This window comes from Pseudomonas baetica (assembly GCF_019733355.1).
Classification (GTDB): domain Bacteria; phylum Pseudomonadota; class Gammaproteobacteria; order Pseudomonadales; family Pseudomonadaceae; genus Aquipseudomonas; species Aquipseudomonas baetica_A.
In genome coordinates, this window is sequence record NZ_JAIHLQ010000028.1 from 1 (window position 1) to 98287 (window position 98287).

The window sequence follows — 98287 nt, forward strand, 5'->3', positions numbered from 1 at the left end:
AGCCTGCAAGTCAGGTCGGCGGGTCTAACCGATCCAGCGCCCGGTTCACCGCCAGTTCGGCGAGCATGACCATCTGCGCGATGCCTAACACTGTGCTGCGCTGCGAACCGCTCAGCTCATTGGCAAAGTTGTTGGCCGCCGCGCTGGCGCTGGCCAGTGATTCGCAGGCGTGGGCGAGCAGGCTTTCGGTGTCGACGCTCGGATTGACGAGGAACATCGTGCTCGATTGTCGGGGTTTGACGGGATCGGGGCTGAGGTAGATATCGAGCGCGCGCTTGATGGCTTCCCGGCTTTTCGCCTGGTCATCGGCGCGCAGGGCTTCGGCCAGAGGGGTAGTGGTTTCGAGGGGGGGATCGGGAATCAGCTTGTCCATTAAAACAATTCTCCACAGTCGTCTGCGCCACTCATTGCCATTCTCACGGGGCTAAGAGGTGGCAGCTATATGCGGGGTGAGAATACCGGTTATGGACACCCGGCCAGACCGAAGTCTGCCCGCACACAGCCGCCATGACGCATTTACCGACAGCGAAGCTGGCGGCGATTATGCGTGCACAGATACTGAATGACCATAAGTTGCCGGGTTCTCACACCCGATCGCTGAGGTGTCAGCGACCGCCCAAGACTAGTGAGCGCACGTCCGACGGACAACCTGAAAACTTTGTGGGAAGGCTCCGTAAAATTCACACATGTTTAAACATCTGAAAGTGATGGGTTGACTGCACGGGCCTCTTCGCGAGCAAGCCCGCTCCCACAGGGGTATGCACTTCAAGTCGTGGAATGCATTTCAACCTGTGGGAGCGGTCTTGCTCGCGAAGAACGATAACGCGGTGAGCCTGCAAGTCAGGTCGGCGGGTCTAACCGATCCAGCGCCCGGTTCACCGCCAGTTCGGCGAGCATGACCATCTGCGCGATGCCCAACACGGTGCTGCGCTGCGAACCGCTCAGCTCATTGGCAAAGTTGTTGGCCGCCGCGCTGGCGCTGGCCAGTGATTCGCAGGCGTGGGCGAGCAGGCTTTCGGTGTCGACGCTCGGATTGACGAGGAACATCGTGCTCGATTGTCGGGGTTTGACGGGATCGGGGCTGAGGTAGATATCGAGCGCGCGCTTGATGGCTTCCCGGCTTTTCGCCTGGTCATCGGCGCGCAGGGCTTCGGCCAGAGGGGTGGTGGTTTCGAGGGGGGGATCGGGAATCAGCTTGTCCATTAACAGCTCCTACTTGGTTAAAGGAGCCACCTGTTGTCGTTTCCACACAACAAAAAGGTGGCAACTGTGCGCAGGGTGGAAATACCGATAAGTAGGCAATCGGCCAGACCGAAGTCTGCCCACGCACAGCCGCCGCGACGCAGTTTGCAGACGAACGAAGACGTCGGCAACGATTACGGTGCTGATGCAATGCATCTACTTAGAATTCAGGTTTCCACACCCGATCGCTGAGGTGTCAGCGACCGCCCAAGACTAGTGAGCGCACGTCCGACGGACAACCTGAAAACTTTGTGGGAAGGCTCCGCAAAATTCACACATGTTTAAACATCTGAAAGTGATGGGTTGACTGTACGGGCCTCTTCGCGAGCAAGCCCGCTCCCACAGGGGTATGCACTTCAAATCGTGGAATGCATTTCAATCTGTGGGAGCGGGCTTGCTCGCGAAGAACGATAACGCGGTTAGCCTGCTGAATACTGTCAGCCACCGCCCCCCGTTCCACTGCTGACCTTGCCACCCTGCTCCTGATCGAAAAACGGCGGGATCTCATGCTGGTAGCTTTTCAGCCAACGCTGCATCACCAGCTCGCGCTCAGTCGGCGTGAGTGTTTGAGGTTTTGGCGAGGCCACTTTGTTGCGGCTTTGCAGCAGCAGCCAGCCTTCGGTTTCCTGTTGCTGGGCCGAGGCCGGACCGGCGTCGATGGCGTGACTGGTGAGCGGCAGGGCCAGCAAGCCCAGGCAAACAATGATGGTTTTCATCGCGGGTCTCCTTATTTGAGCATCGCCGTAACGGCGGCGGGAGATGGGCTCGGCACTTTGAGTTTTTCCGCACGGCTCTGTGCTTCGCTGAACTGCGCGGGGCTCAGGCCGAGGCGGCTGACCAGTTCGGCGGCGCGGTTCCAGTCATCCTGATACAGCAACAGCGTCACCAGATTCAGCGCGGCCAATTGATCGCTCTGCTTGAGTTCCATGGCCGTGAGGAATTCAAAGCGCGCGTCTTCGATACGCAATTGATTGAGGTAGACCACCCCCAGATCGTTGCGGATTTTTTCGTCGGTAGGGGCCAGGCGTGCGGCGCGTTGCAGGTGCGCCTGCGCCTGGCCGTAGTCGGACTTCGCGGCCGCGAGTTGGCCCAGACCATGTTCGGCTTCGGCCGCCAGGCATGTGCCGAGCAAGCTGCGATACAAAGGTTCGGCCTCGCTGCGACCGAGCAAGCGGTGAACCCTGGCCTTGCGCAGACGCACGTCGGCGAGGTTGTCCGGCAGGCTTTGCAGGTTGGCCAGACTGGCGTGGAGCTTGCCTTCGTTGGCCATGTCGTCGGCCAGATTCAGCGACAGTTGCTGATCGGAACTCAACTTGCCGCAACTGGCGCTGTTGGTCAGCGCCTCCCAGGGGTTTTGCCCGGTGTTGGCACAGCCACCGAGCAACAACAGGCAAACACCAGCCATCATTGCTTTCATCACCACTCCTTCATGCCCCCAATGCCTTGGCCAGGGCGGTGAAGCCCGGGCCGGCCAGGACGATCAATAATGCAGGGAAGAGAAACAGCATCATCACGACGGACATTTTTGCCGACATCTTCGAAATGTATTCCTGCAGGCGCGTGAGGCGCCGGTCATCGAGCAGTTGCTTGAGCGACAACAGCGATTTCATCGCTCCACCGCCCTGATGCAGCAACTGCTGGAGAATCACGCAGGTGTCGGTGAACTCATCCACCGCCAACAGTTGCGTGGCCTTGTTCAGTTCTTCGCCCAGTTCAAGGCCCGAGTCGACCCGGGCCAGCACCAGGCGCAATTCATGAGTCAGCACGGGGAGCAACGCTTGGCCTTCATGGCTCAGCACACGCAGTGCCTGCTCCACGGCCATGCCGGACTCGAAGAGGATGCGCAGCAACGGAATAAACGTGCCGATCTCACTGGCCAGTTGTTTCTGTCGCTGGGCAACGGCCATCACCAGCAACCGCTTGGGCAGCAGGTAGCCGACGCCGAGGGCGAACAACGGCGCGATCCATTGTTTTTCCACGGTGGGGAAAAACACCGATTGCAACAGCACTGCCAGGGCCAGCATCAGCAACGGCGCACCGATCTGACACGCAGCGAACAGCGAACGCTGTCGTGCGCTGCGCCAGCCGAGACGGCTGAGCAAGGTTTGCGTTTCGTTGTCGAGCTTGACGCTGTGCTGCCCGACCTTGCTCTCGCCGAGCGACTGCAACAGGTTGCCGAGGCTGTTTTCGCGAATCAGGTCGCCGTCCAGTCGCCGGATGATTTGCCGCGCGCGGCGACGCTGCTCCAGCAGATGGGCGATCAGTAACACGGCGGCGCCGAGCAACAACAAGGCGCTGATCATCAGAGGCGTCGTCATAGGCTGCGCAACATCCGCCAGAGCAACAGACTGCCGATCACCTGCATGCCGAACGCCGTGGCGAGCATTCGCTGCCCGGACGGATCGTGCCACATGGCGACCAGATAAACCGGATTGGCCATCAGGAAATACCCGGCCATGGCAATCGGCAACAATCCCAGCACCCACGCGGTGAGGCGGGTTTCACCGGTCATGGCGCGCAATTGGCGCGCAGCCTGATCGCGTTCGCGGATCATCTTGATCAGGTTTTCAAGCAACTCACTGGCATTGCCGCCATAGCGATGATTGACCTTGAGGCCGAGGGCGAACAGACGAAACTCGTCTCGCTCGTAGAGTTCGGCCAGATCCGACACCGCGTCCGGCAAACTCACCCCCAACTGGACGTTGCGCTGCACCCGGCCCATGGCGTTTTTCAGCGGCTCTTCGCTGGCCTCGATGCCACCGAGCACCGCGTCGGCCAACGTGCGACCCGACTTCAGGCTGCGCACGGTGTAATCGAGCAGTTGCGGCAGTTGCTCGATCATCCGTCGCAAGCGCCGTTGGTAGCGCCAACTGACGTACAACCGCACGGCCACTGGCGGCAACACCACCATCACCAGTACACCGATCCATCCGGCGAGCGCCAGACTAAGCACGATGGCGAACATCCAGAGCAGGATCCATGCACCAAGACGTTCGGTCGGCCGCCCCAGACCCGCGCGCAAGAAGGCCCGTTCAAGGCCCGCCCAACGCGTTGGCGGTGCGTTTTCATGCGGCTGTCCCTCATTCAATCGCTCCATCACACGAGTGGCACCGCTCAGACGCCATGCCTTATAGAACAGGCGCATGGATTGCCCGAACAACGCCAGACTGAGCAAGTACAGCAGCAGCGCTTTAAGCATGCCGTGGCCCTCAGTGCGCGAGCGTCGATTCGTGGCGCAGCTTGTCGCCGGCCGGGTTGACCGCCTCACGCAGAAAACCGAAGCCTGTGCGCCGGTCGAGGCGGAACAAGGTGTTGGTGACGTAGACGTCCTCGCGCACGCCCACCACTTCCACCACTTCGCTGACGCAGCGCCGACCATCGGGCAGGCGCGTCAGTTGAATCACCACATCCAGCGCGGCGCAGATCATCTGGCGCAGGGTGCGCTCGGCGATGGCGCGCCCGGTCAGGCCCACCAGGGTTTCCAGGCGCAGCAAGGCGTCCTGGGCATTGTTGGCGTGCACGGTACTCATGGAGCCGTCGTGACCGGTGTTCATTGCCGTCAGTACATCAACCACTTCGACGCCACGGATCTCGCCCAGGATGATCCGGTCGGGACGCATCCGCAGGGCGTTGCGGATCAGGTCGCTGGCCTTGACCTCGCCATGGCCCTCGGCATTCGGTGGCCGGGTTTCCAGGCGCACGACATGCGGGTGGCCGAGTTGTAATTCGGCGACATCTTCAATGGTCACGAGGCGTTCGCTGGGGTTGATCAACTGGCTGAGAATGTTCAGTAGCGTGGTTTTGCCCGTACCGGTGCCGCCGCTGATGAGAATGTTGCAGCGCTTGCCCACCGCCTCCTGAATGAAATCGTAGATCGCCTGATCGATGGTTTGCATCGCCATCAGGTCAGTGCTTTTGAGCATATCCTTGCGAAACTTGCGGATCGACAGGCATGGGCCGTCGAGGGCAATCGGCGGGATGATGGCGTTGACCCGGCTGCCATCGGGCAGGCGCGCATCGACCATCGGTGACGACTCGTCCAGACGCCGACCGAGCGGCGCCAGGATGCGCTGCATGACACGCTCGACGTGGTGAGCATCAATGAAACGCAGGTCACTGAGGTGCAGCAGGCCATCGCGTTCGATAAACACTTTGTGCGGGCCGTTGACCAGAATCTCCGTCACCGAACTGTCGCGCAGCAGCACTTCGAGCGGGCCGAAGCCGGTCAGTTCATCAACGATTTCTTCGGCCAGACGCTCCATTTCATAACGGGAAATCGCCAGGTGCAGGCGTGCGATGTATTCGGCGACTTTGTCGATGACGAATTGCGCCAGCACCTGACGCGAGCCCTCCAGCAGGTTTTTCCCGGACTCTTCGATGGCGTCGATGATGTAGCGGTGCAGCACCAGTTTCAGGCCATCGTGATCGGTATTACCGGTCGCCTGGCGCTGTGGGCCGCCAAACAATTGCTCGCCGTTCATGAGGTGCCTCGCAAGCGGTCGAACCAGGTGACCTTCGGTTTGGTCAGGCCTTCAGAGCGTTTTGCCAATCGCTCGCCGAGGGTGCGCAGGCTTTGGCTGAGGGCTTCGCGCGGCGCCAGTTCGAACAGGGTCACGCCTTGATTTTTGGCGTTGAGGCGCAGTTCCGGGCTGTAGGCGAGCACGGCGATCACTTCCAGGCCGAAGGTTTTGCCCAGTGCCTCTGAGTCGGGCGCAACGTTGCGCAGGTAGCGATCCACCAGCAAGCGGCCGTGGTCGAGTTTCACGCCTTTCTCGCGCCACTGGTTCAGCACCGCCAGATTGCGCCGGCAGTCGAGCACGTTCTGGTCGGTGTACCACAGCAACTTGTCGCAATGGCTGACAAAGGTGCGCAGCGCTTCGCTGTCAGGCTGGCCGGTGAGGTTGACCACGATGTGCTGGAAGTGTTGGCGCAAGGCGCTGAGCAACATGTACAGCTCCGCAGTGCTGGTGCGCTCCAGCGGCTCATCGGCAGGGGCATAGGCGAGAATGCGCAGACCGGCTTCGGTGCTGGTGAAGGCGCTGTCGATCAGGGTCGCGTCGAGGCGTCGCAAGTGGCGCAACGCATCGCCGAAATGGAATGAACTCTCCAGCCCCAGCAAGGCCAGACTGTCACCGTGGGGCAGCCCCAGATCCAGCAACAGGGTTTGTTGACCGCTCTTGTGCACCACCAGCGCCATATGGTTGGCCAGCAGTGCGCCGTCAGCATCGCTTTGCACACCGTAGAGCACAGTCAGCCCACCCAACGGGGTGTTCGGCGTCACCGCCGGCAGACGTTTACTCAGGCGCCGCACCAGCCCGGCGACTTCGCTGGAACGTGAGCCGTAGGCAACAAAGTCTCGCGCGCCGGCCCGCATGGCATTGAGTACAAGCTGATTGTCCATGCCGTCACCGAGGGCGACGATGGCGAGCATCGGTTTGGCTTCCAGAACGCCTTCGATCAACGCGCTCTGGGCCACCAGATGTTCGGGGTCGAGTCCGACGAAGACGAGGCTGGCGCAGGTGACGTCGACCAGCGCCAGCAGCTCATCAAGACTGCCGCCACCAGCACTGACCACCTGCCCCAGCGGTGCTAGCGCGCCTTGCAGCCACTCAAGATCGGTGTCGTTACGGGTGATGGCGAGGAAGGTCTGATTCAGGCTCTGGCTCATTGCGATAATCCGCTGCGTTTATCGAAGTTGCCGTTTTCAAGGAAGTACAGGCGATACCAGTTGGGGTCGTAGTTGCGCAGTTTTTCCCCGGGCAGCGAAGGCAGTGGTGCATTGACCGCCAGGGGTTGAACCAGGTGCGGGGTGACGATCATCAGCAGTTCACGCTCCTCGCGGTTGATTGATGAATTGCGGAAAAACGCGCCGATCACCGGAATGTCACCCAGCCCTGGAAATTTGCTCACCTGGGAAGCGTTTTGCGTGCTGATCAAGCCACTGATCACGAAGCTCTCGCCGTCGGCCAGCGAGATGCTGGTATCGGTGCGGCGGATAGTGAAGGCCGGCACCGTGGTTCCACCAATGGTCACGCCGTTGTTGTAATCGAGTTCACTGACTTCAGGGGCGACCTTGAGGGCGATGCGGTCACGGCTGACCACGGTCGGGGTCAGCGTCAGACGAATGCCGAATTCCTTGTATTCGATGGAGTAGCTGTTGCTGTTGGCGCTGGGCACCGGGATCGGGATTTCGCCGCCGGCCAGAAAACTCGCGCTCTGACCGCTCAACGCCACCAGGCTCGGGCGCGCCAGGGTGTAGGCGAAACCGCTGCCCTCCAATGCGTTGACGATGCCGAGAAATTTACTGCTGCCGCCGCCCCAGACAATGTTGAACATGTCGTTGGCCAAGGGAATGTTCGGCGCAGTGATCGGCACCGTACCCGGCCTGACTCCGGTGCCGGGCACCGTGCCGGGAGCGCCGACCAGGAAGTTGTTCGAGCCTTTGCCGTAAATCGAGGTGCCGGCCTCTTTGAGTTTGGTACGGCTGACTTCAACAAAACGGATGTCGGTCTGCACCTGCGAGGGCAAGGTCGGATCATCCGTGGCCGGCAGGGAAACGGTCTTCATCGCCGCACTGGCCTTACCTTGCACGAACACCATGCTTTGCCGTGGAGCACTGGCGCAGGCCGTCCAGATCATCAGCGTGGTTGCGCCGGGCCCAACGCCTGTGAGCAACACGGCCTTATCGCCGGTGGCACGCACGTCGGCGATTTTCGGATCGCCTACAGCGACCCGCGTGATCGCCACCGGCGATTGCAACGCCTGCTGCAAACCTTCGCCGACTTCCAGCACCGAGGGCAATGGACCCAACGTGGCGCAATTGCCGGTGGCGGCGCCGGCGCTGCCGATCGAGGTGACACTCAGCAGCGAGGCCCAGAGCAAACCGTTGAACAGAGGCGTAAAGCGTATGCGCATGTAAAGGCGTCCTTGCTCGATTCAGGGTGTGGTTTGGGCGGTTTCAGCACCGCGGATGACTTCGACGGCGGGTTTGCGTGGGCCGGGCTGGCTGGCCACGGCCATGGGTTTGGGCGGTAGGGTCTGGGACAGTTGACTGAACTCGATCAGTTCGCGGCGAGGCGTGTCGAGTTGGGTAGCGACATTGTTTTCGCCCGCCCAGTATTTCGCCAGTTGCTGTTCGTCCGCGCTGCGCACGGCAAGGCGCAGGACACCGGCGCTGGACGCCAGCATCAAGCGGCTGACCAGCGGCTCTGGCACGGCCAGCAGCACGCTGCGGGCGGCCAGGCGCTGTTGTTCCTGTTTGAGTCGCTCCTCATCACTGCGTGCGGGACCTGCAGGCTGGCCGTCGTTGGTCAGGCCCAACTGGCTGCCGACGCCGAGCACACGCACCGCCGACACCACCTGTTGTGCCGAGGGCTGTGGATTGTTTTCGTCCTTGCGCAGGAACAGCAGCACGTCGACGTAATCGCCGGGGGCCAATTGCCCGCCGGCGTTGATGACTTCGTCCACCGCCACCGCCACCGCCCGTTCGCCGGGGCGAATCATGCGGGCCAGTGAACTGCCGGATTCGAAGCTTTCGTCACTCAGCCAACTGCCCGCGTTCAAGTGCCGCCAAGGCGCCCGGCCGATGACGTGATCGACATTGCCCAGGCTGCCGGCAGGCGCGGTGCGAAGTTTCTCCACGGCAACGTCGGCGGCGGTGATTTTCACGAACGGCGGGATGTCTCGCAGCAGCACCACGACGGGCTGACGCGTCGGGTCTTCCACAGGTTCGGTTTTGACGGCTGACGGCACCACAGGCTCAGTGGCGGGGGTAGCGACCGGTTCAGCGACCGGTGCCCGGCTCAAGGTAAGCCCCCAATATCCGGCAATGATGGCGCCCACAAAAAACAACCCGGCCAGACCCAGAGTGACGCGACTGTTCATGACGGCTCTCCCTTTCCCGCAGCGCTTTGTCTCTCATGCAATGTCCCGTGAATTCCAACGAGATAACTTCGCAATCAGGCAGCTATGAACAAGTAACTATTTCGCTATTTAACCGTAGCGCAGGCAGAACAAAACGCCATTACGAAGTGGGAAATATCCAGCAAAAGTAGAGGTCTAACGCGCCAAATGTCGTTTTCTGCCGTTAAACGGCGCCCTACTACTTAGGTGTTAATCCGTTCTTACAGTTGAAGGGGTGGCAATTGCCAACAATGCTGAGGGTGGCACAGGGAAATCATGTTGCGAACGCGCAACACCTGGTGTGCCCCAAGGAGATTGCTTATGTCGTATTCCAAGGTTGCTCAAAAAATCAAATCTCACCTCGCCCTCTTCAAAGGCTTGGGCAAAGACACTGAAGGTGCGTCCGCCATCGAGTACGCGCTGGTCGTCGGCCTGGTGGCGCTGGTGATTGCCGCATTCGGGACGGGCATAGGTACTCAGGTCACGGCGATTCTGACCTCGATCCAGACCGCGCTGGGCGGATAACTTGTAAACGCGCCCATTGGGTTCTACCGTCAGCACTCAGTCCATTGCAGGTGTTGCCCATGAACTCTTCCTACACTCCGCGCCAGCAGTTGCTCCTCGTCGACGATGAGGAGGACGCACTGCTGGAGCTGGCGGAGTTGCTGGAGGGTGAAGGCTTCACCTGTCATACCGCCACGTCGGTGAAGCTGGCCCTGCACCATCTGACCCGCCACCCGGATATCGCCCTGGTGATCACCGATCTGCGCATGCCCGAAGAAAGTGGCATGTCGCTGATCAAGCGGCTGCGTGAACACACTTCACGCCAGCATTTGCCGGTGATCGTGACGTCCGGGCATGCCGACATGGAGGATGTCAGCGATATGCTGCGCCTGCAGGTGCTGGACCTGTTCCGCAAACCGATCTATCACGTACGGTTGCTGGAAACCCTGGACAACCTGTTTCCTAAGTCCAAAGCCCACATCGTTTGAGGTAGTTGACCCCGCATAACACCGGGGTCAGAGGGGATCAGTGTGCGGTCACCCGTTGACGCATGCCCGAATTGCTCGGCGACAACGCCAGCGCCAATTGGGTGCGGTTGTGCATGTGCGTCAGGCGCAAGACCTGCGACACATAGAGCTTGACTGTGTTCTCGGTAATCCCCAGTTCACAGGCAATCTGGTAGTTGGTCTGGCCCTTGCCCACCAACCGTGCGACATCGAGCTGGCGTGGCGACAATTGATTGAAAATAGCCGGCATCTCCACCCCTTCTCCATCACTCGACGCGTCTTCACTCATCGTCGAAGGTCCGCGGCGTACTTTGTCGAGGTCCTGGTAAAGATCGTCGATCGACTCAGACAGGTATTGCAGCTTTTGATTGAGGTGGCCCAACTGCAGGGTTTTCTGCCGTTCTCGCAACGCCGTTTCCTGACGCTGCAAACCTTCGAGCAGTTCGTCCAGGTCAATGGGCTTTTGGTAGTAATCGGCAATGCCGGCACGCAAGGCCTTGATCACGTCCTGCTTGTCGGCGCGCCCGGTCAGCATGATGGCCTCGAAGACCCGATGTTTACCCGACAACCGCTGCAGTTCCTGCACCAGTTCAATGCCGTCCATGTCCGGCATGTGCAGGTCGCACAGCACCAGGCCAATGGCGGTGTCCTCGGTGAATTGTTCAATGGCCTGCTTGCTCGACTCGCAAGGCACGCAACGGTAGCCACTGCTCTCGATGAGTTCGCAGAGTTCCTCGACAATCAGCGGTTGATCGTCGACCACCAGCACCTTTACAACAGATGTAAGCTCGTTCACATGCCACTCCATGCCCGGGCCAAAGACTGACCGTTCCTGTACTTACAGCACGCTGCCGTACAAACACTGATTTGAAAGTAGACCCACTTTCCGACTATGTACATAGCAGTACTGACAAGGGGCGACTAATGGAACCACAACAAGGTGAGCATTGAGCCTGCCAGCGCGAACGGTGCAAATGGCAGCTTTTTTGACGCTTCAGGCTCCATATATCGAAGACGTTCTCTAAGCCTTTGACTCATATGCAACCAGAGCTTTGGCCCCAGCAGGACCCAGATTGCACTGGCAAGCGCCGCGCCGATAAACACCCCGAGCAGGTGAGCACCGTCCGTCGCAACACCAAAGGCTGTCATTAGTTTCACATCGCCTGCGCCAAAACGTTTCAGCGCATAACCAGGAAGGGTGAACGCCAAGGCCAGCAGCACCGCCCAGGCTCCCTGAACCGCTTCGGCGCCGAGCCAAGTGTTGCCGGTCGTCAGTAGATAAACGGTGGCCAACCCTCCAACACCCAAAGTCAGGCCGTTACCGATATGCCGTTGTCGGGCATCCTGCGCCGCGCAAAGTGTCAGCCAGATCAGTAGGACAAAGCTGTGCATGCGGTAAAAAACGTCCGTTTTGGCTGAATGATTCTATGCTGATATTAAGCAGTGAATGTCAGGGTAGACGCACTCATGAAATCCAGCCTCCCCCGCAAGCAAAAAGGCGCTGTCGCCATCGAATTCGCCTTGGTGTTCATCGTTTTCTTCGCCGTGTTTTATGGCTTGGTCAGCTACAGCCTGCCGCTGTTGCTGATGCAGTCGTTCAATGAGTCCACTGCCGAGGCCGTGCGCCGCAGCGTGGCGCTGGATCCGGCCTCTGCCGATTACTCAACCACCGTCATCACCACGGCCCGTACCGAGCTGACCCGCCAATTGGCTTGGCTGCCCGGCGCATTGAATTTCGATGCGGCCACCGACAGCAACATCACCTATGTCGGCGGCGTGCTGACGGTGACGGTCAACTACCCCACCGCCAAGCTCAATCAGGCGCTGCCGTTTCTGGTGCTGCCCGGCATCGGTTCGGTGCCGCGTCTGCCAGCGACATTGAGCGCGTCTTCGAGCCTGCAGTTTTGAGTTCCGGTGACAAGCTGTTCGCTCGCCTGCTCAATCGACAACCCGAGACGCCACAGCCTCTGGACAGCCCTGTGGTGCCGAGTGTCGGCCTGCAGCTGTATCTGGACGGCGAAGGCAACGTCAATCATTTGAGCGGCCCCTTGCGCCATGTGCTGGCGCAGCGGATGTCCGGCCCCCTGCCCGCGCATCTGCTGGAGTATGTGTTGCCCTACAGCAGCCTGGCGATAGAGGGTCGCCCCGCCGACTGGCAAGGACAATTACTCGACCTCGATTTTTTCAGCCAGAACGGTGCACCGCTGCACTTGCGCGGCTGGGTGCAGGCCCAAGGCGATGGCTGGCTTCTGCAGTTGCTGGACATCGGTGACTTGCTGGGTGAGCGGCTTCAGGCGCGCAATCGTGAGCAATGCCAGTGGCTGGCCACGCAGATGCGCGATCAATTGCGGTTGTGCAGCCTTGCGCGCCTGCCCGATGTGCTTGGCGAACAACTGCAACGCTTGAGCCAGCAGTTGCACATTCCATGTCTGGCAGTGGCACTGCTCGATGAGCAGGGCCAGGGCTGGCAGATTCATCAGCATTACGCAGCGCCAAATGCACCGCAGATGTGGCATGACCAGCAACGATTGGGGACCGGGCTCGACAGTCTCAACGGTGCGTTACCACAACGTTTGCTGGCCAGCGAACAGCCACGCCTGAGTGCACTGTTCGGTCTCGACGAAAGCTTCGCCGTGCCTTACCGCGACGCCCAAGGTGTGGCGGCGTGGTTGCTTTGCGCAGGCTACAACGCGAAGCAACAGGCGCCGGACCTGAACGATCACGACTGGCTGCTGTTGGCCGCTGCCGTGGCCGCCCCTCTGCTGGAGCGCCTGCGCGAGCATCACCATCACCAGCAACTGGAGCGCCTGGAGATTCTGCAAGCGTTGCTCGGTACGGGTTGGTGGGAGATGACCCACGACGGCGCCGAAATACAGTTGGCCCCGGTACTGGCCGCCAGTCTGGATGTGAAAGCTGAGCGGCTGCCGATTCAGGACTGGTTCGATCATGTGCATCCTGCCGACCGCGATGAGCTGCGCAGTCGCCTGCAAGCCTTGCAGGGGGAAGGCACCCCGTTGGAGGTGTGCGTGCGCCTGCAACGCAGCGATCAACCACAGCCGCTGTGGTATCGCCTGCAAGGTCGCTCTTTGGGCATCGGTACCGAGCGAAGGCTGGTGGGTTTCATGCTCGACATCAGCGACATCAAGAATCAACAGCAACAGGCCGCCGCCGCCCATGCGCGCCTGGACAATCTGATCGCCAGCGCCCCCGCCGTGATCTACGTGCAACGCTACGTCGAGGGGGCGCTGCAACCGACCTTCTTCAGCGCCAGCCTGCAACCCTTGCTGGGCTGGACGCTGACCGACTGTGACGATGGCCGACTGGTGGAACACATACACCCCGAAGACCGTCCTCGCTATTTCGAACGCACGCGGCAGTTGCTGCGCGAAGGCTCGGTGAGCGCGCGATATCGGATGCTCGACCGCCAAGGCAACGCACACTGGCTGCTCGACGAAGCCAAACTGCTGCGCGACGACTTGGGCCTGCCGGTAGAGGCCGTAGGTTTATGGCTGGACGTCACCGAAGCGACCCTCGCCGCCGAGCAAATCAAGACCAGCGAAGAGCGCTACCGGATGCTGGTGGAAGATTCCCCAGCGATGATTTGCCGCTACCGCCCGGACTTGACCCTGACCTTCGGCAATCGGCCCTTGGCGACTTATCTGGAATGCACAGCGGAGCAGTTGCCCGGGGTAAACCTGGGCAACTGGATGTCGGACGAACAGCGCCAGGCGTTCGTCCAGCGCTTGGCACAACTGACCCCGCAACTGCCAGTGAGCACCGCTGAGATCAATCTGCGCCTGCCCGGCCGCGAACACGCGTGGTGGGTCTGGTCGGATCGTGGGGTATTCGATGAGCACGGGCAACTGATCGAGGTACAAGCCGTGGGTCGCGACAACACCGAGGTGCGCCGCTCGCAACAACAACTGACCCAGAGTGCGAAAATGGCCACCCTCGGCGAAATGGCCACCGGCCTGGCCCACGAGATCAACCAGCCGCTGAACGTGATGCGTATGGCCATCGTCAATGTGCTCAAGCGCTTGAACAATGGCGACGCGCAGATCGACTACCTGACCGACAAGCTCAATCGTATCGACGCCCAGGTTCAACGGGCAGCGCGGGTGGTGGATCACATGCGCGTGTTCGGGCGCCGCTCGGAAATCGAACAGCATCCGTTCAACCCTCTCGACGCCATTGAAGGCACGTTGTCGCTATTGTCCGAGGGCTTGCGCGGTAAAGGCGTCGAGTTGCGTATCAAAGAGGCCGGTTTTGAAGTCCAGGTGCGCGGTTACGTCGATCAACTTGAGCAGGTGCTGATCAATCTGATGGTCAACGCCCGCGACGCTTTGCTCGGCAAACGCGAGGCTGACCGCGACTTCCAGCCATGGATAGCGGTCTATGCCGAGTGCGATGAGCATGTGGTGCGGCTGTGGGTCGAGGACAACGGTGGCGGCATTGACCCGCGCTTGATTGAACGGATTTTCGAACCGTTTTTCACCACCAAACCAGTCGGCGTCGGCACCGGGCTGGGGTTGTCGGTCAGCTACGGCATCGTCGACAACATGGGCGGACGCCTGAGCGTGCGCAATGGTGACGAGGGCGCGCGGTTTTGTATCGAACTGCCGATGGCCGAGGACGATCAGATCACCAGATAGGCCTTGCCGGTCTGGCCACAGGTCATATTGGCGCCGACATCGACAGCCATCAGGTTGATGCCAAGACTATTTAGCAAGTTGTTGAGCAACGGATCGAGCAGCGGACTCAACAGGTTGGTGATCAGCGGTTGGAGAATGCTGGCGACATCACTTATCGAACTGGCAACGCCCGCAACGATGGCACCAAACGGGTTACCGCCTTGCGGCTTATAAACAATCAGATTAATACCGGCCAGAGTGCTCGCCAGGCTACCGACAACATTACTGGAAGGCGTGGCGGACAACGTGCTCGGCGGCAGTTTAAGGTTGGCCGGTATTGGGAAAGGTGTATTGCTGGAATAAAGCAGATCTTGAGTACTGCCCGCCACGCTGGTGCTGGCCATGATCGCGATGCCGCCGGCGCCATACTGAACATGGGTGCTAGCGTCGCAACTGCCGATCCCCAGAATCTTGTGACAGGTCACAATGCCGAGATCGATCAACGGCAAAGGCGTGACCGTGGGTAAGGCGGCCGATGAAAAGGCATTGGTCGGATCGATTTTGCCGACTTTGAGATCAGCAATAGACGTGGTGGTATGAGCCGTCAGGCTCTTGGTGCCACTGGTGCCGGTTGGACATGTGTAGTCAGTGACGTAGCTGGTGGCGCCACCGGCATCCAGGCTGATATCGATTTGGGGCGACGGCAACAGTTTCGGATCCAGTTGCTGACAACCGGCACCCAGTAAGCAAGCGGCCGAGTTGAGCGTAGCGACCAGGTTCAGACTCAGCAGTGAATTGAGAGTCGGGGTCAACGTACCGACCAGCCCCAGCACTGCGTTGCTCAGCCCGCTCACACCAGTCAGCACTGGCAGATTCACTGACAGCATCGTGCGGATCTGCGCAGTGCGAACATAAATCCGGTCAGGCCCGGTGGGATTGATCTTGGCCAACGCCGGATTGCCGATGGCGGAAAACTGCGGCGGCTCGATCACTTTGACCCGCACCGTGACATTCGCCAGCCCAAGCACGCTGATTGGCAATGTCGCAGCCACCGCGCTTTTGCTGTTCGCCAGTTGCACGACGCCCTGAATCAGCTGCATCAACTGCACGTCGGCATCCAGCCCCGTCGATGTGGTGCCGGTCTGCAGTTGTAAAATGTCTCCCAGTTTGACGGGGGCGGCACTGAGCGCCGCCGCTTGCAGGTTGCCTAGAGCGGTAATCACTTCGGCAGTCGCACCATTGGCCTGAACTACGGTCGCAGCGGCCTGAATCAGCTGGGTCACCGAGGCTTGGGTGTTGAGTAGCTGGGTGTAATCGCCGGCGGTCACATTAAGGTTGATCGCCAGTTGATCCAGGTATTTGAGCAGATTGATGTCCGTGTGGAGCAATCCGTCCCAGCCGAGTAACGTCAGGTTGACGTTGCCTCCGAGCAACCCTGAAAACACTGGGTTTAGAATATTCGATTGCGCTGTGTTGATACTGCCCAGCGTACTGCGGATGCTCAATTGGGCAACCGGTGGCTGTGGCTGGGCAGCAACGGCAGAAGCACGAAGTACGGTATTGAGGCTGACCGACGCCCCACTGAACAACGCATACACAGCATTGGCAAAACTGGTGGCTACGGTGTGACTGGCGGCGACTTTGATGGCCGTCGCCTGCGTCGCACTGACGGTAAAGGTACGCAGACCGGTTGGCCCGGTCAGCAAAGTGCCGCAGGTCGTGGCCAGAGTGTTATTGGCATTGACGGCGAAGCCATTGCGCACGGCGCTTTGCCCGGCGTAACTGGCAGCGGTCAGACCAGACTGACAACTACCGCCGCGACTCACGGCCTCAAGCGCCGCGGTGTCGACGACTCGCTGCAGCTTGCGCTGCTCCATGTACAGCCGACCGCTGTCGACCACCACCAGCATCAACACCAGCGCCAACCCCAGGGTCAGCGCCGCCATCAAACCGATTGCCCCCCGCTGCCGGGCCGGGCCATTGAACTGCGAACGAGGCGACATGCCGCACTCCTTTGCCGGCGCACTGCCGAGCGCTACCTCCGTTGATGGAGTTGAGTGTAGACGGGGCTGAGCGAGACGGCTGGCAGGACGCCACTTCACCTGACAACGAACCCTGTGTGGGCTTGCTCGCGAATACGGTGTGCCATTCAGTTTTGAATGGGCTGACACGACACCTTCGCGAGCAAGCACGCTCCCCCAGGGATGGCGTCAACCTGAGGATGGGTTAGCGCGGTGGATAGTTCGCCAGAATCCGGCCGACCGTTTCTCGAACCGCAGCGCTGCGATCCGCCGGGTTGGGGGTGCTGCTGAGCATGCGCTCATCGCTGCCGCGCCAGACCAGTTTGCCGTCCTGGCCATCGAGCAGGTCAACACGCCGCCAGGTCAGCTGACAACGAACCCTGTGTGGGCTTGCTCGCGAATACGGTGTGCCATTCAATTTTGAATGGGCTGACACGACGCCTTCGCGAGCAAGCCCGCTCCCACAGGGATGGCGTCAACCTGAGGATGGGTTAGCGCGGTGGGTAGTTCGCCAGAATCCGGCCGACCGTTTCTCGAACCGCAGCGCTGCGATCCGCCGGGTTGGGGGTGCTGCTGAGCATGCGCTCATCGCTGCCGCGCCAGACCAGTTTGCCGTTCCTGCCATCGAGCAGGTCAACACGCCGCCACGTCAGCTGACAACGAACCCTGTGGGAGCGGGCTTGCTCGCGAATACGGTGTGCCATTCAGTTTTGAATGGGCTGACACGACGCCTTCGCGAGCAAGCCCGCTCCCACAGGGATGGCGTCAACCTGAGGATGGGTTAGCGCGGTGGGTAGTTCGCCAGAATCCGGCCGACCGTTTCTCGAACCGCAGCGCTGCGATCCGCCGGGTTGGGGGTGCTGCTGAGCATGCGCTCATCGCTGCCGCGCCAGACCAGTTTGCCGTCCTTGCCATCGAGCAGGTCGATCTGGAGGGTCGCGACCTTGTAGGTGATGTTGCGCGTTTCGTTGTACATCGGCGCGCCCCAGTAACCATTCCACGGCCCACCCCAACCGCCGCCGTAGTTGGTCGTCACTTGCTGCTGACGATCCTCGACGATCAGATACGCCTGCACACTCAAATCGCCCTTGGCGCCTACAGCGGCCGGGCGCAAACCGCGCTGGTCCAGTTGATCGGTGACCGCCTGGCGAATGCGTTGTTCGGTCAGGTCGCTCTTGATCCGTGGGTCATCGGGGCGGTATTGCAGGGCGGGTTCTTTCCAGCTCCAACTGCGATACGCGGCAAAGTCGCGGCTGGCATCGAAATCATGATTGACCTGGTTGGCGGCGCAGGCGCTGAGCAGCGCGGCCATGGCCAGTAAAGCGAGACGGCGGAACATGGAATTTCTCCGGTTGAAGACATGAACCTGCGACAGCGCCCCCATTGCTGAGCGCTAACTCGGAGGATACGCCGACAAGGCCTTTTCCACAGCCTCGCGAATGGCATCGGTGCGATCGATCTGGCTGCCGTTGTTCGCCGTTTCGGCGCTGGCACTCCAGACAGGTTGACCGGTGCCGGCATCGAACAAGTCGACCTGCACCACCACTACCTGCTCTTGATAAGTACGCACGATGGGCACCGTGTTGTACATCCCGTAACCGCGACCATAACGGTCATAGCCGCCGTATCCGCCGTAGTAACCGCTGTCGTCCTGCACCTGGCGCAGGCGGGTTTGCAGGCTCAAACGGGCGCTGACCAACAGGTCGGCCGGGCGGTTGTCATGCAACGGGCGCAAGCCGCGCTGGTCCAGTCCATTGCTGACAGCTTCGGCCACTTGCGCCGAATCGGCCCACGCGGTGCCGGGTGGCAATTGTCCGTTGAGCCACGCCCAACTGCGATAACGCCCGTAATCGCGTGGTGGCGCCGGGTAGGCGCTGCGATCAAAGGTGTTGGCCGCTTGCGGCGGCGCGGGCGGCAAGGGTAGCGACTGCGCCACATAGGGGTTGTTGCCCTGGCAGGCGGCCAACCCCAGACACATCAGCAATAACCCGCATTGAGCTTTCATTTCAGGCTCCGATCAGATCGGCCGGCAGATCCAGTGCAAGTAACGCCCAAGCCCGGCGAAGCTTGGGTGACGACGGTGAGCGAGTTCCATCTCGAGCAAATCCACAAGTTCGGCGCGGGCCTGGAATTCGACTGGCATGTAATCGTGGAACACCCTCACCCCGCTTTGGGTTTCGACCTGCCACAGGCCTTCGAGTTGCGTCGCCAGTTCCCGTGGGTCGAGGGGCATCTGCGGGGTCAGGCTCTGCTTTTCGCCGGCCATGACGTTCTTGCGCATCTTCTTGAAATGGCCTTTGAGCAGGTTGCGATAGATCAGCGCATCACGGTTGTAGAACGCCAGGGACAGCCATCCGCCGGGTTTGGTCAGTTGATGCAACACCGGCAGGATCGCGTGGGGTTCGGCCAGCCATTCCAGCACGGCGTGGCAGATCACCAGATCGTAGGGTTCGGTGAGTTGCCCGAGCAGCTCCTGCCACGGCGCCTGAATGAACGTCGCGGTTTGCCCGGCATCGGCAAACCGCTGGCGCGCACCTTCAAGCATCGGCTCGGCCGGCTCGGTAAAGGTCACATCATGCCCGCGCTCGGCCAGCCACAGCGACATGTGGCCCAACCCGCCACCGATGTCCAATACGCGCAACGGTCGATCCGGCAGCGCTTCGGCAAGGTCAGCCTGCAACACCGCGAGGCGAATAGCGCCTTTGGCACCACCGTAGATTTTTTCGGCGAAACGGGTCGCCAACTGATCGAAATGCCGGTCGCTCATCAGCTGAACCGCCGTTCGCTGTCGGCGAGCTTGCTGCGCACCACGTCATTCATGTCCAACCCCAACTCGCTGCACAGCAGTAACAGATACAGGACGATATCGCCGACTTCCTGCCCGGCGTGGGCGAGTTTGTCCGCTGGCAACTGACGCGACTGGTCTTCGCTCAGCCACTGGAAGATCTCCACCAGTTCGGACATCTCGACGCTGGCGGCCATGGCGAGGTTTTTCGGGCTGTGAAATTGCCGCCAGTCATTGCGGTCGCGAATGGCGTGCAGGCGTTCGGTCAGTTCAACAAGGTTCATCGGGCTCTCCTGAAGGCGTATAGCTTCGGGGGGATGCCGATTGAAGGCAAGGGGCTGTCACAGGATTGAGGTAAACCCTCTATAGTTGCAGGGAACTCGGCCACCCACGTTGTGGCCCAAGGCTCAGCTCTTTCATCAGGATGCACACATGCAGGTAGAAAGCTTTTTCGAATGGCTCGGCCAGGCACTCGGCTCGGTCATCCGCTTTATCGTTGATGGCCTCAGCGGGCTGTTCAACCTGTTGAGCAATGCCGGCGGCAACTTTGTCGACGGCTTGTCCAGAACCTTGGGCATGGATACGTCGATCATCAGCATCATCGCGCTGATCGTCGGTCTGATGCTGTTGTGGTCGGCGATTCGCGCGTTCATGAATGCGTCGATCATTGCCGGGATCATCTGGTTGCTGCTGGGGTTGTGGCTGCTGAGCTGGATCATCCACTGACACCGCAAGAGCCTGTGGGAGCGGGTAGGCTCACTCCCACAATTGATCGCCTTGCAACCCGCATCAATCGCTACAATCCCCGCTCCCCCAAGGAGCCCGCATGCCCAACCTGATTGCCGACTGGCGCGACCGCCCGACTCACCGCAAGGTCTGGGCGCTTGCTGCGCCGATGATCCTTTCCAATATTTCCGTGCCACTGGTGGCGCTGGTCGACAGCACCGTCATCGGCCACTTGCCTCACGCCCATCAATTGGGCGCGGTGGCGGTCGGGGCCAGCCTGTATACCTTTCTCGCCTGGGCCATGGGTTTTCTGCGCATGGGCACCACAGGCTTCGCCGCGCAAGCGGCCGGACGCAGTGATGGCGCGGCGTTGCGACAAATTCTGTTGCAAGGTCTGCTGCTGGCGATGGGACTGTCCCTGGTGCTCGGCACTTTGGGCGTACCGTTAAGCGGCGTGGCGTTGCACTTCATGCAACCGTCGGCGGAACTTGATCAACTGACCCGCGACTTTTTCCATACCCGGCTGTTCGGCTTGCCCGCCGCGCTGGCCAGTTACGCACTGGTCGGCTGGTTCCTCGGCACGCAGAACGCCCGGGCGCCGCTGGCGATTCTGCTGACCACCAACCTGATCAACATCGTGCTAAACCTGTGGTTCGTCATGGGGCTGGACTGGGGCGTGGTCGGCTCGGCTCGGGCCTCCGTGATCGCCGAATGGAGCGGTGCCCTTTTGGGGCTAATGCTGACCCGCAAAGCATTGCGCGCCTATCCGGGGCATATTGTCTGGGCCGCCCTCAAGGTGTGGCAGAGCTGGCGCCCGCTACTGGCGGTCAATCGCGACATTTTCATCCGCAGCCTGGCGCTGCAATCAGTGTTTTTCATGATCACCGTGCAAGGCGCTCGTCTCGGCGATGCCACTGTCGCGGCCAACGCATTGCTGCTCAACGGCCTGCTGCTGACTGCTCATGCGCTGGACGGTCTGGCCCACGCGGTCGAGGCGTTGTGTGGACACGCCATCGGTGCCCGTGATCGCCTCGCGTTGCGCCGTTCTCTGGTGGTGGCCGGCGGTTGGTCGCTGATCGCCAGCCTCGGATTCGCCACGCTGTTTTTGCTGGCGGGGCATGTGTTTATCGAAATGCAGACCAACATCCAGAGCGTGCGCGACACGGCGTTCGTTTATCTGCCCTACCTCGCCGTGCTGCCGTTGATTGCGGTCTGGAGCTACCTGCTCGACGGTCTGTTCATCGGTGCCACCCGTGCGCGCGAAATGCGCAACGGCATGCTGCTGACGGTGCTACTGCTGGTGCCGTTCGCGTGGGCGCTGCAAGGTTTGGGCAATCACGGTCTGTGGATAACGTTTCTGTTGTTCATGGTGCTGCGCAGTCTCACCCTCGGCGCGCAAGCCCTCTGGCTCAAGCGCAACGACGGTTGGTTCAGCGGCGCGACTCACTGAGTCGGCGTGTGTTCGATGAACCCGACCACTTGATCAAGCACCGGCGCCAGTCGACGCAGTGGCCGTGACAGCGTCGCCACCAGCGTTATGTGATTGGGCCGCGAGTAATACAAATCCTGCACCGGCACCCCGGCCTCGCGCAGTTTGCGCGCAAGGCCGCCGGTGTTGCGTGTCGGGTTGACCAGATCATCTTTGTTCGCGGCGATCAGCAGAGCCGGTGGTGCGTGGCGACTGACGTGATTGATAGGCTGCGATTGCGGCGGTGAGTCCGGCCAGAAAAACACCGGGCGCACGTCTGGATTCTTGATTGGCAGAAAGTCATAAGGCCCGGCCAGACCGATCCAGCCGCTGATGTCACTGGGCGACATGCCCACCGCAGCGAGCCAGTCCTTGTCCAGCGCCAGCATTGCCGCGTTGTAGCCACCGGAGCTGTGGCCCATCAGATACAAGCGCTGCGGATTGCCGGAAAACTCGCGGATGTGCGTTTTGGTCCAGGCAACCGCCCGGGCGCCGTCCTGCAGAAACCGCGGGTAACGCACTTGCGGATACAAGCGATAATCCGCCACCACCGCGACTATCCCCCGCGATGCCAGCGCCTCGCCGACAAACGTGTAGTCTTCACGGTCGCCACTGTTCCAACTGCCACCGTAGAAAAACACCACCACCGGCGCACCCGGCAACGCATGATGCGGCACATACACATCGAGCTTCTGCCGGGGATCGTCGCCATAAGCAATGCCCGTGGTTTTGTCGAACGTGGTGTCCGGGGTCAGCGCATTGAGCAGTTTCACCGGCGAACAACCGCTCAGTGCCAACAGCAATACGCCCCCCAGCATTGCGCCGAACCCTTGCCGGAAAAAACCTGCCATACGCGCAGAACCTCATCTCAAAATTGATCGCCGTGCCACTGGCGACGTACATGGTCAAGCCGCTCCTGCTGGGTCAGCCCCACCGGGGGAGGCACCAGCACGGCACGCGGATGCAGCAAGCGTAGCCACAACCAGCCATCGAGCACGGTGCGGTCGCTGAACCCCAGCTCCAGGCCTTGTTGGACATGGGAGGCCATCGCCGCGTAATCGGTTCCCAACGATTGGCACCAGCGCCAGATGTGCTGCTCCAGCAGGCAGGTTTGCAGGCGCTCGCGCTGACGACGGGTGAGGTTTTCTTCGATGTTCAGTGGCTCGACGGCCAGCCCAGGGTTACGCAACTGCTGCCAACCCTGACTGCCAATCGCGTAGTCGGCCCAGGTGCCTCCGAACCAACGCAACAGGCGGATCGGCCCGAGCCAGCGACTCAATTCGCCAGCGTCACAGGCGTCGAAAAAATAGCTAGCGGTCTGGCGGTTGTAATAGCTGAGCAAGGCCCGATGGCTCAAGCCGAACGAGACCGTGAGCATGCGCTGCAAGTGGCTGAGCAGCTCCTGCGCCGTTGCCTCGCTGGCCAGCAGCAGACCGCGCCAGGTATCCGGGTCGCTGTGACACAACGACGCCAATGCCGGGCAATTGTGCAAGTCGACCAGCACCGGACCGTGCTCACTGACCGGTTGAAACTCGGTACCGTCAAACAACCAGAAGCACCGTACTCCGGGGAAGCCCTGATGCAATACCGTCAATGCCCGCGCGGCATCCGCGCCGTCGAGCAACAGCCATTGCGCCGTCGGCTCATGCGCCGCGCCACTCATGTTGCGCCGCTCTGTTCAAGCGCCGCGACCAGCCGACAACTGCAGACCGACTCTGCGCAGTGGCTGAAACTGCCACCTCCCGGAATCAGGCACAGCAGCAATAACGGTTCGCCCGACGTCAGCAGTTGCTGCAAGCCTTCACTCGCCAACCGGGTTGGCACAGGCATCGGCGGCTCATCGCTAATCTGCGCAGCCATGACCGACGGCTGGAGAACGCCGCTGATCACCGGTTGATCTGGATCGCCCTCAAAGAAACTCACCACCACTTCCACGCCATCGCTCAGCGCCGCCAACGGCGCATCGGCCAAGGCCGGTGCGAGCGGCAGCCAACAATGACTCGGCGCCGCACCTTCGCCCTGATAGAGCCAATGGAACTGCACCGCCACCGGCCGCCTGCAATCAGGCTGCGGCTCATCGACCGTCACCACCCAGGCCCGTTGCAGGCTGTGCATGCGCGGTCTCGACGGCATCGCGGCCGCCGCAGACGGCGGTAACTGCAGCGCACCGAACAGTCGGTTGGCATAGGGCAGATCAAGGGCCGGATCCGCGCAATGTTCAATCCGCGTCAACAACCAATGGCGATTGCACTCGGCGAACGGATGATCGGCCAGGCGCAGCCATTGACCGCTGCGCAACGCCGCCAAATCACTGCGTCCTTCGGCATTTGGCGCCTGCCACGCGCCCTCGCCCTGAAACGATTCCAGCAGTTGCCAATGGTGGACCGCGGGCGAAGAAAAAGGATCGGCGCGCTCGCGCTGATACAGCGCGACTTCAGCCAATGGCAACCGTGCTGGATCATCGCCGAACACCAGGCAATGCCGGTCATGCTCGTGTTCAAAGAAGTAGTGAATCCGTGCCTGCGCGCACAAGCGCTGGAGCAGTTGCAGATCGGACTCACGGTATTGCGTGCAGAACGTGCGGGCCGGGTAGTCGCCGTGCAAGTCGAAGCGTCGCTGAGCGCCGACAATCCCGTGCTCCCTGAGCACCTGATTGATGATCTGCGGCACCGATCGGCCACTGAATATCCGCTGACTGATACGCAGATCGAGGCAACCGAGTTTCGGCCCCAAACGGATCCGACTCAGCCGCGAACCGTGCCCGTGCTCATGCTGGACAAGACTCTGCAACTGCCCGTGCACGCCCTCCCCCGACGGTCCGAAACACAGGAACGCCGAACGGTAAAGCAGGCCGGCGAGATCCAGTTGCGGATCGTCGATCAACACATCGATCTCGAACGCAAAAGGCTCGTTGAGGGCTTCGCTACCGGTAAAGGCCAGGACTTCGAAAGGGGCGGACAGGCCCGCTACATCGAGACGAAACGACGACTCGTTGACTGGATCGAACATGGGCGGATCTCTACAGGAGGGGCGGTCGGGGATTCTCGCCGAGACCCCGTGCCGAGTAGAGTGCCGAAGTACAACTTAGGAAATGACCTACGCGAAAAGCAGACCGGATGACTTTGCCGGCCTGGATAGCCAAGCATTTCGCGAAGATTTTGGGATGTATCCCACCGAGCCATCCGATTTTTCCGCAGCGTTTGGGAAAATTTCAGACAACCCGGCGAGATTGCAACCTGGCCTCAGGAGGACAGGTAGGAGGAGCGGGTCAGGCCCAGACGCAAGGCATCGAGAAATTGCGTACGTTCGCTGGCACTGATGCGGGCACTGGCGCATTTGTCGCGGTAGTGAGTCATCAGTTCTTCCGGCGACAAGTGCACGTAACGCAGCATGTCTTCGATGGTGTCGTGGGTTTCGATGCCGGCGTGGTACACGCTGCCATCAGCGTTCTGGTAGATGTTCACCGAGTCGGTGTCACCGAACAGATTGTGCATGTCGCCGAGGATTTCCTGATAGGCGCCGACTAGGAACACACCCAGCAAGTAGTCTTCACCTTCGTTCAGGCCGTGCACGGGCAGGCTGGTCTCGATGCTCTGCTCGTCGACGTACTGGTTGATCTTGCCATCGGAGTCGCAGGTCAGATCCTGCAGCACAGCACGGCGTAGCGGCTCTTCGTCGAGGCGGTGCAGCGGGATGATCGGCAGTACCTGATCGATTGCCCAAGTGTCCGGCAGGCTCTGGAACACCGAGAAGTTGCAGATGTACTTGTCGGCCAGCTTGTCGTTGAGTTCGTCGAGCACCTGACGGTGTGAACGCTGACGGGCTTTCAGCGAGTTGTGCAGGCGACGGCACACGGCGAAGTAGCACTGCTCGGCCAAGGCTTTCTCGGCCAGGGTCAGCTTGCCGTCAGCGTACTGGGCTGCCACGTCGCTCATGTAGTGCGTGGCGCGCCAGTAGGTTTCGGTGACCATTTCGATGTCGGTCGGGCCCAGCAGGTCAACCAGCCACTGCACGGTTTCCGGCAGCGATTCCTTGTTCTCGATCTGCGGCACGTCGTCGTTGTGTTTCTCGACGTCGGTCACCTGCACCACCAGCATGGCGTGGTGCGCGGTCAGCGAACGGCCGCTTTCGGAGAAGATGTGCGGGTGTGGCAGGCTCTGCGCGTCGCAGAACTCCTTGAGCATCCCGACCACGACACCGGCGTAATCGTCCATGTCGTAGTTGATCGAACTGGCGTTGCGCGAGTGCGTGCCATCGTAGTCGACGCCCAGACCGCCGCCGACGTCGATGTGATCGACCGGCAGACCGAGATTGCGCAGCTCGCCGTAGTAACGGATCGCTTCCTTGAAGCCGTGCTGATAGTCGGCCAGGTTGGCGATCTGCGAACCCATGTGGAAGTGCAGCAGGCGAATGCCTTGATCCAGGCCGGCGGCACGGAAGCGCTCGACCACCGACAGCAGTTGCGCCGCCGACAGACCGAATTTGGACTTCTCACCACCGGTGTCCGCCCACTTGGACGACGCCAGCGACGACAGCCGCACGCGCAGGCCGACCTGTGGCTTGACCTTGAGCGAGGCGGCTTCTTCGATCACCAGAGCGACTTCGGACTCTTTCTCGATGACGATGAATACGTTGTGACCGAGTTTCTGGCCCATCAGCGCCAGACGAATGAACTCGCGGTCCTTGTAACCGTTGCAGACGATGGTGCCGCCCTTCGGCGCCAGTGCCAGCACGGCCAGCAGCTCAGGCTTGGAGCCGGCTTCCAGACCGATGGAGACGTCCTGGGTGGCGATGATGTTCTCGATCACCGCTTCTTGCTGGTTAACCTTGATCGGGTACAGCGCGGTGTACTTGCTTTGGTACTCCAGGCGCTCGATGTTCGCATCGAAAGCACCGGTCAGTTGACGGACACGGTCTTGCAGGATGTCGGGAAAACGAACCAGCAACGGCAAGGACAAACCGCTTTGGCGCAGTTGATCGACTTGCTCGAACAGGTCGATAGGCGAACTGTTCGGGCCGTTCGGACGAACTTCGACGCGACCGGCGTCATTGATCGCGAAATACCCGGCCCCCCAATGGCGAATCCCGTAAACACTGCGGCTGTCCGCAACTGTCCATTGGCTGCCATCGTCTTTGCGTGTGCGTCTTACGGACATCGAAGTCCCCTATAAAGAAGTCATAGTGCGTCGCCTGATCTCAGGCCGGCGCAGTCTAAAGAATGAAAATGACGGTTCGTCAGCGCGGCGGTAGACCGCGCTGACAGCGTGGAGTTTAGAAACCGGTCATGAACAGGCTCTGTGAAACCATGGAGACGACGCCGATGCTGAAACTGTTCAGAACCGGATCAAGCCGCAGGTGGGTTTCACAGAGGCTGCTAGCCGCCGGACTTCTTCGCTTTGAAACCGTGCTTGATCAGCTCAGCCAAGAGTAGCTCGACATGATCGCCCTGGATTTCGATGATCCCGTCTTTCAACGTCCCACCGGTGCCGCAACGTTTCTTTAACGTTGTCGCCAACTCTTTGAGCGCGTCTTCAGCCAGCGGCACGCCGGTGATGGTGGTCACCGTCTTGCCGCCACGGCCCTTGCTCTCGCGACGCACGCGGGCAATGCCGTCACCGGCCGGGATCACGGTTTGTTTGCAGATGCAGACGTCCACCGGTTTACTGCATTCCGGGCAATGACGACCTGCGTCGGTGGAAAATACCAGGCCACCTAGGGCGGCGAAGGATGCGGCTTTTTTGGCCACCGGCAATCCTCTTGGGAGGACAAAGACTGATCGCAACCTTGGGCAAGGTTATCGACCGCGAAGCCCCACTCAGGCAGGGGCAGCGCTACTGCACCGACGCTTCACTAAAAGCAGGCCGGTACAGCTTGAAAAGGTCGCGCAGTGTAACGGCAAAAACGCCGATTGCTAAGAGCCAATCGGCGCCAATTTATGTGTTCTTTGCGACGTCGCTTTGCTGAGCCTTCAGATAGCGCTTGAGCGCGGCCAACGAGTCCGGGCAATAAGGCTTTTGCTCGATTTCGCGCATCACTTGCTCGACGGAAATAAAGCGCGCTTCCAGCACTTCTTCGGGCTGCAGGATCAGTGGGCCGTCCCACACCGCGGAAAACGCCGAACACCACAGACGGTTGCCGGTGTCTTCGAAGTAGAAATGGTCGTGAGCGGTAAGTTCAACGCCGCTCACACCCAGTTCCTCTTCCAGCTCACGGGCCGCTGACTCGGCGTAAGTCTCATTCGCCTGAACCATGCCACCGGCCGCCACGTCCCAGTAACCGGGATAAATGGCCTTGCTCAACGTGCGCCGGTGCACGCAAAGGTCTCCGGCAGAATTGAACAGCATGATGTAAGTGCCGCGACCGATCAGTCCTCTATCGCGCAAATCGGCACGCACCAAGGCACCGAGCAGGTTGTCCTGCTCGTCAACCCAGGCAATGTGTTCGGCATCCGAGGCAGCGCGATGCGCCGCCTCTTTGGCGTTCTGACTCATGAATCAGCCCTGATTGAGCAGTTGACGCAAATCGATGACGGCGGCGTTAGCCCGGGAAATATAGTTGGCCATGACCAGCGAGTGGTTGGCCAGCACGCCGAAGCCACTGCCGTTGAGGATCATCGGGCTCCAGACAGGCTCCTGCGAGGCTTCCAGTTCGCGGATGATCTGACGCACGCTGACCGTGGCGTTCTTCTTCGCCAGCACATCGGCGAAGTCGACTTCGATGGCGCGCAGCAAGTGCGACAGCGCCCAGGCCTGACCGCGAGCTTCGTAGAAAACGTTGTCAATCTGCATCCACGGGGTTTCGACAACTTCTTCGTCGACCTGCGGCACTTCGCCAACGGCCGGAGCTTCGGTTTTCAGCGCGGTGTTGAGTTTGACCCGGCCGACGCTTGCCGACAGCCGTTGCGACAGCGAACCCAAGCGGGTGCCGACATCGCCCAGCCAGTTGTTCAGGTTATCGGCACGGGCGTAGAACAGCGCGTTTTTCTGGGTCGGATCAGACAAGCGTGCCTGATAACGGCTCAAGGAGTTGATGCCTTCCTGATACTCCGACTCACTGGATGGCAAGATCCAGCTCTTGTTGTCGAAGTTGAAACGCGGTTCGGCCTTGGCCAGATCGGCATCTTCCGCCGACTGCGATTGCGAACGGGCGAAGTCTTTGCGCAGGGCACGGGTCAAGTCGCGCACTTGCACCAGCACGCCATATTCCCAGCTCGGCGTGTTGTCCATCCACAGGCCTGGCGGGAAGCGGTCATTGGAAATGTAACCGCCCGGTTTGTCGAGCAAGGTGCTGGCAACGGTCTTGAGGGTTTCGACGGTGGTGTAGCCGATCACCATTTGCTTGCCTTCTTTCTCGGCAGCCAACTGCGCGTTTTGTGCCACCGGAAACAGCGCCGGCTCCTGGCTCCAGTACCAGCCAAGGCCGATGGTCACCAATAGATAGATGCCGACCAGCGTGGCCAGCGCACGGCTGAACAACACCCCGCCGACATAGCTGCGGGTTGCCGACTTCGGCTCGGCAGCACGTTCAGGCGCGCTGCCCGCGCGGTTTTTCCAGTCCAGCATGGCGATATCCTTTCAATCACTTGGGTTCAACGGTTCGACCACAACCATACAACAACGTGCCTTGGGCCGGCACCCGCCATTAAAGATAAGCCGTAAATCGTTCGAGCGAATGAGGCAACATTTGAACTAAGGGAATCCCTGATACCGACTCCTCACATCCATAGCGCCGCAGGGCAGTGAAAACCATCGTTCAGCGCATTCACTGCACTGATGAGATGCGCACCTGAAAATCACTCAGATTTAAGCAGATCACACTGCAAACTGCCGATTCAACGGGACTTCGCCGACGAACAGGTCAAAAACAAAACCTATTGGTCAGAAACTGAATAGTGATGCACTGCAGATTATTGACTCATGACACTCGTCTAAGGGAAAAGAGGTGCTAGCATAGAGCCACCAGTCGATCTCAGCATGCAGCCTAACTAGTAGTCAGGATATGACCGAGCCAGAAGACCCCAGCCGTGAGCGTCTCAAGCACCACTTTGCCCAGCGGGTAATTCATCAGGCACGTCAGATTCTTGAGATATGGCAGCGCCTGCAACGCAGTGAGTGGTCCACCGTCGACCTCGCCGAACTGAGCGAGGCCAACTTGCGCCTGCTGCGTTTTGCCGAGCGCTTCGAACAGCCCGAACACACCCAGCTTGCGCGCCACATCGGCCAGTCGCTGGAAGCGGTGGATGCCAATCGTGGCCGACTGAGCAGTGGATTGATCACTGACCTCAATCGCTTGATGCAACGCCTGTCACGCACCGGCCTGCGCCATGGCGATCAACTCGACCAGACCTTCCTGCCGCCGCTGCGCAAACCGATCTACGTCATGCTGCAGGACCATGACCGCGCTGAGCGATTGGCCAAACAACTGGAATTTTTCGGTCTGAGCGCTCAGGCGCTTGATAGCGTGGCAGCGTTTCGCTCCTCGATGGTCGAGCGTTTGCCAGCCGCGATCGTCATGGACGTAGATTTCAGCGGGGCCGGCATTGGCCTGAAACTCGCCGCCGAAGCGCAAGTAGGCCTGGACGAGCCGTTGCCGTTGCTATTCTTCAGCCTGCACGAAACCGATACGCCGACCCGCCTCGCCGCCGTGCGCGCCGGCGGTCAGGAATTTCTCACCGGCACCCTCGAAGCGTCGAGCCTGCTGGAGAAGATCGAAGTCCTCACCTGCGTCGCTCAGTACGAACCTTATAAAGTGCTGATCATCGATGACTCCCGCGCCCAGGCCTTACACACCGAACGCCTGCTCAACAGCGCCGGGATCGTCACACGCACCCTGATCGAACCGATTCAGGCCATGGCCGAACTGGCGGATTTCCAGCCAGACCTGATCATCCTCGACATGTACATGCCGGCCTGCACTGGCACCGAGCTGGCCAAGGTGATCCGCCACAACGACCGCTACGTCAGCGTGCCGATCATTTACCTGTCGGCCGAAGACGATCTGGATAAACAGCTCGACGCCATGAGCGAGGGCGGCGACGATTTCCTGACCAAACCGATCAAGCCACGCCACCTGATCACCACCGTGCGCAACCGCGCCGCCCGTGCGCGCAACCTCAAGGCGCGGATGGTGCGCGACAGCCTGACCGGTTTGTACAACCACACCCACATTTTGCAATTGCTCGAAGACTGCTCGTTCCGCGCCCGCCGCGAGAACAAGCCGCTGAGCTTTGCGATGCTCGACATCGACCACTTCAAACGGGTCAATGACAGCCACGGCCACCCAATGGGCGACCGCGTGATCAAGAGCCTCGCGCTGTTTCTTAAACAACGTCTGCGCAAAACCGATTTCATCGGCCGGTACGGCGGCGAAGAGTTCGCCATCGTCATGCCCGACACCGATATCGAAGCCGCGCACAAAGTGCTCGACGAGATTCGTCAACGCTTTGCCGAAATCCACTACCCCGCGCAACCGCAAGATTTGTGGTGCACCTTCAGCGCCGGGGTGGTGGAAATGCATGACGATTCCGACAGCCTGATGATGGCCAGCCAAGCCGACGAAGCGCTGTACCGCGCCAAGGGTGCCGGACGCAATCGAGTGCAGGCCGCGCGGGACTCAAAGCAAAGTGCCATCTTTTCATCGGAATCAACCGATTCGGTCATAACCTTGTAATAGAACCGCAATAAATTCAGGCGCTTACCATTTCTGCCGTTGGTAGCCGTCATGCGCCTGAAGTTGCTCACCAATCTCAATACTCTGCTGCTGGTCGCCGTGTGCGTGGCACTCGGTGCCACCCTGTGGTGGTCGCAAAAAGCTCTGGAACGCCCGTATTTGCTGATGGAGCGTTATCTGGGACTGTCGCAGCAATTTCAGAATGAGGTGGCGCGCAACGTCGAGGACTACCTCGCCAGTGGCGATGCACTGCGCCTGAGCAGCGCCAGCCAGGCCATCGAAGGCTTGCAAAAAGAACTCGGCGAATTGCCGCCAGCACTGGCCGACACGCTGCACCCGAGCCTGTCGAGCCTCGAAGAATTCAGCAAAACCGATCTGCTCGCTGCCGGCAAACTGGCCGGTGATCCGCAGGCATTACTGCTGCAGGCCGAACGCGAACTGAGCGCCAGCCTCGAGCAACTCAGCACTTACGCCAATGGCAACGCGGCCTACCTGACGCCGCTCCTCGTCGCGTCTCAGCACTTGGGCAAACTGTCGTTGGCGCGGGACAAACTGGTCAGTAGCGGACGCAGCGAATTAGCCGCCGACGTTGAGCGAGAAGTCAGCAACATCCGCGCCCAAGCGCAGGTGATCGACGCCCTGCCCTTGCTCGGTGTGGTCGCCAGCAATGAATCGAACAGCGATGACTTCGCAGCGATGATGGGCATCGAGAACACCGAAAAAGCCGTCGCCGAAGATGCCGGTGTCGGCCTCAAGCGTGAACTCAACAGCCTGCTCGGCCGCTACCCGGCGGAGCTGGAACGCACCCGCGAGCAGATCCAGAAACGCACCGACCTGAGCAGCGCCACACACTTGAAAATCGCCGCCGTGCAGCAAGCCATCGCCGGACTGGAGCCCGTGGTGCGCGCCCAGCACGGAAAAATCCAGGGTGAAGTGCGACTGATGCAGGGCGCGATGATCGGCTTGATTCTGTTGATTGCGCTGCTGATCGATACTCTGCAGCGACGTCTGGCCCGCACCCTGACCCACCTGGCTCCAGCCCTGTCGACCTGGGCCGAAGGCGATTTCAGCCGTGACATTCAGTTAGGCAAAACCAATCGCGAACTGCACGACATCGAAGCCTCGCTCAACCGCCTGCGTGCCTATCTGGTCGATCTGGTCGGCACCATTCGCGGCAATGCCGAGCAAGTGGCGGGCAGCAGTCGGACCCTCGCCGAGTTGAGCAACGACTTGCACAGCGGCGCCGAACATCAGGCCGGTGATACGGCGCTGATCCGCGACTCCCTCGGCGAACTTGAGGCCACCATTCAGCAAGTCGCCGGTGATGCTCAGCAGGCAGCGGATGCCAGTCGCCATGCAGGTCTGGCCGTTGAGCACGGTCAGACCGTCATCGGCCAGAGCCTGACGGGGTTGCACGCGCTGGTGGGTGAAGTGCAAGGCAACGCGCAGATGATCGAACATCTGGCCGAAGAGTCGGCGACCATTGGCGGCGTGCTGACGGTGATCCGCTCAATTGCCGACCAGACCAACCTGCTGGCGCTGAACGCGGCGATTGAAGCGGCACGCGCCGGGGAGATGGGCCGCGGTTTTGCCGTAGTCGCCGAGGAAGTCCGCTCGCTGGCGCAGCGGACGGCGGGGGCGACGGCAGAAATCCAAACACTGATCGCCGGCCTGCAAACCGCCGCCCGGCAATCGGTCGAGGGCATGCGCGCGCAGGTCGAGCACGCCGAAGCCACGGCCAATCAGGCGCAAGCGGCGGATGGCGCGCTGGATAAAATCGTTGGCGCGATCCAGACCATTTCCGACACGGCGATCCGCATTGCCGATGTCACCGCCCAACAGAGCGGCGCGGTCAGCGAGATTCGCGATCACAGCGAACGGATTCATCAACTGGGTGGGGATAACTTGCTGCGCATTGGTCAGGGACGTGAACAGGGTGAGAACCTGCTGGTGCTGGGCGGCCAACTGCATACAGCCGTTCAGGCCTTCCGCGTTTGATCGATCGCCTTCGCGAGCAAGCTCGCTCCCACCATGAATCGGTGTTGCTCACAATCGCTGTGGGAGCGAGCTTGCTCGCGAAGGCGTCCAACCATCACAAGTGACCGGATTTAATGACACGGTCACAAATTTCGCGCAAACATCGGCCATCGTGCTGGCTATTGCATAGAACTGGACAGTCACAAAGCCTTTGCGGCATAGTCGCCGGGTTCTGACGATTGCTCACTCATGACAAGGACTACGCAGATGGCAACCCTACTGGTGCTGCACGGCCCCAACCTGAACCTGCTCGGCACCCGTGAACCGGGCACCTATGGGTCGACGACCCTGGCGCAGATCAATCAGGACCTGGAACGCCGCGCCCGCGAAGCAGGCCATCATCTGCTGTACCTGCAAAGCAATGCCGAATACGAATTGATCGACCGCATCCACGCCGCTCGCGGCGAAGGGGTGGACTTCATCCTGATCAATCCAGCAGCTTTTACGCACACAAGTGTCGCATTACGTGACGCGCTGCTGGGAGTGAGCATCCCATTCATCGAAGTGCATTTGTCCAACGTGCACAAACGCGAACCTTTCCGCCATCACTCTTACTTCTCCGACGTAGCGGTGGGAGTGATCTGCGGCCTTGGCGCCAGCGGTTACCGACTGGCCCTGGAGGCTGCCCTGGAACAGCTTGAAAGACAGGCAACGGCTTGAACAACAAGCGTTAAACGCCCCTGACCGACCCTTGGGAGTTGATGATTCATGGATATCCGTAAAGTTAAGAAACTGATCGAATTGCTGGAAGAGTCCGGCATCGACGAGCTCGAGATCAAGGAAGGCGAAGAGTCCGTACGTATCAGCCGCCACAGCAAGACCCCGGCTCAGCAGTACTACGCGCCTGCACCGATGCAAGCACCGGCTGCTGCACCTGTTGCCGCTGCTCCTGTTGCTGCTGCAGCCCCGGCTGCCGCTGCGGCTCCAGCGCTGAACGGCACCGTTGCCCGTTCGCCGATGGTCGGTACTTTCTACCGCAAGTCTTCGCCAGCCTCGCCGTCCTTCGTTGAAGTCGGCCAGACCGTGAAGAAAGGCGACACCCTGTGCATCGTTGAAGCCATGAAGATGATGAACCACATCGAAGCTGAAACCAGCGGTGTGATCGAGTCCATCCTCGTCGAAGACGGCCAGCCGGTTGAGTACGACCAACCGCTGTTCACCATCGTTTGAACTGCGGAGAGCCTTTGATGACTGCGAAGTTGGAAAAAGTTCTGATCGCTAACCGCGGTGAGATCGCCCTGCGGATTCTGCGTGCCTGCAAAGAGATGGGCATCAAGACCGTCGCCGTTTACTCCAAGGCCGATAAAGAGCTGATGCACCTGGGTCTGGCAGACGAATCCGTCTGCATCGGCCCGGCGTCTGCCGCTCAGTCTTACCTGCACATCCCGGCCATCATCGCTGCCGCTGAAGTGACTGGCGCTACCGCCATTCACCCAGGCTACGGTTTCCTCGCGGAAAACGCCGATTTTGCCGAGCAGGTCGAGAACTCCGGCTTCGCTTTCATCGGCCCGAAAGCCGACACCATTCGCCTGATGGGTGACAAGGTATCGGCCAAGCACGCGATGATCGAAGCAGGCGTGCCAACCGTTCCAGGTTCCGACGGCCCACTGCCGGAAGACGAAGAAACGGCGCTGCGCATTGGTCGTGAAGTCGGCTACCCGGTGATCATCAAAGCCGCTGGCGGCGGCGGTGGTCGCGGCATGCGTGTGGTTCATAAGGAAGAAGACCTGATTTCCTTCGCCAAACTGACCCGCACCGAAGCAGGCGCGGCGTTTGGCAACCCGATGGTCTATCTGGAAAAATTCCTGACCAATCCGCGTCACGTCGAAGTACAGGTGCTGTCCGACGGCCAAGGCCAGGCCATCCATCTGGGCGACCGCGATTGCTCGCTGCAACGTCGTCACCAGAAGGTTCTCGAAGAAGCGCCAGCACCGGGCATCGACGAGCAGGCTCGCCAGGAAGTTCTGGCTCGCTGCATCAAGGCGTGCATCGACATCGGTTACCGTGGCGCCGGCACTTTCGAGTTCCTGTACGAAAACGGTCGTTTCTACTTCATCGAAATGAACACCCGTGTTCAGGTGGAGCACCCGGTTTCGGAAATGGTCACCGGTATCGACATCGTCAAGGAGATGCTCAGCATCGCCGCTGGCAACAAGCTGTCGTTCACGCAGGATGACGTGGTGATCCGCGGTCACTCGCTGGAATGCCGGATCAACGCTGAAGACCCGAAAACCTTCATGCCGAGCCCGGGCACGGTCAAGCATTTCCACGCCCCAGGCGGCAACGGCGTTCGCGTCGATTCGCACCTGTACAGCGGTTATGCAGTTCCGCCGAACTACGACTCGCTGATCGGCAAGCTGATCACTTATGGCGCCACCCGCGACGAAGCCATGGCACGCATGCGCAATGCCCTGGACGAAATCGTGGTTGACGGGATCAAGACCAACATCCCGCTGCACCGTGATCTGGTGCGTGACGAAGGTTTCTGCAAAGGGGGCGTGAACATTCACTACCTCGAGCACAAGCTGGCAGGCGAGAAGCACTAAGCTTCAGCCCGCACCTGACAGAGCCGCCTTCGGGCGGCTTTGTTGTTTCTACAGTTCTCAAATACCCCTTGTGGGAGCGGGCCTGCTCGCGAAAGCGGTGTATCAGATACGTTTATTTGTCTGGCACACCGCTTTCGCGAGCAAGCCCGCACCCACAGGGTGCAATGCCGCTCCCACAAAACCTGCGCGCTCGCGTAAACTTGCGCGCTTCTCGCTGGCCGCTAGGCTGCAATCATATTTTTTCAAAGGTGCCCGCCATGCCTTGGCTGCAAGTACGTCTGGCCATCAGCCCGGAACAAGCCGAAACCTACGAAGACGCGTTCCTTGAAGTCGGCGCCGTATCGGTGACCTTCATGGACGCCGAAGATCAGCCGATCTTCGAGCCGGAACTCAACACCACCCCGCTGTGGGCGCACACGCACCTGCTGGCCCTGTTCGAGGGCGGCACCGAACCCGCACCGGTACTGGCGCACCTGGAACTGCTGACCGGCAGCCCGCTGCCGGAGCATCACAGCGAAGTCATCGAAGACCAGGACTGGGAACGCAGCTGGATGGACGGTTTCCAGCCGATGCGCTTCGGTCAGCGCCTGTGGATCGTACCGAGCTGGCACGCCGCGCCCGAGCCTGACGCAGTCAATCTGCTGCTGGACCCGGGCCTGGCCTTCGGCACCGGCACCCACCCGACCACCGCGCTGTGCCTGGAATGGCTCGACGGTCAGGATCTGAAAGACTGCAACGTGCTGGATTTCGGCTGCGGCTCGGGGATTCTGGCCATCGCCGCCCTGCTGCTCGGTGCGAAAGAAGCCGTCGGTACCGACATCGACGTGCAGGCACTGGAAGCCTCGCGTGACAACGCCGGGCGCAACAACATCGCCGAAGAGCTGTTCCCGCTGTACCTGCCGGAAGATCTGCCGCAGGTCAAAGCTGACGTGCTGGTCGCCAACATCCTCGCCGGCCCGCTGGTCTCGCTGGCCCCGCAACTGTCCAGCCTGGTCAAGTCCGGCGGGCGTCTGGCGCTGTCGGGCATTCTTGCCGAACAAGGCGATGAGGTCGCTGCCGCGTATGCTCAGGACTTCGACCTCGACCCGATCGCCAATCGCGATGGCTGGGTGCGCATCACCGGACGTCGGCGCTAGAATGGCCGCCTGCATAATCCGGATCGCCGCATGACCGACAGCTTCGTCACCCAGTGTCCGCATTGCCAAACCAGTTTCCGTGTCAGCCATGCCCAATTGAGCGTGGCCCGCGGGGTGGTTCGCTGCGGCGCCTGCCTGCAAGTATTCAATGCCGCCAAACAGCTGCTTGAGCAACACGCCGGCAAGGACGCGGTGGCGCCGGTCGCACCGCCGATTGAGGCGCTCTCCGCCGAAGAGCTACCGGCTATCGAGCCACCAGCCATCGTCGAACCGCCCACGCCGCGTGCCATCAGCCAAAAGCAGTGGAGCGCCTCGGAACTGGATCTCGACAGCCTGGATCTGGACGAAGAACTCGCCCGCCTCGAACAACGGGAAATTCAGCCAGCCACCGAACTCGGTCGCCCGCGCGAAGACGCCCTGATCGCCCGCCGCGACAGTCCTGAGCCGGAAGAGTCGGCATGGCCCGACAGCCTGTTCAGCGCACCTGCTGATGAGCGAACGCCGGAACCCGAGGCAGAAACGGATACCGTCGACATCGAGCCAGTCAAATCGGCGCGGACCGAGCCATCGCTGTCGTTGGAACCGGTGGAGCTGGATGACGAACCCGCGATCCCGCAACTGCGTCTGCACGATCCAATCGATCCGAACGCCCGCCGCGAACGCCGGTCCGCCAGTCACGAAGCCGATGACGACGATCTGCCATTGATCGAACCGCAGCGCAAAAAGCGCGAGCGCGCCGAAGCCCTGCAAGACCTGACCGATGACCCGCTGCAACTGGACTGGCAGAAACGCCGGTCACCGTGGGGCCGCCGCTTGCTATGGATGCTGTTGGTGCTGCTGGCAGCCGGCACCCTCGCCGGCCAGTACATCGCCTATCATTTCGATGAGCTGGCGCGCCAGGATCAATACCGCCCGTGGTTCCAGCAGCTCTGCCCGCAGATCGGTTGCACGGTGCCGTCCAAGGTCGATATCGCCCGAATCAAGAGCAGCAATCTGGTCGTGCGCAGTCATCCCGAGTTCAGCGGCGCACTGGTCGTCGACGCGATCATCTATAACCGCGCGACGTTCTCCCAGCCGTTCCCGCTACTGGAGCTGCGTTTTGCTGACCTCAACGGCCACCTGATCGCCAGTCGCCGCTTCAAACCGGGTGAATACCTCAACGGCGATCTGGAAGGTCTGGCGGAAATGCCGCCACAAACACCGATCCACATCGCGCTGGACATTCTCGATCCAGGCCCGAAAGCGGTGAATTACAGCCTGAGTTTTCACTCACCCGAGTGAACCGCTTCACCGTTTCCTGATTGACGGCAGTTTTCTGACTGCGCTGCGCCCAACCAAACCGCTGGCGATAACAGAATAACTGTTCAGATTTTGTTCAATTCAGCCTTTATCCAGTCATCGAGAGCGGGTATCATGCCAACCCTTTTTCGAACTCTCATGATCCGGCCCCACTTCAGGGAAGTCCTATGTCGGCGGTACGCATCGGCCCATACACATTGCAGAACGGCTTGATTCTCGCCCCGATGGCGGGGGTTACCGATCAGCCCTTTCGTCAGCTCTGCAAGCGTCTGGGCGCAGGGCTTGTGGTCTCGGAAATGGTCACCAGTGACATGAGCCTGTGGAATACCCGCAAGTCGCGCATGCGCATGATCCACGAAGGCGATCCCGAGCCACGCTCGGTGCAGATTGCCGGTGGCGACGCGCAAATGCTGGCAGATGCGGCACGGGCCAACGTCGAACTGGGCGCACAGATTATTGACATCAACATGGGTTGCCCGGCGAAGAAGGTCTGCAACAAGGCCGCCGGCTCCGCGTTATTGAAAGATGAAGCATTGGTAACCGAGATCCTGCAGGCCGTCGTGGCCGCGGTTGATGTGCCGGTCACCCTGAAGATCCGCACGGGATGGGATCGCGACAACAAGAACGGCCTGACCGTGGCGAAGATCGCCGAACAGGCCGGGATCGCCGCGCTGGCCGTGCATGGCCGCACTCGCGCCGATCTGTACACAGGTGTTGCCGAGTACGACACGATTGCCGCGATCAAGCAGGCGGTGTCGATGCCGGTATTTGCCAATGGCGATATCGATTCGCCGGAAAAGGCCCGTTACGTGCTCGACGCGACCGGCGCCGATGGTCTGTTGGTAGGCCGTGCCGCTCAAGGGCGGCCATGGATTTTTCGCGAGATCGATCACTTCCTGCGTACCGGCGAGAAATTGCCGGCCCCGAAGTTGGTCGAGGTGGAACGCATTCTGCTTGAGCATCTGGCCGCACTTCACGCTTTCTATGGGGACGTGATGGGCGTACGCATTGCTCGAAAGCATGTGGGCTGGTATCTCGCAACCTTGCCGGGCGCCAGGGAGTTTCGCGCCCACTTCAATCGTTTGGATGGTACGGAAACACAATGCGCCAACGTTCGGGAGTTCTTCGTCGAGCGTTACAAGAGCCTGACAGGGGACGAAGAAGGGGTGGCCGCATGACGATGATGACCGAGACTTTAGTGAGTGGAACAACACCCGTGAGCGACAACGTGAATTTGAAACAGCACCTCAACACCCCGAGCGAAGAAGGTCAGACCCTTCGCGGGAGTGTCGAGAAGGCGCTGCACAATTATTTCGCCCACCTTGAGGGCGCGTCCGTCACTGACGTGTATAACCTGGTGCTCTCCGAAGTCGAGGCTCCCCTGCTCGAAAGCGTGATGAACTACGTCAAGGGCAACCAGACCAAGGCCAGTGAGTTGCTGGGACTTAACCGCGGCACACTGCGCAAGAAACTCAAGCAGTACGATCTGCTGTAAGCATTCAATCAAACCAGAAAGGCGCCCGCGTAAAACCGGTCGCCTTTTTTGCTGACTTCCTTTGCTTTTGATGGAAATTGAGATGACCGACCAGACTACCCGCCTGCCGATCCGCCGCGCCTTGATCAGCGTTTCCGACAAGACCGGGATCCTCGAATTCGCCAAGGAGCTTGAAGCGCTGGGCGTCGAGATCCTCTCCACCGGCGGAACGTTCAAGCTGCTGCAGGACAACGGCGTTGCCGCAGTGGAAGTCGCGGATTACACCGGTTTCGCCGAGATGATGGACGGTCGGGTGAAGACCCTGCACCCGAAAATCCACGGCGGCATTCTCGGTCGTCGCGGTATCGACGACGCGATCATGAACGAGCACGGCATCAAACCGATCGATCTGGTTGCCGTTAACCTCTACCCGTTCGAAGCCACCATCAACAAGCCAGGCTGCGACCTGCCGACCGCCATCGAGAACATCGACATCGGCGGCCCGACCATGGTCCGTTCGGCCGCGAAAAACCACAAAGACGTAGCGATCGTGGTGAACGCCAGCGATTACGCCCATGTCCTCGAAAGCCTCAAAGCCGGTGGCCTGACCTACGCTCAGCGTTTCGACCTGATGCTCAAGGCCTTCGAGCACACCGCCGCCTACGACGGCATGATCGCCAACTACATGGGCACGGTGAACCAGGCCGCCGAGACACTGAGCACTGAAGGTCGCAGCGAATTCCCGCGCACCTTCAACAGCCAGTTCATCAAGGCTCAGGAAATGCGCTACGGCGAGAACCCGCACCAGAGCGCGGCGTTCTATGTGGAAGCCAAACCTGCCGAAGTCGGTATCGCCACCGCGACCCAACTGCAAGGCAAAGAACTGTCGTACAACAACGTGGCCGACACCGACGCTGCGCTGGAGTGCGTGAAGAGCTTCGTCAAACCAGCCTGCGTGATCGTCAAGCACGCCAACCCGTGCGGCGTGGCTGTGAGCCCGGACGCCGAAGGCGGCATCCGTCAGGCTTACGAACTGGCCTACGCCACCGACACCGAATCGGCGTTCGGCGGCATCATCGCCTTCAACCGCGAACTGGATGCCGAGACAGCGAAAGCGATCGTGGAGCGCCAGTTCGTTGAAGTGATCATCGCCCCGAGCGTTAGCGCAGAAGCCCGCGCTATCGTCGCCGCCAAAGCCAACGTGCGCCTGCTGGCCTGCGGCGAGTGGTCGGCTGACCGCGCTGCGGCCTGGGACTACAAGCGCGTCAATGGCGGCCTGCTGGTACAGAGCCGTGACATCGGCATGATCGGCAGCGATGACCTGAAAGTCGTGACCAAACGTGCCCCGACAGAACAGGAAATCCACGACCTGATCTTCGCCTGGAAAGTGGCCAAGTACGTTAAATCCAACGCCATCGTCTACGCGAAAAACCGTCAAACCATCGGTGTCGGCGCGGGCCAGATGAGCCGCGTGAACTCGGCACGTATCGCGGCGATCAAGGCTGAGCACGCCGGCCTGCAAGTAGCGGGCTCGGTCATGGCATCGGACGCGTTCTTCCCGTTCCGCGACGGCCTCGACAATGCGGCCAAAGTCGGCATCACTGCGGTGATCCAGCCGGGTGGCTCGATGCGTGATGCTGAAGTGATTGCAGCGGCCGATGAAGCCGGCATCGCCATGGTGTTCACCGGCATGCGCCACTTCCGTCACTAAGCACACGATCCACTGTGGGAGCTGGCTTGCCAGCGATAGCATCCCCTCGGTTTGATTGATGAACCGAGTCGCCTGCATCGCTGGCAAGCCAGCTCCCACAGAAAAGCGCCCCTTAGGTGCTCCACAGATTTAGCGTCATCCGAGGTTTTTGAAATGAATGTTTTGATCATTGGCAGCGGTGGCCGTGAACACGCCCTGGCCTGGAAAGTGGCTCAGGATCCGCGCGTACAGAAGGTTTTTGTCGCGCCGGGCAACGCCGGTACGGCGATCGAAGCCAAGTGCGAGAACGTCGCCATCGACGTGCTGGCCCTTGAGCAGCTTGCCGATTTTGCCGAGAAAAACGTTTCCCTGACCATCGTCGGCCCGGAAGTGCCGTTGGTGGCAGGCGTTGTCGACCTGTTCCGCTCCCGTGGTCTGGACTGCTTCGGCCCAACCGCTGGTGCAGCACAGCTGGAAGGCTCGAAAGCCTTCACCAAGGACTTCCTGGCGCGCCACAAGATCCCGACGGCCGACTACCAGAACTTCACTGAGATCGAGCCGGCCCTGGCGTATCTGCGTGAAAAAGGCGCGCCGATTGTGATCAAGGCCGATGGCTTGGCCGCCGGTAAAGGCGTGATCGTTGCCATGACCCTGGCCGAAGCCGAAGACGCCGTGCGCGACATGCTCGCCGGCAATGCCTTCGGTGACGCCGGTTCGCGCGTGGTGATCGAAGAGTTCCTCGACGGTGAAGAAGCGTCGTTCATCGTCATGGTCGACGGCAAGAACGTGCTGCCCATGGCCACCAGCCAGGACCACAAACGCGTCGGCAACGGCGACAGCGGCCCGAACACTGGCGGCATGGGTGCTTACTCCCCTGCCCCGGTGGTCACCGCCGACGTGCATCAGCGCGTGATGGATCTGGTGATCTGGCCGACCGTGCGCGGCATGGCCGAAGAAGGCAACGTCTACACGGGCTTCCTGTACGCTGGCCTGATGATCGACAAGGCGGGCAACCCGAAAGTCATCGAGTTCAACTGCCGTTTCGGTGATCCGGAAACCCAACCGGTGATGCTGCGTCTACAGTCGAGCCTGGTACTGCTGGTCGAAGCGGCTCTGGCACAAGCGCTGGACAAAGTTGAAGCGCAATGGGATCCACGTCCAAGCGTCGGCATTGTACTGGCCGCCGGCGGTTACCCGGGCGACTACGCCAAAGGCGCAGCGATCAATGGTCTTGACGCGGCGGCAAGCCTGGAAGGCAAAGTCTTCCACGCCGGTACCGCGCTCAAAGATGGCAACGTGGTGACTGCCGGCGGTCGCGTGCTGTGCGCCACCGCCATGGGCGCCAGTGTCGGCGAAGCTCAGCAGCAAGCCTACAAGCTGGCGGCGGCCATCGATTGGGAAGGCTGCTTCTACCGCAAGGACATTGGCTACCGCGCCATTGCCCGTGAACGTGGCGAAACCCAGGAATAAGCTGTGCATCAAGTCCGGCGTGGGATACCGTTCCTCGCCGGGCTGTTCCGCCGCCGCGCATCGTTATATTCTGGCATCAACCTACGAAGGGATTTCGCCGTGCGCTGGCTCAGGATTGCCATAAGCTTCACCGTCACGCTGCTGACCTTGCTCTGCATGCTCCCGGCCCTGGCCGCACAAGGCAGTGGCTGGTCGGTTTTGCTTGATGATCAGGGCAATCTGCAACTGAGCGACATCCGCTCAGCCCGCTACACCAATCAATTCAGCCCCATCGACCTTGACCGCCTCACGGCAGCCGAGCCCGATGGCGCGTTGTGGCTGCGATTCAGACTGGCGCCCGGCAAGCACGAACAAGTGCTGCGCATCTTCGCCCCTGACCTTTCACACCTCAATCTGTACGTGCTGGACGGCGACAAGCTGATCGAGCAACGCAACACCGGCAACGACCAGCCCCAGTCAGAACGGCCGCTGCCGAGCAGTGACTTCCTGTTGCCGCTGCCCCAGAGCGACAAGCCCCTCGACGTTTATCTGCGGATGGTTTCCGACCATCAGTTGCGTCCGTACATCACCTTGCAATCAGCCGTGATGAGCGCGGCCAACCACAACCAGACGCTGCTCTACGGCCTGCTGTTCGGCTGCCTTGGCATGCTGATCCTGCACAATCTCATCCGCTACGCCTACACCCGCTCTCGCAGCAGTCTGTGGCTGGCGGTCTGCGAAGTTCTGCTCAGTCTGAGCCTGCTACTGTTGCTTAACCTCGCAGGTCCCTGGCTGCCGAACTGGCATGCGATCCAGACCCCGGGGGCTTATCTGGCGCTGCTGCTGACCGCCCCGGCGGGTTTGATGTTCGCCTATCGATTCTTCGCCCCGCTCGGCCCGCACCCGCTGAATAAACTGTTGCTGGGCGACATTCTGTTCATCGTGATCTGCAGCCTGCTGCTGTTGTTCGTCAACACCCTGCCACTGAACATCATCACCTACGCCTTGGTGGCCCTCGCTGGCCTGAGCATGCTGCTGGTCGGCTCCTACCATTGGCAGAAAGGTTATCGTCCGGCACGCCTGTTCGTCGCAGCAATGGTCGTGTTCAACATCGGCACGCTGATTATCCTGCCAGCGCTGCTGGGACTTACCCTGGTCGCCCCGCAAGGCCTGATCATGACCCTGATGGCGTTCATCTGTATCAGCGGCCTGCTGATGAGCATCGCCTTGGGCGAGCGCCAGCGCAGCATTACCGAAAGCCGCTTCAGCATCAGCCGCGACCTGGCCGCCAGCAATGCCGAGATCAACGCCAAGGCCGAATTCCTCGCCAAGATCAGCCACGAGATCCGCACGCCGATGAATGGCGTGTTGGGCATGACCGAACTGCTGCTCGGCACGCCGTTATCGGTCAAGCAACGCGACTACGTACAGACCATCCACAGTGCCGGTAACGAACTGCTGACTTTGATCAACGAGATCCTCGACATCTCCAAGCTCGAGTCCGGACAGATCGAACTCGATGACGTCCAATTCGATCTCAACGCCTTGATCGACGATTGCCTGAGCATCTATCGGGCCAAGGCCGAGCAACAGAACGTCGAACTGATCAGCTTCATTCAGCCGCAAGTGCCACGGGTCATCAGCGGTGACCCGACCCGTCTGCGTCAAACGTTGCTGAGCCTGCTGGAAAATGCCCTGAAGAAAACCGATGAAGGTGAAGTGCTGATCGTCGTCGCTCTCGATGATCGCAGCGGTAAGCCACGCCTGCGTATCGCCGTACAAGACAGCGGCGCGCCAATGGAGCAGGAAGAGCGCGATGCACTGATGCACGCCGAACTGCACAGCAAGCATTTCCTCTCAGCCAATCGTCTGGGCGGTAATCTCGGGCTGGTGATCGCACGCCAACTGATCCGTTTGATGCAAGGCGAATTCGGTATCAAGAGCGGCGCCAATCAGGGCAGCACCTTGTGGCTGACCCTGCCGCTGGATCCCGACCGCCTCGAACACCCGACCTCCGATCTCGACAGCCCGCTGCAAGGTGCGCGGGTGCTGGTGGTCGACGATAACGACACCTGCCGCAAAGTGTTGGTGCAGCAATGCAGCGCCTGGGGTCTGAACGTCAGCGCCGTGCCATCAGGCAAGGAGGCGCTGGCCCTGCTGCGTACCAAGGCGCACCTGCGCGATTACTTCGATGTGGTGTTGCTCGATCAGAACATGCCCGGCATGACCGGCATGCAACTGGCGGCCAAGATCAAGGAAGACCCGAGCCTGAACCACGACATCCTGCTGATCATGCTCACCGGTATCAGCAATGCGCCGAGCAAGATCATTGCGCGCAACTCGGGGATCAAACGCATTCTGGCCAAACCGGTGGCGGGCTACACCCTCAAGACAACCCTGGCGGACGAACTCAACCAGCGCAACAAAGGCCAGGTGGTGTTCCAGCCACAAGTGGTCACCCCCGCCACGGCGGCGAAAGTGCCGAGCGACTTCCGCATCCTCGTCGCCGAAGACAACACGATTTCGACCAAAGTGATTCGCGGCATGCTCGGCAAACTCAACCTGCAACCGGACACCGCCAGCAACGGCGAAGAAGCGTTGCAAGCGATGAAAGCCCAGCGATACGACCTGGTATTGATGGATTGCGAAATGCCGATTCTCGACGGTTTCTCCGCGACGCAGCAATTGCGCGCCTGGGAAGTCAGCAACCAACGCATCCGCACGCCAATCGTCGCGCTGACGGCGCACATCCTTGCAGAGCACAAGGAACGCGCACGCCAGGCCGGGATGGACGGGCACATGTCCAAGCCTGTCGAACTGTCGCAGTTGCGTGAATTGGTCGAACATTGGGTCGCCCAGCGTGATCAGCAAAACCGGACGGCATCGACCTTCTGAGTGGCCTTGTACATCGATTCGATCAGATCTCGAGACTGCTCAAGTATTTAAGCGAACCCGTTATCACCGACTTTTTTACCTTTTCCCGAAACTGGGCGTAGTGAAGTGTGTTGAAGGTAATGGCTGCGAATTGCTCAACGCTTTCGCAGATCAGTGATTCATCCTCGGAGTACAGAAATCCGGGCACCTGACGCTCAATCTTGAACTGTCGAGAATAAATGCCCATCTCCACTTTGTTCGGCCCGCTCATGATGCAGGGGATCAATTGAAAGATACCCACACTGCCGTGAAGGCTGGTGGACTCGAACACATCTCGCGCCGATGCGTTTCGCTCCATCGCCACTAGCGCACGACGCATTGGCTCGGAAAACGCCTCGCCCATGATGGTTGAGATCCGCTGCGCCCCCTGGCCGGCCATCAGATTGTTCTGCAAGGGCGGCAAGGTTTGCGGCTTCGGCACATCCCAACCGACAAACTTGAGTACGTTGCGGTAGTACTCGAACCAGTCACCCGATAGCCCATCTTCAAACGCCGCGCGCGTAGCCCTTTGTGCATAAGCGGTGCTCATGCAGATGTCATCTCGATGTGACGCCGGCAGGCCACCGGCAAATGACACAACGCTACCGCCCACCACCGCTGCTTGCGGTGTCATCGGATCCGTCATGATTCAATCTCCGTTGGCAAGGTCAACGTCGCAACATTGCCCGCGAACTTGCCTCCGACTTTCAAGGCAATCGCATCACGCGCAGGGCCGTAAAGGGTTTCGGAAAGATTTGCCCGAGCGTGATGCACGTAAACCAAACCTTGCAGATCACAAGTGGGGTGCGGCTGCTGGAATGGATTGGGGCTTAATACTCGTCGAGTTTTGAACTCGACATACGCACTGGTGATCGAGGTGGGAGATTTCGCGCATATCACCAGCAAACGCACATTCGCCAACGGCGCTGGCACTGCGGTCGATTCGGATTCAACTGATGCCTGCATGCAACGGCGCAGCAGTTGGAGCGCGGGATTGTCGCCCGGCAACTTTGCAATTCGCGCTAGAACCGTGGCGGTTATGCGGGCTTCACCCAAAGCACCGTTAGTCAACATAGCGGTAAACACGTCGGGCGCAAGTTCTTCTGCGTCGTGACTGAACTCCCATGTCTGTTTCGTCTTTTTTTGGCGCAACCAGAAGTCATCGAGAACGGCTACATAAGCGTCATACCAGTTTATCCCGGTGGATTTTTCGACCTTTTTATTAGCCACCAATTGCGCAAGCAAGGTCGAGTTGAGCAGATCGTCGTAAGCCGCCACACCATCAGATTCAGGCACAAGCACAATGGAGTTACCAACAACCACCGTTAAGTATTCGTCGACCATATCATCACCCTTGAATATAAAAGCGGGCAGTCGATATTCGACTGCCCTCCTGACACTCGTTAAATTTCGAACTCTTCGATTTTAGAAAGCGCATTCAGACCCAAAGCATTGCGGATATACTCGCGCGTTGCGTTGGCGACATCATTATTCTTTTCAAATACTGTTTCGCCGCGGTACATCTTTACGTTGCGAATATCCACATCGACAAACAACACTTTGTCCGACGTGTTCCTGCGCAGAAAACGAACGGCACCGACAGCCATTTTGGGTACGCCGTTTACTTCGGTACAGGCGCCGGTGGAGATACCACCCACGCCGTTATTCAGAAGGTTTCGTTCATACAGCGTTAAAGCCGTCTCACGTTTGCTGAGGGCTGCAACTGCATCAGTTGCCACTTTCAGCATTAAGGCGCTAGTCGGACCGGGCACTGCGACACCCGCGAGCACCGAGCCCAGAATCTCCAACACCAGTTTGTCCATCCGGACACTGGTGCCACCGACTTCAAGATCACTGTAGTAGATACTGGTAGGTGTCCAGCCCGTGGAGGTCATGGCTTTACGGAAATGAAGATACCAATCCTGGCCTTGATCTTCCTGAGGATACTTTTTGTTCGCCGCCAGGCTGGCGAAAAGAAAGGCATTTTGCGCATCGGTTCGATTTACCTCACTGAGGTTGCCCGTAAAGGACAAGATACCTTCACCCACGATAGAGCCTTTACCCGGCACTTCAACAGCATCCCCTGCGTTAATACCCGAGGTAAAAGTGCGACTATGAATAGCAGGCACTTGATCAACCTCATACTGCTGAATATCTTTCAAGCAGCTAGCAATAAAACCTTGTTGCATTACTTGGTTACTCACAACGAATTCCTTATCATCATTTAAACAAGCCCTCATGAACTTGCGAAAACAACAATAACCAACCCACCAAGAAGGCACAAACTTAAACATGTAACACCAATTACCAAAACAAATAAAACAGCAACTAACAACCTAATAAAAAACAACGCCAAAGCCTCTATAAGACAATACCCACAAGTCCTTGAACGACTGATAGACTTCTCCCTACACTCTACTGCTGCGAGCCAAGACCATGCTCCACGTGTTATTCAGCGTTTACCTGAAAATGCTGGTTCTCTACAGCCCGTTCTTCGTGCTGTCCTGTTTCATCAGCCTGACCCGTGGCTATTCGCGCAAGGAGCAACGCCGCCTGGCCTGGAAAGTGGCCGTCGCCACGCTGGTCTCCAGCGTTCTGCTGTACTTGTTCGGACGGGTGATTTTCGATGTGTTCGGCATTACTGTGGATGCGTTCCGCATCGGCGCCGGCAGCGTGCTGTTCATTTCGGCACTGGGCATGGCACAGGGTAAACCCGCAGTGCAGGCCGACAATGTGCAGCAGGATGTGACCATCGTCCCCCTGACCATTCCATTGACCGTCGGCCCCGGCACCATCGGTGCCTTGTTGGTGATGGGCGTCAGCCAGCCGCACTGGGACGATAAACTCACGGCGATCATGAGTATTGCGCTGGCCAGTTTTACCGTTGGCGTGGTGCTTTATCTGTCCAACCGTATCGAACGGATTCTCGGCGATCAGGGTTTGCAGATCGTCAGTCGCTTGATGGGATTGTTTGTTTGCGCACTGGCAGCGCAGATTATCTTTACCGGCGTTAAAGGGTATCTGGTGCACTGAGCAGGGTTATCGACAACGTCTACCCAGCGAACGCCGAGCCCGCCAGTCGGCCCATTCCTGCCCGGCATCAAAAATAAAAAGGTCGCGAACTGATTGTTCGCGACCTTTTATTTTTAGCCTGCCTCGATGTTTCAGACGAACTTTTGAATGACCCTTTCCAGTGTCGCAACCCCTTGATCGACTCTGGCTTGCGACAAGGCCTTCAGCCAATGCTCGACACCATGCATGTGGTACTGACCATCGATCCTGACACTTATCTGCACTGGCACACCCGGCTCACCCTCATCGGATTTCACGTCCCGCACAATCAGGCTGTGAGCATTGTCCGGATCGGTGAACACCAGTTGCCCATCGACCAGCGACATCATCAGCCGCTCGCTGGCGGCCATGTCCAGAACCAGTGTGCAAGCACTTGGCATTTGATCTCCTGAAGAACGCCGACTATCGACCACGATGCAGCTCAACCGCTGCCACGCTTGTTCCGACACCCGATAGCTCGACACCTGCGAACCGAAAGCCAGAATCAACTTGTCGACTCCGTCGGGTAACAGTTCCATAACCTGCGCGATCTCACCGCTCAACTCGAGCGACAGGACGTCCTCCTCACGATGCGCATAGTTACCGGGCCCCCACGAACGATCGGCAGCGTCAGGGCTGAAGATCAGGCCGTCAATCGGGTCAAACAGCATCGGTATCGACGCCTGGCGAGTACCGAGAAACACCGCCCACTGCCCGTCGGCCCGCCCTGTAACAGCGAACAGGCGATCCAGTTCCGGCACGTAATACTGATAGCGATCCGCAGACTGCTCGACTTGCAGTACCGAGGCGTGGGATTGCCCATCCAGCAGCGCCTTCAAACGCGCCTGCAACTGTGCAGGAGTCTGCCCCTGAACCTGCGACCACTGATTCTCGACACTGACGATGCGGGCCGGCTGCTGGTCGAGCAGTTCCAGATTGATACCTTCGCGGGTGCGCCCTAGCAGACCTTGGCCATGTTTGAGCACCTGGACGAACGCCCATTGCGGCCAGACTTTTTGTACCAACGGCAGTTGCTCGGGAGACACCAGCCGCGTGCCATCGGCAAAAGCCTGGCGCAACGTCTCGAACTTGACCAGCGCCTGCCGGTAGAGCTGCCCCGCAGAAACATCCAGCAGCCAGGCGGCCTGTTTGTCAGGCGTCAGCCCCAGCAGTTCCAGCTCCTTGCCATCGGCGTTATCGACCAGCACTCCCTGCCCGTCAATGCACCACACAGCCACGAAGCCACTGCCGGACACGTTGCTTAACCCGATGATCGGGAAAGGTGCACCTTTGTACGATTCGGCCAGCGCAGGTAGCGCGGTCAGCCAGTCTGGGTGCCTTTTCAGCCATTGCTGGCCGAGGCCGACAAACTCAAGAGCACCGTGTTTATCGATCTCCAATAGCCGGCCATCGGCCTTGGTGGCGATGTAGCGTTTACCAGCCTGCGTGACCGCGATGACGTCCCGCTCAAGCACTTCGTTTCGATAAAAACCACCCGCCACTCCAGGCTCCACGCCTCGGCTGATCAGCCGGCTTTGCTTGCTGTAAAAGAGCATCGCGAAGTCATCAGGCTCATGCGGCATCAGCATTACCATGTCCCGGTCACTGCCCAGTTCCGCACGAAAGTACTTGCCGGTGCCACCCTCGCCAAGCCAGGCCTGATCGTGCAGTCCTTCAAGAATGTAGGCACAGGCGTGAACGAACAAGGCGGATTGCCAGGTGCTTATCCCGGCCATCATGCCCGGTGTTTCATCCCTGAAAGGACGTGGCGCCGCGAAGTGATTGATCAGGGAAGCCCAGTACACGGCGCCCGGCTTGTTGACATAGTCGCGCGCAAGAGAAGAAGTCTTGATCCCCGTCAGCACCACGGTCCAATCCGCTATCCGGTAATGCAGCGTGACCTCGACCTCCGTCTGCTCAAGCATGCGTTGCGATATGCGCAGCGTACCGTCGGCATCCTGTGCGCAGCCGATGATCTTCGAACCACTCGCCGGGTTCATCAAACGAAAACGGTGAACGACTGTGCCGGTGACCGCATCGACACACCATACCGTCGCGTGATCAGGGTGGTAGAACCAGGCATGTTGGGCGCCAGCACCACCGAGCACGATGCCCTCCCTGACAACAACCGGCAGATTGCGGGCGTACAACATTCGATCCCGCAGCACATCATAGAAAGCAGTGGTGAACACCGATCGCTCACCCGGAGTGAAAGGCACCTTGAACGCGTAAAGAGGCACATACCCGGTCACCAATCGCTGCTCGTTTGCCCGTTTACGCAGATGTGCCAGAACCTGCGTCATGCTGCGACTGGCATCAAGCGTGATCGAGACCAGATGCAATCTGAGGTCATTCCAGTCGATCCGGAACAACTCGCCCCCGGCCAGCTCAATAAACCCGTCGAAGTCATTGAGCACAATGCCGTCGACCTTCAGTTGGGGATCGTCGAAGGTCACGCGTTCGAGGCTGGCCCAAGGCGCGCGAACCACCCATTGAGCGCGCCCTTGCGGGAGCGTCACGGCGACAATCCCTGGTGTGAGCCAGATATGGTAGAGCCCGGTTTGAGCGGTGATCTGATAGGAAACCAGATTTCTCCACTCCGCCGGCAGCTCCGGCACCACTAACTGACGCACATGCTCGTCCAGTCGCACCTCGATCGTCGTCGGCTTATAGACGGGGTGCAGTTTGTAGAGAATGTGCGGAAACGGTGTGTTGACCGTGAAATAGAAACGCTGATGACCATGCTCGTCGTACTCCAGCTTTTCGACTGCGCTGTTACGCAAATCCGGGTACCAGGTTTCAATGCTACCGCTGGCGTAATCCAGCAATGCCATGCCAGGCACAACGTACGACGCGAATGATGTCGGGACCTCGCTGCTAGCCCGTGGTTCATGCCATTCTCCGGGCATTGGCGTGTATGCAAAACCCGGTGTTCCGAGTTGGTATTCGTAACCGTAATAACAGATCGGCGTACACGGCAGCACGACCGTCTGGATATCGTCGGGCACGAGCCTGACCAGACCGATTAGCCCGGGCAGTCCCAGCGCCTGACGGATATCGATGGCTTGATGAATACGCTTCGGATCATCGTTGTACTGCGGTAACTCCAACCCTGAGCGATCCATGGGGTAGAACTTCTGACTGTCAAAATAAACCTGGTTATTTTGCAGATCCAATCGCGTGACGACCGCCTCCGGTTCGAAGCGCAGCACCCTACCCTTGCGCGTATAACCGGCCGTTCCGTAAGCATTCTGAATCTTGCGCAAATGGGCACCCACGGCCCGGGCTTTGTCGCTGATCTGCCCCAGGTTACTGGCGATGGCCGATACACCGATGCCAACACCGAGCAACGGCACTGACAGAATGGCGGCGGCAGCGCCGACGGTTCCACCCGCGGCCAGTGCGACGATATCCAGCCCCAGCGCTGACGCATCGAACACCAGTTGCGTGGCCAGCCGCGAGCGCTGTTCCTGGTGGGTGGCAACCGCCAGGCCGTATATGTCGAAACCAATATTAGCTGCGGAAAAAACAATCCCGACGCCTGTGGTTGCTCGTCCCAGAAGCCGTCCGGACAATGACGATTGGCGTAGCGCCAGACTCTGCTCACTGGCCGCTACCTGACGCACCAGGCGGATTGTCTGTAGCGAATCGCTCAACACGCCATAACCCAACTGGGCGTAACTGACATAAACCTGCACCTGCAGGGCTATCGACAATGCCGGGATCTGACCGTGGTCGGCCTGATAGTCGCGATGACGCATTTCGGTGATCAGCGTCTGGATCGCGAAGGCAAAACTCAAACGGCTGCCGCCATCGGCTTCACCCGCAGCCTGGTTGGCGCCTGCCAGGTTTTTCACCAGACGCTGCACATGTTTTTTGACGTTGCTTAGCCGCGAATCGAGGGTGGTGATATTCAAGGTCTTTTGCGGGTTGCGCGCATCCACCAGCGTCACGCTGTAACGGCTATCGGAATCTTCCCGAACCGTTTCCAGCAGGGGTAAGTACTCACGCCCCACTTTGTGTTCAGTGCGCAAGGCATGAGTGGCCTGTTCAAGCTCACCTGCCCAATACCGAGCATCCAGTTGCGCCAGACTGGCACCCATCCGGCTGTTGTCGTTCAACGAACGTGTACGCGCAATGGCTTGTTTGTCCCACACCGTGGCGGTTTGCGTGTCAACAACGGTGGAGTTTTGCACAAAGCCGTCCAGCAGCAGATTCACCGAAACAACCTTTTGCGCAATCGCCGCTGTATTCAACTCGATGACGTTGAAGTGCGGATTAACTCCGTCACCCAGACCGTACAACCTGGCCAAGGCGCCGTTCTCAGCACTCAGGTAATGCGCCACCCCCTGCTTGAGTTCCTGTACACCTGCAAACCCATAGATCGCAAAGTTCGGCTCATAAAAACGAAAGACGTTCTGATCGCCCACTCTGGTTTTCGCCACCAGCAAGGCGTGATTTCCGGTATCTAGCAGCATGACGACGGGCGCCGTTTTCGCCTCAAGCGCCTGTGCGATGTGTTCCAGGCTTTGGCTGCCCAAAGGTTTGCCGACATCATTCAGAGGCAAGTCATGCAATTCATCCAACGCCTGCAGCAAGGTCCGGGCATCTGCGTCTTCAGGCGTCTGGCTGGCGTTGGCCACCCTGCCGATCAACGCCCGCTCCGCTGACTCGCCACGAGGCAGTGCCGCCGCCATCAACAGTGCCAGCGGATAACACCGGCGACCGGGGTCACCGGTTGTCTGCACCAGCAGGTCTTGCGGCACCTGCCGGGAAGAAACGGCGCCTGCCTTGACAAACGCCTCACGAACCTGGGCACCGCGATTGAGGATGCGCAGGTGATAGTGACGTTGCGCGGTGTTGTTGATTTGCCCGAGGCGCTCGCCCCATTGACTCAGAGTCAGCGGTTCGTTGAGCGCGAGCACTTTGAGTTCGCGCGCCGTGTGCTCGCCGGATACGCCACCGCGCGCAAGGCCTGCCTGAAATGCCGGTGACGGACGCTGGCGCAAGGCTTTTTCAATGGCATTGAAACGGGCGAACACTCCCCCTTCAGAGGTTTCGCGAGCGATATTCAGCACCTCTTGCCATGCGCCGGCAAACCCGTTGGTATCCAGGCGCGCGGCACCGAAAATACCGCCCAGCATGACCCGCTGCAGCGGGCTCAACTGCTCAAGCGTCAGTGAACCGTGAGCAACCTGGGTGAACAGCTCGTTCAAGTTTGTGGCGGACTGCGCCCCGTGCGAAACGGGCAAGTCACTGTTGGGCTGCGCGAGGATTTCCTGGCGTGCGTCGAACCCGATGGAAAAGTTTTTGTTGAAGGTGATGTCACCACTCAACTTGTCCTTCATCGCACGATTGAACGGTTCGCCCAGTTCATCCATCAGTTGTTGCAATACCGAGGTCAACAGCACCGGCTTGCCTTCAATCATCGGCCAGCCTTGTTTGAACGTCAGGGTCTGCTGATTCAGCAACTCAGCCAGATTGGCGGCATAACGTGATTTGAGTTTGCCGGCTTGCCATTTTTCCTGCTCTTTCGCCAACCACTCTTCAGGCTGGGCATTGACGGTCCAGCCGGAGATCGTTTCCTCTTCGGTATTGAAGTTATAGCCTTCACTGAGCCCCAGTCTGTTCATGATGCCGACGTAGTCGGCTTGTAGATGGGTTTGAATGTATCGCCGCAAACCTATGATGGCGGCACCGGGGCCCGTCAGGTTTATTGTGCCGCGAGCGTCGATGCGAATACCGTCCTGGTAGTAACTTAAAATGGACTGAGCCAAATTACTCAGAAAGTCCTCGACTGATGGAGTGAGCTTTCCTTCTGTTCTTTTTTCGTTCATGACGTTTTCAATCAGACCCGACAACTTGTCGATTTCCGACCAGTTGATACCCGCCTCGCCAGCCCTGCGTTCAACGGTTTGCAGAGCGTCATAATTGAAGCGAATCAACTGCATGATCGACAAGGTCATACCACTACGAGGATGTGCCAGGAAGTGCGCATTCATTTGTCTGTCGAATTGAATGCCCATGCGAAATCCATTCTCGGGCACCCGCGCATCGGCCGATGGAACAAATATGTCACGGGCATCCGGCTTGCCGCGCGCGAAAGCGAGCAGCGACGCCTTGTGACTGGCAGGAATTTTGTCGGTTTTATCCGCATAACGTGCGCGATCCCGCCCCGGCATCAGTGCCTCGTTGTGATTGAGTAACAACTGCAAGACACCCAACCGCTGTACATCATCGAAACCACTGATATCCACCCCACCCAACTTATCGGCCAGCGGTGGCAAGTAATCCATATCGCTGTAACGACCACCCTCCAAATACTCGGCCTGCAACCGCACAACATCACTGGCCGCGGCAAAATTGCCACGCAGGGCGACTTCTCGCTGGTAGACATCCTGTAAAAAGTGGTCGGCGAACTCATGCTTGACGTCACGCAACTGCAGATCCTGGCCGGCCATTGCCAGATGCGTCTCAAGGCACCGCTGGCGAAAGGCGTCAAGGGTTGCACGGTCCTTGCCGTAAGCGCGCACCATCAGGTCAATGCGTGCCGCGTCCGCTTGACCGCGCCATTGCGGTTGTTCGAGATACTCGAACATCTGGTGTTTCAACACCCGTGCGCGATTCTCGATCATCTGTGCCAGGTAGTTGGGGTGGGTGACCTTGTCACCTCCCGACTCCATTGCATGCGCTCTTGCACTGTCGAGAATCACCCGGTTCATCTCAAACGCCAACAATGCATCGCTGTCGAACCAGAGATTGAACCGATACCCCTCAGGTTCCAGTACTGTGCGCCAGATGTTCATGTAGTCACGCTGAATGCCACCGACTTCACTGCCACCGACCCAAACGAAGTGCATGATCTTCGGCACTGGCCGGGCGACGCCATGAAGCATGTCCACCGTCGCCGACAGCCTCGCCACAGACTGACTCAGCCAGTTTTGAATCCGATTGATCTCCACAGGCACGGGTGTCTTCTTGCGGTCCAGCAATGTTGTCAGCGACTCTTGGAAAAGTTTCAGCGACAGCCATTGTTCGGCTTCATTGTGCGTTTGATTGAACAATTGATAGTACGTGGCCAGTGCCGTGTATTCAGCGGAACCGGCAAACTCGCTCAATGCCATTTGAAGTGCTGAATAATCTTCAGCCGATATGAACCTGTGGTCATCCGTATTCTTTTTCATCGCTCTCATCCTTGAATCAACTATTCAAAAGTCGGACAAAACTAAGGCGTAAATACGGCGCACTCAAAAGTGAAAAAACTCAAGTAATGTCAAACGAAACATCGAACAACATACGGCGTCGACAACGGCATAATTCGGCAACAACTGCGCCTGTTCATTTCCCACCAATAAACGCAAAAGGCCGCGAACCCAGAAGGTTCGCGGCCTTGTTTACAAGCACAGACTTTAAACGCGAAAAGTATTAACCCGATGTCACGTCGACTTGAAGTTGCTTACAACATTCTCGACGCTGCAACGATGGTTTTTTTCAAGAAACCGGTTTTTCCCCATACCAGCGTGGCGTATAGACCCAATCTCCACCGCCGGCACGGGCAAAAGTGCAAGTGGTGGAAGAACCAATCAACACCATGGTGCGCATGTCCACCTGATCGGGGGTCAATGCGCCGAGGGTCGTCGTACGCAAGGTCTGCCCCGGACGCCCGATGTCTCGCCCCAGTACCACGGGCGTTTCGGCGGTGCGATGTTGTGCCACGATTTCCAGCGCGCGGCCCAACTGCCATGGGCGCGCACGGGAGATCGGGTTGTAGAAGGCCAGTGCCAGGTCCGCTTCGGCGGCCAGGTCCAGACGTTTCTCGATGATCGACCAGGGTTTGAGGTTGTCCGACAGCGACATCACACAGAAATCATGCCCCAGCGGCGCGCCGGCCTGAGCGGCGGTGGCAAGCGAAGCAGAGACGCCCGGAAGAATGTCCAGATCGACGCGGTGCCAGGCCGGGTCATCAGACTCGTGCAGCGCTTCGAGCACTGCCGCGGCCATGGCGAACACCCCCGGATCGCCGGACGACACGACGATCACCGAACGCCCGGCGGCCGCCAGCCTGAAGGCGTGGCGGGCGCGTTGCATCTCTTCACGGTTGTCGGTGCAATGCTGCACCTGATCGTCACGGAACGGGCCAGCCATACGCACATAGGTTTCGTAACCGAGCACGTCGGTGGCACGGGCCAGTTCCGCCTTCACCGCTGGCACCATCAGTTCGGCAGCGCCCGGGCCGAGGCCGATGACGGCGAGACGACCGCGCGGACGGCCGATTTTCGCGATGTCCAGCGGTTGTTCCGCGATAGCCAAAGTGATGCCGTGCGCCGACTCAATCATCGACACGCCCGGCAGTGCATGGAGGTCGCTTGTTGCGCCGACAAACCGCAGCGGCACGCCCAGTTCCAACGCCGCTTCACGCAGATTCGCCGAAGCCATCTCAGTGTCGATCGCCACCAGACAGGCCAACGATTGCACCGCCACTTTCGCGTCGTGCAGCGCTGCACGCAGAGTGTTCGGCAGATCGGTGATTTCGGCGCAGACCATCGCCGCCACACTGCGCGGATAGATCAACAGCTCATTGGCACTCGCTTCGCGCTCGGCACTGCTCACATGAATCGAACGCTGCGCCTGCGGGTCTTCCGGCAACTGTGCCTGTTCCAGCCACGGCGCGGCGCCTTCGATGCGCACGCTGTGCCCGGCCAGCAGATCGGAGACAAAACGCTTGCCCAGTTCCAGATCCGCCAGTGCGTAGCCACTCGGCGGATTGAGCAGGCAGGTGCCAAAACGCAACTCGCCGCTGGTAGTAATGGCTGCCGCGACTTGCAGCCCGGCGGCGATTTCCCGCGCCATGACGTTCACGCCGCCAAGGCCACCGAGCAGCGGCACCACGGCACTGCCGTCTTCGGCGACGGCGAGTACCGCAGGCTCGGCGCCCTTCTCCAGCAACAGCGGCGCCAGCGTGCGAATGACAATGCCGGCCGCGCACAGGGCAATGATCGGCGTGTCCTGCTGATACAAGTCACGCAGCGTGGCGCCGAACGCCTGATAGGTGCAGTCAGCACCTTCGACCCGACCGGCCAGGCCATGGATCTGCGCAGCAGGGTATACCTGCTGAATACGGCGGGCCGTGGCCAGGCTGCCCTGACCGAGAATGACGATGGCGGGTATGGAGTGAGTCATCAGCCTTGCCACCGCTCGCCGGGCACGATGATCAGCGAGAAGTACGGCGAGGACATCGGCTCGACCTGATCAATCGGCACGATCTTCTGATTGGCCATGGTTGCGCGCTCGACATACAGCGCACGCTCAGCCAGACCGAGCTCTTCGAGCACCTGACGCACTTTGGGGAAGTTGCGCCCCAGCTTCATGATCACCGCTGCATCGGCATCGACCAGACGCCGTTTCAGCTCTTCATGGGGCAACACCCCGGACAGCACCGACAGGCTCTGATTGCGATACACCAACGGCGCGCCGAGTACCGAAGCGCCGCCGAGCATCGAGCACACGCCCGGCACCACTTGCGCCTCGTAACGGCTGGCGAGGCGATCGTGCAAATACATGTAGGAACCGTAGAAGAACGGATCCCCTTCACAGATCACCGCGACGTCGCGACCAGCATCCAGATGCGCAGCCACCGTCTCGGCGGCTTCATCGTAGAAATCACTGATGACCTGTTCATAGGAAAGCGGTGCCGGCAGCGCTTCGGTGGTCACCGGGTAAACCAATGGCAGCAGGTTCTGTGCTGCTTGCAGGTGCGCTTCGATGATGCCGAACGCGTTGCCCTTTTTGCCCTTGGCCACGAAGTACGCCACCACGGGAGACTCGCGCAGCAGGCGCAGCGCCTTGACGGTAATCAGTTCCGGGTCACCGGGACCGACGCCCAGGCCAATCAAACGACCTTTTGCCTGCATCATTCGATCTCCGTGGCGAGGGCGTTAACGGCGGCGGCGGCCATCGCGCTGCCACCGAGCCGGCCTTGCATGATCACGAACGGCACGCCACGGCTGTCGGCCGCCAGCGCGGCTTTCGATTCAGCGGCGCCGACGAAACCCACCGGGAAGCCGAGGATCAGCGCCGGTTTCGGCGCCCCGGCGTCGAGCATTTCCAGCAGATAGAACAGCGCGGTCGGCGCATTGCCGATTACCACCACACTGCCTTCCAGATGCGGCCGCCACAGTTCCAGCGCGGCGGCGGAACGGGTGTTGCCCAACTCACGCGCCAGCACCGGCACGCTCTCATCGCGCAGGGTGCAGATCACCTCGTTATTCGCCGGCAGGCGCGCACGGGTCACGCCTTCGCAGACCATCCGCGCATCGCAGAGGATCGGTGCACCGGCAGCGAGCGCATCGCGCCCGGCCTTGCCGGCCCCTTCCGAGAATTGCAGACCGTCGACAGCCTCGACCATGCCGCAGGCGTGGATCACCCGCACCGCGAGTTTTTCCAGGTCGGCCGGGATGCGCGCCAGATTGGCCTCGCGGCGAATGATCGCGAAGGAGTTGCGATAGATCTCCTGACCGTCGCGGATGTAATCAAGCATCAAGGGGGCTCCGAGAGCGGGCGGCGAGCAGGGTCGCGGCCGCTTCAATAGTAAGGTTGCTTGCGCGCAACGCGCCGAATCCCGGCAGCAAAGCATCGCGAAAATAGAGGTCGTAATGACCCGGACTGACGGCCAGCAAGGTCACCGGGGCACAGTGGGCGGCGGCGCACGAACGCGGGCAGCCGCAAAGGTGCGCGCTCAACCCCGGGGGCAGCAGTGGCGCCAGCAGACGAGCGTCCTGTTTGGTGTCGGCCAGACCTTTGCCACAGCCGTCAGAACCGGTGCAGGCGATCAGTCGCGCCAACGGTTCGAGGGGCTGAGTCAATAGGTTCAGGTGTTGCAGGCTGCGCAGCACTTGCGCCGCGTCGCACGGTTTCACGTTGGGCAGCAACAGACTTTGCCAGGGTGTGAAACGCAGGCTGCCATCACCGAACTGACGGGCCAGTTGTGCCGCGCCACGCAGCATGACCGGGTCGAGACGACCGAGTGGCGGCACTGCACCGACATAGACCCGGTTGTCGGCGTTCTGCGGATGAACGCCGATGTGCAAATCATCCGCCGCTGATGCGCGCTGCCAGTCCATGACCGATTTAACCGGCACACGCTCTCGCAACCGCTCAAGAAAGGCCAGGATGGGCAGTTCTTCGAGCAAATGACGCATGCGCGTCTGCTCCGGTCGAGCCCGATCAAGGAACAACGTCAGCACCGCCACGACCAGCGCATGGCCGTTTTCCAGCGCCACGGCGCCGACCGCCCGGTCCGTCGGGCAACCGGCGAACCCGAACGCCAGCAGCGTTTCGCCGTCGCGTTCGAACGCTGACAACCACAGATCATGCGGATGGTCGAGCATCGCCAGCGCTTCCCCGCCGTCCAGTTGCACGGCGAACTTGGCGCTCAGCTCAGAGAAGCGTGTATGGCTTTGCAAGGTGTCGAGAATCTGCTCGGCGAGTGCGCGGGTATCGACGCGCATCTGCCGGTCGATCCCGGCGGTGGGGCTGAGCATGAGGTTGCGTACATCGTCGCCGGCAGCGCTTCGCGGCCCTAGACCGGCGGCCAGCAGACTGTCGATCAGTGCGGCGCTGTGCGGGCCGATCCCGCGAATTTGCAGGTTGGCGCGGTTGGTCGCCTCGATCACGCCGCCGGCAAACCGCTGGGCAGCTTGCGCCACGGCATCGGCCTGATCCGCCGTGATCGAGCCACCATTGAGCTTGATCCGGCAGATCCCACCGTCCAATGCCTGGACGATACGCAGCAACCCCGGACAGGCCGAGGGGCGTATGGCGGTGGACATCGAGCGTTCGTTCAAGGGGCTGACCGGCTGCGTGGGAAAGGCGCTTCGTGGGCGAAGGCGCGGTATTATGCCTGCTTTGTCCGGTGGCATGAAAAGTCTGCCCGTCGGATCGACATGTTTAGAGGAATATAGATGTCACCCTGGCTGACGGTTGTGGGAATCGGTGAAGACGGCTTCAAGGGCTTGGGCAAAAACGCCCGACGAGCCCTGATGGGCGCCTCGCGGATCGTCGGCGGCCAGCGGCAACTGGACTTGCTGCCGGTGTGCATTCGTGGCGAGCGACAGTTGTGGCCGAGCCCGTTTTCCCTGGCGCCGGTGCTGGGACAACACGGCGAGGCCGTCTGCGTGCTGGCCAGCGGTGACCCGATGTTCTACGGCGTTGGCGCCAGCCTCGCGCGTCAGGTGCCGAGCGACGAGATGCTGATTCTGCCCGCGCCTTCCTCCTGTTCGCTGGCCGCTGCCCGCCTCGGCTGGCCATTGCAGGACGTGGTGACGCTGTCACTGGTCGCCCGCCCGCTGACGGCGCTCAATGCCCAATTGTTCAGCGGCGTGCGCCTGTTGCTGTTGAGCAATGACGGGCAGAGCCCGGCGGCTGTGGCGGCGCTGTTGCGTGATCGTGGTTTTGGCGCGAGCCGGATGAGCGTTCTGGAGCATCTGGGCGGTGCGGCCGAGCGGCGGCTCGACAGCAGCGCCAATGACTGGAACAACGGGCCGACTGCCGATCTCAATGTGATTGCCATCGAATGCCTGGCCGACAGCCACACTCCGCGTCTGTCGCGCCTCGCTGGCCTGCCCGACTCGGCCTTCCAGCATGACGGTCAACTGACCAAGCGCGACGTGCGCGCCATCACCCTCGCCCGCCTCGCCCCGACGCCGGGCGAATTGCTTTGGGATGTCGGCGCCGGCAGCGGCTCGATCGGCATCGAATGGATGCGCACCCACCCGAGTTGCCGGGCGCTGGCCATCGAAGCCGATGAGGGCCGTCAGCAATTGATCGAACACAACCGCGACGCGCTGGGTGTGCCGGGTCTGCAACTGATCCGTGGTCGTGCGCCGCAGGCTCTCGCAGGTCTGGAGCGCCCGGACGCGATTTTCATCGGTGGCGGTGTAACCCGCGAAGGTGTCTTCGAGGCGTGCTGGCAACAGCTCAAACCCGGTGGCCGACTGGTCGCCAACGCGGTGACCCTGCAAAGCGAAATCACCTTGATGAACTGGCGCGAACGTTACGGCGGTGAGCTGACGCGCATCCACGTCGCCCAGGCGCAACCACTGGGCGAGTTCGACACCTGGCGTCAGGCGTTGCCGATCACCTTGCTCGATCTGGTCAAACCCCTCGATGCGTGACGAAACCGCCGAACAACCCGCGCCACTGCGCAGCGGCCTGACCACCGGCAGTTGCGCCACGGCCACCAGCCTCGCCGCCGCACGCCTGCTACTGGGCGGCACGGCGGCCGACGCCGTGCAAATCGTGCTGCCCAAAGGTAAACAGGTGCAGATGCGTCTGGAGTTCTGTCGACTGACCGACGACGGCGCGGAAGCCGGGACGATCAAGGATGCCGGCGACGATCCGGACGTGACCCACGGCGCGCTGCTTTACTCGCGGGTGCAACTGATGACTGAGCCAGGCGTTCGTTTCATGGCCGGCAAAGGCGTTGGCACCGTGACCCGCCCGGGGCTGGTGCTGGCCGTGGGCGAACCGGCGATCAACCCGGTGCCACGCAAGATGATCAGCGACCACCTGAGCCTGCTCGCCGCCGAGACCGGTTACCGCGGCGGCTTCGAGGTCACGGTGAATGTCGAGGACGGTGAGGCGCTGGCGCTGAAAACCATGAACCCGCGCTTGGGCATTCTCGGCGGGCTGTCGATCCTCGGCACCAGCGGCATCGTTCGGCCGTTTTCCTGCGCGGCCTACATTGCATCGATCCATCAAGGCATCGACGTCGCCAAGACCAACGGTTTTCTGCACATCGCGGCCTGCACTGGCAACGCCAGCGAAGACACCATGCGCCGGGTCTACGACCTGCCGGAAATCGCCCTGATCGAAATGGGCGACTTCGTCGGCGCCGTGCTCAAGCACCTGCGCAAGGTGCCTGTGGATAAACTCAGTGTGTGCGGCGGCTTCGGCAAGATCAGTAAATTGGCGGCCGGGCATATGGATCTGCACTCACGACATTCCAGCATCGACTTGCCGCAACTGGCCGAATGGGCCGCCGCCATCGGTGCCGATGAAGGTTTGCAGCGCGACATTCGTGCGGCGAACACCAGCCAGCAGGCATTGGCCTTGGCCAGTGCGGTGGGGATCGCGCTGGGCGATGAGGTGTGTCGCCATGCGCTGAATTTCGCCCGCAGCGTGGTGCCGGCGCAGGTACAGGTCGAAGTGTTTGCGATTGACCGTCAGGGCGGCATCGTCGGTCACGCAGGAGGGTTTGCATGAAGCGCATTTTGCTACTGGGCGGCGTGACCGAAGCACTGGCCATCGCCCGGACATTAGGGCCTTCGCACATTTACAGCCTGGCTGGGGTGGGCCGTGTGCCCACCGACCTGACCTGTCAGGTGCGCATCGGCGGCTACGGTGGCGCCCAAGGGCTGGCGCAATTCATCCGTGACGAAGGCATTGATCTGCTGTTCGACGCCACCCACCCCTATGCCGCGCAAATCAGCCAGAACGCTGCCACCGCCGCGCAACTGACCGGCCTCCCCTGCTGGGCCCTGCGCCGCCCCGCATGGCAGCCGCAACCGGGTGACGATTGGCGCGAAGTCAGCGACTGGGCCGAATTGATCAGCGCTCTGGTGCCGTTTCGCCGCCCACTGTTCACCCTCGGTCGCGAACCGTTGCAGCATCTGGACGAAATCCCGGCGGATCAATTCTGGACCCTGCGCGCCCTCGATGTTTATCCCGGCAACGAGCGTTGCGAAGTGATCGGCGCTCGCGGACCGTTTCTGCTGGAGGATGAACGGACGTTGTTCGAGCGCCAGCAGATCGATGTGCTGATCAGCAAGAACAGTGGCAGCACCGCGACCGAGCCGAAGCTTGAAGTGGCGCGCGAGCGTGGGGTGCCGGTTTTGGTTTTGAAGCGGCCGGGGTTGCCGGGGGTTGATCGGGAGTTTCTGTCGCTTCAAGAAACACTGGCTGCGTTGGAGGCAATCGACCTGTAAGGCAAGATCCACAGCTTGCGTGATAAGTAACCTATTTGTTACCTTCAGAGCCAGCCGTGATCACACTCGAAGAATATCTGCAGGAAGATGAATCAAGCCCGTTTGGCCGGTGGATTTCCACGCTGAACGTACAGGCGGCAATCAAGGTTTCTAATGCAATGATTCGATTGGAAATGGGCAACACTTCCAACATCAAATCGTTCGACGGTCTAGGCGAATACAGAATCAATTGGGGACCAGGGTACAGAATCTATCTCATACAAGAAGGAAAACGGCTGATCATTTTGTTCGGAGGAGGAGACAAATCCACACAAAAAAAAGACATCAAACAAGCGAAAGCGTTGATAGCCGAATTTCGAACTCGAAAAAAAGCTGAACAGGACCGGAGGTAATTTGATGGTTCTCACTCGAAGCTACAAACATTCAATTGCAGAACGTGCCCAACGAGACCCGGAGTTTGCTCAAGCATTGCTGGATGAGGCCGCTACGCTGTTCCTCAATGGCGAACCAGAAATGGCGAGGATCATTTTGCGCGATCTTGTTAACGCGACGGTCGGCTTCGAAGAGCTTGCAAGGGAGACCCAAAAACCCAGTAAAAGCCTGCATCGAATGCTGTCAGCCAACGGTAATCCGAGCATGGACAACCTGGCCAAAATATTTTCGGTAATCCGCGCTACGCTTGGTGTCGATATGCAGGTTCATGCCGTACCAGTGAACTGAGCACGTAATTGAAGAGTGCGCTGCGACACCAAACCGCACGACGCTTTTTTACTTATCGGCCCCGATCAGGCTAAATAGCCGCGCCTGATCGCCCATCCAACGGATCTGTCCCATGAACCGACAACGGCTAGCCATTGCCTGGATCGCCTGCTTTGCAGTGCTGTTCAACATGCTTGCCATGCCGATGACGGGGGCGATGGCGCAAGCGGCCAATTCACCGGCCGAACAACTGCTGTGGAGCAGTTTCTGCACCGGCAGCGGGACGAAAATGGTGGCGATCAACATCGGCACCACGGATCAGAAAGCTCCGCCCAGCGACAGCCACTCCAACATGCAGCATTGCTGGTGTTGCTCGGGGTCGGCGCCTTTGGTGGCGCTGCCAGGGCATGCGCCGCCGCTGTATTTCGCCCGTTTTGAGAGCAATCGCAGCGTGGCACCCGCCTCACTGCAAACACCCACACCGCGCCAGCAATGGCCGAGCCTCAATCCCCGCGCTTCCCCTCTGGTTTGATTTGTTCGCGCAATTGACCTGCGTTTCAAATCGTTCTGGAGAACTGCCATGTTGAAAAAAATCATCGTCCTCGCTGCGTTGCTGTTGCCTGCGTGTTTTGCCCATGCCCATGAATACAAGGCCGGGGAGCTGGAAATCGCCCACCCGTGGTCGCAGGAACTGCCGCCCAACGCACCCACCGTCGCGGCGTATTTCGTGATTCATAACGCCGGAAAAACGGCCGATCGACTCCTCAGTGTCGACTCGCCTATCGCCCCCGAAGCGCAATTGCACGAGCACGTGATGCAGGGCGATCTGATGAAGATGCAGCAAGTGCCGAGCGTAGACATTCCGGCCGGCGGCAAGGTGACGTTCGCGCCGATGGCCTATCACGTCATGCTGCTCAACCCGACCGATCGCAGCCTGCTCAGCGACGGCAAACGCTTTCCGCTGACGATGCATTTCGAGAAGGCCGGGGACGTCACCGTCGAAGTCGCCGTGCAGAAAAAACCGCCGCACGACATGCCGGAACACGCGCACGCCCAATAACCGATACGGTTAACGACGCCCATGCGCCCGCTGAGCGCCAGGCCATCCCTGCAACGCCGTCAGACTGAACATCTGACCTGCGGCAGCTGGATCGCCCTGTTCGCCATGTTGATGATCTTCATCGGCCCACTGATTTCTCAGTCGATGCCGATGGATCAACACGCCTCGACCTCCATGCCGATGAGCATGGACATGGCGATGGACATGCCGGGCATGGAGCACGCCGGGCACGGCGCCAAGCCTTGCGCCGAACACTGCCCGCCGCAATCCTCGCACCACGCACTGTGGGAAAAGTGCGGCTATTGCAGCCTGCTGTTCAATTGCCCGGCGCTGACCGGCGGTGGCTCGTTCGCCGCATTCAGCATCGCCCACGCCAACACCTTCACCCCGCCCTCCCCGCGCCTGGGCCATGCCCGGCAAACCTTCTTCCCCGGCGCCCGCACCCGCGCCCCGCCCATCGCCGCGTAAACACCCACCTCTGATTACACACGGTTGAGAAGACAGCTTCAGGCTGCCGGCCGTGTCGTTTACGACTGTTTGATGGAAATTGTCATGTCCAGGTTTTCTGCTGTTCCACGCTCGGGCGCTGCCCAGGCGTCCTTCGCTTTGAACGAATCGCGTATTCGTTTCAGGCACGCGACCGCCGTCCTTTGCGGCGTCCTGCTGTCCCCTCTGGTGCTGGCCGATGATCACGCCGCACACGCGGATGAACTGAGCCCGACGGTGATCACCGCCATTGCGCCGAGTTCGCCACTGACGGTTGTCACCAACCCCAAGGATCCGCGCCAACCGGTGCCGGCCAGTGATGGCGGTGATTACCTGAAGACCATTCCGGGCTTCGCCCTGGTGCGCAACGGCGGTACCAACGGCGATCCGGTGCTGCGCGGCATGTTCGGTTCGCGGCTGAACATTCTCACCAACGGCAGCATGATGCTCGGCGCCTGCCCCGGCCGGATGGACGCGCCAACGTCGTACATCTCGCCGCAAACCTACGACAAGCTCACCGTCATCAAAGGCCCGCAAACCGTGCTCTATGGCCCCGGCGCATCGGCCGGTACGGTGCTGTTCGACCGTGAGCCGGAGAGTTTCGGCGAACTCGGCACGCGGGTGAACGCCAGCATTCTGGCCGGCTCCCACGGCCGTTTCGACAAAGTGGTCGATGCCGCTGCCGGCGGGCCGCTGGGCTATGTAAGGGTGATCGGCAACACCGCGCATTCCGACGACTATCGCGACGGCAACAATGACATCGTCGCTTCGCGCTACGACAAGTGGAACGGCGACGTGGCGCTCGGCTGGACCCCGGACGCCGACACCTTGATCGAGCTGACTGCCGGCAAGGGCGACGGCGAAGCCCGCTACGCCGGTCGCGGCATGGACGGTTCGCAGTTCCTGCGTGAAAGCCTCGGGCTGCGTTTCGAAAAATCCAACATCAGCGATGTGCTGGAGAAACTGGAAGCGCAGGTCTACTACAACTACGCCGACCATGTGATGGACAACTACACCCTGCGCACGCCGTCCGGCACCGGGATGATGGCCGGGGCGATGGCGTCCAACGTCGACCGCCGAACCCTCGGCGCGCGGATCAAGGCCACCTGGCGCTGGGCCGATATCCAGTTGATCACCGGCCTCGATGCGCAGACCAACGAGCATCGCCAGCGCAAAGCGATGGGCATCGACACCTATAAGAACGTGCCGCGCAACAAGGACGCCGACTTCCACAACTACGGTGTGTTCAGCGAAATGACCTGGTACGCCGCCGACCGTGACCGACTGATCACGGGCGCTCGAATCGACCGTGCTTCAGCCAAGGATTATCGGCAGAGCACCGGTTCGGGAATGATGTCGCGCCCCAATCCAACCGCCGACAACACCCGCGCCGACACACTGCCAAGCGGCTTCGTCCGTTACGAGCATGACCTGGCCGACAGCCCGGCCACGCTCTTCGCCGGCCTAGGTCATGTGCAGCGTTTCCCGGATTACTGGGAACTGTTTTCGCCCAAGTCGGGCCCGGCGGGTTCGGTCAACGCGTTCGACTCGATCAAACCGGAAAAGACCACGCAGTTCGATTTCGGCGTGAACTACAAGAGCGCCGAACTCGAAGCCTGGGCCTCCGGCTACATCGGCGTGGTGCGCGATTACATCCTGTTCGATTACACCCCCGGGATGATGGGCGCGACCTCCCGCGCCGAGAACATCGACGCGCGGATCATGGGTGGTGAACTCGGTGCTGCTTACAAACTCACCGACCACTGGAAAGCCGATGCGACCCTGGCCTACGCCTGGGGCAAGAACAGCAGCGACGGCAAGGCACTGCCGCAGATGCCGCCGCTCGATGCACGTCTGGGCCTGACCTACAGCGAAGACAACTGGAGCGCCGGCGCACTGTGGAGGGTAGTGGCCGCGCAAAACCGTATCGACCAGAACAAGGGCAACGTGGTCGGCAAGGATTACGACAAGAGTTCGGGCTTCGGCGTGTTCTCGCTCAACGGTGCCTACCGGATCAACAAGCACTGGAAGGTCAGCAGCGGCGTCGACAACCTGTTCGGCAAGGCTTACGCCGAACACCTGAACCTGGCGGGCAACGCCGGTTTCGGCTACCCGGCCAATGACCCGCAAGCCATCAACGAACCGGGGCGCACGCTCTGGACCAAGGTGGACATGAGTTTCTAACGGAGCTGGCCCCCCGCTCCCACAAGGGCAATGCGGTGTTCCACCCAATGCAGAACAACTAAAAGATCCAAGCCAAGCGGAGCAAACGTGATGCAAAAGCCCAAACCGAATTTCTACAACCTGGCCTGGCGTTGGCATTTCTATGCCGGTTTATTCGTCGCGCCCTTCATGGTGATGTTGGCCCTGACCGGCATCATTTACCTGTTCAAACCGCAGCTCGATTCGCTGATGTACAGCAGCCTGCTCAACGTCCCGGCCGGGCACCACACCGTTCCGGCCGACGATTTGCTACAACGGGTGAAAAGCGCTTACCCACAAGGCCAGGTCACGCAGTACCTGCCACCGCTGAACGGCGAACGCAGTGCGCAATTTGTCGTCAAGAACGCCGGGCACGAACTCAACGTGTTCATCGACCCGTACCACGGCGACATCCTCGGCGAGCAGGATGCCAAGCAGAACCTGCAAGCCATCGCCCGCGCGATTCATGGCGAATTGATGATCGGCACCGTAGGCGACCGATTGATCGAAATGGCCGCCGGTTGGGGGGTGGTGCTGGTGGTGTCGGGGCTTTTCCTGTGGTGGCCGCGCGGTCAGGCAGCCGGCATTCTCTGGCCGCGATTGAACAGTCGCGGCCGCGTGTTGTGGCGTGACCTGCACGCCGTCACCGGGTTCTGGGGCGCGACCCTGTTGCTGGTGATGCTGCTCAGTGGCATGACCTGGACCGGCTTCTGGGGCAAACAATACGCACAGGTGTGGAACGTGTTCCCGGCCGCCATGTGGGACAACGTGCCGACCTCTGACGTCGAGGCCCGCAGCCTCAACAGCGCCACCCGCCAGACCGTGCCATGGGCGATGGAAAACACGCCGATGCCGATGTCCGGCGACCACGCTGAACACATGGCCCACGGTGACGCCCACGCCGGCCCCGCCGCGCCTGCCATCAGCCTGCAAGCGGTGCAGGACATCGCCAACCAACGCAAGGTCGAGCCGGGTTACAGCATCACCCTGCCAACCACCGCCACCGGCGTATTCACCATCGCCGTGTTCGCCGATGACCCACGCAACGACGCCACCCTGCATGTCGATCAGTACACCGGCAAAGTCCTCGCCGATGTGCGCTTCGAACAGTACGGCACGGTGGCCCGCGCCACCGAAATCGGCGTGATGCTGCACGAAGGCAAGATGTTCGGCACCTTCAACCAGATCGTCGTGCTGCTGATCTGCCTGATGATTTTGCTCAGCGCTGTCAGTGGTGTGGTGATCTGGTGGAAACGTCGGCCACAGGGCAAGTTCGGTGTGCCGCCGCTGCGTCATGACTTGCCGAAATGGAAAACCGGGGTGGTGATCATGCTGACGCTGGCGGTGATATTTCCTCTGGTGGGGGCTTCGTTGGTGGTGGTGTGGTTGCTTGATCGGCTGCTGCTTGCGCGACTAGGCCGACAAACTGAATCTGCCTCACCTTCATCATGAGTCCGTCGAGATGCGCGTCTCAGGCAGTTCTATAAAATGCTGGCCTTATAAGTCGGCGATCAATAGTGTTACTGTATAACTCCAGCTTGCCATTCTGCCCGCGGCCAAAACGCTGCGGGCATTCTTTTGAAGAAGTGATTCACCATCCCGATCAACAAGTACATCTTGTCCGGTTTCGATCTGATCGCCCCGAGTAACGGCACCGTGGTGGGTGCGACGTTGTCTTGGCAAGTCTTGCACAACACGACCCTGGGTTTGCAGGTGAACAATCTGTTTGACCGCCGATATGCGCAAAGCCAATACAATGAGGGCCAACAGTGGACACTCGGCGAGCCGAGGTCGTTCTTTGTCACTGCTGATTACACCTTTTGATTCACCGGCCCCTTCGCGAGCAAGCCCGCTCCCACATTGAAATGCGTTCCACTGTGGGAGCGGGCTTGCTCGCGAAGGCGTCATCAGCAGCACCCGATATTTCAGAGTAGAAGATGACCGCACTGACAATCGCCAACCTCGCCTGGACACCCCTGGGCCATGGCCACTGCCATCACCAGTTCCAGCTGCGTGACGCCTCGCTGCACGTGGCCGCCGGTGAGTTCGTCGGCCTGATCGGTCCCAACGGCAGCGGCAAGACCAGCCTGTTGCGCTGTGCGTATCGCTTCAGCCCGCCGGAAAACGGCGAGGTCAAACTGGATCACCACAACGTCTGGAAACAATCCTCACGCTGGTGCGCGCAGCGCATCGCTGTGGTCTTGCAGGAATTCCCCGACGCTTTCGGCCTGACCGTCGAAGAAGTCGTCGCCATGGGCCGCACGCCGCACAAAGGTCTGTTCGACGGCGAAACCCTCGAGGATCGAAACCTTGCGACTCAAGCGCTCAAGTCAGTCGGCCTGGACGGCTTCGAAGACCACGCCTTCGCCACCCTCTCCGGCGGTGAAAAACAACGCGTGATTCTTGCCCGCGCCCTGACCCAGCAACCGCAACTGCTAATGCTCGACGAACCGACCAACCACCTCGACCCGCGCTATCAGCTTGAGTTGCTGCAACTGGTCAAACGCCTGAAGATCGGCACCCTCGCCAGCATCCACGACCTGAACCTGGCCGCCGCGTTCTGCGACCGACTGTACGTGATCAACCACGGCCGTATCGTCGCCAGCGGCACACCGCAAGAAGTCCTCACCACGGAACTGCTGCGCGACGTTTTCGGCGTCGAGGCATTGATCGACTCTCACCCCCTTCACGACTACCCGCGAATCACCTGGATAACCCGACCATGACTGTGCGTTCCCTGCTTTGCGTCGCTCTTGTGCTGTGCAGTGCCCAAGCCTTGGCCGAGGCCACGAAATACCCGCTGACCGTTCAAAGCTGCAACCGCGAAGTGACGTTCAAGGAAGCGCCAAAACACGCGGTCAGCCACGACATCAACATGACCCAGATGATGCTCGCCCTCGGCCTCAAATCGCGGATGGCCGGTTACAGCGGCGTCAGTGGCTGGAAGTCGGTCACCCCTGATATGCAGTCGCTGCTCGACGGCTTGCCCGAGCTGGCAGCGAAATATCCGTCGGTGGAAACCCTGCTCAACGCCAACGTCGATTTCTTCTTCGCCGGCTGGGATTACGGCATGCGCGTGGGCGGTGATCTCACGCCACAGACCCTGCAACCGCTGGGCATCAATGTGTATGAGCTGACCGAGTCCTGCGCTTTCGTGATGAAGCGCCCGGCCGCCTCGCTTGAAGACACCTACAACGACCTGCGCAACCTCGGCAAAATCTTCGACGTGCAGGATCGCGCCAATGCGCTGATCGCCCGGATGCAGGCGCAAGTCGCCGACGTGCGCAAAGACCTGCCCGCCGAGAAACCCCGCGTGTTCCTCTACGACAGCGGCGAAGACCGCGCCATGACGTCCGGCCGCCTCGGCATGCCGCAAGCGCTGATCGATGCAGCGGGCGGGCGCAATATTCTCGATGACGTCGAAGCGAGCTGGACCCGCGTCAACTGGGAAACAGTGGTCGAGCACAATCCGCAGGTCATCGTGATCGTCGACTACAGCGAAATCACCGCCGATCAAAAAATCGAATTCCTGCTGAAGAACAAAGCGCTGCAATCGGTGGACGCGATCAAGAACCAGCGCTTCATCGTCATCCCCTACGTGCAAGCCACGCCGGGAATCGACAACGTGCTGGCCGTTGAAACACTGGCCAAAGGTTTTCACGGCGAATGATCAACCGTCGCTACGCCCTGTTGCTGATGGCCCTCAGCGCCCTGTTGCTGGTGTCGTGTGTGGTGTCGCTCGGCTTCGGCCCGGCGCGGGTGCCGGTCGACGTGGTGTGGCGGATTTTGCTGCACAAGACGCTCGGTTTCGGCGAGGTGAACTGGAGCGCAGGGCAGGAACATATCGTCTGGCTGATCCGTGTGCCGCGTATGTTGCTCGGGGCGCTGGTCGGTGCGGGCCTCGCACTGATCGGCGCGGTGCTGCAAGCGGTGACGCGCAACCCTCTGGCCGATCCGCATCTGCTCGGTGTGACATCCGGAGCGACGTTGGGCGCGGTGATTGTGGTGCTGCACGTCGGTGAAATCATCGGCCTGCTGACCTTGCCGATTGCGGCGTTCATCGGCGCGCTGCTGAGCATGCTCGTGGTGGTGGCGATTGCCAGTCGCCATGGCCGGCTCGACAGCGATCGCTTGCTGCTGTGCGGTGTGGCGGTGTCGTTCGTGATGATGGCGATCGCCAATCTGCTGCTGTTCATGGGCGACCACCGCGCCAGTTCGGCGGTGATGTTCTGGATGCTCGGCGGGCTCGGCCTGGCGCGCTGGGAGCTGCTCGCAGTGCCCGCGGCCAGCGTGTTGCTCGGGCTGATCTTGCTGCTGGGCATGGCGCGTCCGTTGAACGCGTTGATGGCCGGTGAACAGACCGCCGTGACCCTCGGCCTGAATGCTCGCTCGGTACGCTTGCGGGTGTTTGTCATCGCCTCGTTGATGACCGGGGTGCTGGTGTCGATCAGCGGCTCCATCGGGTTTGTCGGGCTGATGGTGCCGCACATTGCGCGCCGCCTGGTCGGTGCCGAACACCGGCAATTGCTGCCGGTGTGTGTGCTGCTCGGCAGTGTGTTTCTGATTTGGGTCGACGTCGCCGCACGCACGATGATCGCCCCCGAAGACCTGCCCATCGGCGTCGCCACGGCCGCAATCGGCGGGCTGTTCTTCATCGGTCTGATGCGCCGTCGCTGACTGTCCACCTTTCAAAACTGTGGGAGCAGGCTCGCTCCCACATTTGATTTTTGTTTACCACTAGATCGCGCCCCAATCTGGCGCGGCCGCCTGCACCAACGCTCCACGAGCGTTCCTTCATGGTGCACCGAACCCACGCGCAAGCGCTCTAAACCGACATTTCCCTGCCCCTCCCCGACCGGGCACAGCCCTTGCAAAACACCCTTCAGTCGTCCGCATCTGCCAACCATAAAAAACTTTAACGTTCATGGAGATCGCACAATGAAGCGTCGCAGTTTGATCAAGGCTTTCACACTCACGGCATCCATTGCCGCGATGGGCATGACCTGGACTGTCCAGGCCGCCGAGACCATCAAGGTCGGGATTCTGCATTCGTTGTCCGGCACCATGGCGATCTCCGAAACATCGCTCAAAGACATGGCGCTGATGACCATCGATGAGATCAACGCCAAGGGCGGCGTCAACGGCAAGATGCTGGAGCCGGTGGTCGTCGATCCGGCGTCGAACTGGCCGTTGTTCGCCGAAAAGGGCCGGCAGTTGCTGACCCAGGACAAGGTTGCCGTGGTGTTCGGTTGCTGGACCTCGGTGTCGCGTAAATCGGTATTGCCGGTGTTCGAAGAACTCAACGGTCTGCTGTTCTACCCGGTGCAATACGAAGGCGAAGAGATGTCGCCGAACGTGTTCTACACCGGCGCTGCGCCCAATCAGCAAGCGATCCCGGCGGTTGAATACCTGATGAGCGAAGAAGGTGGCAGCGCCAAGCGTTTCTTCCTGCTAGGCACCGACTACGTCTACCCGCGCACCACCAACAAGATCCTGCGTTCGTTCCTGCATTCCAAAGGCGTGGCCGACAAGGACATCGAAGAGGTCTACACACCGTTCGGTCATAGCGACTATCAAACCATCGTTGCCAACATCAAAAAGTTCTCGGCGGGTGGCAAGACTGCGGTGATTTCCACGGTCAACGGCGACTCCAACGTGCCGTTCTATAAAGAGCTGGCTAACCAGGGTCTGAAAGCCACCGACGTACCGGTGGTGGCGTTCTCGGTGGGCGAAGAAGAGCTGCGCGGCATCGACACCAAACCGTTGGTGGGCAACCTCGCGGCATGGAACTACTTCGAGTCGGTGGAGAACCCGGTGAACAAGAAGTTCGTCGCGGACTGGAAGGCCTACGCGAAGAAACACAACCTGCCGGGCGCCGACAAAGCGGTGACCAACGATCCGATGGAAGCCACCTACGTCGGCATCCACATGTGGGCGCAGGCCGTGGAGAAAGCCAAGTCCACTGACGTCGACAAAGTCCGCGAAGCCCTCGCCGGCCAGACCTTTGCCGCGCCGTCGGGTTACACCCTGACCATGGACAAGACCAATCACCACCTGCACAAACCGGTGATGATCGGCGAGATCCAGGCCGATGGTCAGTTCAACGTGGTCTGGCAGACCGAAGGCCCGATCCGTGCGCAGCCGTGGAGCCCGTTTATCGAAGGCAACGACAAGAAGCCGGATTATGCGGTGAAGAGCAACTGAGCCACTGGGTGTCAGGGCCCGAGCACAAAACCCGGACCTGATGCAATTCCCTGTGGGAGCGGGCTTGCTCGCGAAGACGGCGGCACATCCAACATCAATGTGACTGACCCATCGTATTCGCGAGCAAGCCCGCTCCCACATTGTCCGCGTAAGGCCAATGACATGCTGACTGCCCTTTACCGTCTATTCCTCGCTATCGCGCTCTTACTGCCGATGGCCGCGCATTCCGGCGACGCCGAAGACTTCGTCGCCGCCAACGCCATGCAACAAGCCAAACTGCTGCAAGACTGGGCCGCGCAGCCCGACCCGGCCCGTATAGAACTGATCAACGCCCTGCAACAAGGCGAACTGACCCTCGACGGCCAAGCCAAAACCCTGCGCCTGAACAACCGCCTGCGGGGTCTGATCGACACCGCTCTGGCCAGCCACCAATTGCTCGCCGCCGACGCCAAAATCCGTCTGGCTGCCGCGCAGCAATTGCAGAAAAGCGCGAAACCCGCGCAGCTGAAATTCCTCGACCAGCAACTGGCTGGCGAAAAAGATGAAAGCGTCCACGCCGCCCTGAGCCTGGTTCTGGCCAATCTGCAACTGGTCGACACTGACCCCGCCGTGCGGCTGGCCGCTGTGCGCTTGCTCGGTAAAACCGGCGATCCGCTGGCTCGCACTCGTCTCGAAGGCTTGCTTGAACCCGGTGTCGAAACCGATGCCAGCGTGCGCACTGCCGCCGAAACCAGCCTCGCTCAGGTGAAACGCAAACTGCTGATCGGCGAAATACTCGGCCAGGCGTTCAGCGGCATGTCACTCGGCTCGATCCTGCTGCTCGCGGCGCTGGGCCTGGCGATCACCTTCGGTCTGCTGGGCGTGATCAACATGGCCCACGGCGAGATGCTGATGCTAGGGGCCTACTCGACCTACGTGGTGCAACTGATGTTCCAGCGCTACGCCCCGCAGGCCATCGAGTTCTATCCGCTGATCGCGCTGCCGGTGGCGTTCTTCGTCACCGCCGCCATCGGCATGGCGCTGGAGCGCACGGTGATTCGCCACTTGTATGGCCGACCGCTGGAAACCCTGCTCGCCACCTGGGGCATCAGCCTGATGCTGATTCAGCTTGTGCGTTTACTGTTCGGCGCACAGAACGTTGAAGTGGCCAACCCCGCCTGGCTGTCCGGTGGCATTCAGGTGCTGCCGAATCTGGTGCTGCCGTACAACCGCATCGTCATCATCGCCTTCGCGTTGTTTGTGGTGGTGCTGACCTGGCTGCTGCTGAACAAGACACGCCTGGGCCTCAACGTGCGTGCTGTCACCCAAAACCGCAACATGGCTGCTTGCTGCGGCGTGCCAACCGGGCGCGTCGACATGCTGGCTTTCGGTCTCGGTTCTGGTATCGCCGGCCTCGGCGGTGTGGCGCTGAGCCAGATTGGCAACGTCGGCCCGGACCTCGGCCAGAGCTACATCATCGATTCGTTTTTGGTGGTGGTGCTTGGCGGCGTCGGCCAATTGGCCGGTAGCGTGCTCGCGGCGTTCGGCCTCGGTATCACCAACAAGATTCTCGAACCGCAGATCGGTGCGGTGCTCGGCAAGATCCTGATCCTCGCGCTGATCATTCTGTTCATTCAGAAACGTCCGCAAGGCCTCTTCGCACTCAAAGGACGGGTGATCGACTGATGAACCAGCCTCTATTAGTCACGGCCACGCAAAAGGCTGGCCCGAAAGTCACGATTGCCGTTGGCGCGGTGATCCTCGCGCTACTGATCGCAATGCCTTTGCTGTCGCTGTTGTCGCCGGAAAACGCGCTGCATGTCTCGGCGTACACCCTGACGTTGGTCGGCAAAATCCTCTGCTACGCCATCGTCGCGCTGGCGCTGGATCTGGTCTGGGGTTACGCCGGTCTGCTGTCCCTCGGCCACGGCTTGTTCTTCGCCCTCGGCGGTTATGCGATGGGCATGTACCTGATGCGTCAGGCCGCCGGTGATGATTTGCCAGCGTTCATGACCTTCCTGTCGTGGACCGAATTGCCGTGGTACTGGGCCGGCACCAGCAGCTTTGTCTGGGCCATGTGCCTGGTGGTGTTGGCGCCGGGTTTGCTGGCGCTGGTGTTCGGCTTCTTCGCCTTCCGTTCGCGGATCAAGGGCGTGTATTTCTCGATCATGACCCAGGCCCTGACCTTCGCCGGCATGCTCCTGTTTTTCCGTAACGAGACCGGGTTTGGCGGCAACAACGGCTTCACCAATTTCCGCACGATTCTCGGTTTCGGCATCACGGAACCGGGCACCCGTGCGGTGCTGTTTCTGGCGACGGTGTTGCTGCTGGTGGCGAGTCTGTTTATCGGCTGGCGTCTGGCGCAAAGCAAGTTCGGCCGAGTGCTGACGGCGCTGCGCGATGCGGAAAACCGCCTGATGTTCTGCGGTTACGACCCGCGTGGCTTCAAGCTGTTTGTCTGGGTGTTGAGCGCGGTGTTGTGTGGCTTGGCCGGTGCGCTCTACGTGCCACAGGTGGGGATCATCAACCCAAGCGAAATGTCGCCGACCAACTCCATCGAAGCGGCGGTCTGGGTCGCCCTCGGCGGACGCGGCACGTTGATCGGGCCGTTGCTTGGCGCCGGCGTGGTCAACGGCATGAAGAGCTGGTTCACCGTGGCGTTCCCCGAGTACTGGCTGTTCTTCCTCGGCGCGCTGTTCATCGTCGTGACCCTGTACTTGCCCAAAGGCGTGATTGGTCTGCTGAAGAAACGAGGTGAACAATGAGAGTCACAGCAAGTGCTGAATTCATGCTCGAACCGGCCTTTTTTCCCGTGGAGCCCAACAAGGATGAGGGCACCAGCCGCGACTCGATCGGCCTTGGTCAGCGCGTTGGCCCGGGGCTCGATACTCGCCACGGGACGATCCTGACCCTGGAAGACATCAGCGTCAGCTTCGATGGCTTCCGGGCGCTGAACAACCTCAACCTGTACATCGGCGTCGGCGAATTGCGCTGCATCATCGGCCCCAACGGCGCGGGCAAGACCACGCTGATGGACGTGATCACCGGCAAGACGCGCCCCAGTCACGGCAAGGCCTGGTTCGGCGAAACCCTGGACCTGACGCAGATGAGCGAAGTGCAGATCGCCCAGGCCGGCATCGGCCGCAAGTTCCAGAAGCCGACAGTGTTCGAAGCGCTGAGCGTGTTCGAAAACCTCGAATTGGCGCAGAAAACCGACAAATCGGTGTGGGCCAGTTTGCGTGCGCGCCTGAGTGGCGAGCAACGTGAGCGCATCAGCGAAGTGCTGGAAACCATTCGCCTGACCTCCTCGGTCAATCGCCCGGCGGGCTTGTTATCCCACGGCCAGAAGCAGTTTCTGGAAATCGGCATGTTGCTCATGCAAGACCCGCAACTGCTGCTGCTCGACGAACCGGTCGCGGGCATGACCGACGCTGAAACCGAATTCACCGCCGAGCTGTTCAAGTCGCTGGCAGGCAAGCATTCGCTGATGGTAGTGGAACACGACATGGGCTTTGTCGGCTCGATTGCCGATCACGTCACGGTGTTGCACCAGGGCAGCGTGCTGGCCGAAGGGTCGCTTGAGCAGGTGCAAGAAAACGAGCGGGTGATCGAGGTCTACCTCGGCCGCTGACCCTGAAAACACCTTTCCAATGTGGGAGCGGGCTTGCTCGCGAATGCGGTGTGTCATTCAAAGTTGATGGCGACTGATCCACCGCATTCGCGAGCAAGCGCGCTCCCACAGGGGGATTTGAGGAGAATTTGAGAATGCTGCAAGTCGACACGCTGCACCAGTACTACGGCGGTAGCCACATCCTGCGCGGCCTGAGCTTTGACGTGAAGGTCGGCGAGGTCACCTGCCTGCTCGGGCGCAACGGCGTGGGCAAGACCACCCTGCTCAAATGCCTGATGGGTCTGTTGCCGGCCAAGGAAGGCGCAGTGAATTGGGAAGGCAAACCGATCACCACGCTCAAGCCGCATCAGCGGGTGCACGCCGGGATCGCTTATGTGCCGCAGGGCCGGGAGATTTTCGGGCGTCTGACGGTGGAAGAAAATCTGCTGATGGGCCTGTCGCGTTTTCCTGGTTCCGAGGCCAAGGAAGTCCCGGCGTTCATCTACGAATTGTTCCCGGTGCTGCTACAAATGAAGCAGCGGCGCGGCGGCGACTTGTCCGGTGGTCAGCAACAACAGTTGGCCATTGGTCGAGCCCTGGCCAGTCGTCCGCGTTTGCTGATCCTCGACGAACCCACCGAAGGTATTCAGCCGTCGGTGATCAAGGAGATTGGCGCGGTGATCAAAAAGCTCGCAGCCCGAGGCGACATGGCGATTCTGCTGGTGGAGCAGTTCTACGATTTCGCCGCTGAACTGGCCGATCAGTACCTGGTGATGTCCCGGGGCGAGATTGTCCAGCAGGGACGCGGAGAAAACATGGAAGCCGAGGGTGTGCGCGGACTGGTTACGATCTAACCTGTAGCGTCCTAACGATAATCAGAAAACATGAATTTACCTTTAACGACTGCCCTGTTTACCCCGAGCTGGCACGCCGAGCTGGAGTTGGCGTACGCCCGCTTCGGCGACTGCACGCGCCCGGTTCAGCGCCGACACCTCGGCCCGCTGCGGGTGCAGAAGCATCTGTATGCCGAAGGTCCCGAGGTCTGCCAGCACATCATCGTCCATCCGCCGGGTGGCATTGCCGGCGGTGATCGGCTGGACATCAGCGCCCGCGTCGAACCGCACGCCTGGGCGCAGATCACCAACCCCGGCGCGGCCAAGTGGTATCGCGCCGCGGGCCCTGCCTTTCAAAAGCTCGACTTGAAAGTCGCTGCCGGAGCAACGCTGGAATGGCTGCCACAGGAAACCATCGTCTACAGCGCCGCACAGGCTGAGCTGACCACCTCGATTGAGCTTGAGGGGGATGCGCGGCTGTTCTACTGGGACGTGGTGGCGCTGGGTCGCCCGGCCAGCGGCGAGCGTTTCGACCTCGGGCATTTTCAATCGCACCTGGATATTCGTCGCGACGGTCGATTGCTCTGGCATGAGCGCCAGCGCATTGTCGGCGATGACGGTTTGCTCGATTCGCCGATAGGGCTGGACGGCCATCCGGTGTTTGCCACGTTGCTGGTGACCGGTGAGATTGATGCTGAACGGCTGGAGCGCTGCCGCTCGTTGGGCCATGAAGTGCGCGGGGATCTGACGCAGTTGCCGGGGCTGTTGGTGGCTCGTTGTCTGGCTAACGAAGCATTGCTCGCGCGTGCCTGGCTCATCGATTTATGGCGCCTGTTACGCCCGGCGCTGCTAGACCGCGAAGCCCAGCCCCCTCGAATCTGGAACACCTGAAATGCAATCCAACTGTGGGAGCGGGCTTGCTCGCGAAGGCGGTGTGTCATTCACACAGATGCTGGCTGACCTACCGCTTTCGCGAGCAAGCCCGCTCCCACAGGGGATTTGTGCACATTTTTCAATCTGCCCTGATGGAACCCAACAATGGACCTGACCCCACGCGAAAAAGACAAGCTGTTGATCTTCACCGCCGGCCTCGTCGCCGAACGGCGTTTGGCGCGCGGTGTGAAGCTCAACTACCCCGAAGCCATGGCCTACATCTCCGCCGCGCTGCTCGAAGGCGCCCGTGACGGCCAGACCGTGGCCGAGCTGATGCACTTGGGCACCACCCTGCTGACCCGCGAACAAGTGATGGAAGGCATCCCGGAGATGATCCCCGAGATCCAGGTCGAAGCGACATTCCCCGACGGCACCAAACTGGTCACTGTTCACCAACCGATCGTCTGAGGCCGGGCCATGACTTACAGCATTCGCGATGCGCTGCATGCCGACCTGCCGGCGATCCGCGACATTTACAACGATGCGGTGCTCAACACCACGGCGATCTGGAACGACGCGCCCGTCGACCTCGGCAACCGTCAGGCATGGTTCAGCGCCCGTCAGGCCCAGGCTTATCCGATTCTGGTGATCGTCGACGCCGACAACGCGGTGCTCGGCTACGCTTCTTTTGGTGACTGGCGGCCATTCGACGGTTTCCGTCATACCGTCGAGCACTCGGTTTATGTGCGCAGCGACCAACGCGGCAACGGCCTCGGCCCGCAACTGATGAGCGTGCTGATCGAGCGGGCCAGGGCCTGTGGCAAGCACGTCATGGTCGCCGCCATCGAAACTGGCAACGCTGCCTCGATTCGCTTGCATGAACGCGCCGGTTTCATAACCACAGGCCAGATGCCGCAAGTCGGCACCAAGTTCGGTCGCTGGCTCGACCTGACCTTCATGCAGCTCACCCTCAACCCTGGCGCGCAGCCGCCTGACGCCAACAAGGAGTGACATCGATGAACGCCGCCCAACTGCGCCGCGTCAATGCTGAAAGTTTTGCCCACTATCGTCAGGGCCTGATCGATCTGCTGCTCGATGCAGTGGGTTATGGCGCCAGTGTCGGATTCATGGCCAACCTCGATGCGGCCCAGGCTCGCGCCTATTTCGATGAGGTTCAGGACAACGTCAACAAGGGCAGCGTGTTGCTCTGGGTGGTGGTCAAGGACGAGCAAGTGCAGGCCAGTGTGCAACTGGGACTGTGCCAGAAGGCCAACGGTCTCAATCGCGCCGAAGTGCAGAAACTGCTCGTGCGCGAACACGCCCGTCGGCGCGGTCTTGGCCAGCAATTGATGAGCGCGCTGGAGCTCGAAGCCCCAAGACACAAACGCGGCCTGCTCTACCTCGACACCGAAGCCGGCTCTCCAGCCGAAGACTTCTACAGGGCGCTTGGCTACATCCGCGCAGGTGAAATCCCCGACTACGCCTGTGACCCGCACGGCACCTATCGGCCAACTGCCCTCTACTACAAGATTCTGCAAGGAGCCCAGTGATGATTCCCGGTGAATACCAGATCCAGCCCGGCGACATCGAACTCAACGTCGGCCGCCGCACGGTCAGCCTGAAAGTCGCCAACAGCGGCGACCGGCCGATCCAGGTCGGCTCGCACTATCACTTTTTCGAAACCAATGACGCCCTGACCTTTGATCGAGCGGCCAGCCGTGGCATGCGCCTGAATATTCCGGCCGGCACGGCGGTGCGCTTCGAGCCGGGACAGAGTCGCGAGGTTGAGCTGGTGGATTACGCCGGGCATCGCCGGGTGTTCGGTTTTGCCGGACGGGTCATGGGTGATCTCTGAATAATACGGTGTGCGCTCTGGCCCCTTCGCGAGCAAGCCCGCTCCCACATTCGACCGCGTCCCTTCAGTTGAAATGCGGTCAATTGTGGGAGCGGGCTTGCTCGCGAATCTGTGAGCGCAGCGAACAGCCTCAAAGACAATTGAATTCCAAGGCGAGCACATGAAAATTTCAAGACAAGCCTACGCCGACATGTTCGGCCCCACCGTCGGCGACAAGGTGCGCCTGGCCGACACCGAGCTGTGGATCGAAGTCGAGAAAGACTTCACCACCTACGGCGAAGAAGTGAAATTCGGCGGCGGTAAAGTCATCCGTGACGGCCAGGGCCAGAGCCAATTGCTGGCCGCCGAGGTGGTCGACACCGTGATCACCAACGCGCTGATCATCGACCACTGGGGCATCGTCAAAGCCGACGTCGGCCTCAAGGACGGTCGCATCGTCGCCATCGGCAAGGCCGGCAACCCGGACGTGCAGCCCAACGTGACCATGGCCATTGGCGCCGGCAGCGAAGTGATCGCTGGCGAAGGCATGATCCTCACCGCCGGCGGCATCGACACGCACATCCACTTCATCTGCCCGCAGCAGATCGAAGAGGCGCTGATGAGCGGCGTCACCACCATGATCGGCGGCGGCACGGGACCGGCCACCGGCACCAACGCGACGACCTGCACTTCAGGCCCGTGGCATCTGGCGCGCATGCTCCAGGCCGCCGACGCCTTCGCGATGAACATCGGCCTCACCGGCAAGGGCAACGCCAGCCTGCCGGAACCGTTGATCGAGCAGGTCAAGGCCGGCGCCATTGGCCTCAAGCTGCACGAAGACTGGGGCACCACCCCGGCGAGCATCGACAACTGCCTGAACGTCGCCGATCAATATGACGTGCAGGTGGCGATCCACACCGACACTCTCAACGAATCCGGCTTTGTCGAGACCACCCTCGGCGCCTTCAAGGGCCGCACCATCCACACCTACCACACCGAGGGTGCCGGTGGCGGCCACGCGCCGGACATCATCAAGGCCTGCGGGTTTGCCAACGTGCTGCCGAGTTCGACCAACCCGACCCGGCCGTTTACCCGCAACACCATCGATGAACACCTCGACATGTTGATGGTCTGTCACCACCTCGACCCGAGCATCGCCGAAGACGTCGCGTTCGCTGAAAGCCGCATCCGCCGCGAGACGATTGCCGCCGAAGACATCCTTCATGACCTCGGCGCCTTCTCGATGATCAGCTCCGACAGCCAAGCCATGGGCCGTGTTGGCGAAGTCATCACCCGCACCTGGCAAACCGCCGACAAAATGAAAAAACAGCGCGGTCCTTTGCCGCAGGACGGCGAAGGCAACGACAACTTCCGCGCCAAACGCTACATCGCCAAATACACGATCAACCCGGCGATCACCCATGGCATCAGCCATGAAGTCGGTTCGATCGAAGTCGGCAAATGGGCGGATCTGGTGCTGTGGCGTCCGGCGTTTTTCGGCGTCAAACCGACGCTGATTCTCAAGGGCGGCGCCATTGCCGCCAGCCTGATGGGCGATGCCAACGCATCAATCCCAACCCCGCAACCGGTGCACTACCGCCCGATGTTTGCCAGTTACGGTGGCTCGCTGCACGCCACCAGCCTGACCTTCATCAGCCAAGCCGCGCAGGAGGCCGGGTTGCCCGAAGCATTGGGTTTGAAGAAGAAGATCGCCGTGGTCAAAGGTTGCCGCGAGGTGCAGAAAACCGACCTGATCCACAACGATTACCTGCCAAACATCGATGTCGATCCGCAGACGTATCAAGTCAAGGCTGACGGTGTGCTGCTGTGGTGTGAACCGGCGGAAACGCTGCCGATGGCTCAACGCTACTTTCTGTTTTAGAGCCCGAGTCCCGAGTACGGACACTTGTGTCCGTACTCGGTATCTCTGCATAGGTGACGATGGCCCGACTTACGGCGGGGCAGATGACTCACCCACAGATCAGCCACGCTCTCGAATCCGCCCCGCTCAGTGTTGTATCGGCAACGAGATTACAAACAATCCATCATGGAGCCGGAAACAACAAAGCGACCATCTCGCGGGAGTAGTGATAATTCAACCTTAGTTCCTTACCCGCCGGAATATCCGTTGTAGCAAAAACAGTACTCAGCTCTAACCCTCTGCGAACCACCTCTCCTTCGGATCGGTCTTCGACTTCAACGCGAAAAGCAACGGTTTCAACGTTATACCCTCCCGGCGATTGACGCAGTGGCCGGCCGGCCGCGTTAAATACGAAGTTGGTGTTGATTCTGGAAACAATATTGTCGCCCGCCACAACGATTGAAAATTCCCGGGGCCTGCCATCCTCCATAAAAGTTCCGGTAGTTGCGTACATGGCAAATGTTTGTTCGGCAAGTGACAGGCGAGCAGCAGGTACAAGATCTCCACCATATACCCCAATGATTTCCCCTTTACTGATACGCCGGTTCGCCACCACCATCGATTGTCCGATCAGAGCCTTTTCGCCGGGAACGATAATGTCTGCGTCAGTGAAGGTGCGTAACTGCAGTTTTTCCTCATACAACCTGGCGACCTGTTCAAAACCACCCGCTTTCAGGTAGGGCAGAACCTGCTCCGAGGAGTATCTGTTTCCACTGGCCATGGACACTTCTGACTCAAGGCTTCTGACATACATGGGTTTGCCATCAATTCCCCTGATCGGATATTTACCATTGTTGGCACGGCTGTATGAGCCCAGCTTGTTGTTCTCGCCCGAATAACGCACATAGTGGCGCATGCTGCTGAGTTCTTCAGGGGTATAGGGTTTGATCGTCATCGACTCCGACGCCAGTTCGAAAACTTCATCGGGAGACGCCGGTCGAGTCGGCAGCGATTCCAGCGCCAGTTCGAACTCTTCATCGGAATGCCCGGCGTTCATTCCGCCCTTGCGACCTCGACGATGCCAGGTACCGGCCGCATCGGGAGTGGCAATGATCCCGCTGCTGAGCAGTTCGGACGGTTTTTGGGGGTCGCGTACCCGCAGCAGGTAATGTTGCCCGTTTCCCGCGTCAGGTGACCGGGCGGCGAAGTATTTGGCGCCGTTGAATTCCACTTCGTGCGCGGCCGACAGTTTCAGTTGCAAGGTTTTGCCAGATGCGACTATCCGAGGGCTGGCGGATCGGCTGGCACCCGATCCGAATTCACTCAGCTCGGCCCATTGCCCGCTGACAGGATCACGCTCCAGCGCAGGCCCCGACGCAAACCGTTCGCTTTGCAACCGCGCCCGGTACAGACCGGTTTGCGGATCCGTTGCGACAGGCACGATATCTCCGCCCGAGACTTCGGCGTAGCCACGCCCCTTGACTGACCGTAAACCGTGCGCGTCGGCTTCCGGCAGTTGAACCGGCGCCTTGAACGCGTAATCTGGCAAAGTGTTTCGAGCCACCGCCCGAGCAAACTCGGGAGGCGGGGTGACCGCGCTGATCGTGACCGTGGATGCTGGCAAGAATGCGTCAGGCGTCACGCCTGCGGCGCTGCCATCACCGGGCAGACTTCGCGTTGACGCGATGTCTGGAGGAAGGAAATCGAAGCGGTGTAGCGTATCGCGAGGCGGCGAGACAGCGTCCGATGGCGGCGCGGGCCTCGTGTGCACATCGACAGAGGCGGGGCCTTTGGGAGGCGGTTTTCGTACCATGAATTATTCGTCCTTGAATAGATTTTTTAGTGACTAACATCGGTAGCCGAGTAGAGTGCCGCATGATTGCTTGTTTACTGTGTAACTACAGTGCCCGGTATCAGGCAAGTACATATCCTTATGTACGACGCTATATACACAACATAACCAAAACATCTTACAAAACGCTAAGCATGCACTTCAGATTGCCTGCAACTCTTCCATGCACGATAAAAATACCAGATACCTCGCTTATAAAAACAACTAAAAATAATCAAAAAACCACTCACAAAGAGCAGGCAACCATTAACAATTTCGAAGTTTAAGTGCATGAATCAACACCAAACTGTACTACCAGCGCAATAGAAACTTCCCGATACTTCTCAACGGTACTGTGGCAGGGACTACAAAGAGGTTAATATCCCGAAACACTCCAGAAGGGAACCCGCCATGCGCCTATCCGAATTCATCAGGCAACACGTTGATCGTATCGTCGATGAATGGGAGGAGTTTGCAGGCACCATTACGCCCGCCGCCGATTATCTGGACTCTAACGCACTGCGTGATCACGCCAAGGCCATCCTGCTGGCCGCCGCACGGGACATGAACAAACCGCAAAGTCCTGACGAGCAAGCGGCCAAAGCCAAGGGTGAAGGCCTGGAAGTAACCCCCAGCCTCAATCAGGCCGGCTCCAGCCATGGCGAACTGCGCCACACCGTCGGTTTTGATCTGGTGCAGATGACCTCGGAGTTTCGCCACCTGCGCGCCTGCGTGATACGTCGCTGGGTCGAAAGCCTGGGGGCACCGGACATGGTGTATTTCCAGGACATGATCCGTTTCAACGAAGCCATCGATGAAGCGCTGGCCGAGTCCACAGCCGCCTATGCGCAAGAGGTTGAGCGTTCGCGGGACATCTTTCTTGCCATCCTCGGTCACGACCTGCGCGCGCCGCTGCAAGCGGTGAGCATGTCCAGCGAATTGCTGTTGCGCAAAACCCGTCTGGAGGGCGATGCGCTGACCTGTGCCCTGAACATCAAGCGTGGCGCCCGACACATGGCGGCGATGATCAGCGATTTACTCGAACTGGTGCGCTGTCGTCTGGGCAAGAGCCTGCCGATCGAACCTGTACCAATGGACATGGCCAACGCCGCACGGGCAGCGATTGCCGAGGCCTGCGCCGGCAATCCGCAATGCGATCCAGTGTTGAATATCAGCGGCGATACTCACGGAACGTGGGACACCGGACGGATCGACCAGCTCCTGCAAAATCTGATCGGCAACGCCTTGCAGCATGGTTTGAATCAACGCGACGTGGTGATAAACCTCAGGGGCGAAGGCGACAGCGTGCTCCTGTCCGTACATAACCACGGCACGCCGATTCCCGAAGAGGCTATCGGCACGATTTTCGACCCGTTGGTGCGCAGCGCCGACGAGCAACTCGGTCAGCCGTCAACCAGCCTGGGGTTGGGTTTGTTTATCGTCAAGGAAGTAGTCACCGCCCATGGCGGGACGATTGACGTCAGCTCGAACGAGGCTGACGGGACGCGTTTCAGCGTGGTGTTGCCCAGAAACGTTTAGTCAGGATCACCGCCTTATCGTTCTTCGCGAGCAAGCCCGCTCCCACAGAAGTCCGCATTCCACTCCGCACAGAAGTCCGCATGCCAATTGTGGGAGCGGGCTTGCTCGCGAAGAGCCATGCCCAAACAACCGATCAACATCAGACAAGCTATTCGACCACCAAGCGCCCCAACCGCTGCTTGAGCATGCTGTTCTCGGCCCGCAGTTCGCGAACTTCATCGAGCAGATCCAGCGCCAGCGCAACACCTTCCCACTCCAGCTCCAGATCGCGCCGCAGCTTGGCGGCGCGTTTGGCCAGGGCCAGTTCGTAGTCGGTGAAACGCCAGTCCCGGGGCTGTGCGCCCTGAGGTTCGAGGATGCCGTGTTCGACGATTTCGATCACGTAGACGTCCGATAAATCGGCTGCCTCACAGAATTCTGCCATGTCCAGTTGAACGATCAGGGGGTTGCTCATGTTGGGCTACTCCGTCGCTGGGTTCAGAAGTTCTCTCGCGGATTGAAGGCGGCTTTCTTCGCCAGTTCCTGCCACAACGCGATGACCTCATCGTCTGCGGCTTTCGGCATGACGGCCTTGAGCTGCACGAACAGGTAACCGCGCTCGCCCGCCTTGTTTTTCAGACCATGACCCTTGGCCCGCATGCGCTGACCGTTCTGGCTGCCGGCCGGCACTTTGAGGTTGATCTTGCCGGTCAGGGTCGGCACGGCCACTTCAGCCCCCAGCACCAGCTCCCACGGCGCCAGTGGCAGCGTGATGATCAGGTTGTCGCCTTCGACATCGAACTTGGGGTGCGGCGCAAAACGAATCGTCAGGTACAGATCGCCATTCGCCCCGCCACCGATGCCCGGTGCGCCCTGGCCTTTGAGGCGGATGCGCTCGCCGTCGGTCACGCCCGCCGGGATCTTCACGTTCAGGCTCTTGGTGGTGTTGCTGACGTGCTGGCCATTAGCGTTGTATTGCGGCACCTGGAAGGTGACTTTCTTGGATTCGTTCGAAAGTGTCTCTTCGAGGAAAACCGGCAATTCCATTTCCACGTCTTGCCCTCGGCGTCCTGCACTGCGTTGTTGCCGACCTTCGCCACCACCGAAACCGGGGCCGCGATTGCCGAAGATCGAACTGAAGAAGTCCGAGAAGTCGCCGGTGTCCTGACCGCCGCCAAAGCCGCCACGGCTCTGCCAGCCCGGTGGCCCCTGGAACGGTTGTCCGTGCTGGCCATAGCGGCGCAGTTCGTCGTATTCGGCACGTTTGTCAGCGCTTTTCAGCGCTTCATAGGCTTCCGAGGCATCCTTGAACTTGGCCTCGGCGTCTTTTTCCTTGCTGACATCGGGGTGGTATTTGCGCGCCAGCTTGCGATAGGCCGCCTTGATGGCCTTGTCGTCTGCTGTCGGCTCCACGCCGAGTATCTTGTAATAGTCTTTGAAGTCCATTGAAGGAGTCACCATCCGTTATCGATTTCGCGCCGATGCCAGCATGCGCCTATTCGCGCGTGCCAGGTTGACCGATCTCAAACTTGTGACCGGGTGGCGCAACAGAAGTTTATCGGCAGTGGGCGGCGGTTCTTGCGACCGCCGGTATGTCTGCCGGCCCATGCCAGCAAGTTTGGGGCAAAGCGGCGACTTTCAACCCAGCCTGGTCGTGAAATAGCTGATGACCGGCCTTCGAATCTGCCGCGCACTGACATACACTGCGCGGCCGTTTTTTGACCGGAACCCGAAAGACATGAACAACGCCTCTCCAGCCCGTGCCTGCGGCATCGACTTCGGCACGTCCAACTCCACCGTCGGCTGGCTACGTCCCGGCATGGAAACGATGATCGCGCTGGAAGACGACAAGATCACCCTGCCGTCAGTGGTCTTCTTCAACATCGAGGAGCGTCGCCCGGTGTACGGTCGCCTGGCCCTGCACGAGTACCTGGAAGGCTACGAAGGCCGGCTGATGCGCTCGCTCAAGAGTCTGCTCGGTTCCAAGCTGATCAAGCACGACACCAGCGTCCTGGGCACCGCGATGCCATTCAAGGACTTGCTCGGCCTGTTCATCGGCCAGCTCAAGAGCCGCGCCGAAACGGCCGCCGGTCGGGAATTCGAGCAAGTGGTGCTGGGCCGTCCGGTGTTTTTCGTCGATGACGATCCGCTGGCCGACCAGGAAGCCGAAGACACGTTGGTAGACGTCGCCCGCAAGATCGGCTTCAAGGACGTGTCGTTCCAGTACGAGCCGATTGCCGCGGCCTTCGACTACGAGTCGACCATCGAGAAAGAAGAGCTGGTACTGATCGTCGACATCGGCGGTGGTACGTCCGACTTCTCGCTGGTGCGCCTCTCGCCCGAGCGACGCGGTGTGGATAACCGCCACGACGACATCCTCGCCACGGGCGGCGTGCACATCGGCGGTACCGACTTCGACAAACAACTGAGCCTGCAAGGCCTGATGCCGCTGTTCGGCTACGGCAGCCGCATGAAAAGCGGCGCCTACATGCCGACCAGCCACCACATGAACCTGGCGACCTGGCACACGATCAACTCGGTGTACTCGCAAAAATCCAGCCTGGCGCTGGGCAGCATGCGCTACGACATCGAAGACACGGGCGGCATCGATCGCCTGTTCAAACTGATCGAACAGCGCGCCGGGCACTGGCTGGCGATGGAAGTGGAAGAGACCAAGATTCACCTGACGCATACCGACAGCCGGCATGTGCCGCTGGATCGCATCGAAGCCGGGCTGAGCGTGGAACTGACGCGAGCCCTGTTCGAATCAGCCATTGACGCGCAACTGGAACGGGTGCGCGGTAGCGTCACGCAGTTGCTCAACGATGCGAACGTGTCGGTGGATCAGGTGGATACGGTGTTCTTCACCGGCGGTTCCAGCGGCATTCCGGCGCTGCGCAACAGCGTCTCGGCGATGCTGCCGAATGCGCGACATGTCGAAGGCAATATCTTTGGCAGCATCGGCAGCGGTCTGGCGATTGAAGCCATGAAGCGCTATGGCGCCATGGCCTGATCCAAAATCGGCAGTGCGCCCTTCGCGAGCAAGCCCGCTCCCACACTGGATTGCATTCTAGCTGAAGGAATGCGGTCAAAAGTGGGAGCGGGCTTGCTCGCGAAGAGGCCCGCTCAAACACTACAAATTCTGAATCAAACCATCCCGCCCAGCTTCAACTCACTCTTCAGATACGCGTAGTAAATCGGCCCCGCCACAACCCCCGGCAGGCCGAACGCGGCCTCGAACACCAGCATTGCCAACAGCAACTCCCACGACTTGGCACTGATCTGCCCGCCGACAATGCGCGCGTTGAGAAAGTATTCGAGCTTGTGGATAAAAATCAGGTAGCCCAGCGCCGCCAGCGCCACCCAGATCGACAGCGACAGACCGACAATGGTGATCAGCGTGTTCGACATCAGGTTGCCGATCACCGGCAGCAGGCCGAGCAGGAAGGTCAACACGATCAGGGTTTTGGTCAGCGGCAGTTTGATGCCGAACATCGGCAGGATCACCGCCAGGAAGATGCCGGTGAAGAAGGTGTTGAGCAGGGAAATCTTGATCTGCGCGAAGACGATGTTGCGAAACGCCTGCACCAGCAGGTGCAAGCGGTCGAACAGTGCGGCGGCCAGCGGCTTGCGCTTGGTCACGTCCGGTATGCGCTGCAGGGCAATGATTGCGCCGAGCACCATGCCGATCAGCAGCGTGACGAACATGTGCGCTGCGTCCTTGCCCACCAATTGCAGATCGGCCAGGTGTTTGCCGGCCCATTCGCCAATGGCTACGCGAAATTCCGCCGCACTCGCTGGCAGGTAAGCGTCGATGAACGGCGGCAACTGGCCGCGTGCGCGGTCAATCACGCCCATGAATTTGTCGAGCGACGCCCCGGGATTTTCCGCTTCGTGCAGCAGGAAACTGATGGCGCCGGCGAAGAGCAGCGCCAGCACACTGACCACCAGCGTACCGAGCAACGCCACCGCCAGCCAACGTGCGCGGCGGCCTTCAATCAGCCGCTGCAGTTGCGGGGTGAGCATGTTGACCAATTCGAAAACCAGCAACCCGGCCAACAGACTGGGCAGCAAGCGCAGCGGCAACACCAGCAGCAAACCGCCGAAAATGATGATGCAACTGACCCAGAACACAACATGACGCTGAGAAAACGTTGGCATACAGCCTCAAAACGAACGGCGTAAAAGGATGGGCAGTCTGCCAGCGATCCGGGGGGAGCACTAGGAATATGCAGGGGCGAAGCGTGTGGGTGCGCTCAATGGCCCCATCGCGAGCAGGCTCGCTCCCACTGGGGTACGCATTTCAATGTGGGAGCGAGCCTGCTTGCGAAGAGGCCGGCCCGTTCACCACATATCCCTGCTGATTACTTTTTCTTCAGGCAATCACTCATGAAAGTCTTGCGTGCATCGCCGGTCAACGCCTTGGTTTTCGCATCAGCGTTGCAGGTTTTCATTTTCTGCTGCTGGGGAGTCATGGCCTTGCCATCGTTGGCTGCTGGCGCGGCTTTGAGGCAGGTGCTCATGAACGTTTTGCGCTCATCGCCTTTCAGACTCTTGGCGGTCGCATCGGCATTGCAGGTGGTCATTTTGTTCTGTTGCGCGGTGGCGGCAAAACCCTGGGAGCACAGCAGCAGACCGATCATCAACAAAGGGACACGCAACATCTTCATGGAGTTTTCTCCTTGTCGCCGCACCGATGGATGCGGCCTCCGCAGGAGTGTAGCCAAATCTTGTTACACCTTCCTGCCTTCAAGGTGGCTGCGCCGGTACTGCTCCGGCGTACATCCGGCCTGACGGGCGAACATGGCGATAAACGCCGAGCCACTGCTGTAACCCAGGTCGAAGGCGATTTCCTGCACGCTGCGCGACGTTTCCAGTGCTTCGATCGCGGCGAGATAGCGCAAGCGTTGGCGCCACTCACCGAAACTCATCCCCAGTTCGCGCACGAACTGCCGGGCCAGCGTGCGTTCGCTGACATGCACTCGCGCCGCCCACTGTGCCAGCGGCTGGTTGTTGCCCGGATCGGCCTGCAACGCGTCGAGGATCGATAGCAAACCGGGACTGCTGGCATACGGCAGGTAACACTCATGCACCGGCGCCTGTTGCAGTTGATCGACCAGCACCTGGGCCAGACGTTGATCGGCATCACGTTCGGGGATCTTCACGTCGCGGGCGGCGAAGTCCTTGAGGATCGCCTTGAGAATGTCGCTGATCGCCAGCGTGCAAGCCCGCGCCGGCAACTCGGCACAGACCTTGGGCGCGAGACACACCGCCCGATAATTGACCGGTTGATGGCTGTAGAAACTGTGCTCGACCTGCGGCGGCACCCACACCGCGTATTGCGGCGGCGACATGAAACGGCTGCCGTCGACGTCCATGTGCAGCACGCCATGAGCCGCATACTCCAGCGTGCCCCACGGATGGCGGTGCGGCGCGGCGAATTCGTGGGCGTTGAAGTCGGCGTAACGGAAGTACACCGCCGACGGCAGTTCGCTGAAATCCAGCAGATCGATGTGTTTACTGTTCATGCTGTCCGGTTTCAGAGGCAGGTTGTCCGGTTCAAAGTATAGGGCTGTATCCAGACAGAGGATAATCACGCTTCATTAACGTTCTGGTTTCAACGCATGCAATACGCTTTTCCTCTGCTGGCGATTTTTATCTGGGCCGGCAACACCGTGATCAACAAGCTCGCCGTCGGCGCGATCTTCCCGGCCGAAATCGGTTTCTACCGCTGGCTGCTCGCCGGCTTGCTGTTCACCCCGTTCATGCTCAAACCGGTGATTGCCCACTGGCCGAAGATCCGCCCGAACCTGGGCAAAATCTTTGTGCTCGGCGTGCTTGGCATGGCCGTGTACCAAAGCCTCGCCTATTTCGCGGCGACCCTGACCACAGCGACCAACATGGGCATCATCCTGTCGCTGATGCCCTTGATGTCGCTGGCCATGGCGATCATCAGCCTAGGCCAGCGCCTGACCGCCGGTGCGCTGGTCGGTGCCGTGCTGTCGTTTGCCGGTGTGCTGGTGGTGGTGTCGTCCGGCAGCCTCAGCGCGCTGCTGCAACACGGGGTGAATCTGGGGGACGCGATGATGCTGATCGCCACCCTGGCTTACGCGGTTTACAGCACGTTGCTGAAGAAATGGCAGCTGCGTTTGCCGCCGCTGGTGTTGCTGTATTTGCAGGTGCTGGTGGCGATTGTGGTGTTGTTTCCGCTGTTTGCTGTTTCGCCGAAAACCGGCCTGACGCTGCAGAACATTCCGCTGGTGTTGTACGCGTGTCTGTTGGCTTCGATGCTGGCGCCATTGGCGTGGATGCAGGCGGTGCAGCGCCTGGGGCCGAGCCGGACGACGCTGTTCTTTAATTTGCTGCCGTTAATTACCGCACTGATTGCGGCGGTGGTGTTGAAGGAGCAGTTGGCGACGTATCACTTGGTCGGCGGGATGCTGACCTTGGGAGGGGTGATTCTTTCCGAGCGTTGGACCACCGTGCTGGGCCATAAACGCCGCGTTGCCTGATCCGGCCCCTTCGCGACCAATCCCGCTCCCGCATTTGGCATGCATTTCCCTGTGGGAGCGGGCTGGCTCGCGAAGAACGATCACTTGGTCTGACCGCTAGACCCCGGCAGCCTTGAGCCTCGCCGCATGCTCGACAAACAGCCGCACCGGATCAGCCCCCTTCCCGACCAGCCCCAGCGACTGGTTCACGATGTCGAAATGATCCAGAGGAAAGTCATCGCCAATTACCGTGCCCAGATGCGAGCTGTAACGCCCGACCATGCCGTCACACTGCCCCGCCTCACGCACGAACGTCTTGGCAAACAGCCGACAGCTGCGATGGGTGCCGTCAAACAGATTACCGCCGCGATCGGTCTTGCCCGGCTGTAACGTCCCCGACCACGAGTAATAACGCACGCCATTGACCACTTCCGGCCCGTGCCCGCCCCAAGTGTCGGGCAGCCCCTGTGGATAACGCTGATTGAACAGCGCCACGCCGTCTGAAGTCAGCGAGTGATGCGAGGCATGGATATCGACCGGCAGTTTCGGCCCGTGATAACCGGTGTCGAGTAACGCCATCATCCAGCCGATAGCGCGTAGCAACGCATCGAGCAGGCGCCCTTTGGCACTGTCAGCGGGGTAGTGCTTGAGCAGATAGTCGGCCAGCTCCGAGCCGTGATTGGGCCCGGCGACCGAGGTCACCGAAGCCACCAGATCCGGGCGTTTGGCCGCCGCATAACGCGCCGTCAGCGAGCCTTGGCTGTGACCGAACAGGTTGACCTTGGCCGCGCCGGTCTCGCGCAAAATCTCCTCGATACGCCGCAGCAACTGCTCACCGCGCACCTCGGTCGAGTTGAGCGGCGACACCTGCACGGCAATCACCGTCGCACCACCACGGCGCAACGCCTTGATGATCCCGAACCAATACGGATAAAACACCAGCCGGATAAACCCGAGCATGCCCGGCACCAGCACCAGTGGATAACGCGTCGACATGGGCAAACATCCTTGTGGTCGGTGAGTGGATGCAAGGCGTGCAAAACGCCCGCCAAGCATCCGCCCTGAAGATGACAACTCGATGAGCAGCCTACTTCAGCCCCACCACCCCTGCCACAATCAGCCCCACCGACGGTCGTTTGACTGACCGGTGCCAAGATTGCATCACATGCCATAAAACTTTTTGCATCGCCCAAGACTCACAACCTGGGTAGGCGATCACGACTGTAGAGCGTGGCGCCAATCGGATTAGCCTCCAGGAGATCGAAATGAGCGACCTGCATTTGTCTGATGTTCAAACCCTGCGCGAGCGCGCACGGCAACACGTTGAAAACGGCGCCGTGACCGAGAGCTACAGTGCCAACCGTGAAGAGGTGCTGCGCTTGCTCAACGAATCGCTGGCCACCGAACTGGTCTGCGTCTTGCGCTACAAGCGCCACTACTTCATGGCCAACGGTTTGAAAGCCAGCGTGGCCGCCGACGAATTCCTCGAACACGCCATTCAGGAAGCGCAACACGCCGACCGCCTGGCTGAACGCATTGTGCAATTGGGCGGCGAGCCTGAGTTCAACCCCGACCTGTTGTCGAAGATGTCCCACGCCCAGTACGTGGCCGGCAACACCTTGAAGGAAATGGTCTACGAAGACCTCGTGGCCGAGCGGATCGCCATCGACAGCTACCGCGAGATCATTCAGTACATCGGTGATAAAGACCCGACGACCCGACGTATCTTCGAAGATATTCTGGCGCAGGAAGAAGAACATGCCGATGACATGGCCGACATTCTGAACGACCTCTAAACCTTCGAAATTGCCATCGCGGGCAAGCCCGCTCCCACAGGATTGCGCTGTACCTGTGGGAGCGGGCTTGCCCGCGATGGCGTCCTGACAGGCGCTGTAGATTTACTTGCTTGGCTTGACGGTCACCGGCGCCTTGCCCGCCTTCATCTGTTCAAGCAGCGGTGCACACTGATTCGGCTCTGCGCCACTGGGGGCCACCAACGCCAGCAGCCCTGCCGCCGGTGCAGCAATCACCCCCAACGCCACCATCCCCGCCCCGCGCAGCAACAGCGGCACCGCTTTGACCCCGGCATCGGGCTTGATGAACTTGCCACGCACATACAGCGGCGAGCGCAGCGAGATCAAACGCCAGCCCTTGGATTCGGGGGTCACCGTCAGGTCCAGTTGCTCGGTGGCCATGTTCGCTGTGCCGTCGACGTAAATGATCGCGTTCTCGGTATCGAAGACAAACAGTCGCGTGGTCGCCAAACCGGTCTTGATGTCGAAGTCCGCCGCTGCGCAGTTGATCTTCACTTCCTTGTCGCCAAAGATCTTGCCGACCACGTAGTTACCGACGTTGAGACCGGCCAGCTCCATCAACTCACGACTGATCGCGCCGTCGTTGATCAGCATCTTCAGGCTGCCGTTGGCGCCGCCCAGCAACTTGGCAACCGAGTTGCCGCGACCACTGATATCGGCATCGCCATTGAGCTCACCAAAACTGGTCCTCATGGGCTCAAACGTCGGGAACAGTTCCTTGAGTTTGAACTTGCGCGCAGTCAATTTGGCCCGGCCTTCCAAAGGTTCGGTGCGCCCGTTGAGGCGGATCTGTGCGTCGAGAGTGCCGCCCGCGACGCCGAAGCGCAGCGGTTCCAGGCTGAGTTCACCGTCATCGAGTTTCAGATGGGTATAGAGGTCGGTGAGCGGCAGTTTTTCACTGTGGACGATGCGCTTGCCGGTGAATTCAACATCCGCGTCCATCGCTCGCCAGCGGTCGGTCTTGAACGCCTCGACCGGCAGTACTTTATCGGCCGGTTGCTTGCTCTCGCCGCCCCGGGCCTTTTGCTTGTCATTGGCGTCAGCGCCGATCAACGGCGCGAGGTCAGCGAACAGCAGTTGATTGGATACCAGCGCGCCGCTGAGTTTTGGCCGTGGCTGGCTGGCGATGTAGGTCAGGTCGCCATGGATGTCGCTGCCGCCGATCTTGCCGTTGAATTGCTCATAGGTGAATGTCGCGCCCGCCGCGTCATGCAGCTTGGCGATCAGATGGCCGTCGGTTGCATACGGGGGCGTATCCGGCAAGGTCACGCCGGTCAACGGATAGAGATTACCGAGGCTGGCACCGGCCAATTTCAAGCGCAGGTCGAGGGCGCCGAGGTTGAGCGGGTCGGTCAGGGTGCCGGCCAATTCAATGCGGGTGTCGCCGATTTTCGCCTGGGCTTGCAGCGGGAACGGTTTGCTCGCGTCCTGCAACGCCAACAACCCGCCGATCTTGCCTTGGCCGGTGAGGTTCTGGCCGTGATATTGGCCTTTGACCTTCAACGCGAACGCGTAGTCTTGTGGCGCGCCGCCCTTGTCCTTCGCGGTTTTCGCCGCTTTGTCACCGACGATTTCGCTGAACGGAATCGGCTTGCCCAGCGGATCGATCAGCACATCCAGCTTGGTCTTGAGGGTTTGATCATCAAGCGTCACATGGCCCTTGTCGAAACCGATGGCGCCGATATCGACCACCCAGTTCGACGGTTCGGCATTCGGATCCTTGGGATCAAACGTGAACGTCCAGTTGGCCCGGCCATCGGCCAAGCGTTGCAGCTCAGCGTTAGGCTCGGTCAGGTCGATGCGCGGGATGACCACGCGTTGCGCCAACAACGCCAGAGGCGAGATACGCAGTTCAACGCGCTTGAGCGTGACCATCTGCGGCGTCTTCGACCACTGCGGATTGCCCAGGCTCAAGTCTTCGGCGACCACATGCGGCCAAGGTACCCAGGCCCGCCAACCGCCCTCATCCGGCTCGCGCTGCCAGATCACCGCGAGGTTGCCGTTAATGGCAAACGGCCGATGCAGCTCTTCCGAGACTTTGGCATTGAGCGCCGGTTTGATCCGGTTCCAGTCGAAGAACGCGATGATCAGGACCAGCACGGCCAAGAGCAGCACAAGGGTGGCGAAGGTCCAACTGAAAATTTTTCCGGTGCGCGTCATGCACAAAGCTCCTGATGACGACCGCACGCCCACATCACGGCGAACGGCTGAAACGGCGGGCCATAGCGGCCCTCATGAATTCTGTGACTGGCAAAAGGCCCGCAGGTTTAATCGAAAGCCGCATCTGGGCGGAAAAAGCCACGCAAATCTGACCGATTGGTCGAACAACGTTACCGCCCCCCGCACTTTTGTGAGGCGCGAGTGGGTCGAAAATACCCACCAAGGTGCAAAACCGTCACCCTGAAAGGCCCGGTTTAGAGCCTCCCGCCAGAACAATCAATTCTGTTGATTATTACCATTGCGTTTATGAACTTTTATATCGACTTATCGAGAGTAGCATTGCCCTCGTACCCACTTTATCGCCCTCCCAAGGAGCAACCCATCATGAAACGCCAATTACTGCTCAGCCTTACCCTGTCGATGCTAGCCAGCACTGCTTTCGCCCTGCCCGCTGCCGAACAGGCTACTCCGCAAGTAAAAACCAGCTACTCCGTGTTCAGTCAGACCGTTGCTGCTGATGGTTCCGACCGCACGCCACAAGGCCAGACCCTGGCTGAAGATGGCTACGACAAAACTCCACAAGGCCAGGCGCTCGCCGAAAACGGTCGCAACCGCCTCGAACAAAAAGGCCTGGTTGAAGACGGTTACGACAAAACCCCACAAGGCCAAGCGCTCGCCGAAAACGGTCGCAACCGCCTCGAACAAAAAGGCCTGGTTGAAGACGGTTACGACAAAACCCCACAAGGCCAGGCGCTCGCCGAAGGTGGTGGTGACCGTGTGATCGAACGCAACGCCGCTT

89 protein-coding genes and 2 pseudogenes are annotated in these 98287 nt (G+C 60.2%); 49 read left to right on the forward strand and 42 right to left on the reverse strand.

The window, feature by feature from the left end; translation table 11 throughout:
- Positions 1-10 precede the first annotated feature (10 nt).
- The 10 genes from K5E40_RS23005 to cpaB form a co-directional block, all read right to left on the reverse strand.
- Positions 11-373, reverse strand: a complete 363-nt coding sequence (locus K5E40_RS23005) for a DUF6124 family protein (RefSeq protein WP_221732773.1) — start codon at positions 371-373, stop codon at positions 11-13.
- A 467-nt stretch (positions 374-840) separates the two neighbouring features.
- Positions 841-1203 carry a DUF6124 family protein gene (locus K5E40_RS23010; protein ID WP_221732773.1) on the reverse strand — a complete coding sequence of 121 codons (363 nt, stop codon included), beginning with the start codon at positions 1201-1203 and terminating at the stop codon, positions 841-843.
- Between the two features lie 476 nt (positions 1204-1679).
- A complete protein-coding gene (locus K5E40_RS23015; RefSeq protein WP_221732774.1) occupies positions 1680-1958 on the reverse strand; it encodes a DUF3613 domain-containing protein in 279 nt (92 codons plus the stop codon).
- An 11-nt stretch (positions 1959-1969) separates the two neighbouring features.
- Positions 1970-2659 (reverse strand): tetratricopeptide repeat protein, encoded by a 690-nt coding sequence (locus K5E40_RS23020; RefSeq protein WP_221732775.1) that lies wholly within the window; start codon positions 2657-2659, stop codon positions 1970-1972.
- A 10-nt stretch (positions 2660-2669) separates the two neighbouring features.
- Positions 2670-3560: a type II secretion system F family protein gene (locus K5E40_RS23025; protein ID WP_221732776.1), complete on the reverse strand. Its 891-nt coding sequence runs from the start codon at positions 3558-3560 to the stop codon at positions 2670-2672.
- Positions 3557-4441 carry a type II secretion system F family protein gene (locus K5E40_RS23030; RefSeq protein WP_221732777.1) on the reverse strand — a complete coding sequence of 295 codons (885 nt, stop codon included), beginning with the start codon at positions 4439-4441 and terminating at the stop codon, positions 3557-3559. Before K5E40_RS23030 ends, K5E40_RS23025 begins: the two co-directional genes overlap by 4 nt.
- Before the next feature lie 10 nt (positions 4442-4451).
- On the reverse strand, positions 4452-5723 hold the full coding sequence (locus K5E40_RS23035) for a CpaF family protein (RefSeq protein ID WP_221732778.1): 1272 nt from the start codon (positions 5721-5723) through the stop codon (positions 4452-4454).
- Entirely contained in the window at positions 5720-6910 is a 1191-nt protein-coding gene (locus K5E40_RS23040; RefSeq protein ID WP_221732779.1) for a pilus assembly protein, read from the reverse strand. The genes K5E40_RS23035 and K5E40_RS23040 overlap by 4 nt, the downstream gene beginning before the upstream one ends.
- A complete protein-coding gene (locus tag K5E40_RS23045) occupies positions 6907-8157 on the reverse strand; it encodes a type II and III secretion system protein family protein (protein WP_221732780.1) in 1251 nt (416 codons plus the stop codon). The genes K5E40_RS23040 and K5E40_RS23045 overlap by 4 nt, the downstream gene beginning before the upstream one ends.
- A gap of 21 nt (positions 8158-8178) precedes the next feature.
- Complete coding sequence (cpaB, locus tag K5E40_RS23050; RefSeq protein WP_221732781.1) at positions 8179-9126, reverse strand: Flp pilus assembly protein CpaB; 948 nt, start codon at positions 9124-9126, stop codon at positions 8179-8181.
- Between the two features lie 339 nt (positions 9127-9465).
- On the opposite strand from cpaB, the gene K5E40_RS23055 reads away from it, so the two are divergent.
- Together K5E40_RS23055 and K5E40_RS23060 are read left to right on the forward strand one after the other, a co-directional pair.
- Positions 9466-9669, forward strand: a complete 204-nt coding sequence (locus tag K5E40_RS23055) for a Flp family type IVb pilin (RefSeq protein ID WP_221732782.1) — start codon at positions 9466-9468, stop codon at positions 9667-9669.
- Between the two features lie 59 nt (positions 9670-9728).
- A complete protein-coding gene (locus tag K5E40_RS23060) occupies positions 9729-10136 on the forward strand; it encodes a response regulator (protein ID WP_221732783.1) in 408 nt (135 codons plus the stop codon).
- A 37-nt stretch (positions 10137-10173) separates the two neighbouring features.
- Here K5E40_RS23060 and K5E40_RS23065 read toward each other — a convergent pair whose 3' ends face one another.
- Together K5E40_RS23065 and K5E40_RS23070 are read right to left on the reverse strand one after the other, a co-directional pair.
- On the reverse strand, positions 10174-10950 hold the full coding sequence (locus K5E40_RS23065) for a response regulator transcription factor (RefSeq protein ID WP_311775974.1): 777 nt from the start codon (positions 10948-10950) through the stop codon (positions 10174-10176).
- Between the two features lie 125 nt (positions 10951-11075).
- Positions 11076-11546 carry a prepilin peptidase gene (locus K5E40_RS23070; protein ID WP_221732785.1) on the reverse strand — a complete coding sequence of 157 codons (471 nt, stop codon included), beginning with the start codon at positions 11544-11546 and terminating at the stop codon, positions 11076-11078.
- A gap of 75 nt (positions 11547-11621) precedes the next feature.
- On the opposite strand from K5E40_RS23070, the gene K5E40_RS23075 reads away from it, so the two are divergent.
- Entirely contained in the window at positions 11622-12062 is a 441-nt protein-coding gene (locus K5E40_RS23075) for a TadE/TadG family type IV pilus assembly protein (RefSeq protein ID WP_221732786.1), read from the forward strand.
- Positions 12059-14806, forward strand: coding sequence for a PAS domain-containing sensor histidine kinase (locus tag K5E40_RS23080; protein WP_221732787.1), 2748 nt, complete (start codon positions 12059-12061; stop codon positions 14804-14806). Before K5E40_RS23075 ends, K5E40_RS23080 begins: the two co-directional genes overlap by 4 nt.
- Here the strand turns inward: K5E40_RS23080 and K5E40_RS23085 are convergent.
- The 7 genes and pseudogenes from K5E40_RS23085 to K5E40_RS23115 all read right to left on the reverse strand — a co-directional run bounded on the left by K5E40_RS23085 (position 14791) and on the right by K5E40_RS23115 (position 19875).
- Positions 14791-16788 carry a pilus assembly protein TadG-related protein gene (locus tag K5E40_RS23085; protein ID WP_221732788.1) on the reverse strand — a complete coding sequence of 666 codons (1998 nt, stop codon included), beginning with the start codon at positions 16786-16788 and terminating at the stop codon, positions 14791-14793. The genes K5E40_RS23080 and K5E40_RS23085 overlap by 16 nt on opposite strands.
- Before the next feature lie 223 nt (positions 16789-17011).
- Positions 17012-17161: pseudogene (locus K5E40_RS23090) on the reverse strand (DUF4136 domain-containing protein); the annotation flags it as partial.
- A 136-nt stretch (positions 17162-17297) separates the two neighbouring features.
- Positions 17298-17447, reverse strand: a pseudogene (locus K5E40_RS23095) (DUF4136 domain-containing protein); the annotation flags it as partial.
- A gap of 140 nt (positions 17448-17587) precedes the next feature.
- Positions 17588-18145 (reverse strand): DUF4136 domain-containing protein, encoded by a 558-nt coding sequence (locus K5E40_RS23100; protein ID WP_221732789.1) that lies wholly within the window; start codon positions 18143-18145, stop codon positions 17588-17590.
- A 54-nt stretch (positions 18146-18199) separates the two neighbouring features.
- Complete coding sequence (locus K5E40_RS23105) at positions 18200-18811, reverse strand: DUF4136 domain-containing protein (RefSeq protein ID WP_221732790.1); 612 nt, start codon at positions 18809-18811, stop codon at positions 18200-18202.
- 12 nt (positions 18812-18823) lie between these two features.
- Entirely contained in the window at positions 18824-19573 is a 750-nt protein-coding gene (locus K5E40_RS23110; RefSeq protein WP_221732791.1) for a methyltransferase, read from the reverse strand.
- Positions 19573-19875, reverse strand: a complete 303-nt coding sequence (locus K5E40_RS23115) for a MazG-like family protein (RefSeq protein ID WP_221732792.1) — start codon at positions 19873-19875, stop codon at positions 19573-19575. The genes K5E40_RS23110 and K5E40_RS23115 overlap by 1 nt, the downstream gene beginning before the upstream one ends.
- A 148-nt stretch (positions 19876-20023) precedes the next feature.
- Here K5E40_RS23115 and K5E40_RS23120 point away from each other — a divergent pair, with 148 nt between their 5' ends.
- Together K5E40_RS23120 and K5E40_RS23125 are read left to right on the forward strand one after the other, a co-directional pair.
- Positions 20024-20317, forward strand: a complete 294-nt coding sequence (locus K5E40_RS23120) for a hypothetical protein (protein WP_221732793.1) — start codon at positions 20024-20026, stop codon at positions 20315-20317.
- Between the two features lie 100 nt (positions 20318-20417).
- Positions 20418-21767, forward strand: coding sequence for an MATE family efflux transporter (locus tag K5E40_RS23125; RefSeq protein ID WP_221732794.1), 1350 nt, complete (start codon positions 20418-20420; stop codon positions 21765-21767).
- On the opposite strand, the gene K5E40_RS23130 is transcribed toward K5E40_RS23125, so the two are convergent.
- From K5E40_RS23130 to K5E40_RS23160, 7 genes are all read right to left on the reverse strand, one after another.
- Positions 21761-22636 (reverse strand): alpha/beta hydrolase, encoded by an 876-nt coding sequence (locus K5E40_RS23130; RefSeq protein ID WP_221732795.1) that lies wholly within the window; start codon positions 22634-22636, stop codon positions 21761-21763. The two genes, K5E40_RS23125 and K5E40_RS23130, sit on opposite strands and share 7 nt — an antisense overlap.
- Before the next feature lie 17 nt (positions 22637-22653).
- A complete protein-coding gene (locus K5E40_RS23135; protein ID WP_221732796.1) occupies positions 22654-23448 on the reverse strand; it encodes a DUF4123 domain-containing protein in 795 nt (264 codons plus the stop codon).
- A complete protein-coding gene (locus tag K5E40_RS23140) occupies positions 23445-24794 on the reverse strand; it encodes a type VI secretion system Vgr family protein (protein ID WP_221732797.1) in 1350 nt (449 codons plus the stop codon). Before K5E40_RS23140 ends, K5E40_RS23135 begins: the two co-directional genes overlap by 4 nt.
- 233 nt (positions 24795-25027) lie before the next feature.
- Positions 25028-26941, reverse strand: a complete 1914-nt coding sequence (gene speA / locus K5E40_RS23145; RefSeq protein WP_221732798.1) for an arginine decarboxylase — start codon at positions 26939-26941, stop codon at positions 25028-25030.
- 218 nt (positions 26942-27159) lie between these two features.
- Positions 27160-27531 (reverse strand): translation initiation factor Sui1, encoded by a 372-nt coding sequence (locus K5E40_RS23150; protein WP_221732799.1) that lies wholly within the window; start codon positions 27529-27531, stop codon positions 27160-27162.
- A gap of 187 nt (positions 27532-27718) precedes the next feature.
- Entirely contained in the window at positions 27719-28276 is a 558-nt protein-coding gene (locus K5E40_RS23155) for an NUDIX hydrolase (protein ID WP_221732800.1), read from the reverse strand.
- Positions 28277-28279: 3 nt separating this feature from the next.
- Positions 28280-29347: a DUF2333 family protein gene (locus K5E40_RS23160; protein ID WP_221732801.1), complete on the reverse strand. Its 1068-nt coding sequence runs from the start codon at positions 29345-29347 to the stop codon at positions 28280-28282.
- Positions 29348-29783: 436 nt separating this feature from the next.
- On the opposite strand from K5E40_RS23160, the gene gcbA reads away from it, so the two are divergent.
- From gcbA to K5E40_RS23220, 12 genes are all read left to right on the forward strand, one after another.
- On the forward strand, positions 29784-31454 hold the full coding sequence (gene gcbA, locus K5E40_RS23165; RefSeq protein ID WP_221732802.1) for a diguanylate cyclase GcbA: 1671 nt from the start codon (positions 29784-29786) through the stop codon (positions 31452-31454).
- Positions 31455-32408: 954 nt separating this feature from the next.
- Positions 32409-33452: a methyl-accepting chemotaxis protein gene (locus K5E40_RS35695; RefSeq protein ID WP_401137931.1), complete on the forward strand. Its 1044-nt coding sequence runs from the start codon at positions 32409-32411 to the stop codon at positions 33450-33452.
- A 246-nt stretch (positions 33453-33698) separates the two neighbouring features.
- Positions 33699-34151 carry a type II 3-dehydroquinate dehydratase gene (gene aroQ, locus K5E40_RS23175; RefSeq protein WP_221732804.1) on the forward strand — a complete coding sequence of 151 codons (453 nt, stop codon included), beginning with the start codon at positions 33699-33701 and terminating at the stop codon, positions 34149-34151.
- Between the two features lie 48 nt (positions 34152-34199).
- On the forward strand, positions 34200-34661 hold the full coding sequence (gene accB / locus K5E40_RS23180; RefSeq protein WP_187678519.1) for an acetyl-CoA carboxylase biotin carboxyl carrier protein: 462 nt from the start codon (positions 34200-34202) through the stop codon (positions 34659-34661).
- Positions 34662-34678: 17 nt separating this feature from the next.
- Positions 34679-36037, forward strand: a complete 1359-nt coding sequence (gene accC / locus K5E40_RS23185; RefSeq protein WP_221732805.1) for an acetyl-CoA carboxylase biotin carboxylase subunit — start codon at positions 34679-34681, stop codon at positions 36035-36037.
- A gap of 257 nt (positions 36038-36294) precedes the next feature.
- A complete protein-coding gene (prmA, locus tag K5E40_RS23190; RefSeq protein WP_221732806.1) occupies positions 36295-37173 on the forward strand; it encodes a 50S ribosomal protein L11 methyltransferase in 879 nt (292 codons plus the stop codon).
- A gap of 30 nt (positions 37174-37203) precedes the next feature.
- Positions 37204-38454 (forward strand): DUF3426 domain-containing protein, encoded by a 1251-nt coding sequence (locus K5E40_RS23195; protein ID WP_221732807.1) that lies wholly within the window; start codon positions 37204-37206, stop codon positions 38452-38454.
- 185 nt (positions 38455-38639) lie between these two features.
- Positions 38640-39650, forward strand: coding sequence for a tRNA dihydrouridine synthase DusB (dusB, locus tag K5E40_RS23200; protein WP_221732808.1), 1011 nt, complete (start codon positions 38640-38642; stop codon positions 39648-39650).
- Positions 39647-39967, forward strand: coding sequence for a DNA-binding transcriptional regulator Fis (fis, locus tag K5E40_RS23205; RefSeq protein ID WP_002555375.1), 321 nt, complete (start codon positions 39647-39649; stop codon positions 39965-39967). Before dusB ends, fis begins: the two co-directional genes overlap by 4 nt.
- Positions 39968-40049: 82 nt before the next feature.
- Positions 40050-41657, forward strand: a complete 1608-nt coding sequence (purH, locus tag K5E40_RS23210; RefSeq protein ID WP_221732809.1) for a bifunctional phosphoribosylaminoimidazolecarboxamide formyltransferase/IMP cyclohydrolase — start codon at positions 40050-40052, stop codon at positions 41655-41657.
- 153 nt (positions 41658-41810) lie between these two features.
- Complete coding sequence (gene purD, locus K5E40_RS23215; protein WP_221732810.1) at positions 41811-43106, forward strand: phosphoribosylamine--glycine ligase; 1296 nt, start codon at positions 41811-41813, stop codon at positions 43104-43106.
- A 99-nt stretch (positions 43107-43205) separates the two neighbouring features.
- Positions 43206-45980 (forward strand): hybrid sensor histidine kinase/response regulator, encoded by a 2775-nt coding sequence (locus tag K5E40_RS23220; RefSeq protein WP_221732811.1) that lies wholly within the window; start codon positions 43206-43208, stop codon positions 45978-45980.
- Between the two features lie 22 nt (positions 45981-46002).
- On the opposite strand, the gene K5E40_RS23225 is transcribed toward K5E40_RS23220, so the two are convergent.
- From K5E40_RS23225 to K5E40_RS23235, 3 genes are read right to left on the reverse strand one after another with little or no spacing between them, the layout of a single operon-like run.
- Positions 46003-46644 (reverse strand): hypothetical protein, encoded by a 642-nt coding sequence (locus K5E40_RS23225; protein WP_221732812.1) that lies wholly within the window; start codon positions 46642-46644, stop codon positions 46003-46005.
- Positions 46641-47342 carry a hypothetical protein gene (locus tag K5E40_RS23230; protein WP_221732813.1) on the reverse strand — a complete coding sequence of 234 codons (702 nt, stop codon included), beginning with the start codon at positions 47340-47342 and terminating at the stop codon, positions 46641-46643. Before K5E40_RS23230 ends, K5E40_RS23225 begins: the two co-directional genes overlap by 4 nt.
- Before the next feature lie 59 nt (positions 47343-47401).
- Positions 47402-48202, reverse strand: a complete 801-nt coding sequence (locus K5E40_RS23235; protein WP_221732814.1) for a hypothetical protein — start codon at positions 48200-48202, stop codon at positions 47402-47404.
- Between the two features lie 232 nt (positions 48203-48434).
- Here K5E40_RS23235 and K5E40_RS23240 point away from each other — a divergent pair, with 232 nt between their 5' ends.
- Positions 48435-49031, forward strand: coding sequence for a MarC family protein (locus K5E40_RS23240; RefSeq protein ID WP_221732815.1), 597 nt, complete (start codon positions 48435-48437; stop codon positions 49029-49031).
- A gap of 131 nt (positions 49032-49162) precedes the next feature.
- Here K5E40_RS23240 and K5E40_RS23245 read toward each other — a convergent pair whose 3' ends face one another.
- The 5 genes from K5E40_RS23245 to cobG form a co-directional block, all read right to left on the reverse strand.
- On the reverse strand, positions 49163-56233 hold the full coding sequence (locus tag K5E40_RS23245; RefSeq protein ID WP_260455971.1) for a TcdA/TcdB pore-forming domain-containing protein: 7071 nt from the start codon (positions 56231-56233) through the stop codon (positions 49163-49165).
- Between the two features lie 307 nt (positions 56234-56540).
- Positions 56541-58229: a precorrin-3B C(17)-methyltransferase gene (gene cobJ, locus K5E40_RS23250; RefSeq protein ID WP_221732817.1), complete on the reverse strand. Its 1689-nt coding sequence runs from the start codon at positions 58227-58229 to the stop codon at positions 56541-56543.
- Entirely contained in the window at positions 58229-58963 is a 735-nt protein-coding gene (locus K5E40_RS23255; protein WP_409339144.1) for a precorrin-2 C(20)-methyltransferase, read from the reverse strand. Before K5E40_RS23255 ends, cobJ begins: the two co-directional genes overlap by 1 nt.
- On the reverse strand, positions 58960-59586 hold the full coding sequence (locus tag K5E40_RS23260) for a precorrin-8X methylmutase (RefSeq protein ID WP_221732818.1): 627 nt from the start codon (positions 59584-59586) through the stop codon (positions 58960-58962). Before K5E40_RS23260 ends, K5E40_RS23255 begins: the two co-directional genes overlap by 4 nt.
- Positions 59579-60877: a precorrin-3B synthase gene (gene cobG, locus K5E40_RS23265; protein ID WP_311775975.1), complete on the reverse strand. Its 1299-nt coding sequence runs from the start codon at positions 60875-60877 to the stop codon at positions 59579-59581. The genes K5E40_RS23260 and cobG overlap by 8 nt, the downstream gene beginning before the upstream one ends.
- A gap of 132 nt (positions 60878-61009) precedes the next feature.
- Between cobG and cbiE the strand changes: the two genes are divergently transcribed.
- From cbiE to ureC, 25 genes are all read left to right on the forward strand, one after another.
- Positions 61010-62221 (forward strand): precorrin-6y C5,15-methyltransferase (decarboxylating) subunit CbiE, encoded by a 1212-nt coding sequence (gene cbiE / locus K5E40_RS23270; RefSeq protein WP_221732820.1) that lies wholly within the window; start codon positions 61010-61012, stop codon positions 62219-62221.
- Positions 62214-63311 (forward strand): cobalt-precorrin-5B (C(1))-methyltransferase, encoded by a 1098-nt coding sequence (locus tag K5E40_RS23275; RefSeq protein ID WP_221732821.1) that lies wholly within the window; start codon positions 62214-62216, stop codon positions 63309-63311. Before cbiE ends, K5E40_RS23275 begins: the two co-directional genes overlap by 8 nt.
- Positions 63308-64033: a cobalt-precorrin-6A reductase gene (locus K5E40_RS23280; protein WP_221732822.1), complete on the forward strand. Its 726-nt coding sequence runs from the start codon at positions 63308-63310 to the stop codon at positions 64031-64033. The genes K5E40_RS23275 and K5E40_RS23280 overlap by 4 nt, the downstream gene beginning before the upstream one ends.
- A 56-nt stretch (positions 64034-64089) precedes the next feature.
- On the forward strand, positions 64090-64425 hold the full coding sequence (locus K5E40_RS23285; RefSeq protein WP_221732823.1) for a type II toxin-antitoxin system RelE/ParE family toxin: 336 nt from the start codon (positions 64090-64092) through the stop codon (positions 64423-64425).
- A gap of 4 nt (positions 64426-64429) precedes the next feature.
- Positions 64430-64753: a DNA-binding protein gene (locus K5E40_RS23290; protein WP_221732824.1), complete on the forward strand. Its 324-nt coding sequence runs from the start codon at positions 64430-64432 to the stop codon at positions 64751-64753.
- Between the two features lie 112 nt (positions 64754-64865).
- Positions 64866-65264, forward strand: coding sequence for a DUF2946 domain-containing protein (locus K5E40_RS23295; RefSeq protein WP_221732825.1), 399 nt, complete (start codon positions 64866-64868; stop codon positions 65262-65264).
- A 48-nt stretch (positions 65265-65312) separates the two neighbouring features.
- Entirely contained in the window at positions 65313-65792 is a 480-nt protein-coding gene (locus tag K5E40_RS23300; RefSeq protein WP_221732826.1) for a copper chaperone PCu(A)C, read from the forward strand.
- Between the two features lie 21 nt (positions 65793-65813).
- Positions 65814-66260 (forward strand): DUF2946 domain-containing protein, encoded by a 447-nt coding sequence (locus tag K5E40_RS23305; protein WP_221732827.1) that lies wholly within the window; start codon positions 65814-65816, stop codon positions 66258-66260.
- Between the two features lie 84 nt (positions 66261-66344).
- Positions 66345-68462 carry a TonB-dependent copper receptor gene (locus K5E40_RS23310; RefSeq protein ID WP_221732828.1) on the forward strand — a complete coding sequence of 706 codons (2118 nt, stop codon included), beginning with the start codon at positions 66345-66347 and terminating at the stop codon, positions 68460-68462.
- A 90-nt stretch (positions 68463-68552) separates the two neighbouring features.
- Positions 68553-69932 carry a PepSY domain-containing protein gene (locus tag K5E40_RS23315; protein ID WP_221732829.1) on the forward strand — a complete coding sequence of 460 codons (1380 nt, stop codon included), beginning with the start codon at positions 68553-68555 and terminating at the stop codon, positions 69930-69932.
- 165 nt (positions 69933-70097) lie between these two features.
- Positions 70098-70304, forward strand: coding sequence for a hypothetical protein (locus K5E40_RS23320; RefSeq protein WP_401136326.1), 207 nt, complete (start codon positions 70098-70100; stop codon positions 70302-70304).
- Positions 70305-70417: 113 nt separating this feature from the next.
- Positions 70418-71206, forward strand: coding sequence for an ABC transporter ATP-binding protein (locus tag K5E40_RS23325; protein ID WP_221732830.1), 789 nt, complete (start codon positions 70418-70420; stop codon positions 71204-71206).
- Positions 71203-72150: an ABC transporter substrate-binding protein gene (locus tag K5E40_RS23330; RefSeq protein WP_221732831.1), complete on the forward strand. Its 948-nt coding sequence runs from the start codon at positions 71203-71205 to the stop codon at positions 72148-72150. The genes K5E40_RS23325 and K5E40_RS23330 overlap by 4 nt, the downstream gene beginning before the upstream one ends.
- Entirely contained in the window at positions 72147-73157 is a 1011-nt protein-coding gene (locus K5E40_RS23335) for an iron ABC transporter permease (protein WP_221732832.1), read from the forward strand. Before K5E40_RS23330 ends, K5E40_RS23335 begins: the two co-directional genes overlap by 4 nt.
- A 261-nt stretch (positions 73158-73418) precedes the next feature.
- A complete protein-coding gene (gene urtA / locus K5E40_RS23340; RefSeq protein WP_221732833.1) occupies positions 73419-74684 on the forward strand; it encodes an urea ABC transporter substrate-binding protein in 1266 nt (421 codons plus the stop codon).
- A 162-nt stretch (positions 74685-74846) separates the two neighbouring features.
- Complete coding sequence (gene urtB / locus K5E40_RS23345; protein ID WP_221732834.1) at positions 74847-76349, forward strand: urea ABC transporter permease subunit UrtB; 1503 nt, start codon at positions 74847-74849, stop codon at positions 76347-76349.
- Positions 76349-77428: an urea ABC transporter permease subunit UrtC gene (gene urtC / locus K5E40_RS23350; protein WP_221732835.1), complete on the forward strand. Its 1080-nt coding sequence runs from the start codon at positions 76349-76351 to the stop codon at positions 77426-77428. Before urtB ends, urtC begins: the two co-directional genes overlap by 1 nt.
- The gene (urtD, locus tag K5E40_RS23355; protein ID WP_409339145.1) at positions 77425-78294 is read left to right on the forward strand and encodes an urea ABC transporter ATP-binding protein UrtD; all 870 of its coding nucleotides are present in this window, start codon (positions 77425-77427) and stop codon (positions 78292-78294) included. The genes urtC and urtD overlap by 4 nt, the downstream gene beginning before the upstream one ends.
- A 134-nt stretch (positions 78295-78428) precedes the next feature.
- On the forward strand, positions 78429-79127 hold the full coding sequence (gene urtE / locus K5E40_RS23360) for an urea ABC transporter ATP-binding subunit UrtE (protein WP_221732836.1): 699 nt from the start codon (positions 78429-78431) through the stop codon (positions 79125-79127).
- Between the two features lie 30 nt (positions 79128-79157).
- Entirely contained in the window at positions 79158-79997 is an 840-nt protein-coding gene (locus tag K5E40_RS23365; RefSeq protein WP_221732837.1) for an urease accessory protein UreD, read from the forward strand.
- Between the two features lie 147 nt (positions 79998-80144).
- Positions 80145-80447, forward strand: coding sequence for an urease subunit gamma (ureA, locus tag K5E40_RS23370; RefSeq protein WP_221732838.1), 303 nt, complete (start codon positions 80145-80147; stop codon positions 80445-80447).
- A gap of 9 nt (positions 80448-80456) precedes the next feature.
- Positions 80457-80990, forward strand: coding sequence for a GNAT family N-acetyltransferase (locus tag K5E40_RS23375; RefSeq protein WP_221732839.1), 534 nt, complete (start codon positions 80457-80459; stop codon positions 80988-80990).
- A 5-nt stretch (positions 80991-80995) separates the two neighbouring features.
- Positions 80996-81529 (forward strand): GNAT family N-acetyltransferase, encoded by a 534-nt coding sequence (locus tag K5E40_RS23380; protein ID WP_221732840.1) that lies wholly within the window; start codon positions 80996-80998, stop codon positions 81527-81529.
- Positions 81529-81834: an urease subunit beta gene (locus K5E40_RS23385; protein WP_007915947.1), complete on the forward strand. Its 306-nt coding sequence runs from the start codon at positions 81529-81531 to the stop codon at positions 81832-81834. The genes K5E40_RS23380 and K5E40_RS23385 overlap by 1 nt, the downstream gene beginning before the upstream one ends.
- Positions 81835-81994: 160 nt before the next feature.
- Entirely contained in the window at positions 81995-83695 is a 1701-nt protein-coding gene (ureC, locus tag K5E40_RS23390; RefSeq protein WP_221732841.1) for an urease subunit alpha, read from the forward strand.
- A 163-nt stretch (positions 83696-83858) separates the two neighbouring features.
- On the opposite strand, the gene K5E40_RS23395 is transcribed toward ureC, so the two are convergent.
- Entirely contained in the window at positions 83859-85487 is a 1629-nt protein-coding gene (locus K5E40_RS23395) for a hypothetical protein (protein WP_260455974.1), read from the reverse strand.
- 429 nt (positions 85488-85916) lie between these two features.
- Between K5E40_RS23395 and K5E40_RS23400 the strand changes: the two genes are divergently transcribed.
- Complete coding sequence (locus tag K5E40_RS23400; RefSeq protein ID WP_221732842.1) at positions 85917-87044, forward strand: sensor histidine kinase KdpD; 1128 nt, start codon at positions 85917-85919, stop codon at positions 87042-87044.
- Positions 87045-87192: 148 nt separating this feature from the next.
- On the opposite strand, the gene K5E40_RS23405 is transcribed toward K5E40_RS23400, so the two are convergent.
- A complete protein-coding gene (locus K5E40_RS23405) occupies positions 87193-87498 on the reverse strand; it encodes a chaperone modulator CbpM (protein ID WP_221732843.1) in 306 nt (101 codons plus the stop codon).
- Between the two features lie 23 nt (positions 87499-87521).
- Positions 87522-88469 carry a DnaJ C-terminal domain-containing protein gene (locus K5E40_RS23410; RefSeq protein ID WP_221732844.1) on the reverse strand — a complete coding sequence of 316 codons (948 nt, stop codon included), beginning with the start codon at positions 88467-88469 and terminating at the stop codon, positions 87522-87524.
- Between the two features lie 292 nt (positions 88470-88761).
- On the opposite strand from K5E40_RS23410, the gene K5E40_RS23415 reads away from it, so the two are divergent.
- Positions 88762-90036, forward strand: a complete 1275-nt coding sequence (locus K5E40_RS23415; protein WP_221732845.1) for an Hsp70 family protein — start codon at positions 88762-88764, stop codon at positions 90034-90036.
- 134 nt (positions 90037-90170) lie between these two features.
- Here K5E40_RS23415 and K5E40_RS23420 read toward each other — a convergent pair whose 3' ends face one another.
- The 3 genes from K5E40_RS23420 to K5E40_RS23430 all read right to left on the reverse strand — a co-directional run bounded on the left by K5E40_RS23420 (position 90171) and on the right by K5E40_RS23430 (position 92551).
- Positions 90171-91184 (reverse strand): AI-2E family transporter, encoded by a 1014-nt coding sequence (locus K5E40_RS23420; protein WP_221732846.1) that lies wholly within the window; start codon positions 91182-91184, stop codon positions 90171-90173.
- 203 nt (positions 91185-91387) lie between these two features.
- Entirely contained in the window at positions 91388-91693 is a 306-nt protein-coding gene (locus K5E40_RS23425) for a PsiF family protein (protein ID WP_221732847.1), read from the reverse strand.
- A gap of 63 nt (positions 91694-91756) precedes the next feature.
- Positions 91757-92551 carry a helix-turn-helix transcriptional regulator gene (locus K5E40_RS23430; RefSeq protein ID WP_221732848.1) on the reverse strand — a complete coding sequence of 265 codons (795 nt, stop codon included), beginning with the start codon at positions 92549-92551 and terminating at the stop codon, positions 91757-91759.
- A gap of 96 nt (positions 92552-92647) precedes the next feature.
- On the opposite strand from K5E40_RS23430, the gene K5E40_RS23435 reads away from it, so the two are divergent.
- Positions 92648-93535, forward strand: coding sequence for a DMT family transporter (locus K5E40_RS23435; RefSeq protein ID WP_221732849.1), 888 nt, complete (start codon positions 92648-92650; stop codon positions 93533-93535).
- Between the two features lie 96 nt (positions 93536-93631).
- Here K5E40_RS23435 and K5E40_RS23440 read toward each other — a convergent pair whose 3' ends face one another.
- On the reverse strand, positions 93632-94510 hold the full coding sequence (locus tag K5E40_RS23440) for a triacylglycerol lipase (RefSeq protein WP_221732850.1): 879 nt from the start codon (positions 94508-94510) through the stop codon (positions 93632-93634).
- A gap of 269 nt (positions 94511-94779) precedes the next feature.
- Between K5E40_RS23440 and K5E40_RS23445 the strand changes: the two genes are divergently transcribed.
- Positions 94780-95310: a bacterioferritin gene (locus K5E40_RS23445; RefSeq protein WP_221732851.1), complete on the forward strand. Its 531-nt coding sequence runs from the start codon at positions 94780-94782 to the stop codon at positions 95308-95310.
- 102 nt (positions 95311-95412) lie between these two features.
- Here the strand turns inward: K5E40_RS23445 and K5E40_RS23450 are convergent, their stop codons facing one another.
- A complete protein-coding gene (locus tag K5E40_RS23450) occupies positions 95413-97488 on the reverse strand; it encodes an AsmA family protein (RefSeq protein ID WP_221732852.1) in 2076 nt (691 codons plus the stop codon).
- 384 nt (positions 97489-97872) lie between these two features.
- On the opposite strand from K5E40_RS23450, the gene K5E40_RS23455 reads away from it, so the two are divergent.
- The coding region (locus K5E40_RS23455; RefSeq protein WP_221732853.1) for a hypothetical protein at positions 97873-98287 on the forward strand (415 nt) is incomplete at its 3' end.

What these genes read in the sequence shown, in the direction of transcription:
- K5E40_RS23005 (WP_221732773.1), bottom strand. Translation starts at nt 373, where the DNA reads ATGGACAAGCTGATTCCCGATCCCCCCCTCGAAACCACTACCCCTCTG.
- K5E40_RS23010 (WP_221732773.1), bottom strand. Translation starts at nt 1,203, where the DNA reads ATGGACAAGCTGATTCCCGATCCCCCCCTCGAAACCACCACCCCTCTG.
- K5E40_RS23015 (WP_221732774.1), bottom strand. Translation starts at nt 1,958, where the DNA reads ATGAAAACCATCATTGTTTGCCTGGGCTTGCTGGCCCTGCCGCTCACC.
- K5E40_RS23020 (WP_221732775.1), bottom strand. Translation starts at nt 2,659, where the DNA reads ATGAAAGCAATGATGGCTGGTGTTTGCCTGTTGTTGCTCGGTGGCTGT.
- K5E40_RS23025 (WP_221732776.1), bottom strand. Translation starts at nt 3,560, where the DNA reads ATGACGACGCCTCTGATGATCAGCGCCTTGTTGTTGCTCGGCGCCGCC.
- K5E40_RS23030 (WP_221732777.1), bottom strand. Translation starts at nt 4,441, where the DNA reads ATGCTTAAAGCGCTGCTGCTGTACTTGCTCAGTCTGGCGTTGTTCGGG.
- K5E40_RS23035 (WP_221732778.1), bottom strand. Translation starts at nt 5,723, where the DNA reads ATGAACGGCGAGCAATTGTTTGGCGGCCCACAGCGCCAGGCGACCGGT.
- K5E40_RS23040 (WP_221732779.1), bottom strand. Translation starts at nt 6,910, where the DNA reads ATGAGCCAGAGCCTGAATCAGACCTTCCTCGCCATCACCCGTAACGAC.
- K5E40_RS23045 (WP_221732780.1), bottom strand. Translation starts at nt 8,157, where the DNA reads ATGCGCATACGCTTTACGCCTCTGTTCAACGGTTTGCTCTGGGCCTCG.
- cpaB (WP_221732781.1), bottom strand. Translation starts at nt 9,126, where the DNA reads ATGAACAGTCGCGTCACTCTGGGTCTGGCCGGGTTGTTTTTTGTGGGC.
- K5E40_RS23055 (WP_221732782.1), top strand. Translation starts at nt 9,466, where the DNA reads ATGTCGTATTCCAAGGTTGCTCAAAAAATCAAATCTCACCTCGCCCTC.
- K5E40_RS23060 (WP_221732783.1), top strand. Translation starts at nt 9,729, where the DNA reads ATGAACTCTTCCTACACTCCGCGCCAGCAGTTGCTCCTCGTCGACGAT.
- K5E40_RS23070 (WP_221732785.1), bottom strand. Translation starts at nt 11,546, where the DNA reads ATGCACAGCTTTGTCCTACTGATCTGGCTGACACTTTGCGCGGCGCAG.
- K5E40_RS23075 (WP_221732786.1), top strand. Translation starts at nt 11,622, where the DNA reads ATGAAATCCAGCCTCCCCCGCAAGCAAAAAGGCGCTGTCGCCATCGAA.
- K5E40_RS23085 (WP_221732788.1), bottom strand. Translation starts at nt 16,788, where the DNA reads ATGTCGCCTCGTTCGCAGTTCAATGGCCCGGCCCGGCAGCGGGGGGCA.
- K5E40_RS23100 (WP_221732789.1), bottom strand. Translation starts at nt 18,145, where the DNA reads ATGTTCCGCCGTCTCGCTTTACTGGCCATGGCCGCGCTGCTCAGCGCC.
- K5E40_RS23105 (WP_221732790.1), bottom strand. Translation starts at nt 18,811, where the DNA reads ATGAAAGCTCAATGCGGGTTATTGCTGATGTGTCTGGGGTTGGCCGCC.
- K5E40_RS23110 (WP_221732791.1), bottom strand. Translation starts at nt 19,573, where the DNA reads ATGAGCGACCGGCATTTCGATCAGTTGGCGACCCGTTTCGCCGAAAAA.
- K5E40_RS23115 (WP_221732792.1), bottom strand. Translation starts at nt 19,875, where the DNA reads ATGAACCTTGTTGAACTGACCGAACGCCTGCACGCCATTCGCGACCGC.
- K5E40_RS23120 (WP_221732793.1), top strand. Translation starts at nt 20,024, where the DNA reads ATGCAGGTAGAAAGCTTTTTCGAATGGCTCGGCCAGGCACTCGGCTCG.
- K5E40_RS23125 (WP_221732794.1), top strand. Translation starts at nt 20,418, where the DNA reads ATGCCCAACCTGATTGCCGACTGGCGCGACCGCCCGACTCACCGCAAG.
- K5E40_RS23130 (WP_221732795.1), bottom strand. Translation starts at nt 22,636, where the DNA reads ATGGCAGGTTTTTTCCGGCAAGGGTTCGGCGCAATGCTGGGGGGCGTA.
- K5E40_RS23135 (WP_221732796.1), bottom strand. Translation starts at nt 23,448, where the DNA reads ATGAGTGGCGCGGCGCATGAGCCGACGGCGCAATGGCTGTTGCTCGAC.
- K5E40_RS23140 (WP_221732797.1), bottom strand. Translation starts at nt 24,794, where the DNA reads ATGTTCGATCCAGTCAACGAGTCGTCGTTTCGTCTCGATGTAGCGGGC.
- speA (WP_221732798.1), bottom strand. Translation starts at nt 26,941, where the DNA reads ATGTCCGTAAGACGCACACGCAAAGACGATGGCAGCCAATGGACAGTT.
- K5E40_RS23155 (WP_221732800.1), bottom strand. Translation starts at nt 28,276, where the DNA reads ATGAGTCAGAACGCCAAAGAGGCGGCGCATCGCGCTGCCTCGGATGCC.
- K5E40_RS23160 (WP_221732801.1), bottom strand. Translation starts at nt 29,347, where the DNA reads ATGCTGGACTGGAAAAACCGCGCGGGCAGCGCGCCTGAACGTGCTGCC.
- gcbA (WP_221732802.1), top strand. Translation starts at nt 29,784, where the DNA reads ATGACCGAGCCAGAAGACCCCAGCCGTGAGCGTCTCAAGCACCACTTT.
- K5E40_RS35695 (WP_401137931.1), top strand. Translation starts at nt 32,409, where the DNA reads ATGATCGGCTTGATTCTGTTGATTGCGCTGCTGATCGATACTCTGCAG.
- aroQ (WP_221732804.1), top strand. Translation starts at nt 33,699, where the DNA reads ATGGCAACCCTACTGGTGCTGCACGGCCCCAACCTGAACCTGCTCGGC.
- accB (WP_187678519.1), top strand. Translation starts at nt 34,200, where the DNA reads ATGGATATCCGTAAAGTTAAGAAACTGATCGAATTGCTGGAAGAGTCC.
- accC (WP_221732805.1), top strand. Translation starts at nt 34,679, where the DNA reads ATGACTGCGAAGTTGGAAAAAGTTCTGATCGCTAACCGCGGTGAGATC.
- prmA (WP_221732806.1), top strand. Translation starts at nt 36,295, where the DNA reads ATGCCTTGGCTGCAAGTACGTCTGGCCATCAGCCCGGAACAAGCCGAA.
- K5E40_RS23195 (WP_221732807.1), top strand. Translation starts at nt 37,204, where the DNA reads ATGACCGACAGCTTCGTCACCCAGTGTCCGCATTGCCAAACCAGTTTC.
- dusB (WP_221732808.1), top strand. Translation starts at nt 38,640, where the DNA reads ATGTCGGCGGTACGCATCGGCCCATACACATTGCAGAACGGCTTGATT.
- fis (WP_002555375.1), top strand. Translation starts at nt 39,647, where the DNA reads ATGACGATGATGACCGAGACTTTAGTGAGTGGAACAACACCCGTGAGC.
- purH (WP_221732809.1), top strand. Translation starts at nt 40,050, where the DNA reads ATGACCGACCAGACTACCCGCCTGCCGATCCGCCGCGCCTTGATCAGC.
- purD (WP_221732810.1), top strand. Translation starts at nt 41,811, where the DNA reads ATGAATGTTTTGATCATTGGCAGCGGTGGCCGTGAACACGCCCTGGCC.
- K5E40_RS23225 (WP_221732812.1), bottom strand. Translation starts at nt 46,644, where the DNA reads ATGACGGATCCGATGACACCGCAAGCAGCGGTGGTGGGCGGTAGCGTT.
- K5E40_RS23230 (WP_221732813.1), bottom strand. Translation starts at nt 47,342, where the DNA reads ATGGTCGACGAATACTTAACGGTGGTTGTTGGTAACTCCATTGTGCTT.
- K5E40_RS23240 (WP_221732815.1), top strand. Translation starts at nt 48,435, where the DNA reads ATGCTCCACGTGTTATTCAGCGTTTACCTGAAAATGCTGGTTCTCTAC.
- K5E40_RS23245 (WP_260455971.1), bottom strand. Translation starts at nt 56,233, where the DNA reads ATGAAAAAGAATACGGATGACCACAGGTTCATATCGGCTGAAGATTAT.
- cobJ (WP_221732817.1), bottom strand. Translation starts at nt 58,229, where the DNA reads ATGACTCACTCCATACCCGCCATCGTCATTCTCGGTCAGGGCAGCCTG.
- K5E40_RS23255 (WP_409339144.1), bottom strand. Translation starts at nt 58,963, where the DNA reads ATGATGCAGGCAAAAGGTCGTTTGATTGGCCTGGGCGTCGGTCCCGGT.
- K5E40_RS23260 (WP_221732818.1), bottom strand. Translation starts at nt 59,586, where the DNA reads ATGCTTGATTACATCCGCGACGGTCAGGAGATCTATCGCAACTCCTTC.
- cobG (WP_311775975.1), bottom strand. Translation starts at nt 60,877, where the DNA reads ATGTCCACCGCCATACGCCCCTCGGCCTGTCCGGGGTTGCTGCGTATC.
- cbiE (WP_221732820.1), top strand. Translation starts at nt 61,010, where the DNA reads ATGTCACCCTGGCTGACGGTTGTGGGAATCGGTGAAGACGGCTTCAAG.
- K5E40_RS23275 (WP_221732821.1), top strand. Translation starts at nt 62,214, where the DNA reads ATGCGTGACGAAACCGCCGAACAACCCGCGCCACTGCGCAGCGGCCTG.
- K5E40_RS23280 (WP_221732822.1), top strand. Translation starts at nt 63,308, where the DNA reads ATGAAGCGCATTTTGCTACTGGGCGGCGTGACCGAAGCACTGGCCATC.
- K5E40_RS23290 (WP_221732824.1), top strand. Translation starts at nt 64,430, where the DNA reads ATGGTTCTCACTCGAAGCTACAAACATTCAATTGCAGAACGTGCCCAA.
- K5E40_RS23295 (WP_221732825.1), top strand. Translation starts at nt 64,866, where the DNA reads ATGAACCGACAACGGCTAGCCATTGCCTGGATCGCCTGCTTTGCAGTG.
- K5E40_RS23300 (WP_221732826.1), top strand. Translation starts at nt 65,313, where the DNA reads ATGTTGAAAAAAATCATCGTCCTCGCTGCGTTGCTGTTGCCTGCGTGT.
- K5E40_RS23305 (WP_221732827.1), top strand. Translation starts at nt 65,814, where the DNA reads ATGCGCCCGCTGAGCGCCAGGCCATCCCTGCAACGCCGTCAGACTGAA.
- K5E40_RS23310 (WP_221732828.1), top strand. Translation starts at nt 66,345, where the DNA reads ATGTCCAGGTTTTCTGCTGTTCCACGCTCGGGCGCTGCCCAGGCGTCC.
- K5E40_RS23315 (WP_221732829.1), top strand. Translation starts at nt 68,553, where the DNA reads ATGCAAAAGCCCAAACCGAATTTCTACAACCTGGCCTGGCGTTGGCAT.
- K5E40_RS23325 (WP_221732830.1), top strand. Translation starts at nt 70,418, where the DNA reads ATGACCGCACTGACAATCGCCAACCTCGCCTGGACACCCCTGGGCCAT.
- K5E40_RS23330 (WP_221732831.1), top strand. Translation starts at nt 71,203, where the DNA reads ATGACTGTGCGTTCCCTGCTTTGCGTCGCTCTTGTGCTGTGCAGTGCC.
- K5E40_RS23335 (WP_221732832.1), top strand. Translation starts at nt 72,147, where the DNA reads ATGATCAACCGTCGCTACGCCCTGTTGCTGATGGCCCTCAGCGCCCTG.
- urtA (WP_221732833.1), top strand. Translation starts at nt 73,419, where the DNA reads ATGAAGCGTCGCAGTTTGATCAAGGCTTTCACACTCACGGCATCCATT.
- urtB (WP_221732834.1), top strand. Translation starts at nt 74,847, where the DNA reads ATGCTGACTGCCCTTTACCGTCTATTCCTCGCTATCGCGCTCTTACTG.
- urtC (WP_221732835.1), top strand. Translation starts at nt 76,349, where the DNA reads ATGAACCAGCCTCTATTAGTCACGGCCACGCAAAAGGCTGGCCCGAAA.
- urtD (WP_409339145.1), top strand. Translation starts at nt 77,425, where the DNA reads ATGAGAGTCACAGCAAGTGCTGAATTCATGCTCGAACCGGCCTTTTTT.
- urtE (WP_221732836.1), top strand. Translation starts at nt 78,429, where the DNA reads ATGCTGCAAGTCGACACGCTGCACCAGTACTACGGCGGTAGCCACATC.
- K5E40_RS23365 (WP_221732837.1), top strand. Translation starts at nt 79,158, where the DNA reads ATGAATTTACCTTTAACGACTGCCCTGTTTACCCCGAGCTGGCACGCC.
- ureA (WP_221732838.1), top strand. Translation starts at nt 80,145, where the DNA reads ATGGACCTGACCCCACGCGAAAAAGACAAGCTGTTGATCTTCACCGCC.
- K5E40_RS23375 (WP_221732839.1), top strand. Translation starts at nt 80,457, where the DNA reads ATGACTTACAGCATTCGCGATGCGCTGCATGCCGACCTGCCGGCGATC.
- K5E40_RS23380 (WP_221732840.1), top strand. Translation starts at nt 80,996, where the DNA reads ATGAACGCCGCCCAACTGCGCCGCGTCAATGCTGAAAGTTTTGCCCAC.
- K5E40_RS23385 (WP_007915947.1), top strand. Translation starts at nt 81,529, where the DNA reads ATGATTCCCGGTGAATACCAGATCCAGCCCGGCGACATCGAACTCAAC.
- ureC (WP_221732841.1), top strand. Translation starts at nt 81,995, where the DNA reads ATGAAAATTTCAAGACAAGCCTACGCCGACATGTTCGGCCCCACCGTC.
- K5E40_RS23395 (WP_260455974.1), bottom strand. Translation starts at nt 85,487, where the DNA reads ATGGTACGAAAACCGCCTCCCAAAGGCCCCGCCTCTGTCGATGTGCAC.
- K5E40_RS23400 (WP_221732842.1), top strand. Translation starts at nt 85,917, where the DNA reads ATGCGCCTATCCGAATTCATCAGGCAACACGTTGATCGTATCGTCGAT.
- K5E40_RS23405 (WP_221732843.1), bottom strand. Translation starts at nt 87,498, where the DNA reads ATGAGCAACCCCCTGATCGTTCAACTGGACATGGCAGAATTCTGTGAG.
- K5E40_RS23410 (WP_221732844.1), bottom strand. Translation starts at nt 88,469, where the DNA reads ATGGACTTCAAAGACTATTACAAGATACTCGGCGTGGAGCCGACAGCA.
- K5E40_RS23415 (WP_221732845.1), top strand. Translation starts at nt 88,762, where the DNA reads ATGAACAACGCCTCTCCAGCCCGTGCCTGCGGCATCGACTTCGGCACG.
- K5E40_RS23420 (WP_221732846.1), bottom strand. Translation starts at nt 91,184, where the DNA reads ATGCCAACGTTTTCTCAGCGTCATGTTGTGTTCTGGGTCAGTTGCATC.
- K5E40_RS23425 (WP_221732847.1), bottom strand. Translation starts at nt 91,693, where the DNA reads ATGAAGATGTTGCGTGTCCCTTTGTTGATGATCGGTCTGCTGCTGTGC.
- K5E40_RS23430 (WP_221732848.1), bottom strand. Translation starts at nt 92,551, where the DNA reads ATGAACAGTAAACACATCGATCTGCTGGATTTCAGCGAACTGCCGTCG.
- K5E40_RS23435 (WP_221732849.1), top strand. Translation starts at nt 92,648, where the DNA reads ATGCAATACGCTTTTCCTCTGCTGGCGATTTTTATCTGGGCCGGCAAC.
- K5E40_RS23440 (WP_221732850.1), bottom strand. Translation starts at nt 94,510, where the DNA reads ATGTCGACGCGTTATCCACTGGTGCTGGTGCCGGGCATGCTCGGGTTT.
- K5E40_RS23445 (WP_221732851.1), top strand. Translation starts at nt 94,780, where the DNA reads ATGAGCGACCTGCATTTGTCTGATGTTCAAACCCTGCGCGAGCGCGCA.
- K5E40_RS23450 (WP_221732852.1), bottom strand. Translation starts at nt 97,488, where the DNA reads ATGACGCGCACCGGAAAAATTTTCAGTTGGACCTTCGCCACCCTTGTG.